We start from the raw sequence: 110,839 nt of genomic DNA on the forward strand, positions 1-110,839 counted from the left end.
CAGCCGATCCATGACATCGACGACCTGCTCACCCTTGATGCCCTGGTCTACGTGGATCGCCAGGCACTCGCGGGTATAGGCATCGACCACGGTCAGCGCGCGGAACCGCTTGCCGTTGAACAGCGCGTCCGAGACGAAGTCCATCGCCCAGATCTCGTTCGGCTGTGACGCCAGCGGGCGTTCCACGCGCCGCGCCGCCATCACATGCCGGCGCGGTCTTTTGGCCCGCAGATTAAGGCCTTCCATGCGATACAGCCGTCGAACGCGCTTCACGTTCACCGGCCAGCCCTCGCGCCTGAGCAGCACGTGGATACGCCGATAGCCATAGCGCACGCGCGCCTCGGCGATCTCCTTGATCCGTTGGCGAAGTGGCGCCTGGTCGGGACGCACCGAACGGTACCGGTGCATGCGTCGATCGAACCGCAAGGCGGCACAGCCACGGCGCTCGCTCACGCCATAGCGGTCCTGCACCCAGTGCACGATCTCCCGACGCCGGCCAGGCGCTAAGCTTTTTTTGCCAGAACCTCCTGGAGCATGGCTTTGTCCAGCGACAGATCGGCGACCAGCCTCTTCAGCTTCTGGTTCTCTTCCTCGAGCTGCCGCATCTTGCGCAGCTCCGACGGACCCAGCCCGCCGTACAACTGCTTCCAGCGATAGAAGGTCGCTTCGGATACACCCATCTTCCGGCATACCTCCGCAACCGGCGTGCCCACCTCGGCCTGGCGCAGCGCGAACGCGATCTGCTCGCCCGTGAACTTCGACTTCTTCATCGACAAAATCTCCAGCTCGCTCAGCTTCGATCTTGCCAGATCCCTCTCATACCAACCGGATACATTTTACGGGACAGGGTCAAGAACATGGCCGCCTCCTCAATCCGCCCAGGCGGCGTCGTCGATATGCAGCTCGGCGGCGGGCCGGGCGCCCCAATCGTCGATCCTGGCGCGGCCCGCCAGCCACAGCTTGCGGTGGGGCGGGGCGGAAAGCAGCGCCTGGCCGAGTTCGCTCTCGGCCTGGCGGAAGGCGACCGATTTGAGGCTGCGCCCGTCGTCGCCCGCCACGATCGCGCGGACGTGCCCGCCGGTGCCCACCACATCGGCCTTGATCACGCGCACCGGACCGGTGGCGACCCGCGGCGCGGGCCAGCCCATGCCATAGGGGCCGCCGGCCTCCATCGCCTCCACCAGCGCCGGGTTCACCCCGCCGGGTGCGACCACGGCGTCGAGCAGCAGCGCGCGTTCGCCCATCGCCGCGGCGATCCGCTCCGCCAGCATCTCTTCCAGGAAGTCGGCGAAAGGCTCGATCGCGTCGGCGTTCAGCGTCACGCCCGCCGCCATGGCATGGCCGCCGCCCGCGATCAGCATGCCGCGATCCTTCGCCGCCAGCACCGCCGCGCCCAGATCGACGCCGGGGATGGAGCGGCCCGATCCCTTGCCGATGCCATGATCGTCCACCGCGATCACGATCGCCGGGCGGCCCAGCTTCTCCTTGATCCGCCCCGCGACGATGCCGATCACGCCGGGGTGCCAGCCGTGGCCGGCCAGCACCGCCACCGCGCGATTGCCCTTGGCGGCGGTCAGCGCCTCGGCCGCCTGCTGTACCTCGGCCTCGATCGCGCGGCGTTCCTCGTTCAGCCGGTCCAGCTCGGCGGCGATGGCGCGCGCCTCGTCCGGGTCCTGGGTGGTGAGCAGCCGCACGCCTAGATCGGAACGCCCGACGCGGCCGCCCGCGTTGATCCGCGGCCCCAGCGCGAAGCCCAGGTCGCTCGCGGTCGGAGCGCGGGTGAGGCGGGAGGCGCCGATCAGCGCGTTCATGCCCGGGTTGCGCCGCTGCGCCATCACCTTCAGCCCCTGGGCGACGAATGCGCGGTTGAGCCCCTTTAGCTGGGCGACGTCCGCCACCGTGCCCAGCGCGACCAGATCGAGCAGGTCGAGCAGCCGGGGTTCCTCCGCGCCCTTGAAATAGCCGCGCCCGCGCAGCTCGCGGATCAGCGCCGCGCCCAGCAGGAAGGCGACGCCGACCGCCGCCAGATGTCCGTGCGCGGCGCCTTCGCCCTCGTCCAGCCGGTTGGGGTTCACCAGCGCGAAGGCGGCGGGCAGCTCGGTCGCGCATTTGTGATGATCGCAGACGATCACCTCCACGCCCGCATCGCGCGCCATAGCCAGCGCCTCGAACGCCTGCGCGCCGCAATCGACGGTGACGATCAGCCGCGCGCCTTCGCCGCCCAGCCGAACCAGCGCCTCGCCGGAGGGGCCGTAGCCCTCCATCAGCCGGTCCGGGATATAGGGCCGCGCCTCCAGCCCCAGCGCGCGCAGCAGCAGGATCAGCAGCGCGGCGGAGGTGGCGCCATCGACATCATAGTCGCCGAAGATCGCGACCTGCTCGCGCGCCTCCACCGCATCGGCCAGCCGGCGCGCGGCGAGGTCCATGTCGCGGAAGATCGAGGGATCGGGCATAAACGCGCGGATGCTGGGCGCGCGATGCCGCTCCAGCTCGTCGCGCGGGCAGCCGCGCGCGAGCAGGAGTTGGGTCACCAGATCGTCGGGCGCGAAGCCGGGATCGCGCGCGTCCGCCATCAGCCCGCGCCAGCGCCAGGCCTGGCCCAGGATCGATCGCTCGACGTCCAGCGCGGCCTTCATCGCCTGCGCGCCGGGTTAGGATGGGGAAGGGTGTGAATCTGCACGCGACAAGTCTGTTGCACGCGCGGCGGGGATTGCAAGGGGCGGGGCGGCGAACGCCGCGCCGCGGCCCCGCTCAGGTCATCCGGACGTTGCCGTAATAGGAGGTGAAGGAGCCCTGCACCCAGGGGTTCTCGCGGAACCATTTGGTGATCACATATTTGGTGCCGCTCACCACCTTCATGCCCTCATGCAGCGTGTCGTAATTGGGGCTGCCGTCCGGGAGCATGTTGTTCCAGATGAGCAGCGTGCCGCGCCGGGGGGCGATGCGGATGCCCGCTCGGGGGAACCAGGTGGCGCCGCCTTCCTCGACATCGTTGAGGTAGATCATCGTCGTCCAGGTGCGCTGGCCGCCCTGCGCCTGCATCGCGGGCCAATAGCTCTCGCCTTCATGGAAATAGTCGCAATGCGCGCGGAACTGCTGGCCGGGGGCATAGCGCTGGCCCTGCATCGTCTCGCCATGTTCGGGCGGCACGCCCAGCAGCGCGGCGAGCCCTTCGTCGATCGGGCGCACCTCGTCGGCGTGGCGATTGAGGTCGCAGCTCTCGCTGGTGCGGAACTCCGGGTCCTGGCTGGCGGAGAGCAGCGTGGAGGGGCGCCGGTTCGAATCGATCAGCCCCATCAGCATGTCGCAGTCTTCGTCGCGCAGGTAATTGTGGAAGAGATAGATCTGCGCGCCCTGCGCCGGGGCGCGCTTGATGAAGGGATTGGCTTCCAGCCGGGCGGCCACGTCGCGGCTCACGCGGGCGCGGGTGGAGCTTTGGCCGGGATTCTTGCGGAACAGCAGGCTCATGGCGGCGAATCTTGCCGTCTGTCCCGGCGAATGCAAGTCCCCGTGTCGCCCGTGGTGCGGTGGACGCGGCGGGGGCCTGTCCCGGGGCGCGACGCAAGGAGGCCCGGCCGTGCGATTGCGCGGCCGGGCCTCCCGATGCCACCTGCGGTGACGAACCTACCAGAAGATGTCGTAGATCACGTCGACGACCATGCCCGAGCGGATGTCCACCAGAACGGCGTCGTTGTAGTAGCGCACCCAGCGGTACGGCCCATAGGCCGGCGGCAGGCGATAGTACCACGGATCGTTGATCCAGTAATCCGGCGCGAACAGCAGCGACGCGAGCGTGAAGCCGATCGAGAACCGGGTGTAGCCATATCCCCAGCCGCTGGGCGCATAGTAGCGCGGCAGGCGATAGTAGTTGCGATACTGGCTGCGATGGCCGCGCCAGTCATAGCGGCGATCGTCGCGCCAGTTGCGCGTCCAGCTCCGCCGGTCGCTCAGCGCGCCGCTCCAGCGCGAGTCGTCGCGCCAGTCGTTGTAGCGCCGGCCGCCGCCGTTGCCGTTCCAGTTGCCGCGGTTGCCGCCGCCGTTGTTCCAGCCGCCGTCGCGACGCCCGTCGCCACGGTTGCCGTTCCAGCCCGGCTGGCCGCCACTGCGGCCGCCATTGCCGTTCCAGCGCTGGCCGCCGCCGTTGCCGCCATTGTTCCCGCCGTTCCAGCCGGGCTGGCCGCCGCTGCGTCCGCCGTTGGGGCCGGCCTGGCTGCTCTGACCGCCGCCACGCCCGCCGTTGCCGCCCCAGCGCTGGCCGCCACTGCTGCCGCCGCCGTTCGAACTGGACTGGCCGGGCTGCCCGCGGCCGCCATTGCCGCCCCAGCGCTGACCGCCGCTGTTGCCGCCGCCGTTGCCGTTCCACATGGGAGCGCTGCCGCCGTTGTTGCCGCGCGCAACCGGCGGATTGCCGCCGTTGCCGCCGCCATTACCGTTCCAGCGCGGCTGGCCGCCGTTGTTGCTGCCGCCGTTCCACTGCGAACGCTGAGGAGGCGCGCTGGGCTGGCTCGACTGGGGCTGGCTCGATTGGGGCCGGCTGCGCTGAGGCGCTTGCGAACGCCATCCGCCGCTATCGTCGGACGAGCCGCGACCCTCGGCGCGATGGCCGCCACGGTTTTCGCCGCCACGCCAGCCGCGGCCATCCTGGGCGAGCGCGGAAGCGGGGACGAGTGCACTTGCGGCAACCAGCGCCGCGATAATGGGCTTGAGCATTCCTCTGGTCTCCCGACCCGGCAATCGCGCCGGATTTCTTATGAAGGTTGCTCTATGGTAACCAAGCTGACTTGTTGCTGAACTGTAGTGAAAGTCAGTTGTAAGCTTTGCCGGCTTCAGGGGGCCTCGCCCCGGGCGATCCGCGCCGCCAGCTCGATCGCGTCGAGCAGGCGCGGATAGATGCCGCACCGGCAGATGTTGGGGATCGCCGCCTTGATGTCGTCCTCGCTGGGGTTGCGGTTGGTGCGCAACAGCACCGACGCGGCCATCACCACGCCGGGGATGCAATAGCCGCACTGGGGCACGTTGCCGGCGATCAGCGCCTCCTGCACCGGATGCGAGCGATCGGACGACAGCCCCTCGATCGTGGTGATGAAGGTGCCCTCCAGCCCCCCGATCGGCTCGCGGCAGGCCAGCCGCGCCGATCCGTCCACATCCACGGTGCAGGCGCCGCAATCGCCGGTGCCGCAGCCATATTTGGTGCCGGTCAGGTTGGATGCGTCGCGCAGCGCCCACAGCAGCGGCGTCTGCGGGTCCAGCTTATACTCGACGGGCTGGTTGTTGACGGTGAAGCGAGTCATGCCGCGCCGACCATAGCTGGCAGGGACGCCGGGATCAAAGCGCCGGGGCACGCGGACGGAAACGCGCCGTTTCCGCAACCGCCATTGTGTCCTGCGCCGGCAGGGCCGACATGACGGGCATGACACTTCCCACCCTGTTCATCCCGCACGGCGGCGGCCCCTGCTTCTTCATGGACCCGGCGGGCGGCCCGCCCGACCCGACATGGCGCCCGATGCAGGCCTATCTGGCCGGGCTGATCGAGAGCCTTCCGGAACGTCCGCGCGCCATCCTGCTGGTGTCCGGCCATTGGGAGGAGCCGCAGGCCACCGTCCATACCGGCAGCGGCCAGCCGCTCTATTTCGACTATTACGGCTTCCCCGAGCATACCTATCGCCTGCGCTGGGACGCGCCGGGCGCCCCCGATGTGGCGCTGCGTGCGGCGGAGCTGCTGTCGGCGGCCGGCTTCCCCGCGGGTGAGGAGCGCGAGCGCGGGTGGGACCATGGCGTCTTCATCCCGATGAAGGTCGCGGTGCCGGGCGCGGAAATCCCGCTGGCCCAGCTCTCGCTGCGCCGCGACCTCGATCCGGAAGCGCATATCGCGATGGGCCGCGCGCTGGCGCCGCTACGCGACGAAGGCGTGCTGATCGTCGGCTCGGGCATGAGCTTCCACAACCTGCGCGAACGCGGTCCGCATGTCACGGATCGGGCGGCGTTGTGGGACGCGGCGTTGACCGACGCGGCCACCGATCCCGATCCTGCCCGCCGCGCGGCGCGCGTGGCGGCATGGGAAGCGCTGCCCTTCGCCCGCTTCGCGCATCCGCGCGAGGAGCATCTGCTGCCGCTGATGGTTGCGCTCGGCGCGGGCGGAGAGGGGCCGGCGCGGCTCGATCATCGCAGCGCGGTGTTCGGCTGGGCGGTGTCGGGCTACCGCTTCGGGTAGCCGGGGCTCACTCGCGCCAGCCCTTGTCGATCCGGTCGGCCAGCCGCACCATCGCGGCGAAATCGGGCGCGCCGAAGCCGCCGGGCAGCGCCACCTTGCTCATGTCGCGCTGATGCACGGCCACCACCTCCGGCGGCACCACGACCGGCTTGACCCCCGTCTTGAGGATATCGAGCTGGATCTCGCAGGCGCGCTGGAGCAGCCAGTGCTTCATGAAGGCCTCCGGCACTGTCTGGCCCATCACCAGGATGCCGTGGTTCTTCAGGAACATCACCCGCTTGTCGCCCAGATTCTCGACCAGGCGCACGCCCTCTTCGGAGCGCACCGTGATGCCTTCGAAATCATGGTAGGCGATATGGCCCATCAGGAAGCAGGAATAGAAGTTGAGCGGCTGGAGCCCGCCCTCGATCGCGCTGACCGCCATCCCGGCCGTGGTATGGGTATGCGCGATGCAATGCGCATCGGGCAGGTCGCGGTGGAACACCGAATGCTGGGTGAAGCCCGCCAGGTTCACCGGATAGGGGCTGTCGCACAGCTTGTTGCCCTCGATATCGATCTTGACGAGGTTGGAGGCGGTCACCTCGCTGAAATGCAGGCCATAGGGGTTGATCAGGAAGGCGTTTTCTTCCCCCGGAACGCGCAGCGTGATGTGGTTGTAGATCAGCTCGGACCATCCGAGCATATCGAAGACGCGGTAGCAGGCGGCAAGCTGCTGGCGTGCGGCCCATTCGGCTTCGCTGACCTTCGACTGCTGCTTGATCGCGGTGGCCATTGACCCTCTCCTAAATTTTCGTGGATGCGGTATGCCACGCACGCGGCACCCATCGCAACCTGAAGCCGCAACCGGAAGGAGAGGCAGTGGCCTACGAACATATTCTCGTCGAAGCACGCGGCGACGTGCTTGCCATCACGCTAAACCGGCCGGAACGGCTGAACGCGGCACCGGCCGCGATGTTCGACGAGATCGCCGCGGTGCTGGCCGCGCTGGAGGGCGCGCGCGCAGTGTTGTTCCAGGGGGCGGGAAGGGCGTTCTGTTCGGGCGCGGACATCGCCGGCGGCGCGCTGGGCGCGGGCGATCCCGCCGCCGCGACCTATGCCGCGCTGACCGAACATTATAATCCGGCGCTGGAGGCGATCGCGGCGCTCGACGTGCCGGTGGTCAGCGCCGTGCGCGGCGCGGCGGCGGGAATCGGGTGCAGCCTGGCGCTGGCCGCCGATTTCTGCGTGGCGAGCGAGACCGCCTATTTCCTCCAGGCCTTCGTCAACATCGGGCTGGTGCCCGATGGCGGCGCGAGTTGGATGCTGCCGCGCCTGATCGGCCGCGCCCGCGCGCTGGAAATGATGATGCTGGGCGAGCGCGTGCCCGCGGCCCGGGCGCTGGAATGGGGCATGATCCATTCGGTGGCGGCGGACGACGCGCTCGACGCGGCCGGATGGGCGCTGGCCGAACGGCTGGCGGCCGGCCCCACCGTCGCGCTGGGCCTGATGCGGCGCAATGTGCAGGCGGCCTTCAGCACCGATCTGGCCACCGCCATGGGCAGGGAGGCGGAGGCCCAGCGCGCCGTGCGCGGCACCAGCGATTCGATGGAGGGTGGCATGGCCTTCCTCCAGAAGCGCAAGCCAGCGTTCCAGGGCAGGTAGCCCAACCGTTACGGGGCTCTACCGATGGCGGACCGGCCCGGTATGCCGGATAGGTTCGCCATGCCCCGCAAAATCGCCCTGATCGATGCCCATCCCGACCCGGATCCGGCCCGTTTCGTCCATGCCCTGGCGGTCGCCTATGCCGAGGGTGCCGAGGCGGGGGGCCATGCGGTGCGCCGCATCGATCTCGCGCGGCTGGACTTTCCGTTGCTCCGCAGCCCGGCCGACTGGAAGACGGGAACGCCTGTCGCCGATATCATTGCCGCGCAGGAGGTTATCGCTTGGGCGGATCATATCGTGATCCTCTATCCATTGTGGCTGGGCGACATGCCCGCGCTGCTCAAGGGTTTCCTCGAACAGGTGGCGCGCCCCGGCTATGCGATCGCGGCCGATGCCGCGATGAAGCCGGTGCTGAAGGGCAAGTCCGCGCGCGTGGTGGTGACAATGGGAATGCCCGGCTTGGTCTATCGCATCTGGTTCCGCGCCCACAGCCTGCTGAGCCTGAAGCGCAACATCCTGGAGTTCGTCGGCATCCGGCCGGTGCGAACCACCGTGTTCGGGCTGGTCGAGGGATCGAGCGCGGAGACGCGCGCGGGCTGGGTCGCCAGGATGCGCGCGATGGGGCGCCGGGGCGAATAGCAGGCGAACCGGCCGGAGCATGCCGCCGCCAGGAAAAAGCCCCCGGGGAGGGTATCCCCGGGGGCTTTTCCTTTCACGCGACGGTGGCGGCGATCAGGCCCATTTGGCCATCGCGGCTTCCAGGTTGACGCGGATCGCCTCGAAGAACTGCTCGGTGGTCATCCACGGCTGGTCCGGGCCGATCAGGATCGCCAGGTCCTTGGTCATCGCGCCCGATTCGACGGTCTCGATGCACACGCGCTCCAGCGTTTCGGCGAAGCGGGTCACGTCGGGCGTGCCGTCGAACTTGCCGCGGAACTTGAGGCCGCCGGTCCAGGCGAAGATCGACGCGATCGGATTGGTCGAGGTCGCCTTGCCCTGCTGGTGCTGGCGATAGTGGCGGGTGACGGTGCCGTGCGCCGCCTCTGCCTCGATCGTCTTGCCGTCCGGCGACATCAGCACCGAGGTCATCAGGCCCAGCGAGCCGAAGCCCTGAGCCACCTGGTCCGACTGGACGTCGCCGTCATAGTTCTTGCAGGCCCAGACGAACTCGCCGCTCCACTTGAGCGCGCTGGCGACCATGTCGTCGATCAGGCGGTGCTCATAGACGATGCCGGCTTCCTTGAACTTCGCGGCATAGCCCTCGGTGTCGAACACCTCCTGGAACAGATCCTTGAAACGGCCGTCATAGGCCTTGAGGATCGTGTTCTTGGTGGAGAGATACACCGGCCACTTGAGGTTGAGGCCATAGTTGAACGACGCACGAGCGAAATCGCGGATCGAGTCGTCCAGGTTGTACATCGCCATCGCGACGCCGCCGCCGGGGAAGTTGAACACCTCGCGATCGATCTTCTCGCCGTTGTCGCCTTCCCACACCAGGCGCAGCTTGCCCGAGGAGGGGACCACGAAATCGGTGGCGCGATACTGGTCGCCAAAGGCGTGGCGGCCCACCACGATCGGCTTGGTCCAGCCCGGGATCAGGCGCGGCACGTTGGAGATCACGATCGGCTCGCGGAACACCACGCCGCCCAGGATGTTGCGGATCGTGCCGTTCGGCGACTTCCACATCTCCTTGAGATTGAACTCCTTAACGCGCGCCTCGTCCGGCGTGATGGTGGCGCACTTCACGCCCACGCCATATTGCTTGATCGCGTTGGCGCTATCGATGGTGATCTGGTCGTTGGTCTCGTCGCGCTTCTCGACCGACAGGTCGTAGTACTTCAGCTCGATGTCGAGATAGGGGAGGATCAGGCGCTCGCGGATCCACTGCCAGATGATCCGCGTCATTTCGTCGCCGTCGATCTCGACGACCGGGGTCAGCACCTTGATCTTCGCCATGCTCACATCCTGTTGTTCGGGAGGTTTGGCGGTGCGTCTAGGAGGAAGGCGCGGGGTGATCAAGCGGTGCGCAGGGCCGGGCGCCCGCAATCAGCAGCCAGAGGGCGGTCCCGATCTCGCCGGCGGCCGCGGGGAGCGGCACGAACTGCATCCAGGCGGCCGATCCCAGCTCCGGCGCCAGCACGAACACCGCCACCCTCACCAGATAGCCCAGGCACCCAAGGATCAGCAGCACGCCCAGCAGGCGCGGGATCGGCGCCGCGCGCACGATCAGATAGCCCAGCGGCAGCAGCCACAGGCCCCAGAATATCTGCACCATCATCATCCCGCTGGAATAGGCGCCGGCGATCGCCGCGACATCGGGCACCGCCGCGCCCGCCTCTATCGCACGCAGCATGTCGAGGCGGCGGCCCAGGTTGAGCAGCGCCATCGACACGCTCACCACCGCGAACAGCAGCATCAGCCGCGCGGCGAGCGGCCCCGCGGGCTCCAGCAGCCGGTGGAGCGCGACGGGCAGCAGCAGGAAGGCCAGATAGCAGACGATCCCCGCCGCGATTCCGGCGCGGAACAGCGCCTCCTGCGCGGCGATGTTGCGGATGCTCGCGGCCATATCGCCATCGACCATGATCTGCGACGGCACATAGGCCAGGCTGAACATCCCCGTCGCGACCACGATCATATAGAGCAGCCCGGCGATCCTGGCGGTTGTGACGATACGCATCTTTCCTCCCGGCCGTAGTGCCTGCGCCACGGCATAGTCCTGGCGTGTTGTTCGGGCAATACACTAGCTTTGCGGCGGTCGCGCGGCTACAGCGCGCCAATGGCATCGCAAGACACGCCGGAGCCCGGCACGCCCATCATCAAATGGCGCTTTCCACCGATCCATCCCGAAGGCCGTAAATATGTGCTGATCGCCGGGGTGATCGCGCTCGTGAGCCTGTTCGTCTGGAGCTATATCACCTGGCCGCTGGTGTTCCTCACGCTGGGCGTGGCGGCATTCTTCCGCGATCCGGAACGCGCCACGCCGCAGGGCGAGGGGCTGCTCGTATCGCCCGCCGATGGGCTGGTGACGATGATCCAGCGCGTGCCCGTGCCGCGCGAGCTGGCCGGGGAGGGCGCGCTGGGCGATGCGCCGATGGTGCGCGTGTCGATCTTCATGAGCGTGTTCGACGTGCATGTGAACCGCACGCCGATCACGGGCGAGGTGCGTCAGCTCGTCTATGTCTCCGGCAAGTTCCTCAACGCCGATCTCGACAAGGCGAGCGAGGAGAATGAGCGGCAATATTTCGTGGTGGAGGACCGCCACGGGCTGCGCGTCGGCTTCACCCAGATCGCCGGGCTGGTGGCGCGGCGGATCGTGGGCTTCGTGAAGCCCGGGGACATGGTGGTGGCCGGCCAGCGCGTCGGGCTGATCCGCTTCGGCAGCCGCGTCGACGTGTTCCTGCCCGAAGGCTATGCGCCCGCGGTCGCGCTGGGCCAGCGGGCCGTGGCGGGGGAGACGGTGATCGCGCGCCTTGGCGGCGAGCCGGTGAAGGGCGTGATCCAGTGAGCCGCGCGCCCCGCGCCCGCGGCCGCATCATGGTTCCCCGCGGGCGCGGCGGCATTCCGCTGCGCGCTATCCCGCCCAATGTCGTCACCGCGCTCGCGCTGTGCGTGGGACTGACCAGCATCCGCTTCGCGATCAACGGCCAGTGGGAGGTCGCGGTGGTGATGATCCTGGCGGCCGCGCTGCTCGACGGGATCGACGGGCGCATCGCCCGCTTCATGCGCGGCGAAAGCCGGTTCGGAGCGGAGCTGGACAGCCTGTCGGACGTGATCGCGTTCGGCGTGGCGCCGGCGGTGATGCTCTATCTCTGGTCGCTGCAGAACCTGCGCGGCTATGGCTGGATGATCGCGCTGGTCCATGCGCTGTGCTGTGCGCTGCGGCTCGCGCGCTTCAACGCCCAGATCGACCTGGATCATCAGCCGCACAAGTCCGCGGGCTTCCTCACCGGGGTTCCCGCCCCGGCGGGCGCCATGCTCGCGCTCGCGCCGCTCTATCTGTGGATCTGGAGCGAGGACCCGCTGTTCCGCCAGCCCTGGCTCGTCGGGCCGTGGACTGCGCTGGTCGCGCTGCTGATGGTGTCGAGCGTGGCGACCTGGTCGGCGGCGTCGATCCGGGTGAAGGAGCGCGTCCGCTTCGAGGTGGTGGTGCTGCTCGTCGTCGTCGCGGCGGCGATCGTGTCGGCGCCCTGGCCGGCGCTCTCGGTCGTGATGCTGCTGTACCTGGCGTCGATCCCGCTCGCGATGCGCCGGTATGCGCGGATCAGGCGGCTTGCCGAAGCTCCGGCCGGTACGCCGGCCGCGCCTGGGGAACCGGGCGCATAGCCGCACGAACGCGCGGGGCGGGGGGCAGTTCGGCGCCGATCACCGGGCCATATTCGAGCAGGAACAAAATCCGCCCCAGCCGCGGCCGAACCGTGGCGACGATCGACCACACCGAAATCGCCAGCACGCCAGCGAAGAAAGCCATTCCCAGAAGCGCGGCCATGTTCCGTTCCCCCTCGTTCCCGAATGGGCACTTTATGTTCCGTTCATGTTCCATTGGTCAAGCGCAAAATGGAACAAAAGAGGATTATGGGTCGGCGGCTGCGAACTGGCCGCTGTGGCAGAGGCCGGAATCAGGCTTCTTCGGCCTCGATCTCCTTCCTGAGCCTCATTCCGCGCAGGCCGGCGAATATGCCGACGACCAATGCCGGGATCAGATAGGCGGTGAATCCGTCCCACCGGTAAGGGCCGCCATTGGCGGCAGCGAACCCATAGATCGCGCTTGAGGTGCAATAAGCCGCGACGACCGACAGCAGCTTTCCCGCAACGGGATCGTTGAAAACTCTCTTGAAGAGGATGAATTCCCATAACATGTGCAGGACGTAGATGGCGATAAGCCCGCCGATCAGTGCCCCGGTGCTATATGCACTAAACATGATCTATTCCCCCCTCGAATTACAGACGGGCTATCATGCAGCAATCGGGGGGGCAGCATATCCCCAGGCTAGATATCCCCAGGCTAGAGAGCTTGCCTTTCTTCCAGCCGGGCGCTATGGGCGCGCCCTCAAACCCGCATGGGAAGCAACATAGACCGGTGCCCTCGTCCGCGGGGGTGCGCGCTTCCCAGAGGCTCAACCGGAAGGAGTTATCCCTATGGCGGCACCCGTCGTCACCATGCAGCAGTTGCTCGAATCGGGCGCGCATTTCGGCCACCAGACGCACCGCTGGAACCCGAAGATGAAGCCCTACATCTTCGGCGATCGCAACGGCGTCCACATTATCGACCTGTCGCAGACCGTGCCGCTCTTCGCGCGCGCTCTCCAGTTCGTGTCGGACACGGTCGCCGCCGGCGGCAAGGTGCTGTTCGTCGGCACCAAGCGCCAGGCCCAGGAAGCGATCGCCGAGGCGGCGCGCAAGTCCGGCCAGCACTTCGTCAACCACCGCTGGCTGGGCGGCATGCTCACCAACTGGAAGACCATCAGCCAGTCGATCAAGCGCCTCAAGAGCCTTGAGGAGCAGCTTTCGGGCGACACGCACGGCCTGACCAAGAAGGAAGTGCTGAACCTGACCCGCGAGCGCGACAAGCTGGAGCTGTCGCTGGGCGGCATCCGCGACATGGGCGGCGTTCCCGACATCATGTTCGTGATCGACGCGAACAAGGAAGAGCTGGCGATCAAGGAAGCCAACACGCTGGGCATCCCGGTCGTCGCGATCCTCGATTCGAACGTGAGCCCGGACGGCATCGCCTTCCCGGTGCCCGCGAACGACGACGCGAGCCGCGCGATCCGCCTCTATTGCGAGGCGATCGCCATCGCCGCCACCCGCGGCGGGCATGACGCCTTCGTCTCCTCGGGCGTGGATTTCGGCGCGATGGCCGAGCCGCCGGTCGAGCCGGCCGTGGCCGAGGTCGCCGTCGAGGCGGTGGAGACCGAGCGCCAGCTCGACGCCTGAGGCGTTTCGACAAGCTCGACTTTTTTCCGTTCGTGCTGAGCTTGTCGAAGCACCGTCTTTCTCTTGTAACGAAGAGGACGGACGGCCCTTCGACAGGCTCAGGGCGAACGGTTCGCTATGTAACCCGTTGGAGCCGCACAGGCTCACGAGAGTAAAGGAAAGCACGATGGCCGAGATCACCGCATCCGCCGTGAAGGAACTGCGCGAGCGCTCCGGCGCCGGCATGATGGACTGCAAGAAGGCGCTGGCCGAGACCAACGGCGACATGGAAGCCGCCAGCGACTGGCTGCGCGCCAAGGGCCTGGCCGCCGCCGCCAAGAAGTCGAGCCGCACCGCGGCCGAGGGCCTCGTCGGCATCGCCGTCGCGGGCACCAAGGGCGCGGCCGTTGAGGTCAACTCCGAGACCGACTTCGTCGCCAAGAACGAGCAGTTCCAGGCGTTCGTCCGCGACGTGACCGCGCTGGCGCTCGAGACCGGCGAGGACATCGAGGCGCTGAAGGCCGCGACGATGCCGTCGGGCGTGTCGGTGGCGGATGCGCTGACCAACAATGTCGCGACGATCGGCGAGAACCAGAACCTGCGCCGCGCGAAGGTGCTCTCGGTCGCCGCCGGCGCCGTGATCCCCTATGTCCACAATGCCGCGGCCCCGGGCCTGGGCAAGATCGGCGTGCTCGTCGCGCTCGAATCGGACGCGGGCGTCGACGTGCTGGAGCCGCTGGGCAAGCAGATCGCGATGCACATCGCCGCCGCCTTCCCGCTGGCGCTGAACGAAGAGGGCCTCGATCCCGAGATCCTGAAGCGCGAGCGCGCGATCGCGGCCGAGAAGGCCTCCGAGAGCGGCAAGCCCGCCGACATCATCGAGAAGATGCTCGACGGTGCGGTGAAGAAGTTCGCCAAGGAGAACGCGCTGCTCAGCCAGCTCTTCGTGATCGACAACAAGACCCCGGTCGGCGACGTGGTGGCCAAGGCGGCCAAGGACGCCGGTACCGCGATCGTGCTCAAGGACTATGTCCGCTTCCAGCTCGGCGAGGGCATCGCCAAGGAAGAGAGCGACTTCGCCGCCGAGGTGGCTGCGGCCGCGGGCGTGAAGAACTGATCCCGTCCGGAGCGGCCCCGGCCGCTCCGCCACGGCAGCAAAAGGGCGCGGTCACCCCCGGGTGGCCGCGCCCTTTTCGTTTCCGGATCGGCGGGAGCCGGGCCGCGGCGGCCCGGCGGTGTTCGTCAGCGCCCGGCGAGCGCGGCTTCGAGCGCGGTGATGCGGGCGTCCTGTTCGGTGGCGACCACGGTCAGGCTCGCGATGGCGGCGTCGATCGCGGGATAGGGGGGAAGGCCCTGTTTGCCCCGGGCGATGGCCACCTCCTCCAGGTCCTGGAGCGTATCGAGCACGGCCGAGCGGCGCAGCCCGAGCCGGGCCAGTGCCTTGTGGGCGTTCAGCCAGGGCTCCGATCCCTCGGGCAGGCCGCGCGCCACGGCGATGCTTGCCTCGGCCGCCTGGGCGGCGCTGGCGAATTCGCTGCGGGCGGCGTCGATACCGGCGAGCGCGGCGGTTGCCTGCGCATCCAGCGCGGGATCGGGGGGCGCCACGGGGGCGGGGCGATCGGGCTCCGCCATCCCCTGCGATTCGATCGGGCGCGGCAGCAGCGAGGGATATTCGCCGTCCGGCGCGGTACACGCCGACAGCGTGGCGGCAACGGGCAGGAGGAGGGCGAGGCTGCGCATCACCACTGCTCTATGCGCCTGCGGTGGCGCGCGCAACGGCGATGCGCGGGCGGCGCGGCGGCCCCGCGGGGATAAGGTGAAAAAGGTGTCGAAACAGGGGTTGCGCTCCGGCGCGACCGCTTCTATGTGCCGCTCTCCCACGCGCCCGTAGCTCAGCTGGATAGAGCATCAGACTACGAATCTGAGGGTCGGACGTTCGAATCGTTCCGGGCGCGCCATTTTCTCCACAGCGTTGATCACGCGCCTGCGGGCGCACCGTCGGCCGCGGGCGTTCCGCTGCGTTGCGAGGTGTGGCCGCCTGTGCGATCCTTCCTTCGTTACGGTAGCGTCAGGGCGCTGCCGGTATCGTGGGAGGATGTGGCGTGAAGCCCAGGCGGATCGGAATGGCGGCGCTCGGCGCCGCGCTCGGCGTGGTGGCTTGGATGGGGGCCGGGGGGACGGCCGAAGCCCAGCCGGCGATGGGATCATCCGATCCGCGTGAGGTTGAGGCTGGCATCCGCTATGTTCTGCCGCGCATCAAGATTGCTGGCCGCCAGAGCTGGGGGGATCGCCTGCTGGTGGAGATGGCGAAGCAGGTCAGATCCGTCGACATGTTGAGTGCAGACACGTTCGCCGCGGTGAACAATCGCTGGAAGCCTGCCGTCAGCCAGCATTTCGAACTGAAGGCGGACAAGCGCGGGGCCTATGCCGCCTCGGGCAAGTTCTTCTGCGAAGGGCAGGGGCACAGCGGCCCCGTGCAGATCACGTTCGGCTATGCGGCAGGGGTGCCGGATAACGCGGTGGTGGCGGCGCGTTTTCCGTTCATTACCTGCCCGAAGGGCGCCAAATATATCCAGAGCCACGCGCTGCTGCGGCTCGCGGACGGCAGCTATTGGGTCGGCCAGGTGAATGTGCGCAAGGGCAGCCTGGCGATCGAATGGGGGCCGGCATATCGGCTCCAGGGGCGCCAGGTGACGGCGCAGGGCGTTTCCAGCCTGTTCGCGATGGACGAATATTGGAAGCCCACCGACGAATATCAGCCGGTACGGACGCCGCTGGTAGTGGTCATGGGGCCGCGTGGACACGCGCTCCGCCACGATTTCCAGTACAGCAGCGCCTGGATCAACAAGCGCGACAATTTCTATCCCAACGGCCCTGAAGGCGCGACGCTCTATGTGCCCGGCCGCGGGCGTTTCCTGGGGATGGCGAGCAAGGGATCGGGCTTCATCTTCGGGGCCATTCCGGCATCCGGCGGCGGCTTCGAGCCCTATGCACGATATGAGACCGAGGCGGGCGATGCCCAGATCGCGGGCCGTTATGCGATCACGCCGGGCTGCACCGGGCGGCCGTCGCCCTATCAGATCGAGGTCGAGACGATGTTCGACCCCAGCATGTCGATGGTCCAACAGGTCGCGGCGCCGCTGCGATGCGTCACCTTCGAATTCGTGGGCGATGTGGCTGTGTCATTATACGAAAAGGTGCCGGGATTGTCTGGCATCAACTATCTGGCGCCGCCGGGCTCGCTCCAGATCGGGGGAGGTTCGAATCTGAGCGCGATCCTGTTGCGCAGCCAGTTCTCGCGCCTCCGGCGGTTATCGGACGCCGACATGAACGCGATCTATCACAAGCGTAGCAACGAAAAGCTGCGCGAGGCGCTGTACCAGAACTATTTTGCCGCCCGGAACCAGTATTTCGCCCCGCAATATGCCGCCCAGGCGGAGGCGCGGCGGCGCAAGGAGGCGCGTAGCCAGTTCTGGAACGGCATCTTCCAGGGTATCTACCAGGGCGTGCAGCAATCCAACGCGGCGTGGGAGGCCAAGCGCGAGCAGGAACGCGCGCTGGCGAACCGCGTCGCGCTGGCCGCGTTCACGCCGGAAAGCGTCGCGATGCGCGAGAAGCTGCGTACCGAGAATCTGAAGCGCGGCGAGGCGCTGAGGGCCGAGCAGGAGCAGAAGTCGCGCGAGCAGGCCGCAGCAAGCAAGGCGGCCTATGAGGCCCAGATGGCGGCGATCGACCGGAACATCGCCGAGCTGGACGGGAAGCTGAAGCGCCAGGACGTGCAGGTCACCGAGATTTCCGGCGGATCGTCTGGCGGAGGTGGCGGCGCGGGTAGCGGCGGAAGCGGAGGCAGTGGAGGAAGCGGGCAAGGCGGAACGGGCGATTCCGGCGGCTATGACCGGCCGCTGAACCTCTATCTCACCGTGCCCTATGTGCCGCCGCCTCCGCCGCCGGCACCGCCCAAGGCGCGACCGCTGCCGCCACCCCCGCCGCCGCCGCCCAAGCCGCCGGGGCCGAACCCCTATGCGGGATGGAAGGCGGTGCCGATGTAGCGCTCAGCGTTCGCCGTCGAGCGCGAGCAGCGCGAAGCTGGCGAGCCAGTGGGTGCCCATATAGTCGTCCGCCAGATGGGGCAGGCTGGCGTCCAGATGGCGCGCGGCGGCTTCCTGCGCGGTCGCATGGACGGAGTGCTCCGTGCCGAGCGCTTCGGCGATGCCCGTCCAGCACCATGCGCGGCTGAGGTTCAGCCCGTCGAGATGGGCGATCTTGCCGTCGCTGCGATCTGAGACATGGGCGGGGGCCAGCAGCGTGGCGGGGACTTCGGGCAGGAAAGCATCGAACCAGGCGGAGAAGTCCGCCGGCGGCAGGATGCGCGCCATCAGCAGCGCCTGGGTGAGCGCGGGCGAGAGGAACTCGTCGCCGCCCGGCTCGCCGAACGCGGTGCAGCCGCGGTCCGCGCCGAACCAATCCAGCGTCCGCCCGGCGATCAGCGCCGCCAGCGCGGGATCGTGCCGCAGCGCCCAGCCGTGCGCGTGGATCAGCGCGAAGGCGGTGTTGAAATGCGTGCCCACGCGGATCGGATAGGTCAGCCGGGGCAGATAGGCCGTGAACCGCGCGGCGAAGGCGCGGGCGAGCGGCTCCAGCGCGGCGGCCCAGGGCGCGTCGTGCCGCGCCAGCTCGCCGTGCAGCGCGAGCAGCCATCCCCAGCCATAGGGCCGTTCGAACCCCGCGCTGGCGGGGCGGGCCAGATAGGCCAGCTCGCCCGCCACCTTCTCCGGCACCAGCAGGCGATCGGCCTTCTCGCGGATCGCGGCGGCCTCGGGCAGATCGGGGAAACGGCGCATCAGCCGCATCACCTGCCACCAGCCATGGACGCAGCTATGCCAGTCGAAGCTGCCGTGGAAGATCGGGTGGAGGTCCGCCGGCGCGCGCACGTCCTGCGGCCCGGTCATCACATGATCGAGCTTGTACGGCCATTGCTGCTCCAGATGGGAGAGCGTCAGCCTGGCGAACTCGCGGGCCTGAGCGAAGATGACTGCGGTCATCGAAAGCAGAAAAGATAGATGAGCCCGATATTTACGGCGAGCAGGGGCAGGGCGGTGGCGACCTGTGCGCGGATCACGCCGTTGCGATCACGCAGCTCCAGCAACGCGGCGGGGACGAGGTTGAAGTTCGCCGCCATCGGCGTCATCAGCGTGCCGCAGAAGCCCGCAAGCATCCCGATCGCCCCGATCACCGCCGCATCGCCGCCATAGCCCTGGATCAGCAACGGCACGCCGATCGCCGATGCCATAACCGGGAAGGCCGCGAAGGCGTTTCCCATCACCATGGTGAACGCCGCCATCCCCAGCGCATAGACGGCGACCGTCAGGAACACGCTGCCCTCCGGGATCGCGGCGCGTGTCGCCTCGCCCACGATATTGCCCACGCCCGCCGCGGCGAAGACCACGCCCAGCGCCGCCAGCATCTGCGGCAGCACCGCCGCCCAGCCGATCGAATCGATCAGCCTGCGCCCCTCCTGCAACGGCGCGGACGCGGGCGGGCGCAGCCATGCGAAGATCAGGATCAGCGCCAGCAGCACGCCCAGGCCCAGCAGGATATAGGTCTCACGCTTGGGCTGGAACAGGTGGTAATGGGCGAGCGGGGTGTAGCTGTAGAGCAGGGTGCCAATCAGCGCGGTGGCCGGGATCACCAGCGCGGGCAGGAACAGCCGGTTGCCCAGCTTCGCGCTCCATGCCTCGCGCTCGGCGTCGCTGGTGGTCGGCGGATCGCCGCGGCCCATGGCGCCGGAGCCCGCCAGTCCCGCCAGCCCCAGCACCAGCAACCCGTTGCCCAGATCCCCCAGCCACGATCCGCCGAGCAGGCTGAGCGCCATCAGCCCCCAGAAGGCGGCGTTGCCCAGCCGCTTCGCGTTGTTCCGGTCCAGCGCGCTCAGCACCGCGTAGGCGGCGAAGGCGAGCCCCGCGAGGACATAGAGCCACTCGATCGTGATCACCGCTTCGCTCCCAGCCGCCGGTCGAGCAGCAGCAGGCGCAGGCCGTGGATCAGGAAGGCGGCGATCGCCGTCGGGATTGCCCAGACGGCGAGCTGGAGCGGGGTCAGCTCGATCCTGTAGGTGGCCAGCGTGGCCTGGATCAGCACGATCGATCCGATCGCGAAGAAGATGTCCTCGCCGAAGAACAGCCCGACATTGTCGGTGGCGGCGGCCATCGCCTTCACCTCCTCCTCGGTGTCTTCGTCCAGCGCGCCGTGCTGCTTCTCGGCGGCCGCGAGCGCCATCGGGGCGACCAGCGGGCGCACCGTCTGTGGATGGCCCGCAGTGGAATGCAGCCCGATCGCGGCGGTGAACTGGCGATAGAGGAGATAGAGGACCAGCAGCCGCCCCGCGGTCGCCCGGCGGAAGCCCAGGATCACCGCCCGCGCGCGCTGTTGCAGCCCGTATCGTTCCAGCATGCCGATCACCGGCAGCACGATCCACACGATCGCGATGATCCGGTTGTCGTTGAACGCCTTGCCGAAGGTCTTGATCACCTCCACCGGCCCCATGCCCGCCAGCAGCCCGGTGACGAACGCGGAGGCGGTGACCACCAGCATCGGGTTAAGCCGCAGCGCAAAGCCCGCGACGACCACCAATATGCCCAGCAGCGGCACATAATGCATCATGCCTTGCCGTACCCCCCGCCGCCGGGCGTTTCGATCACGAAGACGTCGCCGGGGGCCATCTCCGCCGACGCGGTGGCGGGGAGCGTCTCCACGCTGCCGTCCGTGCGTTCGATGCGGTTGACGCCCGCCAGGCCGTCCGCGCCGCCCGCCAGCCCGAACGGCGCGATCCTGCGGCGGTTGGAGAGGATGCCCGCGTGCATCGCCTCGCGGAAGCGGATGCGTCGCACCGCCCCGTCGCCGCCGTGCCAGCGCCCCGCGCCGCCCGATCCGCGCCGGATCGCGAATTCCTCCACCAGCACGGGAAAGCGCGCTTCCAGCACTTCGGGATCGGTCAGGCGGCTGTTGGTCATGTGCGTCTGCACCGCGTCGGCGCCGTCGAAGCCGGGTCCCGCGCCCGAACCGCCGGCGATCGTCTCATAATATTGGTGGCGCGCGTTGCCGAAGGTGAGGTTGTTCATCGTCCCCTGCGATCCCGCCAATGCCCCCAGCGCGCCGAACAGCGTGTCCGTCACCATCTGGCTGGTCTCGACATTGCCAGCGACCACCGCGGCGGGATAGCGCGGATTGAGCATGCAGCCCTCCGGCACGCGGATCGTCACCGGCCGCAGGAATCCGTCGTTGAGCGGCACTGCCTCGTCCACCAGCGTGCGGATGACGTAGAGTATGGCGGCGCGGACGACCGAGAGCGGGGCATTGAAATTGTCCGGCTGCTGCGCGCTGGTGCCGGCGAAATCGAAATCGAGCGTGCCGTTCCCCACGGTGACGGCGACCCGGATCGTGGCGCCGCTGTCCATCTCGCAGGCGAAGCTGCCGCTCTTTAGCCGCGGGATCAGCCGGCGGACGGCGGCCTCGGCGCTGTCCTGCACATGGCCCATATAGGCGCGCACCACCGCCTCGCCCTGTTCGGTGCAGGCGTGGCGCAGCCCCTCGGCCCCGCGCGCGCAGGCGGCGATCTGGGCAGCCAGGTCGGCGATGTTCTGATCGATGTTGCGCGCCGGATGCGGCCCGGCGGCGAAGATCGCGCGAATTTCCGCCTCGCGCAGCCGCCCGTCCTCGACCAGCAGCACATTGTCCAGGATCACGCCTTCGTCTTCGATGCTGCGGCTGGCGGGGGGCATCGATCCCGGGCTGATCCCCCCGACATCGGCATGATGCCCGCGTGCCGCCACCCAGAAGGCGGGCGCGGTGCCGCCGGTGAACACCGGCTGGATCACGGTGATGTCGGGCAGGTGGGTGCCGCCCTGATAGGGGGCGTTGAGCGCATAGACGTCGCCCGGGCGGATGCCGCGGCCGTCTGCGCGGCGGCGCGCGATCACGGTGCGGATGCTCTCACCCATGGAGCCCAGATGAACCGGGATGTGCGGCGCGTTGGCGATCAGCGCGCCCTCCGCATCGAAGAGCGCGCAGGAGAAGTCGAGCCGCTCGCGAATGTTCACCGACGAAGCCGAATGCCGCAGCGCCGCGCCCATCTCCTCGGCGATGGCCATGAACAGCCCCGCGAAGATCTCCAGGCGGACGGGGTCGGGCTTCCCCGCGGAGCTGGAAGACCGCGCGGCAACCGGTTCTGCGGCGCTTCGCGTGAGGATCAGGCTGCCTTCGCCGTTCACCTCCGCCTGCCAGCCGGGCTCGATCACCGTGGTGGACACCGGATCGCTGACCAGCGCCGGCCCCGCGACCTCGGCTCCGGCCGCCAGCGCGGCACGGTCATATACCGGCGTGTCATGCCATGCCCCGGCCAGATAGCAGCGCACCCGCGCCACGGGCGGGGCCGAGCGGGCCGGGAGCGGGGGCAGGGGCACCGCCGCGCCGCCCTCCGCAATCGCCTCCGCCTGGAGCATGTCTGCCAGCAGCGTCCCCCGGAAATCATAGCCGAAGCGCTGGCGATAGGCCGCGCCGAACGCCTCGCGCATCGCTTCCTCGCTGCCCAGGGAGACCGGGATGCTGCTGTCGCTGCCCATGGTGCGCAGGTGTGCGGTCAGCTCGATCCGGATCGCCTCTTCCGCCACGCCCTGCGCCGTCAGCGCCGTCCGCGCCTCGTCCCCCAGTGCTGCCGCCGCCTCGCCCAGCGCGGGATCGTCGAGCGCCAGTTCCACCGTGCGCTCGCGCATCTCACGCCGCGCCGCGATGCCGATGCCATAGGCGGAGAGCACGCCCGCCAGCGGGTGGATCATCACCGTGCCGATCCCCAGCGCATCGGCGACCAGGCAGGCATGCTGCCCCCCGGCGCCGCCGAAGCAGGCCAGCGCGAAGCGGGTGACGTCATGCCCGCGCGCGATGGAGATCGCCTTGATCGCGTTCGCCATGCTGGCCACCGCGATCGCCACCAGCCCCTCGGCCGCCGCTTCGGGCGCCATCCCGGCCTCGGCCGCCAGCGCCTCCAGCCGCGCCAGCGATGCCGCACGATCGAGCGGCGCGTCGCCCGCGGAGCCGAACACGGCGGGGAAGAAATCCGGCTGCACCTTGCCCAGCGCGACGTTGCAATCGGTGACGGTCAGCGGGCCGCCGCGCCGGTAGCATGCCGGGCCGGGGACGGCGCCAGCCGAATCCGGCCCCACGCGCATCCGCCCGTCGGCGAAGCCGCATACCGATCCGCCGCCTGCCGCCACGGTGTGGATGCGCAGCATCGGCGCGCGGATGCGGGCGCCCGCCACGATCGTCTCATTGTCGCGCTCGTACCGCCCGGCATAGAGCGAGACATCGGTGGAGGTGCCGCCCATATCGAAGCCGATCACGCGATCGAACCCCGCCGCGCGCGCCGTTTCCGCCATGCCGACGATCCCGCCCGCGGGTCCGGAGAGGATCGCGTCCTTGCCGCGGAAGCTGCGCCCCGCCGCGAGTCCGCCGTTGGACTGCATGAACAGCGGCGCGGCGCCGCCCAGCGCCTCCGCCAGCCCCTCGACATAGCGGCGCAGCACCGGCGAGAGATAGGCGTCGATCACGGCGGTATCGCCGCGCCCGACCAGCTTGATCAGCGCACCCGTTTCATGGCTGACCGAGACCTGGGTGAAGCCCGTCTCGCTGGCCAGCGCCGCCAGTGCGGCCTCATGCGCCGGGTGGCGGTAGCCGTGCATCAGCGCGATCGCCACTGCGCGCAGCCCGGCGTCGTATGCGGCCTTCAGCCCGGCGCGCGCCGCCGCCAGGTCGATCGGGCGCAGCACCTCGCCCTCGTGCGTGACGCGCTCGTCGATCTCCAGCGTGCGGACGTTGAGTGGCGCGGGCCTGACGATATGGCGGGCGAAGATGTCGGGCCGGTCCTGCGTGGCGATGGCCAGCGCGTCGGCGAATCCGCGGGTGATCGCCAGCAGCACCGGCTCGCCCTTGCGCTCCAGCAGCGCGTTGGTGGCGATGGTGGTGCCGATGCGGATATCGGCAGGGGGCAGGGGCCCGTCGCCCGCGCCGGTCAGGCGGCGGATCGCGGCCACCGCGGCATCGTCATAATGCTCCGGATCTTCGGAAAGCAGCTTGGCGGTCGTCATCCGCCCGGCCGGGTCCACCGCCACCACATCGGTGAAGGTTCCCCCGCGATCCACCCAGAACTGCCAGCGCGCCATCGCTCCCGGTTGCGGGGCCAGCGGCTTCAGGTCAAGCGCGCGGCGGCTCGCCCGGCAGCACCACGGTAACGCGCAGCCCGCCGATCGGGGAGCGGCTCGCCTCGATGCGGCCGTGGTGCGCCTCCACGATCGCGCGCGCGGTCGCCAGGCCCAGGCCGGACGCGCCGCTTTCCTCGCCACGCTCGGTGTTGCGGTAGAAGGGCTCGAACAGCCGCTGCGCCAGCATCACGTCCACGCCGGGGGCGCTGTCGTCGATGATCAGGCGCCAGGCGTCGCGCGAGCTTTCCAGGCCCAGCACGATCTTGCCGCGCTTGGGCGTGTAGCGCAGGCTGTTTTCGATCAGCGCGCTGAAGAGCTGCTCGATCCGCGCGCCGTCCCAGCGGACGATCACGGTATATTCGGGTAGCGTGCTGGTGGTCAGCTCGACGCCGTTCGCATCGGCGCGCTTGCGGTTGCTCCAGATCGCGTTGTGGATCAGCGCACGCGGATCGACCTGCTGGAAGTTGACGGGCAGGCGGCCAAGGTCGGCCAGCGCCACCGCGTTCAGATCCTCGGCCATCTGGCCCAGCCGGCGGTTATCCTCCTCCAGCGCGGACATCAGCTCGGGATCGACCGGCGGGTCCTGCTGCGCCAGCTTTTCCAGATGGCCGCCCAGCGCCTCGGCCGGGCGCTTCAGCTCGTCGGCGATCGACACCAGCCAGGTGCGCCGTGCGGTTTCCAGCCGGTTGAACTGGCTGGCGATGCGGCGGAGGTTCTTCATCGTCGCCACGGTCTCGGCCGGGCCGGATTCGTCGATCTCGAAATCATGCTCGCCGTGAACCACTTCGCGGCTGAGGCGGAAGAGGTCGGTCTGCGGCCGGCTCCAGCGCCGGGCGATCTCATAGGCGGCGACGAGCAGCAGCACGAACAGCCCCGCCATCACCGCGCCCAGGCCCAGATATTGCGAGGCGAGGTAGCGGCGATCCTCGTCGGTCAGCCGCGGTTCGCGGACGACGCGCGCCACCGCCACGGTGCGGCCGTCGACCTGCACCGGCTGTTCGGCGCGCGGCGCGTTGGCGCTGCCGGGGCCGGCGATCGGCGTACCGTCGGGCCGCACGAGCTGGACGCGACCGCCGAGCAGATCGGGATCGCGCCGGTCAAGCTCGGGGATGAGCTGCTCCAGCGGCCGCCCGGCCCGCGCCGCCTCTGCCACGGTGGCGGCGAATCCGGACAGCGCCTCGCGATCGCGCTGGGCGAGTTGGATCTGCTGGCCCATGTGCATGTTCCACACCAGCAGCCCGCCGGGCACCACCGCCGCGAGCAGCGCCTGGCCGGCCAAAGTCAGGAACATCTTACCGAACAGCCGCACGCCTAGTTCCCCCCGCCCCAGGGTTCGAGTCGAGGCCGGTTACCGTTCGTTTCCGCCCGACACAACTCAATCGGCGACATCGAACGTATCCAGTATCTTCGCGCCCGCCATGAACACCGCGATCGGGCACAGCAGGAACAGCATCCAGCCACCCCATCCGGGAAAGCGATCCAGATAATGCACGCCGCGCTCCACCGCCCCCGTGCCCAGGCCATAGATGACCAGATAGGCCTCGAACTTGGTCTTGATCGTGAAGAGGCGGGAGAGCTTGCGGATCATGCCTGACTATAAAGCAAGCGCCGGGCCAACCGCAGAAAACTGCGATTCCCGGCTTAAGCGATATGGTTAGCTGTCAATTAACCCGACAGTTCCCGTCGCCTCCAGCAACGCGCGGTGCGCCGCTTCGATCCGGGCGATCAGGGCGGGGTCGCCGATCTCGTCCTGGCCGATGGCTTCGGGCCAATGCGCCTCGATCACCGCGGCGATGCGATCCAGCATAGCCTCGTCGGCCAGGAACCGCGAATCGACGGTGGCCGGATCGCATACGACGCGCAACCGCAGGCAGGCAGGTCCGCCGCCGTTCGCCATCGATTGGCGGACGTCCACCACCTCCAGCCGCCGGATCGGGCCGTTTCCGGCCACATGCGCCTCCAGCCAGGCCCAGACGGCCGCGTTCTCACGCGCCTCGCCGGGCAGGATCAGCGCCGTCTCGCCCGAAGGCAGCGTCACAAGCTGGGCGTTGAACAGATAGGACCGGATGGCGTCCGCCAGGCTGACCTGCGCGGCGGGCACCTCGACGATCTCGACTTCGGGCATCAGCGCGCGGAGCCGGGCGTAGAAGCGGTCCTTGTCCGCGAAGGCCTGTTCATGCGCCAGCAGCACGCGCCCGTTGGCCACGGCGACCACATCATTGTGGAAGGCGCCCGCCGCGATCGCTTCCTCGCTCTGCTGGACGAACAGCGTGCGATCGGGATCGAGCCCGTGGCGCCGGGCGATCGCCTTGCCGGCCTCGGGATGCTGGCGGGCGGGGAAAGGGCCGCCGCTCACGCCATAGACGAACACCTCCACGCCCGGTGCCCCATGCTCCGGCGCCAGCCGCATATGGTTGGCCGCGCCTTCATCGCCGAACGGGGCGGGGACGGGGCCGTGGACCGCGAAGACGGGGGCGGCGAAGGCCAGGCGAAGCTGCGCCAGCGTGTGGGGCCATTCGTGGCTGCGGTGGGGCATCGTCACCAGATTGGCGACGGTCAGGTGGCATCGGCTGTCGGCGCAGTCGGGCGCGGGCGATACGGTGGCGGCGTTGGCGGCCCACATCGCCGATGCGGACAGCGCCTGCGCCTTCAGGTGCGGCTCGGCATCGGCATAGCTGGTGGCGAGGCTTTCCAGCCAGCGGTGGTCCGGGCGCGGGTGCGGCAGCAATATGCCCTGCGCCAGCCCCAGGCGCAGGTTCGCGCGCATCTTGCCGATGCCCTGCAGCGCGGCCGCGCGCGGCTGGGAAACCGCGCCCTGGTTGCGCGTGGCGGCCAGGTTGCCGTGGCTCAGCCCGGCGTAATTGTGGCTGGGGCCGACGATCCCGTCGAAGTTGATCTCGACCAGCTCAGCGCCCGACATGGATCACCTCGTCCCCCGGCCCGACGCCCAGCGTATCGGCGCACACCGCGTCGATCTCCACCCCGCCGTCATGCTCGCGCACGCGGCCCAGCGCGCAGCGGAAGCCGGCCATATGGCCCGTCGCCACCAGCGCCGGCTCGCCGCCCTGGCCGACCGCGGTCACGGTCATCGTGCGCGCGTCCTTGATCGAACGGACCTTGTCGGTCTCCGCGGTCATCGTCGGGCCGCCGTCGAAGATGTCGATATATTCGCCGCCGTTGAAGCCCTCCGCCTCCAGCATGCGCATCGCCGCGCGGCCGCTGGGGTGGGGCGTGCCGATCACGCCGCGCGCGCCCTCGGGCAGCAGCGCGGTGTAGATCGGGTGCTTGGGCATCAGATCGGCGATGAACTGGTATCCGTGGACGGCGTTGAAGGCGTCCGCATCCTGGAAGCTCATGCCGAAGAAGCGCCCCGCCAGCCCGTCCCAGAAGGGCGATCCGCCCGCCTCGTCGATCACGCCGCGCAGCTCGGCCAGGATGCGGTCGGCGAAGCGGCGGCGGTGGCGCGCGATGAACAGGTAGCGGCTGCGCGCCAGCAGCATGCCCAGCCCGCCCGCGCGCTCGTCCGGATGGAGGAACAGCCCGCCCACCTCCGAACAGCCCTTCAGGTCGTTGCACAGGCTCAGCAGCTCGACATGGATCGTGCGGTCCAGCTCCTCGCTGCGCTTGGTCTCGGTCGCGCGGCGATAGCTGTAGAAGGGGACGCGCTGGCCGACGCTGGTGAAGATCTGGCAGGTGCCGCGCACCTCGCCCGTCTCCACATTCTCCAGCATCAGCACGAACAGCTCTTCGGCATGGCCGCCGTCGCTCCGCGCGAAGGCGGCGTGGCTGCGGTCCAGCTTCGCCTTCAGCGAACGCCGGTCGGGCGGCAGGTTGGTGAAGCCGCCGCCGGTCAGCTTGGCCATCTTGTAGAGATGGTTGAGGTCCTCGTCGCAAGCGGCGCGGATGACGAAACTCATGGATGCCCCCGTTCGGCGATACGCATTAGGGTGAGCGCGGAGAGCGCCGCGCGCTCGCCCAGGCTCTCCGGGATCAGGAATTCATCGGCGGAATGGATGGCGCCGCCGCGCGCGCCCATCGTGTCCACCACCGGCACGCCGCAGGCCGCAATATTGTTGCCGTCGCAGACGCCGCCGGTCGCTTTCCACGCGATGGGCAGGCCCAGGTCGGCGCCCGCCTGCTTCACCAGCGCGAACAGCCGCTCCGCGCCCGGATCGATCGGCTTGGGCGGGCGATTGAATCCTCCGTGTACTTCGATGCCGACGTCGTGCAGCTTCGCGACCTCCGCCACCGCGCCGTCGATCGCCGCCTGGGCGCGGGCGATGGCATCGGCATCGGCGGGGCGGAAGTTGACGCGCAGGATCGCGAGGTCCGGCACCACATTGTTCGGCCCGCCGCCCTCGATCCGCGCCGGGTTCACCGCCAGCCCGGGCGATCGTGCCGCGGCAAGGCGCAGCGCAAGATCCGATGCGGCGACGATCGCGTTGCGCCCTTCCTCCGGGTTGCGGCCGGCATGGGCGCTGCGGCCGCGCACGATCAGCGAGAAATTGCCCGTGCCGCCACGCGCGCCCGCCAGCGTGCCATCGGGCAGGGCAGGCTCATAGGTGAGCGCCGCCGCCTTGCCCCGTGCCATCTCCGCGATCAGCGCGGCGGAGGAGAAGCTGCCGGTCTCCTCGTCCGAATTGATCATCACCTCATAGCCCAGCCGCGCGGCGGCGGGGCTCGCCTCCAGCGCCTCAAGCGCCGCCAGCATCACGGCGATGCCGCCCTTCATGTCCGCCGCGCCGGGGGCGTTGAGGCTGCCGTCCGCCTGCCAGCGTGCCTGCTGGAACGGATGATCGGCGCCGAACACCGTGTCCATATGCCCGGTGAGCAGCACCTGCACCGGCGCCTGGGGCCGCACCGAGAGGCGGAGGTGGCGGCCGTGCCCGGTCGCGGTGACCTTGCCCTCCGGCGTCACCGTCTCGACCCGGGCGGGTTCGACCAGCGAGAGATCCCCCGGCAGCACGGCAAAGGCATCCGCGAGGAGCGCCGCCATCCTGTCCAGCCCGCTCAGGTTGCGCGTGCCGCTGTTCACCGCGACCCATGCCTCGGTCCGTGCAAGCGACGGCGCGGCGCGGGCGCGCTCCACGGCGGCGGCTTCGATCGGGGAAAGCGGGTTCATCACGGGCTGGTATGCGCCGATCGGTGCGGTTTCAACACCCCCCGTTTCGATCGGCTCCCCGATTCAGAAATCGACCACCAGCGCCGCGCGGCTGGTCGTGTCGGTGCTCTGGCGGCCGGCGGGCGGCAGGCTTTCGAACTGCACCGTATAGGATAGCTGCGCCGAAAGCGGGCCGATCAGCCGGGCCAGCAGCGCGGTCTTGCTCGTCACCGTGCTGTTGGTGTCCTGCACATAGGCGGAGGCATCCTGGCTGAAGGTGACGCCCTTGTTGAGCTTCCAGTCGAAATCCAGGCTGCCGCGCGCGGCCATGTTACTTTGGTTGCGGCCCGTGTTGAAATTGGTGTTGCGATATGCCGGCCCCAGCTCGACGTCGAGCGTCAGCCCCTTCTGCCGGATCGCGCTGTAGCCGATGCCGGCGGACACCGAATAACGCTCGCGATAGCCCAGGAAGCGGTCACGCTCGAACTGGGCCGCGCCGTAGAGATAGGCGCGATCGTCGAACTTCCAGTTGGGCTCATAGGCGGCGAGGTAGCGCTCCTGCGTCACACGGCCCTGGCTTTCCTGATACTCCATCCGGCCGCGCAGCTTGTGGCGCCATTCCAGCCCCTCGCGCCGCAGCTCGAACGCGGCGAGCAGGCCGATATTGTCGGTATTGCCGGTCGAGCGATAGGCGCCCAGCTCGATGCGGCCCTTCACCAGCTCCAGGAAATCGGCTTCGCGCAGCCTGCGCTCGCGCTCGCGGCGGCGGCCCTCGCGCCATTCGACAGTCAGCCGGTCGATCAGCGCGGCGGCCTCCGGCGCGGCGGCGCGGGCATATTTGGCGACGGTCGCCACCTCTCCCTCGTTGCCCGAGGCCATGGCGGCATCGAGCATCGCCTTCACCGGCGGCGGCAGCGCGGGATCGGTCGGCTGGGGGTCTGCGGCCGCGACGAGCAGCGGCGCGAGCATGAGGAGCAGGCTACGCATGGCGGGGAGCCTAGCCGCCGGATATGGCCGGGAAAAGGCCCTGGTAGCGTTAACTGCGTCCCAGCGGTTCCGCGAACAGCTCCAGCAGCCGTTCGTAGATCGCGCGCTTGAAGGGCACGATGATCTCCAGCAGCTCCGCGGGTTCGGCCCAGCGCCAGGCGCGGAATTCGGGATGCTCGGTGGCGATATCGATGTCGCCGTCGCCGCCCAGGAAGCGGAACAGGAACCAGCGCTGGCGCTGGCCGCGCCACCGGCCGCCCCACACCCGGCCCATCAGCTCCTCGGGCAGGTCGTAGAACAGCTCTTCGCCGGCCTCCGCGATCAGCTCCACCAGCGCGGCGGGGACGCCCGTTTCCTCCCACAGCTCGCGCACGGCGGCCTCGGCCGGGTCCTCGCCATCGTCGATCCCGCCCTGGGGCATCTGCCACGCCTCCAGCGTGGAATCGAGCCGCTGGCCGACGAACAACAGTCCGTCGCGGTTCATCAGCATCACGCCCGCGCAGGGGCGATAGGAGAGGTCGTCGGCGTCCGGCATGGCGGCTCCTTTACCTGCCTGTCCCGGCTGGACGAAACCACAGATTGCAACTGTACGGCATTTTTCTAACTTGGGCATTGCGCCACGGGGGTTTAGGGGCGCCGGTCAACGAAAGAAAAACACCAGTCCGGACAGCAGGAAAATACCCATGGCAACCGCCACCGACACGCTTTCGCCCGCCGAGGCGCAGGCAAGCCCTTCGCCCGAAGCCGTGGTGGTCCGCTTCGCGGGCGACAGCGGCGACGGCATGCAGCTCACGGGCGGGCAGTTCACCCTGTCCACCGCGCTGGCCGGAAACGACCTGGCGACCTTTCCCGATTTCCCCGCCGAGATCCGCGCGCCCCAGGGCACGTTGTTCGGCGTCTCCGCCTTCCAGATCAACTTCGGATCGAGCGAGATCGACACCGCGGGCGACGCACCCGACGTGCTGATCGCGATGAACCCCGCGGCGCTGAAGACCAATGTCGAGGCGCTGAAGCCCGGTGGGCTGATCATCGCCGACGAGGGCGAGTTCAACCAGCGCAACCTGGACAAGGCGAAGTATGACGCCAACCCGCTGGAGGACGACAGCCTCGGCAAGTGGCAGCTCCTGAAGCTCAACATCAGCCAGCTCACCCTGGATGCCGTGAAGCCCTATGGGCTGGGCAACAAGGAGGCGCTGCGTTGCAAGAACATGTGGACGCTGGGCCTGGCGCTGTGGATGTTCGATCGTGACCGCGCGCCGCTGGTCGACTGGCTGAAGGCCAAGTTCGCCAAGTCGCCCGTGCTGGCCGACGCCAATATCGCCGCGCTGAACGCCGGGCACGCCTATGGCGAGACGGCAGAGCTGGGCGCGATGGGCATCACCCAGCGCCATGTGGTCGCGGCACCCGCCGAGCCGGGGCTGTACCGCACCGTGACGGGCGCCGACGCGATCGCGCTGGGGCTGGTGGCGGGTGCGCAGCTCGCGTCGCTGCCGATGTTCTACGGCGGCTATCCGATCACGCCGGCATCGGCGATCCTGCACGCGCTGGCGCGGCTGAAGGAGTTCGGCGTCACCACCTTCCAGGCGGAGGACGAGATCGCGGCGGTGGCGTCCGCGCTGGGCGCATCCTATGCCGGCAGCCTTGGCGTCACCTGCTCCTCCGGCCCCGGCATCGCATTGAAGACCGAGGCGATCGGCCTGGCGATCATGACCGAGCTGCCGCTCGTCATCGTCAATGCCCAGCGCGGCGGCCCTTCCACCGGCCTGCCCACCAAGACCGAGCAGTCCGATCTCTACCAGGCGGTCTATGGCCGCAACGGCGATGCGCCGGTGCCGGTGATCGCCTCGCGCTCCGCCGCAGACTGTTTCGATTGCGCGATCGAGGCGGTGCGGATCGCCACGCAATATATGACCCCGGTGATGCTGCTGACCGACGGCTATCTCCAGAACGCGGCCGAGCCGTGGAAGGTGCCGGACCTGTCGTCCTATGAGCCCTTCCCGGTGACGTTCCACGATCAGGCCCCGGCCGAGGGCGAGAAGTTCCTGCCCTATGCCCGCGACAACAAGCTGTCGCGCCCCTGGGTTAAGCCCGGCACGCCGGGCCTGCTCCACCGCATCGGCGGGATCGAGAAGGCGCAGGGAACCGGCAACATCGATTATTCGCCGCGCAACCACCAGGCGATGACCGACACGCGGCGCGACAAGGTGCTGGGCATCGCCGTGCCCGATCAGGAGATCGCGCTGGGCGAAGAGGGCAGCGATCTGGTGGTGGTCGGCTGGGGCTCCACCTATGGCCCGATCCACCAGGCGGTGCGCCGCGCGCGGGCGAGGGGGCTGAGCGTCAGCCAGCTCCACATCCGCCACATCTGGCCGCTGCCCGCAAATCTGGGTTCGCTGCTGAAGGGTTACGGGAAGATTCTCGTACCCGAAATGAACACCGGCCAGCTCAAGACCGTGCTGCGCGACCAGTATCTGGTCGATGCCCAACCGCTCAACAAGGTGTCGGGCCAGCCCTTCACCATCGCCGAGATCGAAGCCGCCATCGAAGGGGCGATCGGCTGACGCGCTCGCGTCTGCCGACGGAGGACACGCCATGAACGAGATCACCACCATCCGCCCCAGCACTCCCAAGGACTGGGAGACCGACCAGGAGGTCCGCTGGTGCCCCGGCTGCGGCGACTATGCGATCCTGAAGGCGGTGCAGCGCACCATGCCGGAGATCGGCGCGACGCCGGAGAACACCGTGTTCGTCAGCGGCATCGGCTGCTCGTCGCGCTTCCCCTATTACATGGAAACCTATGGCTTCCACACCATCCACGGCCGCGCGCCGGCGGTGGCGACGGGGGTGAAGCTCGCCAATCCCGATCTGGACGTGTGGATCATCACCGGGGACGGCGACGCGCTGTCGATCGGCGGCAACCACACGATGCACCTGCTGCGGCGGAACCTGAACTGCCAGGTGCTGCTGTTCAACAACGAGATCTATGGCCTGACCAAGGGCCAATATTCGCCGACCAGCCGCGAGGGCACGCGCAGCCCCTCCACGCCGTTCGGATCGGTCGATCACCCGGCCAAGCCCTGCGCCTTCGCGCTGGGCGCGGGTGCGCGCTTCGTGGCGCGCGGGATCGATGTTCACAAGAATCTGCCCAGCGTGCTGAAGGCCGCGCATGCTCATCAAGGCACGGCGTTCGTCGAGATTTTCCAGAATTGCATCGTCTACAACGCCGATGTGTTCGAGCCCTTCACCGCCAAGGCGAACGCGGCCGAGAACCAGCTCTGGGCGGAGGACGGCAAGCCGCTGCTGTTCGCTGGCGGGACCAAGGGCCTGGCGCTCGATCTCGACACGCTGACGCTGAAGGTGGTCGAGGTGACGGGCGGTGACTGGCAGGCGGCGGGCGTGATCGTCCACAACGTCCGCAACCGCTCGCTTGCGCACCTGCTGGTGGAGATGCCGTTCGGGCCGTTCCCGATGGCGCTGGGCGTGCTCTACGACGATCCGGCCCCGACCTTCGAGAGCGCCGTTGTGGCCCAGAACCGCGCGGTGAGCGAGGGCAAGAAGCCCGACCTGCAGAAACTGCTGTCCAAGGGGCAGACCTGGACGGTGGGATAGGCTGCAAGTCTGTCTCGCACAAAGCCACGAAGAGGCGCCATTGGCGGGAGACGTGGAAGATTTGGCCCGGATTGCGGTCGATTGCGGTTTCAAGCTGCATGAAGCGCTTGGGCCGGGGTTGCTGGAATCGGTTTACGAGGTTTGCCTGGCACACAGCCTGGCCGAGCGAGGCCTGTCTGTAGAGCGCCAACGGTCCATTCCCATCCGCTTTGCCGGCTTGACCTTCGAAGAAGGATTTCATGCGGATCTGATCGTGGAGGGACGGCTTCTGATCGAGCTGAAATCCACGGAAGCGCATGCGCCGGTTCATGCGAAGCAGGTGCTTACCTACATCCGGCTTCTTGATCTGCCGCTCGGCCTGCTGATGAATTTCGGCGCACCAACGTTCAAGCAAGGCATCCGGCGGCTGGCCAACAACTATTTCGGGCCAACGGCCTGAAGGAGCGAGCTTCTTGGCGGCTTCGTGGCTTTGTGCGAGATTTGATCCCATGAGGCCGCACCCTCGATGACCCCCAGCATCCTCTGGTTCCGTCGCGACCTGCGCCTCGCCGATCAGCCCGCGCTGATCGCCGCCGCGGCCGAGGGGGCGGTGATCCCCGTCTATGTCCTCGACGACGAGACGCCCAGGCACCGGCGCATGGGCGGTGCGTCGCGATGGTGGCTGCACCACAGCCTTGCGAGCCTTGACTCGAGCTTGCGCGCGCGGGGATCGCGGCTGATCCTGCGACGCGGGCGGAGCGAGGAGGTGCTGGCGGCGCTGGCGGCGGAGACCGGGGCCGCCCGCGTCCACGCGATCCGTCATTACGAGCCATGGTGGCGTAACGCCGAGCGCGCGGTGGGCGAGCGGCTCGATCTGGTGCGCCATGACGGCAACTATCTCGCCCCGCCGGGATCGGTGACGAGCGGATCGGGCGGGCAGTATCGCATCTTCACCCCCTTCTGGCGGGCATTGAGCGCGCGGATGCCGCCGCCTGTGCCGCTGGCCGCGCCCGGCGCGATCCCGGCGCCGCAGGCATGGCCGCAAAGCGAGCGGCTGGAGGATTGGGGCCTGCTCCCCGTGCGGCCCGACTGGGCGGGCGGCTTCCGCGAGGAATGGCAACCGGGCGAGGCGGGCGCCGGGGACCGCCTGGAGGCGTTCGCGCCCGCCGCCGCACGATATGAGGAGCGCCGCAACCTGCCGGCGGTCGAGGGCACCTCGCGCCTGTCCCCGCATCTCCATTTCGGCGAGGTCTCGCCCGCCCGGGCGTGGCACGCGGCGGAGAGGGCGGACGGCTCGGCGGGCACCTTTCTCGCCGAGCTAGGCTGGCGCGACTATGCCGCCAACGTCATCCGCCAGATCCCCGATTACGCCGCGCGCAACGGCAGCGCGAAATATGACGCCATCCCCTGGCGAACCGGCGCGGAGGCGGATGCGGACCTGCGTGCCTGGCAGCAGGGGCGGACCGGCTATCCGATCGTCGACGCCGGCATGCGCCAGCTCTGGGCCAGCGGCTGGATGCACAACCGCGTCCGCATGATCGCCGCCAGCTTCCTGGTGAAGCACCTGCTGATCGATTGGCGCGCGGGCGAGCGCTGGTTCTGGGACACGCTGGTCGACGCCGATTACGCCAGCAACGCGGTGAACTGGCAATGGGTGGCGGGCACGGGCATCGATGCCAACCAATGGGGACGGATCATGGCCCCGCTGCTCCAGTCGGAGAAGTTCGACACGGCGGCCTATATCCGCCGCTGGGTGCCCGAGCTTGCGGCGCTGCCCGAGCCCGCGATCCACGATCCCGAGTCGCATGGCGCACGCCCGCGAAACTATCCCGCGCCGCTGATCGCCCACCGCGCGGGCCGCGAGCGCGCCCTTGCCGCCCTCAGAACAATCGCCTGAACGCCACTTCGCACTTGCCGAAAACGTCAACTGGTGCATGAAGTGCGCGCGATGAACGCGCCGATGGGGAGAGACGGCAGCGCAGTCCTGCACCATGGCCCGGGCCAACGGCCGGGCGCGGGTATGCTCGCGCTCTTCGCCCCGGTGTTCCGCACCATGCTCGACCGGCTCGATCGCGGAATCTGCGCGGGCAGCATCGAGGTGCGGCAGCCCGACGGCCGGCTACGGGTACTCGGCGGACGCGGGGAGGGGCCGAAGGCGGCGCTGGAGCTCAGGAGCTGGCGCGCGCTGCTGCGCCTGGCGATGGGCGGCTCCTCCGGCTGGTATGAGGCCTGGGCGGCCGGCGAATGGGCCAGCGACGATCCGGTTGCGCTGTTCGAGGTCATGGGCCGCAACCGGGCCACCGTGGGCCAGTCGGCACGGCCATCGGGCTTCACGCGCGCGGCGATGCGCTTCCAGCACTGGCTGCGGCGCAACCATCGCGAGGGATCGCGGCGGAACATCGCTTTCCACTATGATCTGGGGAACGACTTCTACACCGCCTGGCTCGATCCCGGGATGAGCTATTCGAGCGCGCTGTTCACCGCGCCGGAGCAATCGCTGGAGGCGGCGCAGGCGGCGAAGCTTCGGGCCATCCTCGATCGCACCGCCACCGCCCCGGACGATACGATCCTGGAGATCGGCTGCGGCTGGGGTTCGTTCCTGGAAGCGGCGGCGCTGGCCGGCCGCAACGTCCACGGCATCACGCTCTCGACCGAGCAGAAGGCCTATGCCGATGCACGCATGGCCCGGCAGGGGCTGGCGGACAAGGTGCGCGTCACCATCACGGACTATCGCGACGTCGCCGAAACCTATGACGCCGTCGCGAGCATCGAGATGGTGGAGGCGGTGGGCCGGGAATATTGGCCGCATTATCTGGGCGCCATCGCCCGCGCGCTGAAGCCGGGCGGGCATGCCGCTATCCAGTACATCAGCTTCGACGACGCCTTTTTCGAGCAATATGCCTCGGCGGTGGATTTCATCCAGACGCACATCTTCCCCGGCGGGCTGCTGATTTCCGAGCGCGAGTTCCGCTCGATCGCCGAGCGCAGCGGGCTCGCCTGGCGTGATCGCGAAACCTTTGGCCCCAGCTATGCCGAGACGCTGCGCCAGTGGCGCGAAAATTTCGATCGGGCCGATGCGGAGGGGCGCCTGCCCGCGCAGTTCGACGCCAAGTTCAAGGGCTTGTGGCGATATTATCTGATGTACTGCGAAGGCGGTTTCCGCGGCGGCGGGATCGATGTGGCGCAGGTAACGCTGGTGAAGGAGAAGTGATGCGCAAGTGGCTGATGGCGCTGGCGGCGTTCGCCCTGGCGGGAACTGCGGCCGCGCAGACCGTTCCGCAGGACGCGGAGGGCATCGCCAGGCTGCGCCGCGCCGGGGCGGAGGTGCTGTTCTGGAGCCAGGACCAGCGCGACCGTAACTTCCCCGCGATGGAGACGATCTTCCCTACCCGCGTGGTGAGGGCGGGCGGCGCCGTCCGCGCGCTGCCCGCGGGAACCCCGCTGCCGGTGAGCGACGCCGATGTCGCCGCCTTCATTGCCGCGCAGAACGTCGCGGGGCTGATCGTGATCCAGGACGGCAAGGTGCGGCTGGAGCGCTATGCCCGCGGCTTCAGCCAGTCGGGGCGCTGGACCAGCTTCTCGGTCGCCAAGTCGTTCACGTCCACGCTGGTCGGCGCGGCGATCCGGGACGGCTATATCAAATCGGTCGACGAGCCGGTGACCAAGTACATCCCGGAGCTGGCGGGCAGCGGCTATGACGGCGTCACCATCGCCCAGTTGCTCACCATGACGTCGGGCGTGCAATGGAACGAGGACTATACCGATCCCAATTCCGATGTGGCCAAGTTCGGCGCCGTGGAGGTGAAGCCGGGCGAGGACGCGACCGTCGCCTATATGCGCAAGCTGCCGCGCGAGACCGCGCCAGGCGCCAAATGGGTGTACAAGACCGGCGAGACCAACCTGGTCGGCGTGCTCGTCACCCGCGCCACCGGAAAGACGCTGGCGGAGTATCTGAGCGAGAAGATCTGGAAGCCCTATGGCATGGAGCAGGACGCGGCCTGGATGGTCGATTTCACCGGCCATGAAATCGGCGGGTGCTGCCTGTCGGTCAGCCTGCGCGATTATGCGCGGATGGGCATGTTCGCGCTGGAGGGCGGAAAGGGCGTAGTGCCCGAAGGCTGGTTCGCCGACGCCACCCGCGCGCATGCCACAGTGCGCGAGGGCGGGTTCGGCTATGGCTATCAATGGTGGACCTATCCGGGCGGCAACTTCGGCGGGCAGGGCATCTTCGGCCAGATGATCTTCGTCGATCCGGCGAAGAAGCTGGTGATCGCGATGGTGAGCGCGTGGCCCAAGGCGACCGATCCCGCGCTGGGGATGCAGCGGCTGCAGTTCGTCGCAACGCTGGACGCGGCCGCGGGGCAATAGGGGCTGCGCGCCCGCGCCTTCCGTGGGCGATCAGGCAAAGGGCGCGCTCAGCGCTCAGCCCTCCGTTCGCGCTGAGCCTGTCGAAGGGCCGGTCCACAATCGGCCAAGGGGCCGGTTATTTCCCCAGCGCGAGATAATGGCCGGTGTCGAAACCTCCGGCGGCCAGTCTCGCAATTGCCTCGGCGGCCACTTCCGGCCCCTTCAGCGTCGCGGGATCCTCGCCCGGATAGGCGCGGGCGCGCATCGCGGTGCGCGTCGCGCCCGGATCGACCAGCGCCACGCGAACGCCGGAGATGTTGCGCATCTCCTCGGCATAGCTGAGCAGCAGGTTCTCGAACGCGGCCTTCGAAGCGCCGTACATGCCCCAATAGGCGCGCGGATTGCGGGCGATGCCGCTGGTGACCCCGATCACGCGCGCGCCCTGGGCCTTGCGCAGCATCGGATCGAACGCGCCGATCAGCGCCGCCTGGGCGCTGACGTTCAGCGTCAGCACACGCGCGAAATCCTTGGCATCGAAGGCGGGCAGCGCGCTCAGCGTGCCCAGTGTCGCGGCGTTGAGCACCAATATGTCGAGCGAGCGCCAGCGTCCCTCGATCGCGGCGGCCAGGCGGGCGATGCCCTCATTCTCTGCCAGGTCGAGCGGCGCGATGGTGGCGGTGCCGCCCGCGGCGTGGATCGATTCCTCCACCTCCTCCAGCCCGCCCGCGGTGCGCGCGGTGAGGATCACATGCGCGCCCGCCGCGGCCAGCGCGTGGGCGGTCGCCGCGCCGATCCCGCGGCTGGCGCCGGTGACGAGTGCGACCTGATCGAAAAGGGGCTTGTCGGTCATGGGGTCCTTCCGGATGGCCCTAGGGCGTTTGCCGTTTGGGCTGGTGCCGATTCCGCCAAGGGCGGCCAGCGTCTAGAGCCAAAGCCTGCGCTTCGACAAGCTGGGCGCGAACGGGAGAGGAGGCGGGCGGGGAGAGGCGCCGGCCTCAGCCCACGCGCTCCTCGAGCAGCGCGAGCTGGGCGGCGGCGGCCTGTTCCTCGTGATCGGTCAGCGACGTCGGGTAATCGCCGGTGAAACAGGCGTCGCAATAGCCGGGCCGGTTGTCGGCGCGGCGCGGCTCGCCCAGCGCCTTGTACAGCCCGTCGATCGAGACGAAGGCTAGGCTGTCCGCCTTGATGAAGCGCGTCATCGCGCCCAGATCCAGGTTCGCCGCCAGCAGCTTCTCCCGCCGGGGCGTGTCGACGCCATAGAAGCAGCTATGCTTGGTGGGCGGGCTGGCGATGCGGAAATGGACTTCCTTGGCGCCCGCCTCGCGCATCATCTCGACGATCTTCAGGCTGGTGGTGCCGCGCACGATCGAATCGTCGATCAGCACGATGCGCTTGCCGGCGATCAGGTCGCGGTTGGCATTGTGCTTCAGCTTCACGCCCAGGCGGCGGACCTCGGCCCCCGGCTGGATGAAGGTGCGGCCCACATAGTGCGAGCGGATGATGCCCAGCTCGAACGGAATGCCCGATTCCTGCGCGAAGCCGATCGCAGCCGGCACGCCCGAATCGGGGACGGGGACGACCAGATCGGCCTCCACCGGCGCCTCGATCGCGAGCTGGGCGCCGATCGCCTTGCGCACCGAATAGACCGAACGGTTGCCCGCGATCGAATCGGGGCGCGAGAAATAGACCCATTCGAAGATGCATGGCCGCGCCGCCGCGTCTCCGCCGAAGGGGCGGTGCGAGGTGACGTTGCCGTCCTTGACGATCACCAGCTCGCCCGGCTCGACCGAGCGGACAAACTCGGCGCCGACCACGTCGAGCGCCACGGTTTCGGAGGCGAAGATCACCGCGCCCTCGCGCTCGCCCATCACCAGCGGGCGGATGCCCAGCGGATCGCGGCAGGCGATCAGCCCGTCGCCGGTAAGGCAGACGAGCGAATAGGCGCCCTCGATCTGTTTCAGCGCATCGATGAACCGGTCGATCAGCGTCGGCTGGCGCGAGGTGGCGACCAGGTGGATGATCACCTCGGTGTCCGAGGTCGACTGGAAGATCGAACCGGTGCTGATCAGGTCACGGCGCAGGCGCGATGCGTTGGAGATGTTGCCGTTATGCGCGATCGCGAAGCCGCCCGCCGCCAGCTCCGCATAGAGCGGCTGGACGTTGCGCATCGCCGAATCGCCGGTGGTGGCATAGCGGACATGGCCGATCGCCGAATCGCCGGCCAGCGGGTCCATGATCTCCTTGCGATCGAAATTGCCCGCGACATGGCCCATCGCGCGATGCGTGTGGAAGGCGCGATCGTCATAGCTGGTGATGCCCGCGGCCTCCTGGCCCCGGTGCTGGAGCGCGTGGAGCCCCAGCGCGGTGAGCGCGGCCGCGCCCTCTCCGCCGGAGACTCCAAAGATGCCGCACTCCTCGTGCAGCTTGTCGTCGTCGAAGGGATTGGTGGTGAACATCGTACCCCGGTGGGTCGGTTTCCGATGCCGCCCCATATAGGATCGAAATCGCTTTGTCGCCCGCCCGGCGGCAAATTTCCTTGTTCGCAGCGCGGGACGGGGGGCGTAAGGGAGGGCGCGTGACGAACGACCGCGAAACGGGCCTGGCGCTCGACCCGAAATATGACGCGAACGGCCTGGTGACCGCGGTCGCCACGCATGGCGAGTCGGTGCTGATGGTCGCGCATATGAACGCCGAGGCGCTGGCGAAGACGCTGGAGACGGGCGAGGCCCACTTCTGGTCCCGCAGCCGCGCGCGGCTGTGGAAGAAGGGCGAAACTTCCGGCCATGTGCTGAAGGTGCGCGAGTTGCGCGTCGATTGCGATCAGGACGCGATCTGGATGATCGTCGATCCCGTCGGCCCCGCATGCCACACCGGCGAGCCGAGTTGCTTCTACCGCCGCGCCGAGGGCGGCGGGCTGGTGCGCGTGGGATGAGCGTGCGCTGGGCGACGGCCGTGCTGCTGCTGCTCGCCGCCTGTTCGGGCGGCAAGCAGGCCGCGCAGAACGCCGCCCAGCCGCAGGATCTGGAAAGCGCGGCGATCGAGCGCGGGATGGTGCGCGATCCGGACGACAGCAGCGTCGCCGGCCTTTACGCGCGGGATACCGACCGGGTGTGCGTGGTGAAGGACGGGCAGGGGTATCGCATGGGCGCCTTCGTCGATTACGGCGACGGCATCACGTGCAGCGGATCGGGCACGATGACGCGGCTTGGCGAGACGCTGCACGTCGAGCTGGGCAAGCCCGAGGACGGGTGCAGCTTCGACGCGCGGTTCGATGGCGACAAGATATACTTCCCCGGCAACGTTCCCGATGGTTGCGCCAAGCTGTGCTCGCGCCGCTCGTCCTATGCCGGGCTGGAGGTGACGCTGCTGAGCGAGTCGGAGGCGGAGGCGGGGGCGATGCGCGATCCTTCGGGCCGGATGCTCTGCGGCAAATAGCTGCGTTCCGGACCTCATCGGCCTTGACGTTAACGTAAAGGGGACATATGCGGCTCGCATGTCTGCTGCCGCTTATACTGCCGCGGGGCTGGCGCCGATCGAGCCGCGCACCGACCGCGACCATTTTTCGATCTCGGAGCTTTGCGCCGAGTTCCAGGTCACGCCGCGCGCGCTGCGTTTCTATGAGGACGAAGGGCTGATCTCGCCCGAGCGCCGGGGGCTTTCGCGGGTCTATTCGCACCGCGATCGCGCACGGCTGGCGTGGATACTGCGCGGCAAGCGCGTGGGATTCAGCCTGGCCGAGATCCGCGAGATGATCGACCTCTACGACGTCGGCGACGGACGCCACCTGCAGCGCCGGGTGACGATCGACCGCTGCAAGTCACGGATCGACCTGCTCGACAGGCAGAAGCAAGACATCGATGCCGCAATCGCGGAACTACAGGAATTCGTCGACCTGCTGGAACGCAGCGTGGCGACCGAGAGGGACTGAACACATGCCGCAATATACCCCGCCGATCCGTGACACCCGCTTCGTCCTCGACCGCGTCCTGAAGGTCGATCGCTATGCGGACCTGCCGGGCTTCGCCAGCGCGTCCCCGGAAATCGTGGGCGCGGTGCTGGAAGAGGGCGGAAAGTTCGTCGCCGAGGTGCTGTTCCCGCTCAACCAGATCGGCGACCGCCAGGGCTGCACCCGTCACGAGGACGGCAGCGTGACCACGCCCGACGGCTTCAAGGAGGCCTATAAGAGCTTCATCGAGGCCGGCTGGACCACGCTCGCCATGCCCGAGGAATTCGGCGGGCAGGGCATGCCCCACTATCTGTCCACCGCGTTCGAGGAATATCTGATCAGCTCCAACATGGGCTTCGCCATGTACCAGGGGCTAACGCTGGGCGCGGTGAGCGCGATCATGGCGAAGGGATCGCACGAGCAGCAGGCCAAATATCTGCCCAAGATGATCTCGGGCGAATGGGGCGGCACGATGAACCTGACGGAGCCGCAGTGCGGCACCGACCTGGGCCTGATCCGCACCCGCGCCGAGCCGCAGGCGGACGGCAGCTACAGCATCACCGGCACCAAGATCTTCATCTCCGCCGGCGAGCACGACCTGACCGACAACATCGTCCACCTGGTGCTGGCCAAGACCCCCGGCGCGCCGGACAGCAGCAAGGGCATCTCGCTGTTCATCGTCCCCAAGTTCCTGGTGAACGAGGATGGTTCGCTGGGCGAACGCAACGGCGTCTCGTGCGGATCGATCGAGCACAAGATGGGCATCCACGGCAACGCCACCTGCGTGATGAACTATGACGGCGCCACAGGCTGGCTGGTCGGCGAGGAGATGAAGGGCCTGGCCGCGATGTTCATCATGATGAACGCCGCGCGGCTGGGCGTGGGCCTGCAGGGCCTGTCGCTGGGCGAGGTCGCGCTGCAGAACGCCGTCCAGTACGCGAGCGACCGCCGCCAGGGCCGCGCGCTCACCGGGCCGAAGGAGCCCGGGGAGAAGGCCGACACGCTGTTCGTCCACCCCGACGTCCGCCGCATGCTGATGGAGGGCAAGGCGCTGACCGAGGGGCTGCGCGCGCTGTGTCTGTGGGGTGCGCTGCTCGTGGACCTGAGCCACAAGGCCGGGAGCGAGGAGGAGCGCCAGACGGCCGACGATCTGGTGAGCCTGCTGACCCCGGTCATCAAGGGCGTGGGCACCGACATCGGCTATCGCGTCGCGACCGACAGCCAGCAGGTCTATGGCGGCCACGGCTACATCGCCGAATGGGGCATGGAGCAATATGTCCGCGATGCCCGCATCTCGATGATCTATGAAGGCACCAACGGCGTTCAGGCGATGGACCTGGTGGGCCGCAAGCTGGCGCTGAACGGCGGCCGCGCGATCCAGGCCTTTTTCGCCATGGTGGCCGGCGAGATCGCGGAGGCCAAGGGCGACGCGAAACTGGCGGGCCTGGCCGAAGCGCTGGAGAAGGCGCTGGGCCACCTGCAGGGCGCGACGATGTGGCTCGCCGCCAACGGCTTCAAGAACCCCAATGACGTGGGCGCGGGCGCCTATCCCTATATGCAGCTCACCGGCACGGTGACGCTGGGCCTGATGTGGCTGCGGCTGGCCAAGGCGGCGCTGGAAGCGCTGGCCGAGGGCGGCGGGGACACGCGCTATTACGAAGCCAAGCTGGTGACCGCGCGCTTCTATGCCGAACGCTTCCTGCCCGAGGCGGGCGGGCTGCGCCGCAAGGTGGAGAGCGGGTCGGAAGCGGTGATGGCGCTGGACCCGGAGATGTTCCGGGCGGCATGACGGCGGCCCGCGCCGGGCGGGGAAGGGGGCTTGAGCAACCGGCCCCGTTCCCCGCATAACCCGGGCATGGCCATCGACATCGTCCCCCTCGAACCGCTCGAGCGCGGACAGCTTCATGTGATGCGCGTGCGCGGGGCTTTCACCGCGCTGGTGCTGATCGGACTTGCGGTCGCCGCCGAGCTGATCCTGGCGGAGCGGTTTCCGCTGCCCGGGCTGGTTGCGGCACCGGTGCTGCTGATCGCGATCTGGGTGGGGCTGATCGCGCCGTCGCGCCGCTGGCGGCATTGGGGCTATGCCTTTACCGGCAGCGAACTGCACGTCGCGCACGGCTGGCTGTTCCAGGTCCACACGATCGTGCCGGTGGTGCGCGTGCAGCACATCGACGTCGCGCAGGGGCCGTTGCAGCGCGCGTTCGGCGTGGCCACGCTGGTGCTGCACACCGCCGGAACCGATGCGAGTACCGTGGGATTGCCGGGCATCAGCCGCGAGACCGCCGAGGATATCCGCGATTCGATCCGCGCGCGCATCGGCAGCGCGCAGTGACCGACGACTCCGCATGCGCCCCCGGCGCGGAGGAACCGGGCGAGGGGCCGAAGCGCACCGCCCCCGCAACGATCCTGATCCGTTTCCTCAAGGAAGCGCCATCCTCGATCATCGGCCTCGTCGCGCTGCTCGCGCTGGCGCAGCGGCAGAGCCTCGGCGCATGGGCGGTGCTGGTGCTGCTGGGCTGGGGCGTGGCGATGGTGCTGTTCGCCTGGCTGCGATGGCGCAGCTTCACCTATGAGATCGCCGAGGGCGAGGTGGTGATCGCGCAGGGGCTGCTGCACCGCAGCCGCCGGTCGATCCCGTTCGAGCGCATCCAGGACGTTTCGATCGAGCGATCGCCGCTGGCGCGGCTGCTGGGGCTGGCGCTGGTGCGGATCGAGACCGGCGGCGGCGACAAGGACGAGGGCAAGCTTGACAGCGTGACGCTGGCCGAGGCGGAGCGGCTGCGTGCGACGCTGCGCGGCGGGCTCGGGCGGCGAAATGCCGCTGCGGAGCGGCCTGCGTCCGGCGCGCATCCGGCGGTGGAAGAGGATGACGACGCCGATCTCGTCTTCGCGACGGGCTTGGGCCGGGTGCTGCTGGCCGGTGCGTTCAATTTCTCGCTGATCTGGGTCGCGGCGATCTTTGGCGTGCTCCAGACCTTCGACGACTTCATCGACTGGCGCGGGCTGTTCGACGCGGTTGGGCGCGAGGTGGAGGCGCATTCGAGCCTGACCGAGCTGATCGGCGCGGCTGCGATCGGCATCGGCATCACGATCGGGCTGGGATTCGTCGCGGGGATGGCGCGAACGGTTTTGCGCGACTTCGGCTTCCGGCTGACGCACGCGCAGGGCCGGTTCCGGCGCACGCGCGGGCTGCTGACGCGCAGCGAGGTGGTGATCGACGACCGGCGCATCCAGCTCGCGCTGCTGCGGCGCGGGCTGATCAGCGGGCACCTGGGCTGGGTGGGGCTCGATTTCCAGACGCTGGGGGGCAGCAACGATACCGGTGGGCGCCAGCAGGCCGCGCCCTTCGCCCGGGTGAAGGAGGCCGCACGGGTGGTGGCGGCAGCGGGGCTGCCGCGCCTTGAGCAGCCGGCGCTGGTGCCGGTATCCTCTGGCCATATCGTCCGCGCGGCGATCCGCCATGGCGGGCCGCTGGCGCTGGCGGCGGGGATTGGCGCGATCTTCCTGCCGCCGCTGATCTGGCTGTTCCTGCTGCTGCCGGTGCCCGTGGGGCTGGCGCTGCTGCGGCGGCGCAATCATCGCTATGGCATGCGCGAGACCAGCCTGCAGGTGATGCGCGGCGTGCTGGTGCGGCGGTGCTGGATCGTCCCCTATGGCGCGGTGCAAGTGGTGTCGGTGCGGCGCGGCCCGCTCCAGCGCCTGCTCGGCACGGCGAGCGTATCGGTGGACACCGCGGGCGCCGGGGTGGCGCACCACCCGAACGTCGAGGATCTGGCCGTGGACGACGCGGTCGCGCTGGCCCGCGGGCTGCTCGAGCGGGCCTGAGCCGGCAGCTTCAGGGCGCCGGCGCGGGGCTTGGGCTCGCCCGCGGGGCAGGCTGGAGCGCGCCATCGCGGCGGCGGATGCCGGAGAGCGGCGTTGGGCCGGCGGGCGGAATCACCAGCGCGCCGGGGGTCAGCGTGGGTGACGGCGCGGGGGCGGGCGCGGCGAGCGGCTGGGCGCGCATGCACTGCACCGGGCTGGGCCGCGGATATTGGCCGCAGTTCCACAGCGCCTTGGCGAAGCCGCGGTTCTGATCGCGCAGATAGCTGAACGACATCGCCGCCACCTGCGCCGAGCTGAGCGGCAGCCGCGCCGGCGTCTTCGACGGATCGGACCAGGCCATGAACTTGCAATAGGGCTTCTCGCCGCAGGTGCGGATCGCGAGGCTGGCGAAGCTGTCCGCGTTCATCCCGCGCGGCAGGGTGACCAGGAACGCATTGTCCTCGCCCGCCACGGCGGCGGGCACCTGGCTCGCCGGGATCGCCTCGGGCGCGACCGCGACTCCGGCAGCGCCAGGCTCGGCGCCGGCCAGCTCGGCGAGCAGCGCACCGGGATCGCCGCCATGTGCGCCCGATAGCGCGGCCATCTTGGCGATGTTGGGCTCCGCGCCCGCATAGGAGAGCGTGTAGGCGCCGGGCGTCCCCCAGAACCCCGTCCAGCGGAAGAACAAATGGGTGTGGACCTCCGTGATCTTCTCCAGGCTGGAGCTCCAATAGGGGAACACCCAATCGGTGTGATAATGGGTGGCGTGGCCGACGGGGGCGTATACCGATCCGTTGAGCGCCATCCGTGCCAGCGCGCGGGCGCGCTCCCAGGCGGCGGCGCTGGGCTTGCGGCGGATCATCGCGCCGTCGCAGGTGAAGGTGAACTGGCAGCCGGTCTTGCGCTCCGATCCCTGGAAGACGACGCCGCACACCGTCTTGGGGAAGGCGGGGTGGCGCATACGGTTCAGGATCACCTGCGCCACCGCGCGCTGGCCGATCGCATCGTCGCCCGCCTCGTAATAGACCGCGGCGGCGAGGCAGTCGATCGCGCGCGCCTGGCTTTCCAGCGATCCATAGAGCTGGAACGGGGCGGCGGGGGGATTGGGTTCGGTGGAATAGGGGATCGATGCGTTGATCTTGCGCGCGTCGTCCTCGCTGACGGCCTGGAGCCGGACGGGATCGACCTTGGGCAGCTCGGTGCGCGGGACGACGCGCGTGGCGATGGCGACCTGGCCCGGCAGCGCCGCCGGGTGCGGCGCGAAGGCCACCAGCAGCGCGGGCACCGCCAGCGCGGCGGCGGCGAGCAACGCGACCGGGATGGCGAGGCCCAGCGGCAGGCGCGGGCCGATGAGTTCGAGGAGATCGCGGCGCAGCGCCGCCAGCATCGGGTTCAGCACGGCATGGCGCCCGCGGCACGGCACCGGGCCGGGGAAGGGGATGCGGTCAAGCGAACGGCTCCTGGCTGTAGGGCAGGGCCATAACGCAGAAATATGGCAGTTGGAACCATGGCCGGCCGGCCCATGTTCGGGCCGGGCGCGGCGCGGTCAGCTCACTCGGGCCAGAAGCCCGTCGCCTCGCACAGATCCCATCCGTCGGCGGCCTTGAGCCGGCACGCCGCGCTGGAGGAGCCGGAGCATTGCTTCACCTCGCGCTGATAGCGCTTGTAGCAGCTTTCCGGCTTCACGGGCGCGGCGGGTTCGGCGGCGGGAGCCGGGGCAGCGGCATGCGCGGGAGCAGGCGCCGGAGGTTTCGCGCGGGTGGCCGCCACCGCGGCCGCCACCGGCCGTGCGTCGACGATGCTGGCGTCGAGCCCGGGGCTCTTGCCCCCAAAGGCAAGAGGCCAACCAAGAAAGATCGCCAGCATCACACTGACGCAAATCATGGCATTGCGCACGCGAGTTCCCCCCGGAAAGCTCGTCTACTAACCCCGACTCACCTGATATACCGTTAATGTTGCATTCATGCGAGTCTATCAGCTCTCGGGCAAGAAGTCCGGAACGGACAGGTAGCGCTCACCTGTATCATAATTGAACCCCAGCACGCGGCTGCCGGGGGGCAGATCGGCGAGCTTCTGGCGGATCGCGGCGAGCGTGGCGCCCGAGCTGATGCCCACCAGCATGCCCTCCTCACGCGCCGCGCGGCGGGCCATTTCCTTCGCATCGCCGGCGTCCACCTGGATCACCCCGTCGATCGCGTCGGTATGCAGGTTCTTGGGTACGAAGCCGGCGCCGATGCCCTGGATCGGGTGCGGCGCGGGCTGGCCGCCGGAGATGACCGGCGAAGCCTGGGGCTCGACCGCGAACACCTTGAGCGACGGCCAGCGCTTCTTGAGCGTCTCCGCCACGCCGGTGATATGGCCGCCAGTGCCCACGCCGGTGACGACCGCGTCGAGGGGGGCGTCGGCGAAGTCGGCCAGGATCTCCTGCGCGGTGGTGCGCACATGGACGTCGATGTTGGCGGGATTCTCGAACTGCTGGGGCATCCAGGCGCCTGGGGTGGCCGCGACGATCTCCATCGCGCGCTCGATCGCGCCCTTCATGCCCTTTTCGCGCGGGGTCAGGTCGAAGCTGGCGCCATAGGCCAGCATCAGCCGCCGCCGTTCGAGCGACATCGATTCGGGCATCACCAGGATGAGCTTGTAACCCTTCACCGCCGCGACCATCGCCAGGCCCACGCCGGTGTTGCCGCTGGTCGGCTCGACGATCGTGCCGCCGGGCTTGAGGTCGCCGGATTGCTCCGCCGCCTCGATCATCGAAAGTGCGATTCGGTCCTTGATCGAGCCGCCGGGGTTCGATCGTTCGGACTTGATCCACACCTCGGCGCCCGGGAACAGCCGCTGGACGCGGATGTGGGGGGTGTTGCCGATCGTCTCCAGGATCGTGTTGGCCTTCATGTCGACGTCTCCTTTGGCGTCTATTCGAGGGTGGCCGGTGGATCGAAGGTGCGGGCCCGCCGCAGCTCCGGGAATAGCTTGGCCCATAGCGCCGTGACAAGGATCGCGCCGATCCCGCCGCCCACGACTGCGGCGACCGGACCGATCAAAGCGGCGAGGAACCCAGATTCGGCCTCGCCCAGCTCGTTCGATCCCGAGATGAACAGCGTCGAGACCGCGCCCACGCGCCCGCGCATCGCATCGGGCGTGTAGATCTGGATCAGCGACTGGCGGACATAGACCGAGACCATGTCCGCCGCGCCCAGCAGAAACAGCGCGGCGAGCGAGATCATTACCGCGGGGGCGAAATCGCTGCCGACCATGCCCGGTCCCGCCAGTGAGACCATCACCGGCCCGGCAAGGCCGAACACGATCGTGGCGAGGCCGAATCCAGCCACTGCCAGCAGCATCTTGGTCCCCACGTCGCGCTTGAGCGGGCGCCATGAGAAGAGCACCGCGATCAGCACCGCACCCACCGCCGGAGCCGCACGCAGATGGCCCAGCCCGTCGGCGCCGACATGCAGCACGTCACGCGCATAGACCGGCAGCATCGCCGTCGCCCCGCCCAGCAGCACCGCGAACAGATCGAGCGAGATTGCGCCCAGCACCAGCCGGTTGCGCCGGACATAATGGAGCCCGTCCACCATCTGTGCCCAGGGGTTGCCCGGTGCGGCCGGAGGGCGCGGAACGGGCGAGATCAGCATCAGCATCAGGAACGAGAGCAGGAACAGCCCCGCCGAAACCGCATAGGCCAGCCAATCGGCCGCGCCATAGAGATAGCCGCCCATCGCGGGGCCGATAACGGTGCCGCCCTGCCAGGCGAGCGAGCTGAGCGCGATCGCGGTGGGCAGCAGCTCGCGCGGCACCAGGTTGGGCGCCAGCGCGCCCAGTGCCGGCCCGGCGAATGCGCGCGCTACGCCGAGCAGCGCGGCGATACCGAACAGCGCCGGGAGCGATATTGTGTCCGTCCAGGTGAGCCACGCCAGCGTCGCGGCGCACCCGGCCTCCAGCGCCAGCGCGGCGCGGCCGATCCAGCGCCGGTCGATCCGGTCCGCCACCCATCCCGCGGCCAGGCTGAGCACCATCAGCGGCAGGAACTGCGCCAGCCCGATCAGGCCGAGCTGGAGCGACGCATCCTGGATGCTCATCGTCCTGCGCGCGATGTCGTACACCTGCCAGCCGATGACGATCACCATCGCCATCTGGCCGAGCATCGCCGAGAGGCGCGCCACCCAGAAGAAACGGAAGTTGGCGACCGCGAAAGGATGCGAGGGCATGGCGGCGCTCTAGGACCGCCACGGGCATCCGCGCAACGCACGATTGGCTATCCGGCACCAAAGCTGAGGCATCGGCACCGGATCGGGCGCCTCAGACGATCTCGTCGGCGATCAGGAACTGGGCATCGTCCACCTTCGACATGAACTGGCCCATGATATCCTGCACCACCGGCCCGGGCATGTCCTGGGAGGTGAAGCCGTCCAGATCGGCGATGTCGAAGATCTCGATATAGTCCATCGCCGGCTTGCCCTCGCCGATCAGGAAGCCGCGGACGCGATGGTTGGCGAAGGCGGCGACCCGGGTCAGGCCGCGCATCGCGGGATAATCGGTCGAGCGGACCCAGGCCTCGAACTCGTCTGCGGTCACGCCGGGCTTCAGATTATAGGTCAGGATCACCTTGGCCATCGCGGGCATCCTCTTGCTGGTTGTTACCAGGGCAGAACATGAAGCCCGCAATGGCACGCGGCAAGGCGGATAAATGGCGCTCCAGACTCTTGCTGCGCTGCAGCACAATGGCTATCTGGGCCTCATGTACCGTAGTGAAGAAACCCCCGTAGCGATGCCGACCGGACCTGCACCCGTTTTGTTCGAGGCGATCGCCACCAAGCGTTGCGTGGAAGCGGCGTATAATGGCGGCCATGTGGTGCTGGCGCCGCACGTGGCGTTCGTGCGCCATGGCGCGATCTATATCGGGGCGATCACCATCACCCGCGACGGGCGTATCCCGCGCGAGGAGAAGATCGGTATCTTCAAGCTGGACGGGCTGGTGGATCTGCAGCTCAGCGACCGCATCTTCGCGCGTAGCCCGGCGTTCGATCCGCGCGACGAGCGCTTCGCCGAAAGCACCCTGATCGCCGCCGAGGCCTGACGGCCGGCGCGGTAGACAGGGGCCAGCCGGGCTCCCGGCCGTTGGCGATCACGCGGTGGCGCGGATCGCCTCGGCCTCTTCCATTTCCAAGTAGATCCGGCTGCGGACCTTCCACGCCTCCGCGGCATAATTCACCGGCTCCACCAGCGGCGTGATCCGATCGGTGCCCGGCTGAACGGGCAGGAGCGGGAACAGGTCGCTCTCCTCAGCCAGAAGCCGGACGCGGATGCGCCGCACGAGCAGCGACACCGCCGCGCGATACTCGTCCCACTGGCTCTCCGCGGGCAGGCCCTGCCAGCGATCGAAGTGGCGGCGATACTGGTCATAGACGCCGCGCAGATCGGCACTGGACCGGGCGGCGCGGGCGGCCACATCGGCCCGGCGATCGGCCATCATCGGCTGAAGCACCAGTGCCTCGACATGGGCGAAGTGAAGCAGCAGATCACGCGCCAGCGCCCAGCGGTGCGGAGCGATCTCGTCCATCGACCCGGGATAGGCCCCGGAAACCAGGCGTTCGACCTCGTCGAGCGCGGTGATGACCCGGGCGCGCTCGCAGCGCAGCTTGGCGATGATCGGTGAACTCTCCATGATCACCGGATAGCCCGGCCCGGCCGCCGCGTAACTTCAGGACTTGTGCGGCGCGGCGCGGAAAGCCTGCGGTAACCATTGCGCGGCGGGCCGGAACCCCGTGCCCGCCGCGCCTCTTCCGCGATCAGCGGCAGCGGATTTCCTGCTGGTTGCGGTCGATCGCCTGGCCCGCGAGCCCGCCGACCAGCGCCCCCAGCAGCGTGCCGACCGAGCGCGAATGCCCGCCGTCGATCGCGTTGCCGAGCAGCCCGCCTGCCACCGCGCCGACGATCAGCCCGGTCGTGCCGTCATCGCGCTTGCAGTAATAACGCCCGTCGCGGCCGCGATAGACGCGCTCGTCCGAACGCAGCACGCGCTCGCGATACTGCGGGCCGGTGCGGTAATAACGGCCGGGATCCCAATCGCCCTCGTTGCGATAGTCCTGGTCCCAGCGCGAATCCTGCCATGCGGGGCGCCGCGCGCGCCATTGCTGATAGCGGTCGAACGCCTGCTGGAACGCCTGAAGCTCGGCGGCGAAGCGCTGCTGCGCGGCCTGGAACCGGGCTTCCTCGTCCTGGCCGGAGGGGCCTGCGGGCGGCGGGCCGGGGCGCCAGCCGCCGGTCTGGGCCGAAGCGGGCGAGGCGAGGGCGATCGCGGCGGGGGCAAGCGCCATGGCGGCAGCGATCGTGATCTTGCGGAGTTTCATTGGTGTTTCCTCCTTCTTCTGTGTCGGCGGGCCCGGCTGCGCCGGGGACTCGCGCACTGGCGGCCCTGCGTCCCGTCCGATTGCGCTGGGATGAACCCGTGCGGCTGCCGCGGCAAGCCGCGCAAAGGAAAGGACCGGCGGAGACGGGCTCTGCGCCCGCCGCCGCCGGTCCTCCTTCATTCCGTTCCGATGGCCGCGGGGGCCAGCCGGTCAGAAAGCGTAGCTGAGGCCCACGCGCACCTGATGCGAGCGGAAGTCCTGGTTCAGCGTCTCGGTGTACGCCGGCGAGGTGAAGGCGCTGCCCGGGCGATAGGCGGTCGTGTAGGTCACGTCGCCCTGATCCGAGTAGAGATACTCGATCCGCGCCGACAGGTTCGAGCCGATGCGCTGCTCGACGCCGCCGCCGACTACGAAGCCGTCGAGATCGGCCTTCACCAGCGCGGCCTTCGAATAGCCGCCGTCCGAAGTGATCTCCGCGCCCAGGTCCACGCGGCTCCACGCCCAGCCGCCGGTGGCATAGATAAGCGTCTTGCCCGCGCCATAGCCGGCGCGCGCACGCAGCGAGATGGTGTAGTCCGGATCGGTGATGTTGATGAAGCTGTAGTTCGGCGTGCCGGCCGACGCGGTGGTCAGCGTGTCGCCGCCGTCCACCTTCGTGAAGTCGGCCTCGACGCCCAGCACCAGCGGGCTGTTACCCTGATAGTTATAGCCGATGTGGACGCCGTAGAGCGCGCTGTCCGCACCCTGATCGTTGGAGAGATCGGCCACGACGCGGTCGCGAAGCGACTGCGATTCGCTTGCCCACGCGCCAGACAGCGTCACTTCGCTGTCGGACGTGCTGTGCCCATAGCCGCCCTGGACGCCGACATAGACGCCGTTCCAGACGGGCTCTTCCTGCGCGAGAGCCGGAGACGCCACACAAGCGAGCGCGGCGGCGGAAACAACCAGTGCCTTCATACGCGAATACCCTCTTAATCGAATTGGGGAACGGCCCAAGGGGTCGGCCTCGCCGGGATGCTCCGCATGATCCCGCTGGCGGGGGAGCTGGGCCGGAAACATGATATTATGTCTTAGAAATGCCTTATAAGTAAATTTAACTAAAACATAAAATGCGGATGCGGCCGCGCAATGGCAGGGACATTTGTTTCTGTCAATGCGGACGCGGGGTAGATACGCGCGAGTGGGGAACTGGTTGCGGCACCGGCATGAAAAAAACTGCGGCGGCATGGTGCGCAGGCGCGACGATCCGTTCGCGACGCCGCCGGGAAGCGCGCGGGACCGGGGATCAGCGGGCGGGCCGCGTCGCGGCTCCGCTTCGGGCTATCGCGAAAGCTGGCTGCCGACCACGGAAACGCCGATCGCGATGGCGAACAGCAGGATCCCCAGCCAGAGGAAGGTGCGGCCCACCCGGCCGGTTTCCAGCACCGATTGCGCGGGATCGGCGGGATCATAGGCCACCTGCACCGCGGCTCCGGCCGGATAGCGGGCGGCATAGGCTTCGGCCTTGTAGCGCGAGCCGAAGCTGGGCGCGGGGCCGAAGTGGATGCGCTTGCCGGTGCGCGCCTGCCCGCCGGCCTGATAGGCATAGGTGACCGCGACATGGTAGCTGTAGCTGACCGCGCCGTCATTGCTGCTGCTGTCGCTGTGTTCGGTGACGTCGCAGCGTTCGATCACGCCGGCCGCGCGCGGCCAGGCGGATGCTTCCGCGGCCTTCCGCACCCCGCGATAGTGAAGGAAGAAGAATCCGCCCGCAAAGGCGAGCACGATGAGCGCGATCGATGTCATGGCCCTATCCCCCCGAAATTGACCGCCGGCGGGCTTAGCGCGGGCGGGGCGGCTTGGCGATAGGGCGGGGCCGCGATCAGCCGGCGGTGACGAAGCTGTCCATTACCCGCTTGCGCCCGGCCTGCTCGAAATCGATCTCCAGCTTGTTGCCCTCGATCTCCACGATCTCGCCATAGCCGAACTTCTGGTGGAACACGCGCTGGCCCAACGACAGGTCGCCGCGCGGCTTGGCGCCGAAGCTGACCGCCGAGGCGCGGCTTTCCAGCACGCGCGCGGGCTCGCGCGTGAAGGTGCGGCTGGTGAAGCCGCCGCCGGGCTTGCTCATGTCCACCCCCGCCGCGCGCTGCCAGCCTGGGCCGCGGCCCGTGCCGCGCGAGACATCGGCGAAGGGATCGGCGCGTTCGGACCAGTTGGCCCGCCACAGGCTCTCGCCGCCGCTCATCGTGCTGTCTTCCTGCACATGCTCGCGCGGAAGCTCGGCGATGAAGCGGCTCGGCAAGCTGCTGGTCCACTGGCCGTAGATGCGGCGGTTGGCGGCGTGGAGGATGATCGCCTGGCGCCGTGCCCGGGTGATCGCGACATAGGCGAGGCGGCGTTCCTCCTCGAGCGACGCCAGCCCGCCCTCGTCCAGCGCGCGTTGCGAGGGGAACAGCCCTTCCTCCCAGCCCGCGAGGAACACCGTGTCGAATTCCAGCCCCTTGGCGGCATGGATCGTCATGATGGTGACCTTCGGCTCCTCCGCCGCACCTTCATTGTCCATCACCAGGCTGACATGCTCCAGGAACGCGCCGAGGCTTTCATATTCCTCCATCGCGCGGACCAGTTCGTTCAGGTTCTCCAGCCTGCCCGCGGCCTCGGCGGTGCGATCGGCCTGCCACATCGCGGTATAGCCGCTCTCGTCGAGGATCTGGCGCGCAAGCTCCGGGTGGGGGAGCGCGTCGCCCGCCGCCCGCCAGCGGGCGAGATCAGCGACCAGGTTCGCAAGCGCGCGCCGCGCCTGGGGCGTCAGCTCATCGGTGTCCAGGATGCGCGCGGCGGCGGTGGTCAGCGGCACCTGATCCGCGCGGGCGAGCTGGTGGACCTTGGCCAGCGCCTTGTCGCCCAGCCCGCGCTTGGGCGTGTTGACGATGCGTTCGAAGGCCAGATCGTCAGCCGGCTGCGCCACCACGCGCAGATAGGCGAGCGCGTCGCGGATCTCCTGCCGCTCATAGAAACGGAAGCCGCCGACGATGCGATAGCCCAGGCCGATGGCGATGAACCGGTCCTCGAACTCGCGCGTCTGGTGCTGCGCGCGGACCAGGATGGCGACATCGTCCAGGCTGGCGCCGCCACGCTGGAGCCCTTCGATCTCCTCGCCGACGCGGCGGGCCTCCTCCGGCCCGTCCCATACGCCCAGCACGCGGACCTTCTCGCCGCTGTCATGCTCGGTCCACAGCGTCTTGCCCAGGCGCCCGGCGTTGTTGGCGATCACGCCCGACGCGGCGGCGAGGATATGGGGCGTGGAGCGATAATTCTGCTCCAGCCGGATCACCTTGGCACCGGGGAAGTCCTTTTCGAACTTCAGGATGTTCTCCACCCGCGCGCCGCGCCAGGAATAGATCGACTGATCGTCGTCGCCGACACAGCAGATGTTCTTGCGCTCCTGCGCCAGCAGGCGGAGCCAGAGATACTGGACGCTGTTGGTATCCTGATATTCGTCCACCATGATGTAGCGGAACCGCTGCTGATAGCTTTCCAGCACGTCGCGGTGCGTCTTCAGGATGCTCAGCACATGGAGCAGCAGATCGCCGAAATCGCAGGCGTTCAGCGCGCGCAGCCGTTCCTGATAGGCGGCGTAGAGCGCCTGGCCCTTGCCGTTGGCATAATGCTCGCTCTCGCCCGCGTCGATGTCGGCGGGGGTCAGGCCCTTGTTCTTCCAATTGTCGATCAGCCCGCCAAGCTGGCGCGCGGGCCAGCGCTTCTCGTCCAGCCCCGCCGCCTGGATAAGCTGCTTGAGCAGGCGGAGCTGATCGTCGGTGTCGAGGATGGTGAAGTTGCTCTGAAGCCCGACCAGCTCGGCATGGCGGCGGAGCATCTTCGCACCGATCGCGTGAAAGGTGCCCAGCCACGGCATCCCCTCCACCGCCGAACCCACGAGCCGGCCGACACGCTCCTTCATCTCGCGCGCGGCCTTGTTGGTGAAGGTGACCGCCAGGATCTCCGACGGATAGGCCCGCCGCGTCCACAGCAGGTGCGCGAGCCGCGCGGTGAGCGCCGCGGTCTTGCCCGTGCCGGCGCCGGCGAGCACGAGTACCGGCCCCTCGGTGGTGAGCACGGCATCGCGCTGGGGCGCGTTCAGCCCGGCGAGATAGGGCGGGTCCTGGGTGGCTGCGGGCAGGGTCACCTGCGAACAGTTAGGGAACGAGGCGATTCGGGGCAAGCGCCGCGGGGAAATCCCTAGGCCGCACTTTAACACCCGTTAGCCAGCCCCGGGCCAGAGCATGCCATGATCAGGAGAGGGCGTGTGCGGGTGACCTGGAAAAGCAAGCTGTTCCGTCCCATGGAGGCGATCGTCACCGCCGCCGCCGCGATCGCACTCGCAATCGTCTTTGCTGGCCTCGACGCCTTCGATCGGCTGGCCGCGTTCATGGCCCGCCACGAGGGGTGGGAGCTCGACGAACTGTTCTTCGTCCTGTTCTTCGGCGGGGTCGGAGCACTGGTGCTCGCGATCCGGCGCGCGCGGGACTTTGGCGGCGAGATCCAACGTCGCGAGGAGGTGGAGGAGCGTGTTTTCGCGCTGGCGCGGCACGATCCGCTTACGGGCGCCGCCAACCGCAGGCTGCTGCAGGCCGAACTGCCGGGGATCATCGAAAGCGCGCGTGCCGCAAACCGGCAAGTCTCGGTGCTGATGATCGACCTGGACCAGTTCAAGCCGGTCAACGACGTCTTGGGGCATGATGCGGGCGACCTGGTTCTGGTCGAGGTCACCGCGCGCCTGCATCGCGTGTGCGGCGCGGACGCGCTGATCGCGCGGCTGGGGGGCGACGAGTTCGTCGTCGTGCTGGGCGATCAGCTCGGCTCCGATCCGGCGGCGCGGATGGCGAGCAGCATCATCCGCGCGCTGAGCCTGCCGATGGAGATCAACGGGCGCCGGACCGATGTGGGCGCGACGATCGGCATCGCCCGATTCCCCGTGGACGGCGGCGACGCCGACGAGCTGCTGCGCGTCGCCGATGTCGCCATGTATGAGGGCAAACGGGCCGGGAAGGGCGTCTATCGCTTCTTCCATGCGGAGATGGACGGCAGGCTGCGCGCCCGCGCCGAGCTGGAGGCCGGCCTGCGTACCGCCATCGAATCCGGGCAGATCATACCGTTCTTCCAGCCGCTCTATTCGCTGGCGAAGGACCGGATCATCGGGTTCGAGGCGCTGGCGCGCTGGCAGCATCCCACGCGCGGGCTGATCCCGCCCGACGAGTTCATTCCGATCGCCGAGGATATCGGGCTGATCGGCAAGCTGTCGCAGCGGATTCTGCGGGACGGTTGCATTGCCGCGCGCGACTGGCATCCGGACACCACCTTGTCCGTCAACATCTCGCCGGTGCAGCTTCGCGATGCCTGGCTGGCGCCGCGCATCCTGGGGATCCTGGCCGAAACCGGCTTCGCGCCGCAACGGCTGATTGTCGAGGTGACCGAGAATGCCGTGATCGACGACGTCTCTGCCGCGGCCGAGGTGTTCGCATCGCTCCAGCGCGCGGGAATCCGCGTGGCGCTGGACGATTTCGGCAAGGGCTATTCCAGCCTGTCCCACCTGCGGCAGCTCCGCTTCGACCATATCAAGATCGACAGCTCGTTCGTGCGCACGATGGATTCGGCAGAGAGCCAGAAGATCGTCAGCGCCGTCGCCGGGCTGGGCCGCGCGCTGGGGATGCCGGTGACGGCCGAGGGCGTCGAATCGGAGGATACCGCACGCAAGCTGCGCGAACTCGGCTGCGATCAGGCGCAGGGATATCTGTTCGGCGTGCCCGGCAGCCGGAGCGAGGCCGCGCACATGCTGGCCGGCAACGACGCGGAACGGCTGGCTGCTGGCCTGCGCCAGGCCGTCTGAGGTGGCGGGTTCGTCAGCGGCCCTTGCAGGCGCCGCCCTCAAGGATGTCCTTTGCGGCCGCGCGATAGGCGGGCAGCAATTCGCCGAAGACGCCAGCCAACGCGGCGGGATCGGAGAGGCCCGGGTATGCGGCACGCAACGTAACGCAGCCGGTCGCATCGTTCAGCACGATGGCGGCGAAGGCCGAGCAGGTCTTGAGCAATGCCTCCGACCCCGGCAGCGACGGGCTCGCAAAGGCGACGTAGATGCTGTCGCACTGTGTCCGCGCGCGCGTGAAATTGGCCACCCGCGCGGGATCGGTGCCGGGCAGATCGGCGTTGCGGATGGTGATGAGGAAGTTGGCGCTGGCAAGGGTCGACCAGACAAACCTGGCATTGCCGGTGACGTGCGTGGGAACATAGTCGCTCGGATTGAACTCGCTGCCCGGCGTGCCGCCGTCCGCGGTGCGGAACGGCGAACGGCTCTGCTGGGGAGAGGGCGGCGCGGAGGGCGCGTCGCTCCCGCAGTGCTTCTCGATGAAGCTGCGGAAATAGCGTTCCGAATTGGAGGATTCGAAATATCCGGGGCCGTCGATGGCGTCCCGCAATTCCACGCAGAATTCGTCGCCACGGGCGTCGTCGCCACGCTCATAGGCGTTCAGCGAATCGGTCATCAGCGCGTCGAGTTTCTTGACGTCGAACCAGCCGGTCGTCCTCTGGGCATGGGCAGGCATCGCCGCGGCCAGCAGCGGCGCCACAAGAACCCCAGTGAATATCCGCATGGCCGCCGTACCCCTGTTGCGCTTGTCCGGCGCGTAGGTGACGGCAAACGCATGATGTGTCCAGCCTGCCGGGCAAGCGGCCGCATCCTTCGCGGACGGGCCGCCTGAGATGGCGGTGGGGCGCATAGGGCGGGCGTTGCCGCCTGTGCTGGCGGCGGTGCTGGCGGCCGCCTCCGTTCCTGCCCGGGCACAGGGCGGGCCGGAGCAGCTCGATCAGCTTGAGCCCGGCGCGGGCGAATGGCAGCTCGAATATGCCGGCGTGTTCGGCGGCGACGGCGAGCAGGAGCTGGAGGCGCTGTTCGCGCTTTCGGACCGGTTCGCGATCGGCGCGACCGCCGAGTTCGAGGGGCCGGGGGGCGGCATTCGGCTCGACGCGATCGGGGCCAAGGCGCTGTATCGCATGATCGATCCGGACGGGCACCCGATCGGGCTGGGTATCGGCGCGGAGGCGGCGGTGAGCGCGGACGGAAGCTTCGCCGCAGGCGAGGTGCGGCTGATCGCGGAGAGCCGGCCCGCGCGCTGGTGGATCCAGGCGGACGCCATCCTGCGCCACGCGCGCGAGGATGGGCTGGGCGGCACCGGGATCGCCTATGCCGGATCGGTGCAGCGCGGGCTGGGCAGCGCGGCGTGGCTGGGGATCGAGGCATCGGGGCAGGTGCTGCGGATCGCGGGCGACCCCGGCCTGGCGCCGCGCGGCCAGCACTATATAGGCCCCAGCCTGACGTTCGAGCGCGAGATGGCGAAAGGAAACGAGGCCGAGATCGGCATCGCCTGGCTGGAGCGCGTGCGCGGGCAGGGGCCGGGCTCCGGCCCGCGGATATTCGTCCAGCTAACCTTTTGAAGAATTTGCCGCCGGCACGGCCTGCCCAACGGGCGTCGACCGCGCTTCGCAAATCGACGAGTCCTTCCGGGGACCGCGTTGTGTAACGATATTGTCATTAGCCTGTCACACATCCCGGCCAATGGCGCGCTCATCATGGCGACGATCGCACTAGACCAGGCCCCGCCGAGCGACACCCCGGCGGCTCCGCGTCTCGATTACAAATCCCACCCGCTCACCAAGTTCCTGTTCGCGCTGATCCTGATCGGCGGGCTGGTCTATGCCGGGTGGAGCGTGATGAACGATACCCAGGGCGTGGGCGAGGAGCTGGCGCTGGGCGTGTTCGCCTTCCTGGCGCTGGCGCTGCTGATCGCGCTGGCGTTCGAGTTCGTGAACGGCTTTCACGACACGGCGAACGCGGTCGCGACGGTGATCTACACCAATTCGATGCCGGCGCATGTCGCGGTCGTCTGGTCCGGCTTCTTCAACTTCCTGGGCGTGATGCTCTCCAGCGGCGCGGTGGCCTATGCCATCATCACGCTGTTGCCGGTGGACCTGATCCTGAACGTGGGATCGTCGGCCGGTTTCGCGATGATCTTCGCGCTGCTGTTCGCCGCGGTGCTGTGGAACCTCGCGACCTGGTATGTCGGGCTGCCCAACAGCTCCAGCCACACGCTGATCGGTTCGGTTCTTGGCGTGGGATTCGCCAACCAGCTCATCTCCGCCGGTTCGCGCGGCGGCACCGCGGGAGTCGACTGGAGCCAGGCGCAGAAGGTGCTGACCGGGCTGTGGATGGCGCCGCTGATCGGATTCGGCGCGGCGCTTCTGCTGCTGCTGGTGATGCGCCTCGTCGTGCGCAGTCCCAAGCTGTACACCGCGCCCGAGGGCAACGCCCCGCCACCGCTGGGCATCCGCGCGCTGCTGATCGGCACCTGCACCGCCGTTTCCTTCACCCATGGTTCGAACGACGGGCAGAAGGGCATGGGGCTGATCATGCTGATCCTGATCGGCTGCGCGCCCACCGCCTATGCGCTGAACCGCACGCTGCCGGCGTCGGCGACCCCGGCCTTCGTCCAGACCGCCAATGTGGCGACCGCCGCGTTCGATTCGCGCGGCGGGCCGGACATGACGGCGCCCGAGGCCCGCGAGCGGCTGACCCGCGCGCTGCAGGAACGCAAGGCGACGGCGCCGGAGGTTTTCGGCGCGCTTGAGAGCCTGTCGCGCGACCTGACCCGCCAGGTTTCGCAATATGGATCGCTGGGCGGCGTGCCCGCCGAGGCGACGCCCAATGTGCGCAACGACATGTATCTGGTGCTCGACACCGCCAAGCTGGTGCTCAAGAAGCCCGAGGGCTTCACGCCCGGCCAGGTGGCGGCGATCAAGAGCTATCAGGAATCGCTGGAGGCCGGCACGCGCTTCATCCCGCCGTGGGTGAAGGTGGTGGTGGCGATCGCGCTGGGGCTGGGCACGATGGTCGGCTGGAAGCGCATCGTGATCACCGTGGGCGAGCGCATCGGCAAGCAGCACATGACCTATGGCATGGGCGCCACCGCCGAGCTGGTGGCGGCGGGAACTATCCTGGCGGCCGACCGCTTCGGCCTGCCGGTTTCGACCACGCACATCCTGTCCTCCGGCGTGGCGGGCGCATCGGTGGCGAGCGGCCACGGCCTTCAGGCGCGCACCATCGCCCAGCTCGCCGCGGCATGGCTGCTGACGCTGCCGGTGGCGATGGCGCTTTCGGGCGGCCTCTATTGGGTGATGCTGCAGGTCGTCCACGCGGTGGGCGCACACTGAGGACCGGCGAGCGGGCCTAACGCGGCCTCGTTCGCCCTGAGCCCGCCGAGCGAGTAGCTCCAAAGGCCTGCCAGCACCTGCGAGCGCCCTTCTGCCTACAGGCACGGGCGATCGGGCCGGGCGCGAGCGGATCGCGCCGCGGGCTTCAATCCAGCCCGGTGGCCTTCGCGCCATATTCCAGGCTGAAGACGAAGCCCTTCGCGTCCGCGCGAAGGTCCGCCTTGATGCGGTTCACGGGGTTGCCGAACATCAGCAGCGCGCCCGCCAGAATCGCGAACAGCACGGCATAGGCAACGCGGCGGCGGCCTTCCGATTCGTGCATCGCGGCCTCCCTCTTTGCCGTGTTTGCCGATGACGGAACGATTAGGGCACGGAAGCTGTCGCGCGGATGAACGGGCTTGCCTTTCCGCTACGGCAAGCCGCATGGATGCGGCGAGGGGAGGCGTATCCATGGCGCAAGCATCGCACCGGCGGATCCTGTTCGCGAGCCTGGTCGGCACCGCGGTGGAATTCTACGATTTCTATATCTACGCGACCGCGGCGGCGCTGGTTTTTCCGGCGCTGTTCTTCCCCGCGAACAATCCCGAGGTTCAGGTGGTGCTCTCCTACGCCACCTTCAGCGTGGCGTTTTTCGCGCGGCCGCTGGGCGGGCTGGTGTTCGGCCATTTCGGAGACCGGATGGGCCGGAAATCGACGCTGGTCGCATCGCTGATGCTGATGGGGCTTTCGACGCTGCTGATCGCCTTCCTGCCCACCTATGCGATGGTGGGGATCGTGGCGCCGCTGCTGCTGTGCCTGTTGCGTTTCGGCCAGGGGCTGGGCCTGGGCGGCGAATGGGGCGGGGCGAGCCTGTTGGCGGTGGAGAATGCGCCGCCGGGCTGGTTCTATCGCTATGGCGCCTTCCCGCCGATGGGGGCGCCGGTGGGCTTCATCGCCGCCAACGGATTCTTCCTGCTGCTCGGCATGTTCCTGGACGACGCGCAGTTCCGCGAATGGGGCTGGCGCATCCCCTTCCTGGCGAGCGCACTGCTGGTCGTCATCGGGCTGTGGGTGCGCCTCAAGATCACCGAGACGCCCGATTTCCGCGAGGCGATGGAAAAGGCGCCGCCGCCGCGCGTTCCAGTCGGCGAGCTGCTGAGCAAGCATTTCCTGCCCACCTTCGCGGGCACGATCGGCGCCGTGGCCTGTTTCGCCCTGTTCTATATCTCCACCGTGTTCGTGATCGGATACGGCACCAAGGCGCTGGGCTATGACCGCGAACTGTTCCTGGCGGTGGAGCTGGGCGCGATCCTGTTCATGGCGCTCGGCATTCTGGCCGCCAGCCATTACGCCGACAAGGCGGGCGGAGGGGCGATCCTGTTCTTCGGCTTCGTCGCCACCATCCCGGTCGGGCTGCTGATGACGATGCTGCTGGTGCCCGGATCGCTGATCAGCGTGTTCCTGTGGCTGGCGGTGGGGCTGTTCGTGATGGGCTTCGTCTATGGCCCGCTCGGCGGATGGCTGCCCAGCCTGTTCCCGGCGCGGGTGCGCTATACGGGCGTGTCGGTGACGTTCAACCTGGCCGGGATCATCGGCGGCGGCATGACCCCGCTGATCGCGGAGGCGCTGGTGAAGCAGGGCGGGCTGGGGCTCGTCGGCTATTACCTGGCCGGGGCGGGCGTGCTGAGCATGCTGGGGCTGGCGCTGGTGCGGGGGCGGCAGCCCGCCTGAGGGCGGCTCAACCCGCCCGCAGCAGCGTGATCCGTGCCTTGCCGTGGACGCGCTCCGCGTCGGCGGTGAAGCCTGCGACCTCGACCTTCTCGTCCTTCGCGGTCTCGATGCTGATCCAGGTCGCGGGGCCGGCCCAGCCGAGGCGGGCGAGCTTGTCGAGCGCGACCATTCCGGCGCCGGTGCCATAGGGCGGGTCCATCAGGATCAGGTCGAGCGGCGCAGGCGCGGGGCCGAGCGCCATCACCGAACCGGGGCGGACCTCCGCCCCCTTCGCGCCCAGCTTCGCGACATTCGCCCGGAGCGCGTCGAGCGCGGCGCGGTCCTGCTCGACGAACAGGCAGGTGGCGGCGCCGCGCGACAGCGCCTCCAGCCCCAGCGCGCCCGATCCGGCGAAGAAATCCGCGACCGCCAGCCCCTCGAAGCTGCCCACGCGGCTGGCCAGCATCGAGAACAGCGCTTCGCGCGTGCGATCGGCGGTGGGGCGGGTGGTGTCGCCCTTCGGCGCCGCGAGCGGACGGCCGCGCCACTGACCGGCGATGACCCTCATTTACGCGGCCCCCTGGGCGCTCCACGGGAGGGCGGGCGCGGGCCGGAGGTGCCGGACGGCTTGCGCGGGCGAGCGCCGGGCCGGGCTCCGCCTTCCGGTTTCGCCGGGCGAGCGCCGCCCTCCTGGCGCGGCGGGGCCTTGACCGCGAGCTTGCCGGGCCGGCGCGGCTTGGGCGGCGCGGCCTTCGCCTCGTCGGCGGGCTGGGTGTCGCGGAAGGCCTTGGCGCGGGCGGCGCGCTTGGTGTTCACCGGCCGGGGCTTGGCGCCGGGGCGCGGCGGGCGGGCGGGGCGCTTGCCGGCGGGCGGGGCCGCGGCGGGCTCCTCTTCGGGCTCCGGCTTGCGCCAGGGGGCGACCGCCACCAGCGGCTCGTTGGCGCGCGGCGCCTTGCGGAAGCCGACCAGCTCGTGCTGACGCACCTCGCCGATCTCTCCGGCAGGCAGGTCGGCGAGGACGAAGGGGCCGTAGCGGATACGGATCAGGCGGCTGACCTGGAGCCCCAGATGCTCCAGCACGCGACGCACCTCGCGGTTCTTGCCTTCCTTCAGCGTCAGCTCGATCCAGGCGTTGGCGCCGGTGCGGCGCTCCAGGTTGGCGTCGATCGGGCCATAGCGCACGCCGTCGATCTCCACGCCCTCCATCAGCTCCTCAAGCTGCGCCTGGCTGATCGGGCCATAGGTGCGGGCGCGATAGGTGCGCTCCACGCCCGTGGCGGGCAGCTCGAGCTGTCGCTTCAGCTCGCCATCGGTGGTGAGGAGCAACAGCCCCTCCGTATTCAGATCGAGGCGGCCGACGGGAACGACGCGCGGCAGGCCGGGCGGCAACCGGTCGTAGATCGTCGTGCGGCCCTTGGGATCGCGTTCCGTGACCAGCAGCCCGGTGGGCTTGTGGAACAGGAACAGCCGCGCGGGCGGCGGCGCGCCGACGGGCTTGCCGTCCACGGTCACGCCCTTGAGCGATTCGAGGAGGGTTGCGGGCGTCTCCACCGGCTTGCCGTCGATCGCCACCCGCCCTTCGGCGATCATGCGCTCGATCTCACGGCGCGACGCGATTCCGGCACGGGCCAGCAGCTTTGCGATGCGCTGGCCGGGGCGTTGCAGGGTCTTGTTCATCTGCGCGCTATAGCGACTGTGCTCCACACTCCAAAAAAATTGCGGCCGGCGGATAGCAAAGGCCGATTCGAACGTTTGGAGTAACGGGCCGGGGATTGCCGGACGGCCCGTAGAGAGCTTGCGGGGTGGAGGCGATGATCTTCGTGCGGAGGAAACGGCGGATCGAACGGGTCCTGATCGTCGAGGACGAGCCGCTTTCCGCATTCGATACCGAGCATCTGCTGCGCGATTCGGGCTATTCGATCGCGGGCACCGTCGATTCGGTGGCGGGCGCGCTCGCGCTGCTTTCCACCGATCCGGGGATCGACCTGGTCCTAGCCGATATCGGGCTGGCCGACGGCAGCGGGATCGAGGTGGCGCATGCCGCCCGGCTGCGCGGCATCCAGGTGCTGTTCGTCACCGCCCATTGCCCGGAGGAGGCACGCCCGCTGGCCGCCGGATGCCTGACAAAGCCCTATCCCCAGCGCGCGCTGATCGCCGCCGTCGCCGCGATCGACGCGGTGATGGACGGCGATCCCCCGCGCCGCCTGCCGAGCGGGCTCAGGCTGTTCCACGAAGCCGCCTGAGGTCCGGAGGCCGGGGCACCGCGCCGGAGCCGCCTCAGGCCCGCAGCGCATCCTCCACCGCGTCGTGGAAATGGCGGATGCCCTGTTCAAGCGTGCCGAGCGTGACGCGGTCCACCGCGCCCGATGCCAGCCCCTGCTGGCCCAGCTCCGCCGCGCGGAAATCCTCGCTGGCGAACACGCCTTCGTCGAGCAGCTTCCAGCTCCGCTCCCAATGGTCGCGCGCCTTGCCGGTGGCGGGCGGATCGGGGATCAGCATGAAATCCTCGATCAGCACGCGGCCCTCCGACTGGGGCATCAGCACCATCAGGTTGATATAGTCCGGGCTGACGATCAGCACCGTGCCCGGGAACATCTGATAGGTATAGGTGATCGCCCCGCGCAGCTCCGCCCAGTCGCGTGAGGATAGCGCCGCCAGCGCAGCCTCGCGCCCCACCGCCGACCGCTGATGCGGGCCGATCGCGTCGGCGCTGGTCACGCCGTCCTTGAAGAACGGCCCGATGGTGGCGGCATGGAGCCGGGCGACGTGATAGCTTTCCAGGAAAGCGTCCATGATCAGCTTCCAGTTCGCCGCAACGTCATGGGTGCGGCGGCGGAACAGGTGCTGGCCGGCCAGATCGAACGCCTCGAAATCCTGGGCCAGCGCGCGGGCCTGGGCGAAGTCGGCGCCCTCGTCGAACGCGAACCAGATCAGCCCGCCGGCTTCGCACGCCGGCAGGCGGACCAGGCCGAAATCCTGCTTGTCGAGCCCCGGGAAGGTCTCCGGCCGGGGAATCCCCGCGAGCCGCCCGTCGGGCGCATAGCTCCAGGCATGATAGGGGCAGACGAGCCGCGGCGCCTTCACCGCCGCGCAACCCTCCACCAGCCGCGTGCCGCGATGGCGGCAGACGTTGAGGAAGACGTGCGCCTGCCCGTCCTTGTCGCGCGTCACCAGCAATGGCTTGCCGAAGCCGTCGTGCGGCACGGCCATGTTGGGCTCTGGCAGCAGCGCCGATGGGGCGATGACCAGCGGCACGCGGGCGAATATCCGCTGCTGCTCCAGCGCGTGACGATCCGGGCTGGTATAGGCGGCCGCATCGACATGGGTGACCGTGCCGCCTCCGGCCGATCCGCCCCGCGCCAGCGCGGCGGCGAGCGCCAGTTGTCCTTCGGTGGGCGTGCGCGCGTTCATGCTGTCCTCTCCGGCATCTACGCTGGTCTTCGCCGTTGTTTCCGCTAGTTTCAGCGCGAAATCGCTGGGGGAGCAAGCGGAATGCAGGCGGCGGGGAATCGGGCGGGCTTTTACTGGGCGGCACAAGCGGCGCTGACGATCGCGCTCGCCGCCACCACGCTGCCCTGGCTCGGCGCCGCGATGCCCGGGGGAACGCCGGTCAGCGGCAACGCCGTGGCGCTGGTGCTGGGGCTTCAGGTCACGGCGGCGGGAGCCATCGGACCTTCGGTGACGCTGGCGTTCGGCCTGGTGATCGCGCTGCTCACGCTGGGCGCCAGTTTCCTGTGGCGCGCGCGGGGCGGCAGCAGCCTGATGGTGGGCGGTAGCCTGGTCGCGCTGGCGCTGTTGGCGATCGGCATGGCCTATGCCGTGCTCGCGCCGCCCAAGCCGCTGATCGGCGTTGCGGCCGCGCCGGGGATTGGCTTCTGGGTCTCGATGATCGCGCTGGCGGCCGCGTTCGTGCTGGCGCACCGGGCCGCCCCGGCGGACTGGCGGGCCGAGCTGCCGGAGGGGGTGCGCCCCTATTTCCAGCGCGCGCCGCTCGCCGCGCTGGCGCTGGGCGTCTCTTCGGGTTTCCCCTTTGCGATGATCGGCGCGACGCTCACCTCGCGGCTGGCGCAGGAGGGGATCACCAAATCGGCGGTCACCGCCTTCGCGCTGACCTTCCTGGCCTATAACCTCAAATGGGCCTGGGCGCCGATCGTCGACAAGCTGCGCATCCCGCTGCTCGGCGGGCTGGGTGCGCGGCGATCCTGGCTGATCGTCACCGGCGCGGCGGTTGCGGCGGCGGTGGTGCTGCTCGGCAGCCTGGATCCCAAGGCCTCGCTGTCGGCGGTGGTGGTCGCGGCGATCCTGGTGGGGCTGGCGGGTGCCACCTTCGATATCGTGATCGACGCCTATCGCATCGAGCTGCTCGACCCCAGCCAGCTCGGCGTCGGCTCCGGCATGTCGCAATATGGCTGGCGGATCGGTTCGGCATCGGCAGGCGCGCTGGCGCTGGTGGTGGCGGAGCAGTTCGGCTGGCACGCGGCCTATGCCGCCTGCGCCATCTTCGCGCTGCCCGCGGTGCTGACCGGGCTGATCGTGGGCGAGCCCGAACACAAGGTGCATCGCGAATGGCCGGAGCGGATGCGCCAGCGGCCCTATCTGATCTTCATCCTGGCCTTCACCCCGCTGTACCTGGCGGGAAGCTGGATCGACGGCCGGCTGGGCGTGGAGGTTCTCGGCAACATGGTGCTGGTGGGATATCTGTTCCCGATATTCGATCTTTCCGCCCGGCGCGCGCGCGATGCGGGGCTTTCCAGCCATGTCACCTGGGCGATGCTGTTGCCCGTGACGGGCGTGGTGGTGGCGCTGTGGCGCGGATGGGGATCGATCGAGGCGATGATCCTGCTGGGCGCGGGCGCGGCGGCGATGCTGGTGCTGGCGACGCTCCCGTCAAAGGGCAGTGCCGCGGCCGACAAGGGCAAGGTCGGCCCGCTCGTGGAGTTCTTCCAGCGCGAGGGCGCCTGGGTGATCTTCCTGTTCATCCTGGTCCACAAGCTGGGCGACACGCTGGCCAACCTGACGCTGCGGCTGTTGTTCAACGACCTGGGCTACACCAACAGCGAGATCGCCTTCTATGACGTGATCGTCGGCTTCGCGGCGCTGATCGCGGGCATCTTCGTCGGCGGGTTGATGTATGCCCAGCTCGGGCTCAAACGATCGGTGCTGATCAGCCTGGTCCTGATGGCGGTCTCCAACTTCTCCTTCGCCGCGCTCGCGGCGGCGGGGCAGAGCAACCTGGGCATGGCCGCCGCGATGGGATTCGAGAATTTTGCCAGCGGCATCGGCGGCGTCTGCGTGGTCGCGTTCCTCTCCGCACTGGCCGATCTGCGGTTCACCGCGACCCAGTTCGCGCTGTTCTCGGCCGGCGCCAGCATCCTGGGACGCTTCCTCAGCGGGACGCTGGCGGGCGGGCTGATCGAGCGGATCGGCTATGTGCCCTTCTATCTGCTCACCACCGCGATCGCGGTGCCGGGCGTGCTGCTGTTCTGGTGGATGATGCGCACCGGGCTGGTCGATCGCTCGATCGGCGGGGCGGGCGAGCCGGCACCGCCCGTCGAGCCGCGCGACTGGAAGACGCCCAAGGCGCCGAAGACCCCGCAATGATGCTCTACATCGGCATCATCGCGCTGCAGGTGGCGTGCGTGGTGCATCTGGTGAAGACGGGCCGGGCGCCGCTGTGGCTGACGGCGATCATCTTCCTGCCGCTGGTGGGCACGATCGCCTATTTCATCGTCGAGATCCTGCCCGGCATGGGGCTGAACCGCCACGCCCGCGTCGCGCGCGAGAAGGTGGAGGCGGCGCTCGATCCGGAACGCGAGCTGCGCGCGGCGCGCGATGCGCTGGACCTGGCCGATACCGCGGCCAACCACCAGCGCGTGGGCGACGCGCTGGCCGCGCTGGGCCGGGACGCCGAGGCGATCCCGCTCTATCAGGCCGCGATCCGCAAGACGGCGGGCGACATCGATCCGGTGATGCAGGTGAAGCTGGCGCGCTCGCTCCACCTGACGGGCGCGAGCGTCGAGGCGCTGGCGCTGCTCCAAGCGATCCCACCTGCCGCCGGGCAGAGCGAGCGCGATCGCCGCGACCTGCTGCGCGCCCAGGCGCTGGAGCATCTGGGACGCAAGGAGGAGGCGCTGGAGCTCTATCGCGACATATCGGCCCGGATGCCGGGCGAGGAGGCGCGCTGCCGCTATGCCGCGCTGCTGCTCGATCAGGGATGGGAAGGAAAGGCGCGCAAGGTGCTGGAAGAGGTGGAGAACCGCGCGAAGCGGCTGGACCGTGCGCAGCGGGCGGCCGATGCCGACATGTACCGCTGGGCGTCCGACACGCTCACCCGGCTGCGCGGGCAGGGGGCCTAACCGGTGCGGCGCGGGATCGTCGCCGGCTTGCTTGCCGTCGCGCTGGCGGCAGGCTGGTATTTCGGATCGCCCTGGTGGACGCTGTGGCGGATGAAGACCGCCGCCGAGGCGCATGACGCGCGGGCGCTGTCGGCGCATATCGACTTTCCGGCGGTACGGGAGAGCCTGAAGGTGCAGCTTCGCGATCGCGCGGGGCGGCTGCGCGTCGGCGGCGACCCTTCGCTGGGCAAGGTGGTGGGGCCGCTGGCGGGAGCGCTGGCAGGGGGACTCGCGGAAGCGGCGGTCCGGCCCGAAGCGCTGGGGGCGATGTTCCTGGCGGCGCCCGTCGCCCAGCCCTTGTTCGGCCGGATCCGGGCGAAGGAGATGCGGGCGAGCTATGAAGGGCTCGACCGGTTCCGCCTTGTCGCAACCGACGGATCGGGCGCTGCGATCGAGTTCCGCCGCGAATGGCTGTGGTGGAAACTGGCCGCGATCACGCTTCCGTCTAAGCCCCGGTAAGGTCGAGCGGCAGCCCCTGATCGGCGAAGGCGCGCGCTACCGCACCGGCCGTGAACGCGAGCGACGCGCAATCGCGAACCCCGCACAGATCCCGCAGCAGCAGATGCGCCGCCTCCGGATTGCTCCCGGCGCGGGCGAGGACGGCCAACAGCGTCTCTTCCGCCCGTGTCATGCGCGGGCAGCACCAGGGCGCGATCGGGATCGGCCGTTGCGAGACGGTGGCCATTTCCGTCATCAGCGCGCGCAACAGCACCAGCGGGCGGCGGAAATTCTTGCCGAACGCGACGACGAAGGCGTGCGCGGCGCAGGCATCATGGATGCCGTGCATCCCCATCTGCCGCATCGCGAAGAGCATCAGGCGCGCGCCCGGGTCCTCCGGCTGCATGGCGGGGAGGGCGGCGGCGAGCGTTGCGGTGGACTGCATGCGGGGACTCCGGAAGCTGTTGGAGCCGAGTGTCGCGTGAGTGCTATTGATAGTCAATCGCAATAATATCGCATTTACAGCACGTGCGTTACGGCGGTGCGGACGCGCGACGGCGGCCCCCAGGCGGCGAAGTTCGCCGGAGCTGGCATGGGCGGCAGTGGGTGAGGCGAGTCCCGGGAGGCCGGATCAGTCCGGCAGCTCGTCGTTGGCTTCGAGGACGCGGCCGGCGAGATAGAGCGAGCCGAGAATCAACACGATCGGGGGCTCGCCGTGGCGGGTGCTGGCCGCGATCTCGCGGAGCGCCTCCGCCACGCCCGCCGATGGGGAGGCATGCGGAATGGCCAGCGCCTGCGCGACTTCCGCCAGCACCGTGGGGGCATGGTGTTCATGCCCGGGAACCGGCACCGCATGGAGGCTGGCGGCGAGCGGGGCGAGGGGGGTGAGCAGGCCCTGCGCATCCTTGTTCGAGAGCATGCCGAGCACCAGATGCACGCGCCGCCCGCCGGCGGCACGGGCCAGCGCGGTCGCCACCGCCTCCGCCGCCGCCTCGTTATGTCCGCCGTCCAGCCACAGCTCGGCGCCGTCGGGCAGCAGCGCGTGGAGCGGGCCGGGGCGCATCCGCTGCATCCGCGCGGGCCAGCGGGCGTTCCATGCGCCGGCCAGCGCGGCTTCGGGGATGGGAAGGCTGCGGTTGTGGCGCATCAGCGCGATCGCCAGCGCCAGATTGCCCGCCTGGTGCGGCCCGGGCAGCGCCGGGAGGGGCGTGCCCAGCGATCCGCGGGCGTCGCGATAGATCAGCATGCCGCCCTCGATCCGGTAGTCCCAGGCATCGTCGAGCGTGGCCAGCACGGCGCCGCGCTCCGCCGCCACCTCGGCCACGCGCGCGGCGATGGACGGGGGATAGCGCATCGTCACCAGCGGCACGCCCGGCTTGGCGATGCCCGCCTTCTCGCCCGCGATCTCCTCGGCGGTGTTGCCCAGGAAGAACTGATGATCGATGCCGAGCTGGATGATGCCCGTCACCGCGGGATCGGCGATCACATTGGTGGCGTCCAGCCGCCCGCCCAGTCCGACCTCCACGATCGCGCAATCGGCCGGCGTGCGCGCGAACGCAAGGAAGGCTGCGGCTGTCGTCACCTCAAAGAAGCTCGCGCCGATATCGCCGCCGGCATCCAGCACCTCGGCCAGCAGTTCCGCCAGCAGCGCATCGGCGATCAGCGAGCCGGCCAGCCGGATACGCTCGTTGAAGCGGACCAGATGCGGGCTGGTGTAGACATGCGCCTTCAGCCCCGCCGCCTCCACGCCTGCACGCAGATAGGCGCAGACCGATCCCTTGCCGTTCGTCCCCGCGACGTGGAACACCGGCGGCAGCCGCAGATGCGGATTGCCAACGCGATCGAGCAGGCGCGTGATCCGCTCCAGCCCCAGGATATCGGCACCGGGGGAGAGCAGGTTCAGCCGGTCGAGCTGCTGCTGGACGGCGGGGTTAGCGGAGATGGCGAAATCGGGCATCGCAGGTCCAATTTCCCCTCCCGCTTGCGAGGAGGGGTAAGGGGAGGGGCATTTCGGGACGAGCCGGTTTGAGGCCGGCCCTCCCCCGGCCCCTCCCGCGAGCGGGAGGGGAGGATTATGCCGCCTGCTTCCCTTCGCAGAGCAGGCCGATGAGCTGGCCGAGCGAGTCGCGCAGTTCCTTGCGGCTCACCACCATGTCCACCAGGCCGTGATCGCGATAATATTCGCTGGTCTGGAAATCGTCGGGCAGCTTCTCGCGGATCGTGTTCTCGATCACGCGGCGGCCGGTGAAGGCCAGCGTCGCGCGCGGCTCGGCGATCTGGACGTCGCCCAGCATCGCATAGGCGGCCATCACGCCGCCCGAGGTGGGATCGGTCAGCACGACGATATAGGGCAGGCCTGCGTCGTGGAGCATCTCGATCGCCACGGTGGTGCGCGGCATCTGCATCAGGCTCAGGATGCCCTCCTGCATGCGCGCGCCGCCCGATGCGGTGAAGACGATGTAGGGCGCGCGCGCCGCGATCGCGGCCTCCACGCCCGCGATGAACGCCTCGCCCACCGCCTGGCCCATCGATCCGCCCATGAAGGCGAAGTCCTGCACGCCGATCACCGCGGCGCGGCCGTGGATGCGGCCCTTTGCGTTGATGAAGGCGTCTTGCTCGCCCGTCTGGGTGCGGGCGGCCTTGAGCCGGTCCGTGTAGCGCTTGGAGTCGCGGAACCGGAGCGGATCGTCGGTCACGCGCGGGCTCGCGAGCACGGTATAGCTGCCCGCATCGAACAGATGTTCGAACCGCGCGGCCGGCCCGATGCGTTCGTGATAGTCGCAATGCGGGCAGACGCTGAGGTTTTCCTCCAGCTCCTTGGTGAACACCATCGTCCCGCAGCCGCGGCACTTGTGCCACAGATTGTCGGGCGTCTCGCGCTTGGTGACATAGTTGAGCGCGTTGCGGACGCGGGTGAGCCAGCTCATGCCCAGGTTTCCTTATGCATGGACGCCCTTTCGTGCAGCCGCCAGCGCGGCCGAGAGCGACTGGATATAGGTGCGGACCTGCGCCGGCGCATCGGCGCCGTGCCTGGCCACCAGATCGACGATCGCGGAGCCCACCACCACGCCATCGGCGACCCGGCCGACCGCCGCCGCCTGATCGGGCGAGCGGATGCCGAAGCCGACCGCGACGGGCAGATCCGTGGCGGCCTTCAGCCGGGCCACCGCATCCTCGATCGATGCCTGCGCCGCCTGTTGCAGCCCGGTGATGCCTGCGACCGAGACATAGTAGAGGAAGCCGCTGGCGCCATCGAGCACCGCGGGCAGGCGTGCCGCGTCGGTGGTGGGGGTGGCGAGGCGGATCAGGTGAACGCCGCGCTCGCGCAGCGCCGGGCCGAGCTGATCGTCCTCCTCGGGCGGAAGATCGACGCAGATCACGCCCGAAACGCCCGTGCTGGCGGCTTGGTTCGCGAACCATTCGGCGCCGCGGCGGAGCATCGGATTGGCATAGCCCATCAGCACCAGCGGCACATGCGGGTAGCGCTCGCAGAACCAGCGGGCGATTTGAAAGATCGCGGCGGTGGTGGTGCCGTTGGCCAGGCTGCGCAGGTTCGCCGCCTGGATCGCGGGGCCGTCCGCCATCGGATCGGTGAAGGGCATGCCCAGCTCGACCACGTCCGCGCCGCCCTCGACCAGCGCCGAGAGAACGTCGAGCGTGGCCGCGATCGACGGATCGCCCGCGGTGACGAAGGTGACGAGCGCCGCGCGCCCTTCCGAGCGCGCACGGGCGAAGGCGAGGGCGATGCGGTCAGTCATCGCTGCGTGCCCGGTAACCGTCGGTGCGCTCACCATATCCGCCCTGCATGCTGCGCTGGTACATATCCCAGCCGATGATGATCACGAAAAGAGCAGCCAGCAGAATCAGCTTTGCGGGGACTTTCGGAGCCCCGTGGGCAATCCAATAGTCAGAGGCGCTGGCAAAGCTTCCGGTAGACCAGAGCTCCCCAATGAAATCCTCGGGTTGCATACCAAGGATAACCGGCAAGGCGATGATCCATAGCAGATATTTCCGGAAGGAGCCTTGGACGTCCTGGAAAAAACCGTTCATATCGCCACCCCCAGCGCGTCGGCCACGGTGAAGATGTCCTTGTCGCCGCGGCCGGAGACGTTGACGACGATGATGCGATCCTCGTCCATTTCCAGCGCCTTGGTCTCCAATGCCGCCAGCGCGTGCGCGCTTTCGAGCGCGGGGATGATCCCTTCGAGCTTGCAGCAGAGCTGGAAGGCGTCGAGCGCCTCGGCGTCGGTGACGGGCAGATACTGGACGCGGCCGATGTCGTGCAGCCAGCTATGCTCCGGCCCGATGCCGGGATAGTCGAGGCCCGCGGAGATCGAGTGCGCCTCGGTGATCTGGCCGTCCTCGTCCTGGAGCAGATAGGTGCGGTTGCCGTGGAGGATGCCGGGCAGGCCGCCGTTCAGGCTGGCGGCATGCTGGCCGGTTTCGACGCCATGGCCCGCGGCCTCCACGCCGGTCATCGCCACCTCGGGATCGTCGAGGAAGGGATGGAACAACCCGATCGCGTTCGATCCGCCGCCCACCGCGGCGATCAGCAGATCGGGCAGCCGCCCCTCGCGCTCCAGTATCTGCTCGCGCGCCTCGTTGCCGATCACGCTCTGGAAATCGCGCACCAGCTCCGGATAGGGGTGCGGCCCCGCCACCGTGCCGATGATGTAGAAGGTGTTGTGGACGGTGGCGACCCAGTCGCGAAGCGCCTCGTTCATCGCGTCCTTCAGCGTCTGCGCGCCGCTGGTCACGGGATGCACCTCTGCGCCGAGCAGCTTCATGCGGAAGACGTTGGGCTTCTGCCGCTCCACGTCCTTGGCGCCCATGAAGATGGTGCAGGGCAGGCCGAAGCGCGCCGCAACGGTTGCGGTGGCCACGCCATGCTGGCCCGCGCCCGTCTCCGCGATGATCCGCGTCTTGCCCATGCGGCGGGCGAGCAGGATCTGGCCGATGCAGTTGTTGATCTTGTGCGCGCCGGTGTGATTCAGCTCCTCGCGCTTGAAATAGATCTTAGGGCCTTTGCCGGCGGGCGCCTTGGCACGGTAATGCTCGGTCAGCCGCTCGGCATAGTAGAGCGGGCTCGGGCGGCCGACGAAATCGCGCATCAGCTCGTCGAACTCGGCCTTGAAGGCGGGGTCCTGCTTCGCCGCGCGATATTCGCGTTCCAGGTCCAGGATCAGCGGCATCAGCGTTTCGGAGACGAAGCGGCCTCCGAACTGGCCGAAATGCCCGCGATCGTCGGGCTGGGCGCGCAGGGAATTGGGCAGGGTGGTGGTGTCGTTCATGCTACCGTCTCGTCATGGATGGGCCGTCGCGCCGGGAAAGCCGGCAAGCGATCAACGCCATCGAATCCCGGTGCGGGCGGCAGGGGCGGTGCGCGTCAACATTGCGAAACCGCTTTGCAGAAGGCCGCGATCTTGTCCACATCCTTGACGCCGGGCGCGGTCTCCACCCCGGACGATACGTCCACCAGCCGCACTCCGGTGATCCGGACAGCCTCGGCCACGTTGCCCGCGTCTAGCCCGCCGGAGAGCGCCCAGGGCAGCGGATGCGCGAAACCCTCCAGCAGCCGCCAGTCGAAGCGCAGCCCCATGCCGCCGGGCAGCGCCGCGCCCTCCGGCGTCTTGGCGTCATAGAGGATGCGGTCGGCCGCCTCGATATGCCCGGCGGCTGCCAGGTCGGCGCGCTTCTGCACCGGTATCGCGGCCCAGACCGGCAGGCCGAAGCGCGCGCGCAGATCGGCGCGGCGCGCGGCGCAGGTCTTGTGGAGCTGGAGCACGTCGAGCCGCCCTGCCGCCACGGCCGCTTCGACCAGCGCATTATCCGGATCGACGAACACGCCCACCCGGCCGACATGACCGGGCACCCGCGCCGCCAGCCCTGCCGCACGATCGAAGCCCAGGTTGCGCGGGGAGGGTGCGAAGAAGACGAAGCCGACATGGCTCGCGCCTCCGCGCACCGCCGCGTCCAGCGTCTCGGGCGTCGAAAGGCCGCAAATCTTGGCGGTGACGGACATGGCGACCCTAGTTGTCCAAATGCGGTGGCGTTACAAGCCGACGGGGCCGCAAGAAATTCTGCGTGCGCATCAACTCGAAGGGGGCAACATGCGAGTGGGCATCAGGGCGGCGATCGCATTCGCGGGTCTTTCATCGTTCGGCGCGCTGGCCGCACCCGCGTCCGCGCAAACACCCAAGGGAGACATCGCGACCTGGATCACCACCGCGGATTATCCGGCCGAGGCGATATCCGCGAAGATGCAGGGAGCGCTGCGCGTCACCTTCACCATCACCCCGCAGGGCGGCATCGCGGACTGCCGGGCGCTTTATTCCAGCGCGCCCCCGGCGCTGGTGCGGTGGAGCTGCATTCTGCTGTCCGAGCGCGCGGAATATGATCCGGCGCGCACCGCCGCAGGCGCGGCAATCGCCAGCACGGGAGAGCTGACGATCGAATGGAACCTTGCCCCGGCACCGAATGTGGTGGTGCGCATACCCTTCGGCGGCGCGCAACCGCTCACCGACCTCATGGGATGGCTCACCCCGGGGGATTATGGGCTGGTGACCGGGGAACGCGGCGACGCGACGGTCGAGATGCTGATCGAGATCGGGACCGACGGCAGGATCAGCGCCTGCAAGGGGCTGGAGGCAGGCGTGGAGACCGAGACGGGCCGGCAGAGCTGCGCGCTGCTGGCGACGCGCGCGTCGTTCCGCCAACCGGTCGATGCCAGCGGCGCTCCGATCGCCACGCGGGGCAGGATGGTGATGATCTGGCGCCACCCATAGCGGGCGGGCGTCAGCCGAGCGGCTTTACCAGCACCGTCATCGCAAAGGGCTCCAGCGCCGGATCGGGGAAGGGACGAACCTCGCCCGTGGGCTCGAAGCCGTGGCGGATATACCAGGCGATCAGCTCGGTGCGGCGGTCGATCACCGTCATCTCGATGCGCGTGGCGCCGAAGCCGGTGCGCGCGCAATCCTCCGCGGCGGCGATCAGGCGCCTGCCCAGGCCCGCGCCCTGCAACCCCGGCTCGACGCACAACAGGCCCAGATAGGCGAGCCCGCCGCCACGATCCTGGACGTTGACGCAGCCGAGCGGCGTTTCTCCCTCCCATGCGGCGAGCAGGCGCGAGGCGGGATCGGCGACCAGCGCCGCCAACGTGGCGATATCGGTGCGTTCGCCGGAGACGAGATCTGCCTCATGCGTCCATCCCATTCGTGCGCTGTCTCCGCGATAGGCGCGTTCGATGACGGGATGGAGGAGGGGCAGGTCCTCCGTCGTGGCAGCGCGGATGGCTGACGAGAGTATCAGAGCGTCGCCTCGATCTCGCGCGCCGCCAGATCGGGGTCCTGGGCCTGGGTGATCGGGCGGCCGACGACCAGGATCGAGGCGCCGTGATCGAGCGCCTGGCGGGGCGTGACGACGCGCTTCTGGTCGCCATGGTGCCCGTCGGCGGGGCGCACGCCGGGGACGACGAAGAAGCCGTCCTTCCAGATCGCATGCGCGGCCTTCACCTCCTCGCCCGAACATACGATGCCGTCCACGCCCGCGCTCTTGGCCAGTTCGGTCAGGCGCATCACCTGTTCGTGCGGATCGGGCCTCAGGCCGATCGATGCCATGTCGTCGCCGTCCAGGCTGGTCAGCATCGTCACAGCCACCACCTTGGTGCCGGTGGGTGCTGCGGCCTTGGCATCCTCCAGCATCGCGCGGCCGCCGGCGGCATGGACGGTCAGGATCGCGGGCTCCAGCGGGCGCAGCGCCTGCACCGCCTTGGCGACGGTGTTGGGGATGTCGTGGAACTTCAGGTCCAGGAAGATCGGCAGCCCGATGTCGGCCATCTCGTGAACGCCGTGGCGGCCGTTGGCCATGAAGAACTCCAGCCCCAGCTTGATCCCCCCGACATGCGCGCGGACGCGGGTGGCGATCGCCTTGGCGCGCTCAAGATCGGGGGTGTCGAGGGCAACGAAGATCGGGGAACGCATCTGGGATACCTCAAGGGGCGGGAGACAGGCCGGCCGGGGCGGGAAGCGCCTCCGGTGCCGGAACGGGAACAGGCGTGGGGGCAGGAGCGGCGGCGTGGATCGCGCGCAGATCCTCCAGCGCGCGCTGGAGCCCGGCGATCCGCTGCCGCAGCCGCCAGCGCATCGCGTGATAGGCCAGCAGCATCGGCAGGAACCCCGCCAGGAACAGCAGGATCAGCAGCATCGGCAGGCTGAAGTCCGCGATCAGCCCGCCCCACAGCAGCACGCTCACCCGCTGCTCCCCATTGTAGAGGACGAACGCGGTCACGACGCCGCCGAGCAGCAGCCAGAACAGCACCTTCAGGAACCGCATGTGCCCAATCCCGCCTTTCGCGGCGCGTTCTAGGACGGCGGGCGGCGATTGGCCAGCCTGCTCCGCCCGGCCGGGGGCAGTACGACGGGCTCAGCCGACCTCGCGGCGCAGTTCCTCGAACAGCCCGGGCACCGCCTTCAGCCGCGGCTCCTCCTCGTCCAGGATCGCGTGGAATGCCGCGCGCTTCACCGCCTCCGCCCGCTCCGCAGGGAGCGCGCCGGACGGCAGGGTGGAAAGGATGATGTCGATCAGCCGCTCCGCCCCGTGCAGGCGCCCCCACAGATAGTCGTTCTCGCGATAGGCGCGGCTGAAGAAGGCGCCGAAGCTGTTGAACTGGATGCCCTTCAGGCTGGCCTCCGCGCCGCCCTTGCGGATCGCGCCGCAATCGTCGGGCGAGATGCGGTCGACGCGGATCGGATCGAACTCGTCCATCCCCTCGCCCTGGAGCAACGGCAGCGTGGCGATATCGAAGAAGGGGAAGCCCAGATGCGCGAGCAGCAACGGGCGGCGCAATGTGCGCGACAATGCCGCGAACCCCTCGGACAGCCGCGTGTCGGTTTCCGCGTCGAGCGCCTTGAGCGACATGCGCGCGGCGATCGCATCCAGGATCGGCCCGGCATCGCGTTTCAGCGCGCGCGCCTGCTCGCGGAGATCCGAGAAGCTGTCGGTGCGCTTCAGCTCCAGATAGCGGCCGAGCGAATCATAGATGGCGTCGCGCATCGGCAGCAGCTCCGCGGTGGAGCTGGGATCGTCGATCTCCGCCAGCCGCCGCGCGAGCAGGCGCAGCCGCCGGATGCGGAAGCCCAGATCGTGCGCACGCAGGAACTCCAGCGTCTCCGGCGTCGCGCCATTGGCGATCGTGGCGCCGAAGCGGTCCGCCCCGCGTTCGCGCACGGTCCAGGTCAGCGCCTCGCGGATCTCGCGCAGCCGCTCGGGCGAATGGCGGTCGTCGAGGCCGTGGAGAAGCTGAGCGGTGCGCGCGATCGTGCCGTCCACCTTCAGCAGGCCATAGGCGGTGTGGCCGTATCCCGCCTTCGCCGCGGCGGCGATCTGGGCGCGGCGGCGCCACGATGCGAGCCGCTTCGGGTTCGGATAATCGAGGAACAACGTGTAGCCGAACAGAGATTCGACCTGGGTTTCCACTTCCGTCCGGATCTCGCCGATGATGCCCAGCATCCGCTCGATCCGCTCGGAACGTTCGGCGATTTCCTCCAGATTGTCGCGGATCGGCTGCTCGCGCGGCAATTCGGAAAGCGCGCCGATGATCGTCTGGAAAAAGCCGGGGCGCTCGGCGGGCGCGCCGTAGAAATCGAAGCGGCCGTTGGGCCAGGGATCGATGAACACGAAGCGCCGGTCCACCTGCCGCCGCGCCGGACGCTCGCGCAGCGCGTCGGTCGCGGGGCGGAAGGGCGCGTTGGCGAGCACCGATCCATCGATCAGCACCGCCTTTTCCGCGCGGCCGTCCTCCCATTGGCGCGGCAGGACATGCGCGAGGAAGGCGTCGCGCCCGTCCCAGGCGATGCCGCGCCCGGCCACCACCGTGTCCATCTCCTCGACGGTGAGCGGCGGGAAGGCGCCAGGGAAGCTGGAGGTCGCGCGCGCGGCAAAGGCCAGCTCGCACGGATGGGCGAAGCGCGCGCCGGGATCGCCATGATCGCCGAAGGAAAATACCAGCCGGTGCTCGTTCTCGATCACCTTGGGAGGCGAATTGAGCCGAAGCTCCTCCGGATGGCCGCGGAAATCGGTGACGGTGACGAACAGGTCGAGCGGCTGGCCGTCTGGCAGCAGCCGCTTGCCCGCGGGCGCGGCCGCCATCGCGTCGAGCGCGTCGAGCAGCGTGCCCAGGAGCTGGCTGCCTCCGAACGGCGGCTCGAACCAGCGCGAGCGCACGAACCGCTCCAGCTTGCCGCGCACCTCGTCGCGCGCGACTGCCTCCACGGTATGCTCGATCGTCTTGCTGCGGTTGGCGACGAACCAGGCGATCGGCGCCGCCCAGAATTTCTGGAGCCGGTGCGACGGCGCCTGGCTGGGCGCCAGCAGCGCCTCCACATCGGCAGCCTCCATCCACAGGTCGGTCAGCGGATCGAGCGACTGGCCGGTAGAGATCGCCTGCGCCAGGAACACCGCGTTGATCCCGCCCGCGCTGGCGCCCGCCAGAATGTCCACCAGCACGCGCAGCCGCAGCCCGGTGGCCTCCGCGATCTCGTCGAGCAGCGCGCGATACAAGCCCTCGCTGCCGCCGCCGGGCGGATCACGATCCAGCGCGCCGCGGCTGGCGCGGGCCAGCCGCCAAATCTCCTTGGTGATGCCGTGCATGTACACGGCCAGGCTGATCCCGCCGTAGCAGACGAGCGCGAGGCGCAGCTCCTTGTCGCGCTCGGCCATGGTCAGCCGCGCTCCAGCACCGCCCAGACGGGCAGGTGATCCGATGCGGTGCGAGCGGCGGCGCTGTCATGCACCCCGCAATCGGCGACGCGCAGGCCGGGGGAGACCATGATCCGGTCGAGCCGGGCCACGGGGCGGCGGGCATGGAAGCTGCGGCCGGTGGGCGCGATCTCCATCTGCGCGGCGAAATCGCGCAGGCAACCCGAATTGGGCCGCCATTCGTTCAGATCGCCCATCATCACCACCGGCCTATCCTCGGCCCCTGCGGCCGCATGGGCAAGGATCGCGTGCGCCTGCCGCCGCCGCCACAGGCCGGAGAGGTCCAGATGCATGCCCACCACACGGATCGCATGGCCATTGACGCGGATATCGGCCATCACCGCGCCGCGCGGTTCGATCGCGGGCAGGTGGATCGGTTCGCAATCCAGTATCTCGGCGTCCTTGCGCACCAGCAGCGCGTTGCCGTGCCAGCCCATGCTGGCGGCGCGCATCGCGACGGGCACCGGCTTCCACGGGCTGTGTTCGGCGAGGAGGTGGGGCGTCAGCACCGCGGTGCGCGTGCCGAAGCGGCGATCCGCCTCCTGCAGTGCGATCACATCGGCGTCGATCTCCGACAGCACGTGGAGCGTGCGTTCGGGATTGCGCCGCCGATCCGTGCCGATGGCCTTGCGCATGTTGTAGCTTGCGACCTTGAGCATGGAGCGCAAACGCCTCAGTCCAGCGCCGGAGCCAGCCGCGCGGGCGCGACCAGCCGCCAGCTTCGCGCCACCCGGTCTGCGACATGCTCCCAGTCGGTGCCGCCGGTATCGAGGCGCAGGCCCACCCAGCCGGCATGGCCGATATAGGGCGGAACATAGTAGAGGCCGGACTCCGCCTCCACGAGCATCGCCTGCTCGTCCAGGCCGCTGGTCTTCACCTGAACCGCGGTGCGCCCGTCGCCGTGATGGTTGTGGCTGAAATAGGCGAAGACCTTGCCCTTCTCGATGAAGAAGGCGGGTGCGCCATGCGAAAGTTTCTCAGCGGCGCGGGGCAGCGCCAGGCAGATTTCGCGCAGCCGCGCCAGATCGGCTTCAGGATCGGGGCTCATCGCGCCAGGAATTCTGCCAGAACGCGCGGGTAAAGGCGATGCTCCTCCTTCAGCACGCGATCGGCAAGGCTCTCCGGCGTATCGCCGGGCAGGACGGGAGCCTCCGCCTGGCCCAGCACCTCCCCCGCGTCCAGTTCCGCCGTGACGAGATGGACCGAGCATCCGGCCACGGCATCCCCGGCGGCAATGGCGCGCGCATGCGTATCCAGCCCCTTGTACTTGGGCAGCAGCGAGGGGTGGATGTTGAGGATGCGGCCCTCCCAGCGCCCCACGAATTCCGGTGAGAGGAGGCGCATATAGCCCGCGAGCGCGATGGCTTCGGCGCCGGATTGGCGGATCGCATCCTCGATCGCGGCCTCATATTCGGCTTTCGGAATGCCGCGCGGCGAATGGGCGAAGACCGGAACGCCCTGCTCGCGCGCCCAGGCGAGGCCGGCGGCTTCGGGCTTGTCGCTGGCGACCAGCACCACCTCGAAGCCGCTGTTGGCCGCGCGGGAGGCGGCGACCAGCGACATCATGTTCGATCCCCGGCCGGAGATAAGGATGGCGACCCGTGCCCGCTTCATCACATGGGCCGTTCGGGTTGAGCGTGTCGAAGCCCCTTGGCGCGAAGCTGTGGCCGCCCTTCGACGGGCTCAGGGCGAACGGGCCTAAAGACCATGCGTCGCGCTCCACGGGGCGCGGGCGCTCCAGGTCTCGGCGCCGCCCGATACGGTGCAGCCGCGCGGCCCTTCCGCCACATCGCCGATCGAAAACACTGTTTCCCCAGCGGCTTGCAGCGCCTGCGTGACCGCGGTCACCTTTTCCGGGGCCACGATCACGGCCATGCCGATGCCGCAGTTGAAGGTCCGCGCCATCTCTTCCGGCTCGATATTGCCCTGCGCCTGAAGGAACGCCATCAGCCGCGGCTGATCCCAGGCGTCCGCATCGATCCGGGCACGACAGTTCGCGGGGAGCACGCGCGGAATATTCTCCAGCAGGCCACCGCCCGTGATATGCGCCAGCCCGCGGATTTCGCCCGCCTGCACCAGCGGCAACAGGCTCTTCACATAGATGCGCGTCGGCGCCATCAGCGCGTCGATCAGCAGCACCTCCTGGTCGAACAGCGCGGGGCGATCGAGCTTCCACCCCTTGTCGGCCGCCAGGCGGCGGACCAGCGAGAAGCCGTTCGAATGCACGCCCGCCGAGGCAAGGCCGAGGATGACGTCGCCGGGCCTCACCTGCGTCCCGTCGAGCAGCCGGTCGCGCTCCACCGCGCCGACGCAGAAGCCCGCAAGGTCATAGTCGCCGTCGGCGTACATGCCCGGCATCTCCGCCGTCTCGCCGCCGATCAGCGCGCAGCCTGCCTGGCGGCATCCCTCGGCGATGCCCGCGATCACGCGCTCGGCGACGGCGTTGTCCAGCTTGCCGCTGGCGTAATAGTCGAGGAAGAACAGCGGCTCCGCGCCCTGGACGATCAGATCGTTGGCGCACATCGCGACAAGATCGATGCCGACGCCGTCGTGGCGGCCGCTGTCGATCGCGAGCTTCAGCTTGGTGCCCACGCCGTCGTTCGCGGCGATCAGCAGCGGATCGCTGTACCCGCAGGCTTTCAGGTCGAACACGCCGCCGAATCCGCCCAGATCGGCGTCGGCGCCGGCGCGGCGGGTGGAGCGGGCGAGCGGGGCGATGGCGCGAACCAGCGCGTTGCCGGCCGCGATCGAGACGCCCGCGCGGGCATAGGTGTAGCTTTCGGGATCGCTCATGTGCGCCGCCTAGCGACAACCCGCTTGGATTTCCACGCCCGCTTCGCCAAAAGGGCGCGGTCCATGGCCAAGCGTCGCATTTCCACCCTTTATGGCATCGCATCCGCGGTCGCGCTTGTCGGCGTGAGCGGGATGGTGATGGCGCAGAATGAGCAGCAGGCGGCGAAGCCCGCCGCGGCCCAGCCCAAGGCGCGCGCCGTCGCGCAGGGGCCGTCCGCGGGCGATTTCCGCGGCAGCTTCGAGGTAACCGGGGTCGAGGTGGACGTAAGCGGCGCCAATGCCGATGCCGCGCGCCAGGGCGGCTGGCGCCTCGCCCAGCGCAAGGGCTGGCAGATGCTGGCGGCCAAGGTAGGGGGCAAGGCGACCAACCTGTCCGACTCGGCACTCGATTCGCTGGTCACCGGCATCGTGATCGAAAATGAGCAGATTGGCCCGACGCGCTATGTCGCGCGGCTTGGCGTGCTGTTCGATCGCGCGCGCGCCGGGGCGATCCTGGGCGTGTCGCTGGCGGTGACGCGCTCGCCGCCGATGCTGCTGTTGCCCGTGCAATGGTCCGGCGGCACCGGGGTTGCGCTGGAACGCGATACAGCGTGGAAGCGCGCCTGGGCCAATTTCCGCACGTCGGAATCGACGATCAACTATGTCCGCGCGCGCGGCACCGGCCCCGATTCGCTGCTGCTCAACGCGGCGCAGACCGGGCGGCGCGGACGCGGATGGTGGCGCGCGGTGCTGGGCCAATATTCCGCGGCGGACGTGCTGATCGCCGAGGTGCAGCTCCACCGGCTCTATCCCGGCGGGCCGATCGTGGCGGTCTTCACCGGCAGCCATGGGCCAGACCGGCAGCGAATCGGCGAGTTCGCGCTGCGGGTGGAGAAGCCCGACGCGCTCGACGCGCTGCTCGAAGCCGGGGCGAAGCGGCTCGACAAGATGTTCCAGGACGCGCTGGCCGCCGGGCGGCTCAAGAGCGATCCGCTGCTCGCCTATCGCGCGCCCGTAGCCGCGCCGGAGGAAAAGCCGGAGGACGAGGGCGAGACAGAGGCCACGCCCGCGCCGGAGGCGGCGCCCCCTGCCGCCACCGCGACCTATAGCGTGCAGTTCGACACGCCCACCGCGGGATCGCTGACCGCGGGCGAGGCATCGGTGCGCGGCGTGCCCGGCGTGCGATCGGCGTCCACCACCAGCATGGCGCTGGGCGGCATATCGGTGATGCGGGTCAGCTATGACGGCAGCATCGACAGCCTCCGTTCGGCGCTGGAGGCCCGCGGCTGGAGCGTGCAGCAGGGGCCGGGCGTGCTCCGGATCCGCCGCCCGGGCCAGTCCTCCGAAAACTAGGCTCCCCGGCATGGAACAGCTCGTGCTGCCGCTCGCCGCCCCGGAGACGAGCGAGACCGAGTTCATCGTCACCGATTCGAACGCGCGCGCCGTGCAGCAGCTCGAACGCTGGGCGGCGTGGCCGGTGATGGCCGGGCTGCTGGTCGGCCCGCGCAAGTCCGGTCGCAGCCTGCTGGGGCGGATCTTCGCGGCCAAGAGCGGGGGCACGCTGATCGACGATGCGGAGCGCGTGCCCGAGGCGGCGATCTTCCACGCCTGGAACCGGGCGCAGGCCGAGCATCGCCCGCTGCTGATCGTAGCGGACGCACCGCCGCCGGAATGGCAGGTGTCGCTGCCCGACCTGCGATCACGGCTGGCGGCGACCCCGCTGATGCGGATCGATCCGCCGGACGACACGCTGATTCCGCTGCTGCTCGCGCGGATGCTGGACCGCCGCCACCTCCAGCCGCGCGAGGATCTGGTCGGCTGGCTCGCCCGAAATGTCGAGCGCAGCCATGTCGCGCTGGTCCGCGCCGCCGACGCGCTGGAGACGGAAGCGTTCCGAAGGCGCAGCCCGCGCTTGTCTGTCCCCGTCGCCCGCGCCACATTGGCCGGGGCCGGATTGCTGGCCGGAATCGAAAGCGAACCCGAATGACGCGCCCCGCCACGAGGCTGAACGACGACGATCCCTTCGCCGCCGCCCCGGAAGGGCGCTATTTCAACCGCGAGCTGAGCTGGCTGGCGTTCAACCGGCGCGTGATGGAGGAGGCGTGCAACCCCGCCCATCCGCTGCTGGAGCGGCTACGCTTCCTGTCGATCTCCGGATCGAACCTCGACGAATTCTTCATGGTCCGCGTCGCCGGGCTGATGGGCCAGCAGCTCCTGAACGTCGAGGTGCGCTCGGCCGACGGGCTCACCCCGCGCCAGCAGCTTGCGGCGATCGTCGAGGATGCCGCCGCGCTGGTCGACAGCCAGCAGGCGGTGTGGAACGACATCCGTGCCGAGCTGGCGCCCATCGGCCTGGAGGTGCTCGACGCCGACGCGCTGACCGGCGAGGCGGGCGAATGGCTGGAGACCCATTTCCGCGACAAGATCTTCCCGATCCTGACGCCCCAGGCGCTGGATCCTGCGCATCCGTTCCCGTTCATCCCCAACAAGGGGTCGAGCGTGATCTTCGATCTCGTCCGCATCTCCGATCGCGAGCCGGTGCGCGAGCTGGTGCTGCTGCCGGCCAGCACGCCCCGCTTCGTGCGCCTGCCGGGCGAACCGGCGCGCTATGTGACGGTGGAGACGCTGCTCAAGCGCTTCTCGCCGCTCATGTTCCCCGGATATGAGATCAACGGCGCCGCCGCCTTCCGCGTGCTGCGCGACAGCGACATCGAGATCGAGGAAGAGGCGGAGGACCTGGTCCTGCTGTTCCGCAGCGCGATCAAGCGCCGCCGCCGAGGCCGCGTGATCCGCCTGGAGATGGAGGACGGGATCGCTCCCGAACTCGAATCGGTGCTGAAGGAGGAACTGGGCGGCAGCGAGGCGGTGCTGACCGAGACCGGCGGTTTCCTAGGCATCGGCGATCTGGCGATGCTGGTGGACGAGGACCGGCCGGACCTGAAGTTCCCGCCGTTCAGCGCGCGCTTTCCGGAACGCATCCGCGAATATGGCGGCGATTGCTTCGCGGCGATCCGCGCCAAGGACATCGTGGTCCACCACCCCTATGAGACGTTCGATGTCGTGCTGTCCTTCCTGCGTCAGGCGGCGTCGGACCCCGATGTGGTGGCGATCAAGCAGACGCTCTATCGCGCGGGCAAGCAATCGGCGGTGATCGCCGCACTGATCGCCGCGGCGGAGGCGGGCAAATCGGTCACCGCCGTGGTGGAGCTGAAGGCGCGTTTCGACGAGGAGCAAAACCTGCTGTGGGCCGATGCGCTGGAGCGCGCGGGCGTGCAGGTGGTCTATGGCTTCATCGACTGGAAGACGCACGCCAAGATATCCATGGTCGTGCGGCGCGAGGGCGACGGGGTGCGTACCTATTGCCACCTGGGCACCGGCAATTATCACCCGGTCACCGCGCGTATCTACACCGATCTCAGCTTCTTCACCGCCGATCCGCGCGTGGGCCGCGATGCGGCGCAGATCTTCAACTATGTCACCGGCTATGTCGAGCCGCAGGGGCTGGAGCTGCTGTCGATCTCGCCGCACCACCTGCGCCAGCGGCTGATGGGCCTGATCGACGACGAAATCGCCAATGCCCGGGCGGGCAAGCCGGCGGTGATCTGGGCCAAGATGAACTCGCTGGTGGACCCAGCCACGATCGACAAGCTCTATGAGGCCAGCAACGCGGGCGTGGAGATCGAGCTGATCATCCGCGGAATCTGTTGCCTGCGCCCCGGCGTGCCCGGCCTGTCGGACCGGATCCGCGTTAAGTCGATCGTAGGCCGCTTCCTGGAGCACAGCCGCATCTGGGCGTTCGGCAACGGCCACACGCTGCCCAATGACGGGGCGAAGGTGTTCATCTCGTCGGCGGACTGGATGCCGCGCAACTTCGATCGCCGCGTGGAATTCATGCTGCCGATCCTGAACAAGACGGTCCATGATCAGGTGCTGGACCAGGTGATGGTCGCCAACCTGATCGATAACGAGCAGAGCTGGGAGCTTCAGCCCGACGGCCGCTACCAGCGCGTCGATCCGGGCGAGACGCCGTTCAACCTGCACCGCTATTTCATGACCAACCCCTCGCTCTCCGGCCGCGGCGCGGCGCTGGGCACCACCAAATCGGTGCCCAAGCTGACGCTGAAGCGGAAGAAGGGCAGGAAATAGCGATGGCCGGGGCCACGCTCCTCTTCCGCAAGCCGCGCGCGGAGTCGCCGCCCGGGGCGCAGCGGGTGGGGATCATCGATATCGGCTCCAACTCGATCCGCCTCGTCGTCTATCAGGGCGCCGCGCGGATGCCGGCGATCCTGTTCAACGAGAAGGTGATGGCCGGGCTGGGCCGCGGGCTGGCGGAAACCGGGCTGATCGCGCCGGAGGGGCTGGCCACCGCCCGCATCGCGCTCGCCCGCTATGCGCTCCTTGCGCGCGAGATGCAGCTTACCGAGCTGCGCACCGTCGCTACCGCCGCGGTGCGCGAGGCGTCGAACGGCGGCGAGCTGATCGCCGCGGCGCGCGAGCTGGGGCTGGAGGTGGAGCTGCTCTCCGGCCAGGAAGAGGCGAGCGCGGCGGGCATGGGCGTTCTCTCGGGCATTCCCGATGCGGACGGCATCGTCGGCGATCTCGGCGGCGGCAGCCTTGAGCTGGTGCGCGTGGTGGCGGGAACGATCACCGATCGCGTGTCCTTCCCGCTCGGCGTCCTGCGGCTCGCGGCGCTGCGCGGCGGGCGCGGGACGCTCGACCGGCGCGTCGGACGGATGATCGCGGAGGCCGGGTGGAAGGGGCGGGGGAAGGGGCTGCCCTTCTATCTCGTCGGCGGATCGTGGCGCGCGCTGGCGCGGCTGGACATGCACCTGTCCGATTATCCGCTGCCCGTTGTGCATCAATATCACCTGCCCGTGGACCGCGTGGCGCGGCTGGGGCGCACGCTCAGCCACATCTCGAAGAGCAAGCTGCGCGGCATCCCGAACATGACCGGCGCGCGCATGTCCACGCTGGGCGACGCCACCGCGCTGCTCGCCAGCGTGCTGCGCCACCTGGGATCGGGCGAGTCGATCGTCTCCGCCTTCGGGCTGCGCGAGGGGCTGTTGTTCGCGCGGCTCAACGCCGATCAGCGGCGCGAGGACCCGCTGATCGCCGCCACGCGCGACGAGGGGCAGCGGCTGGGCCGATTTCCGGAGCATGGCGACCTGCTCGAACGCTGGATCGCCCCGCTGTTCGCGGGCGAGGCGCCGGACGCCGCGCGGCTGCGCCATGCCGCCTGCCTGCTGGCCGATGTCGGCTGGCGGGCGAACCCCGAGTTCCGCGCCGAACGCGGCATGGAGATCGCGCTTCACGGCAATTGGGTGGCGATCGACGCTCCGGGACGCGCGGTGCTGGCGCAGGCGCTCTACACCGCGCTGGGCGGGGGACTCGAATCGCCCGATCCGCTGCCGCGGTTGGCCTCCGCCGAGGCGCTGGAGCGCGCGCGCCACTGGGGGCTGGCGATCCGGCTGGGCCAGCGGATGAGCGGCGGCGTGGCCGCGCCGCTGCGGCGCACGCGGCTGGCGATCGACGCGGAATCGCTATGGCTGGTGCTGGAGGCGGGCGACGCCGCGCTCTATGGCGAGGCGGTTGAGAAGCGGCACAAGGCGCTCGCCGCCGCGATGGGCCGCCAGCCGGTGATTGCGAGCTGAGGCAGGGCGACGCTGCGCTGCCGGATCAGCCGCAGCGGATATCGGTCAGCACGTTGGCATCGTCGACATAGGCGTTCACGCGATCCTCGCGATAATCCATCGTCACGGCCATGCCCGGCGCGATCCGCCGCATCGAGACGGAGCCGGTGCGCGCGACGATCTCCTTCGCAACCGCCTCCGTCAGCGGCTTGCCGATCAGATCGCGCACGCCATCGGCGTTGCACGTGCCGGAAGCCGGGGCGGGCGCCGGCTGCGGCGCGGGCGGCTGGCTCTGCGGGATGCAGGCGGCGGTGGCGAACAGGGCGGCTGCGGGCAGCAGGATGCGAATCATGCAGGGTCCTCGGTACGGGTCATCTTCAGCTTTCCGCCCCGTACCGTGAACCCAAGCTGACCCTCCACCAGGGCCAGCGCGTCGCGCCCGAACTGCTCGTACCGCCAGCCTTCCAGCATCGGCAGCTTCTCGCGCTGGCCGGCCGCCAGCGCCTCCAGCTCGTCCGATCGTGCCAGCAGGCGCGCCGCGACGTTGATCTCCTTGGCGCGGATCTTGAGAAGCAGCTTGAGCAGATCCGCCACCAGCGCACCGTCCTTGCCCAGCGGCGGCTTGCGATCGTCGCGCGCGGGGAGCTCGGACGAGCGCATCGGCACCGCGTCGGCCAGCGCAGCCATCAGCCGCGCGCCGATGTCGTTGCCCGCCCAGGCGGCCGAAAGCCCGCGCACGCGGCCCAGGTCCGCCTGTTTCTTCGGCGGGTTGGAGGCGAGATCGGCCAGCGTCTCGTCCTTGACGATGCGGCCGCGGGGCAGGTCCTTGCCCTGCGCCTCAAGCTCGCGCCAGCGGGCCAGCGCCTTCAGCCGGCCGAGCACCTCGGCCTTGCGGCTGGAGATGCGCACGCGCTGCCACGCCTCGTCGGGATCGTTGTGATAGTTCTCCGGATCGGCGATCCGCTCCATCTCCTCGTCGAGCCAGGCGCCGCGACCGGTCTTGCGCAGCTTTTCCAGCATCTTGGGGAAGATCTTGGAGAGGTGCGTAACGTCTGCGATCGCATAGTCGATCTGGCGCTTGTCGAGCGGCCGGCGGCTCCAGTCGGTGAAGCGCGCGCCCTTGTCGATGGTGATGCCCAGATAGGTGTCGACCAGGTTCGAATAGCCGATCTGCTCGCCTTGCCCCAGCGCCATCGCCGCGATCTGGGTGTCGAACAGCGGGTGCGGGGTCTTGCCGGTCAGGTTATAGACGATCTCGATATCCTGGCCGCCGGCGTGGAAGACCTTCAACACCTCCTCATTCTCGGTCAGCAGGTCGAGGAGGGGGGTCAGGTCGATCCCCGGCGCCATCGGATCGATCGCCGCGGCCTCTTCGTCGTCGGCGATCTGGATCAGGCAGAGCTCCGGCCAGTAGCTGTTCTCGCGCATGAACTCGGTATCGACCACGACATAGGGCTTCGCAGCGAGCCGGGTGCAGAGATTGGCGAGCGTGGCAGAGTCTTCGATTAAGCCATGAATGTGCATCGCGGCGCCATATACGTGTCTTCGGGTTGACAAAAGAGTGCGTGAGGGGAAAGCGCAGCCCCCAATCCCTTCAATCGCAGATTCAGCAGAAAAGAAGACCGATGCACGCCTATCGCACGCACACCTGCGCCCAGCTTCGCGCCGAGGATGTCGGCCAGGAGGTCCGCCTTTCGGGCTGGGTCCACCGCAAGCGCGACCATGGCGACCTGGTCTTCATCGACCTGCGCGACCATTACGGCATCACCCAGATCGTGACCGAGGTGGACGGCCCCGCCTTTGCGGTGATCGAGTCGCTGCGCAGCGAATCCGTCGTCACGATGACCGGCAAGGTCGTGGCCCGCGCGGCCGAGGCGGTGAACCCGAACCTGCCCACCGGCGCGATCGAGGTGCGCGTGACCCATGCTGTGGTCCAGTCCGCGGCGCAGGAGCTGCCGCTGCCGGTGTTCGGCGATGCCGAGTATCCGGAGGACATCCGCCTCAAATACCGCTTCCTCGATCTGCGCCGCGAGCGGCTGCACAAGAACATCGTGCTGCGTTCCAACGTGATCGCCAGCCTGCGCCAGCGGATGATCGGCCAGGGCTTCACCGAGTTCCAGACCCCGATCCTGACCGCGAGCAGCCCGGAGGGCGCGCGCGACTATCTGGTGCCCAGCCGCGTGCATCCGGGCAAGTTCTACGCGCTTCCCCAGGCGCCGCAGATGTTCAAGCAGCTCCTGATGGTCGCGGGCTTCGATCGCTATTTCCAGATCGCGCCCTGCTTCCGTGACGAGGACGCGCGCGCAGACCGCAGCCCCGGCGAGTTCTACCAGCTCGATTTCGAGATGAGCTTCGTCACCCAGGACGATGTGTTCGCCGCGATCGAGCCCGTGCTGCACGGAGTGTTCGAGGAGTTCGCGGAGGGCCGCACGGTGAGCCCGCTGCCGTTCCGCCGCATCCCGTACCGCGAATCGATGCTGAAATACGGCAACGACAAGCCGGACCTGCGCAACCCGATCCTGATCACCGACGTCTCGCACCATTTCGCCGGATCGGGCTTCGGCCGCTTCGCCTCGATCGTCGAGGCGGGCGACGTGGTGCGTGCGATCCCCGCGCCCAAGACTGCCGAGCACAGCCGCAAGTTCTTCGACGACATGAACGTCTGGGCGCAGGGCGAGGGCTTCCCCGGCCTGGGCTATGCCACGCGCAAGGGCGGCGAATGGGGCGGCCCGATCGCCAAGAACCATGGGCCGGAGAAGATGGACAAGCTGGCCGACGAGCTGGGCCTCGGCCCCGACGACGGCCTGTTCTTCGCCGCGGGCAAGGAGGCCCAGGCGGTGAAGCTCGCCGGCCTGGCGCGTACCCGCGTGGGCGAGCAGCTTGGCCTGATCGACAAGAACCGCTTCGAATTCTGCTGGATCGTCGATTTCCCGATGTTCGAGGCGGACGAGGACACCGGCAAGATCGATTTCAGCCACAACCCCTTCAGCATGCCCCAGGGCGAGCTGGAGGCGCTGGAAACCAGGGATCCGCTCGATATCCTGGCGTACCAGTACGACATCGTGTGCAACGGCGTGGAGCTGAGCTCGGGCGCGATCCGGAACCACAAGCCGGAGATCATGTACAAGGCGTTCGAGATCGCCGGCTATTCGCAGGAACAGGTCGACACGAACTTCGCCGGCATGATCAACGCCTTCAAGTTCGGCGCCCCGCCGCACGGCGGATCGGCGCCGGGCGTGGACCGCATCGTGATGCTGCTGGCCGACGAGCCGAACATCCGCGAGGTGATCGTCTTCCCGATGACCCAGAAGGCGGAGGACCTGATGATGCAGGCCCCGTCGAAGGTGAGCGACAAGCAGCTCAAGGAGCTGCACATCCGGCTGGCGCCGGGCGTGACGCTGGATTGATGCCTCTCCCCGCGCCGCCTGGCTTCGGCTAGGCTGCGCGGATGACGATCGATCTTTCGGATTACGAATCCGGCGAGCCCTTCACGGGCGACTATGAAGCGGCGCTGGAAAAGCTCCAGAAGCGCCTGTCGCACATCCACGTCGCGCATATCGTCCACCGGCGGCGCGCGGTCGTGCTGTTCGAGGGGTGGGACGCGGCGGGGAAGGGCGGCGTGATCAAGCGGCTGACCGCCGAGTGGGACCCGCGCTATTTCGAGGTCTGGCCGATCTCCGCGCCCACCACGGAGGAGTTGGCGCACCACTTCCTGTGGCGTTTCTGGCGCCGCCTGCCGCCCCAGCACAATATCTCCGTGTTCGACCGGAGCTGGTACGGCCGCGTGCTCGTCGAGCGGGTGGAGGGCTTTGCCAAGCCCGAGGAATGGCGCCGCGGATATGACGAGATCAATGCGTTCGAGGCGCAGCACGCCTCTTACGGCACCACGCTGGTGAAGGTCTTCATGCACGTGACCCAGGAGACGCAGGACGCGCGGCTGCGCGACCGGCTGGAACATCCGTGGAAACGCTGGAAGACCGGCCTGGACGACTATCGCAACCGCAACAGGCGCGCCGAATATCTGGATGCGATGCATGAGATGTTCGAGCGTACCAACACGCCCGCAGCACCCTGGATCGTGATCGACGGCAACGACAAGAAGGCCGCCCGCGTCGCCGCGCTGGAGGCGATCGCGGACCGGCTGGAATCGCATGTGCCGATGCAGCCGCCGGAGCTCGATCCCGAAGTGGTGGCCGCGGCACGCAAGGCGGGGGTGATCGATTAGCGGCGCTTCCGTTCGGTTACGCCGCCCGGAACTCCCCGTCCTTGCCCATCACATGAAGCAGGCCGTCGGCGATCGCGAAATAGGCGCCCTGAAGGGTAAGGGTGCCCGCCGCCTCGCGTTCCGGGATGCAGGGGAAGGTGCGCAGGTTGGCGATCGAGACGCGCACCGTCTCCAGCTCCATCGCGCGGATCGCCGCTTCGCCGGTGCCATGCTCGGCCACGATCCGCTCACGCGCATCGTCGAGCATGTCGACCCAATGGGCGATGAACCCGCCCGCACCCGGCGCCTTGCCGGCGAAGCGCTGCGTCAGCGCGGCGTGGACGCCGCCGCATGCGCCATGGCCCATCACCACGATCTCGCTCACCTCAAGCTGGGTGACCGCGAATTCCAGCGCGGCGGAGACGCCATGGCGGCTGCCGTCCAGCTCAAAGGGCGGGACGAGGTTGGCGACGTTGCGCACCACGAAGATCTCGCCCGGCGAGGTATCGAAGATCTGTGCGGGATCGACCCGGCTGTCCGAACAGGCGATCACCATCACCTTCGGGCTCTGTCCTTCGGATAGTTCCGTCCAGCGGGCGCGCTGGCGTTGCCAGCCGTCGCCACGGAAGCGTGCATATCCTGCAAGCAGGTCGGCGAAATCGGTCATGCCCGTCTCTCTAGCGCGTGTTGTGTCGGCTACAAGCCATCGCTAGATGCACGCCATGAACGAACTCTCCCCGGCACCGCGCCCGGAGCGCGTGCGCAAGCCCGACTGGATCCGGGTGAAGGCCCCCACCTCACAGGGCTTCGCGGATACCAAGGCGCTGATGCGCCGCCTGAACCTGGCCACGGTCTGCGAAGAGGCGGCGTGCCCCAACATCGGCGAATGCTGGACCAAGAAGCATGCGACGGTGATGATCCTGGGCGACGTCTGCACGCGGGCCTGCGCCTTCTGCAACGTCAAGACGGGGATGCCGCGCAAGGTGGACCCGCTGGAGCCCCAGCATGTCGCCGATGCCGCGGCGGAGATGGGGCTGGAGCATATCGTGGTCACCTCGGTCGATCGCGACGACCTGCCCGATGGCGGCGCGGGCCAGTTCGTGAAGGTGATCGAGGCGCTGCGGCGGACCACGCCCGCGACCACCATCGAAATCCTCACGCCCGATTTCAGGAACAAGCACGAAGCCGCTGTGGAAGCGATCGTTTCCGCCCGGCCGGACGTGTACAACCATAATCTGGAGACGGTGCCGCGGCTCTATCCCACGATCCGCCCCGGCGCGCGCTACTATGCCTCGCTGCGGCTGCTGGAAACGGTGAAGAAGCTCGATCCGACGATCTTCACCAAGTCCGGCGTGATGCTTGGGCTGGGCGAGCAGCGGCTGGAGGTCCATCAGGTGATGGACGACATGCGCTCCGCCGACGTCGATTTCCTGACGATGGGCCAGTATCTCCAGCCCACGCCCAAGCACGCCAAGGTGGAGGAGTTCGTCACCCCCGCGGCGTTCCAGGCCTATGGCGCGATCGCGCGGGCCAAGGGCTTCCTGCTGGTTGCCTCCACGCCGCTCACCCGCTCCAGCTATCACGCGGGCGACGACTTCGCGAAGATGAAGGCCGCGCGCGAGGCGAAGCTGGCGAAGGCGAAGACCGCCTGACGCGATGCCGCGGCACCAGGAAACGCGGCGGCTGCCGTACAGCCCCGATCAGATGTTCGACATGGTGGCCGATGTCGGCCGCTATGGCGAGTTCCTGCCCTGGGTATCGGCGGTCCGCGTGCGATCGAACAGCGAAACCGAGATGGTCGCGGACCTGGCGGTGGGCTTCAAGGGGCTGAGCGAGACCTTCAGCTCGCGCGTGCGCAAGCAGCGGCCCCACCATCTCCACGTCGACTATCTGGAAGGGCCGCTGAAGCACCTCCACAACGATTGGCGCTTCCGCTCGGACGGGGAGGGCGGGTGCATCGTCGACTTCACGGTCGATTTCGCGTTCAAGAGCCGGATGTTCGAGATGCTGGCAGGCCAGATGTTCGACCGGGCGTTGCGCAAGATGATCGGCGCGTTCGAGGAGCGCGCCGCGAAGCTCTACGCCGGCTCCTCGGGCGGCATCAGCAGCTCCAGCGCGCACAACGCCGCCTGAAGCCTTACGCCAGCGCGACCATTGTCGGTGAACTCGTGCTTGTCGGCCACGACATGCTCCGGGTCCTGGCCGCGTTCGGCGCGCGCGAACACTACGGTGCCCACGGGCTTCTTCTCGCTGCCCCCAGCGGGGCCGGCGATGCCGGTGATCGCGACCGCGACATCGGCGTCGGTCGCATCCAGCGCGCCCTGCGCCATCGCCCAGGCACATGCGACCGATACCGAGCCGAAGGTTTCCAGCACGTCCGTGCTGACCTTCAGCAGCTTGGTCTTCGCCTCGTTGGAATAGGTGACCAGGCTCGCCTCGAGCACGTCGGACGATCCGGGAATCTCGGTGAGCGCGGCAGCCACCAGCCCGCCGGTGCAGCTTTCCGCCACGGCGATGCGGCGCCCGCGGGCGCGATTGGCGTCCAGCACGCCGCGCGCGGCATCGATCAGTTCGGGGGGAAGCAGTGAGTCGATGGTCACTTGGCGTTCCTAGGGCAGGGACGGAGCTTCTCCGATTCGCGGTCCTTGCGACCGAGCTCGAAGATGGTCACCGCGGCCGTGGCCAGGTTCTCCGGCGGCAGCGGGGCCAAGGCGGTGATCAGATCGTTCGCGGGGGCGCAGTCCGCCGGATCGAACTTCTCCAGCAACGCGGGCCCGATCATCGCCTGGATCAGCGGGCCGGCGATCGCGCGCTCTGCGTCGCCCAATTCCTTGCCCTCCATCGCGGCGAAGGCGTCGAGCACCTGCGGCCAGGCCTTGTCGGCGGCGCTGCGATATTTGCCCATCACGTCCTTCGGCATATTCGCGAGAAGCGCGTCGGCCGGAAGCCGATCGGCGCAGCGCTCACGCAGCTCATCGAGCACCGACGGCAGCATCCCGGTGATCAGTGCGCGCGCGGCCGGAAGCGGCAGGCACCGCGCCTCCTGCGCCGTGGCCTCCACCGGCAGGGCAAAGCAGGCGGCGAGTGCCGACCAGCGAGCGGCCGTCCGCAAACGGTTGAACCCTCTCATTCCTGTCTCTCCGCTAGTCTGACGGTGGCGATCGCCTGGGCCGCCATGCCCTCGCCACGTCCGGTGAACCCCAGCCGTTCGGTGGTAGTCGCCTTGATGCTAATGCGCGACGCGGGTAGCCGCAACAGCCCAGCGATGCTGGCGCGGATCGCCTCGCGATGCGGCCCGATCTTCGGGGCCTCGCAGATCAGCGTGAGATCGATGAAGTCGATGACGCCGCCGGCCGCGGTCACCAGCCCGGCGGCATGCTCCAGGAAGCGCGCCGATGCGGCGCCGCGCCACTGCGGGTCGCTGGGCGGGAAGTGCATCCCGATATCGCCCGCGCCGATCGTGCCCAGCAGCGCATCGGTGATCGCATGGAGCGCGACATCGGCGTCGCTGTGGCCGCTGAGGCCATGGCTGTGCGGGATGCGGATGCCGCCGAGCCACAGTTCCTCGCCCTCGGCGAAGCGGTGGACGTCGAACCCCTGCGCGGTGCGCACCGTCATGTCCGCGCGCAGCCTGGCCTCGGCAGCGGCGAAATCGGCGGGGTGGGTCACCTTCTCCAGCATCGGGTCTCCGGGCACGATGATGACGTCATGGCCCCGCGCACGCACCATCTGGGCGTCGTCGGTGGCCTCGGCGTCCTGGGGCCATTCGCGATGCGCGTCCAGCACGGCCGGATAGCGGAACGCCTGCGGGGTCTGCACACGCCACAGCCCGTCGCGGGGCACCGTCTCCCCCAGCATCTCGCCGCCATGCGCCAGCGTATCGGCGACGGGGAGGGCGGGGATCGCGCCGTCATGGCTCTCCAGCGCCGCCAGAAGCGCGTCGATCACGGCTGCGGGAAGGAAGGGACGGGCGGCGTCATGGATCAGCACGCGATCCGCGCCCGCCAGCGCCTCCAGCCCGTTGCGCACCGATTCGCGCCGCGTCGCGCCGCCCAGGACGAAGGGCACATCGCCCAGCGCGGCCGCCAGCGCCGGTTCCTGCCCCTCGCCGATCACGATCAGCACGCGGTCGATGCCCGGATGCGCGGAGAGCACGGCGTGGCTGTGCGCCAGCATCGCCCGGCCGCCCAGCGGCGCGAACTGCTTGGGCACGCCGCCGCCCGCGCGTGTACCCTGCCCGGCGGCGACGATGATGGCGGCGGTCGTCATGGCGGCGCGCCGTAGCGGGGGACGGGGCGCTTGCCAATCACCGCTTGCCCCGCTACGCGCCGCTGCCTATTTTTCAGGCAATTTATGACGATGCTCGCCCCCATCCAGATCGGTCCCGTGCGGATCGAGCAGCCGGTTATCCTCGCGCCGATGACGGGCGTGAGCGACCTGCCGTTCCGGCGGGTGGTGCGGCGCTACGGCTCGGGCCTCAACGTCACTGAGATGATCGCCAGCCAGGCCGCGATCCGCGAAACGCGCCAGTCGCTCCAGAAGGCGGCGTGGGATCCGATCGAGGAGCCGGTCTCGATGCAGCTCGTGGGTTGCTCGCCCTATGACATGGGCGAGGCCGCGAAGCTGAGCGAGGATCGCGGCGCGGCGATCGTCGACATCAACATGGGCTGCCCGGTGCGCAAGGTGACCAACGGCGACGCCGGATCGGCGCTGATGCGCGATCTGAAGCATGCCGCCGCGATCGTCGAGGCGTGCGTGAAGGCGGTGAAGGTGCCGGTCACGCTCAAGATGCGGATGGGCTGGGACCATGACAGCCTGAACGCGCCCGAGCTTGCGCGCATCGCCGAGGATCTTGGCGTCAGGCTGATCACTGTCCACGGGCGCACGCGCAACCAGATGTACAAGGGCTCGGCGGACTGGGCCTTCGTCCGCCGGGTGAAGGACGCGGTGACCGTGCCGGTGATCGTCAACGGCGACATCTGCACGGTGGAGGACGCGCGGACCGCGCTGGAACAGTCGGGCGCGGATGGGGTGATGATCGGCCGCGGCTCCTATGGCCGCCCCTGGATCCTGCGCCAGGTGATGGACGCCCTATGTGGCGGCGAAGCGCGCCCAGATCCCACGATCGAAGAACAATATCGCGTGATCGTAGAGCATTATATCGCGTCGCTCGAACATTACGGCAAGGAAACCGGCGTCAACATGATGCGCAAGCACATCGGCTGGTACACCAAGGGGCTGCACGGCTCGGCTGAGTTCCGCAACAAGGTGAACCAGGTGGCGGACGCCACCCGGGTGCTCGACATGCTCGACGAATTTTACGCGCCATGGCTTTCCCGCGCGGCGGCCTGAGGCGCGCGCGGCCAGAGCCGCCAGCCGGGCCGGGCTTTGCGGAGCTGTTCGCCACGCTGCCGGTCGCGGTGCTGGTGATCGATACGGAGGGCAGGATCGCGCATGCCAACGCCGCGTGCGAGCTACTGCTCAACCACAGCGAAAGCTCGATGGTGGGCCAGCCGCTGGGCGCGGTGCTGCACGCGCCGCGCGATTATGGCGAGCGGCGCGACGGCCATGGCTTCGCCGCGTTCGATATCGAGGTGGCGGCGGTACGCGGCCCGCGCATCCGGGTGGATTATCTGGAGACCCAGGTGCCTGATTATCCGGGCTGGCGGATCGTGACGCTGCACCATGCCCCCCAGGCGCGGCGGCTGAGCCAGGGCGAGCGATCGGCGGGCGCACGCGCCGCGGTCGGCGCGGCGGCGATGCTGGCGCATGAGATCAAGAACCCCCTGTCCGGCATCCGCGGCGCCGCGCAGCTCCTGCGCTCGGGCGGCGAGACGGATGGGGAGCTGACCGGGCTGATCACCGCCGAGGTCGATCGCATCGCCGCGCTGATCGATCGCATGCAGGACTTCACCGATACGCGCCCGCTGAAGCTCGCGCCGATCAACGTCTATCCGCTGCTGGACCATGCCCGGCGCGTTGCGCTGGCCGGATTCGCGCGAGGGATGGTGATCGAGGAGCGGTTCGATCCCTCGCTGCCGCCGGTCATGCTCGATCCCGATGCGTTCCAGCAGGTGATGATGAACCTGCTGAAGAACGCGGCCGAGGCGCTGAAGGGCCTGGCCCAGCCGCGCATCACGCTCACCACCGCCTATCGCCACGGCATGTCGGTCAGCACCGGCCCGGGGCGGCCCCGCCAGCCGCTGCCGATCGAGATCTGCGTGATGGACAACGGCCCCGGCGCGCCATCCGACATCGCCGAGCATCTGTTCGAGCCGTTCGTATCCGGCAAGCCGGAGGGGAAGGGCCTGGGCCTGCCGCTGGTGGAGAAGCTGGTCCGCGGCATGGGCGGAATCGTGCAATATGCGCGCGAGCGCAATCCGGAGGTCACCGTGTTCCGCATCCTGCTTCCCCGCGCCGCCGCATGAGCGCGCAGGGCAACATCCTGGTCGTCGATGATGACAGCGCGATCCGCACCGTGGTGGCGGCCGCGTTGCGCCGCGACGGGCATCGCGTGACCACCGCCGCGAGCGTCGCCGAGCTGGAGCGCGAGATGCGGCTGGGCGAGCATGACGTGCTGGTGACCGATGTGGTGCTGCCCGACGGCAACGGGCTGGACCTGATCCCGGCGCTGATCGAGGCGCACCCGGGGCTGCCCGTGATCGTCTTTTCCGCGCAGAACACGCTGGCGACCGCGGTGCGCGCGACTGAGGTGGGGGCGTTCGACTATCTGCCCAAGCCGTTCGACCTGGACGTGCTGGGCCAGGCGGTGCGCGGCGCGGTGGCCAAGCGGCGGCGGCAGCCGGCGGACCTGCCCGATGTGGAGGAAGGCGCCGGCCCCTCGCTGATTGGGCGCTCTCCGGCGATGCAGGAGGTGTATCGCGTCATCGCCCGCGTCGTTTCCAACGATCTCACCGTGCTGATCACCGGGGAGAGCGGCACGGGCAAGGAACTGGTGGCCCAGGCGATCCACGATCTGGGGCCGCGGCGGCGCAAGCCCTTTGTCGCGCTCAACATGGCGGCGATCCCGCGCGAGCTGATCGAGGCCGAGCTGTTCGGGCACGAACGCGGCGCCTTCACCGGCGCCGCCGCGCGCGTGGCCGGCAAGTTCGAGCAGGCAGCGGGCGGCACGCTGTTCCTGGACGAGATCGGCGACATGCCGATGGACGCGCAGACACGCCTGCTGCGTGTGCTGCAATCGGGCGAATTCACCACCGTGGGGGGCGCGCGCACGATCAAGGCGGACGTGCGCATCGTTGCCGCGACCAACAAGGATCTGGCCGCGCTGGTCCAGACCGGCCATTTCCGCGAGGACCTTTTCTACCGGCTCAACGTGGTGCCCGTGGCGGTGCCCGCGTTGCGCGAACGGCGCCAGGACGTGCCGCTGCTCGCACGCCACTTCCTAGATCGCGCCGCCGAAGACGGCCTGCCGCGCAAGCAGATCGACAAGGACGCGGTCGCGGTGCTCGAAAGCTACGACTGGCCCGGCAACGTCCGCCAGCTTGAGAATCTGATGCGGCGCATCGCGGCGCTGAGCCGCGACGAGGTGATCGACGGCGCCGCCATCCGCCGCGCGCTGGGGGAGGCGGGGGCGCCTGCTCCCGCCATGGCTCCCGATCCCGGGATCGAGGCGGCGGTGCGTGCGCGGCTGGAGCGGATCGCGATCGAGGAGCCGCGCGTGCTGGACGACGGCACGCTCTATGACCGGATCATCGGCGAGGTGGAACGCCCGCTGATCGAGGCGATGCTGGCGCGGCACGCGGGCAACCAGCTCCGCGCCGCGCGGGCGCTGGGGATCAACCGCAACACGCTGCGCAAACGGCTCGACACGTTGGGCATCGAAGTGGCGGGCGGCCGTCAGGATGGTGCCGAATAGCGACAGGTTGAGCAAGATTCTGTGTTTTCTGCGCAACGGTAGCGTTGTATCTAAGCAACGATGTCGTCTGTTGCCGAGCCAGTGACCACCACGCCGCCGCCCCGGAAGCGGTGGTTCTCGGTCACTCCGGCGGTCGAGTTCGGCGTGCTGGGCGTGGCGATGGCGGTGGCCATTGCGACCTATTTCATCCTCACCCGCGATCCTTCGTCGCAGCGGCTGCTGACGCCGCTGCTGGTGGCGCTGCTGCTGGTTGCCAACATGGTGCCGGCGATCGCGCTGCTGGTGCTGCTGGGCAGGCGAGTCGCCCGGCGCAGGGCCGCGCGATCGGAGGCGGGCGGGGGCGAGATGCACGTCCGCCTGGTGGCGATCTTCTCGGTATTGGCCAGCGTGCCCACGCTGTTCCTGGCGGTCTTCGCCTCGCTGCTGTTCCAATATGGCGTCGAGTTCTGGACGTCCGATCAGGCGCGCTCGATGCTCGACAACGCCTCGCGCCTGGCGGGCGAAAGCTACACGCGCGAGCTGAACAAGGTCGGCCGCGAGACCACGGTCATGCGCGAGGATCTGTTGTTCTACCTGCAGACCATGCCGGTCGACAGCGACCAGTTCATCTACGGCTTCGGGACCCAGGTGTACCGCCGCGGCCTGTCTGAGGGGATGATCCTGGAGGTTTCGCCCGACCACGAGATCCGTTCGCTGGCGCTGGTGAACCCGCATGACCGTCCGCTGGAGACGCTGGTGACGCCCGAGATGGTGCGCCAGATCGATCAGGGGAAGGATTCGGTGGTGGTCCGCGGGCAGGACCGGATCGGCGTGCTCACCTATTTCAACAAGAACGCGAAGCTCTATCTCTACGCCGCGCTGACGCTCGATCCGCTGCTGGCGTCGCAGCTTCAGCGATCGGAGCAGATCCAGAGCGATTATCGCACGCTGATGCACCGGTCGCGGTCGCTGCAGCTTCAGTTCAACGCGGCGCTGCTGGCGCTTTCGCTGCTGATCGTGGGCATTGCGGTGGTGATCGCGCTTGCCGTTGCGGACCGGCTGGTGCGGCCGGTGAACGAACTGGTGCGCGCCGCACGGCTGGTGGCCGGCGGCGACCTTACCGCGCGCGTCACCGAGCCGCGCACCAACGATGAGATCGGCACGCTGGGCGTTGCCTTCAACCGGATGACCGAACGGCTGCAGGAACAGACGGGCGAACTGGTCACCGCCAACGCACAGCTCGAAAGCCGCCGGGCGCTGATCGAGGCGGTGATGTCCGGCGTCAGCGCGGGCGTGATCTCGATCGACGCCAACCGGCGCGTGCGGCTGACCAACGAATCGGCCCGCGCGCTGCTGCGCCATGGCGAGCAGGACCTGGTGGGCCGCACGCTGGCGGATATCGCGCCGGAACTGGACGCCATGCTGGACGGTGCCGAGCGCGAGGCCGTGGTGCAGGTGACGACGGGCAGCGAGGCGCGGACGCTGGCGGTGAAGATCACCCGCGACGAGGGCGGGCAGGTGTTGACCTTCGACGACATCACCCAGCAGCTCCTCGACCAGCGGCGCGCGGCCTGGTCCGATGTCGCCCGGCGGATCGCGCACGAGATCAAGAACCCGCTGACCCCGATCCAGCTCGCCGCCGAACGGCTCCAGCGGCGCTACGGCAAGCTGGCCGAGGCGGAGGACGGCGTGTTCGCCCGGCTGACCGAAACGATCGTGCGCCAGGTGGGCGACCTGCGCCGGATGGTGGACGAATTCTCGTCCTTCGCGCGCATGCCCAAGCCGGTGTTCCGGGAGGAATCGCTGCTCGATATCGCGCGCCAGGCGATGTTCCTGCATGAGGTGGCGCATCCCGCGATCGCCTTCCACCTCAACGTGCCCGACGGGCCGGTGCCGCTGGTGTGCGACCGGCGCCAGATGGGGCAGGCGCTGACCAACGTCGTCAAGAACGCCGTTGAGGCGGTCGAGGCGCGCGGGGAGGGGGAGGCGTTGCCCCGCGGCGAGATCACACTGGCGATCGTGCAGGGCGAGGACGGGCGGATCACGCTGACCGTGGCGGACAACGGCATCGGATTGCCCGTGGAGCGCGACCGCATCGCCGAACCCTATATGACCACGCGCGCGCGCGGCACCGGCCTCGGCCTCGCGATCGTCAAGAAGATCGTCGAAGAGCATTTTGGAACGATAGGATTTTCTGACCGCGATGGTGGGGGCACCGTGGTCACGATCAACCTCGATCCGGCGCAGGTGGCCAGCATGGCCATCGACACGCCGGGAGAAGAAAGCCCCGAGCCGCGGCCCGCCGCGCTCACCCGAAGCGGAAGCAAGCAATGACACTCGATATCCTGGTGGTCGACGACGAACGCGATATCCGCGAGCTGGTGGCGGGCGTGCTGGAGGATGAGGGCTATGAGACGCGCGGCGCCGCGGACAGCGATGCCGCGCTGGAAGCGATCGCCGAGCGCCGGCCCAGCCTGGTGCTGCTCGACGTCTGGCTGCAGGGATCGAAGCTCGACGGGCTGGAGCTGCTCGACGAGATAAAGCGGCGTGACGCGACGATCCCGGTGCTGGTGATCTCCGGCCACGGCAACCTCGATACGGCGGTGGCGGCCATCCGCCGCGGCGCGGCCGACTTTATCGAAAAGCCCTTCGAGGCCGAACGGCTGCTGCTGATGGTCGATCGCGCGACCGAGACCGAGCGGCTGCGGCGCGAGGTGGCGAGCCTGCGCGCCTATGCCGGCCGCGAAACCGATCTGACCGGGACTTCCGCGGCGATCAACGGCGTGCGTGCCACGCTGAAGCGGGTCGCGCCGATGGGCAGCCGCGTGCTGATCACCGGCGGCGCCGGCGTGGGCAAGGAGGTGGCAGCCCGCCTGCTCCACGGCTGGAGCCCGCGCGCGGCGGCGCCCTTCGTCATCGTCAGCGCTGCGCGGATGACGCCCGAGCGGGTCGACGAGGAACTGTTCGGCGTGGAGGAGGGCGGGGACCTCGTCCGCCCGGGCCTGCTCGAACAGGCGCATGGCGGCACGCTGTTCCTGGACGAGATCGCCGACATGCCGATCGCCACCCAGGCCCGCATCCTGCGCGTGCTGACCGATCAGAGCTTCAATCGCGTCGGCGGCACGCGCATCGTGAAGGTCGACGTCCGCGTCGTCTCCGCCACCGCGCGCGACCTGATGTCGGAGATTGCGGCGGGCCGCTTCCGCGAGGACCTTTATTACCGGCTCAACGTGGTGCCGGTGTCGATCCCGCCGCTGACCGACCGGCGCGAGGACATTCCCGTGCTGGTCGACTATTTCGTCGCCCACTACGCCTCCGAACGCCGCGTGCCCACGCCCGAGGTGGCGGCCGACGCGATGGTGGCGCTGCAAAGCTACGAATGGCCGGGCAACGTGCGCCAGCTCCGCAACGTCGTCGAGCGCACCGTGATCCTGGCGCCGGGCGACCGCATCGGCCGCATCGACCTGGACCTGCTGCCGCCCGAAGTGCTGGGCAAGCCGGGCGATCCGGGCAACGGCGTGGGCGCCAGCGCGATCATGGGCGCACCGCTGAAGGAGGCGCGCGAGACGTTCGAGCGCGAATATCTGCGCGTCCAGATCCGCCGCTTCTCGGGCAACATCTCGCGCACGGCGCACTTCATCGGCATGGAACGATCGGCGCTGCACCGGAAGCTGAAGCTGCTGGGCATCACCGAGAGCCGCGAGGATTAGCGCGCCGCACGGGCACGCGGGAACAGTGTCCCGCGCCGCGATCATGACGCCGCCCGCGAAACTGGACGCGGCGCGCGCGAGCCCCTAGATTGGTATGCGCGCGCCATGGTGGCGCGGCACTCCGACGCCGGGAAACGGCGCGTTGCGGGACAGATCCCGCCAAGAACAAGGTTCGTGCCATGGCCGACAAAGCGACTTCGCTCCAGGATCTCTTCCTCAACTCGCTGCGCCGTTCGAAGGTGCCCGTCACGATGTTCCTCGTGAAGGGCGTGAAGCTCCAGGGCATCGTCACCTGGTTCGACAATTTCTCGGTGCTGCTCCGCCGCGACGGCCAGTCGCAGCTCATCTACAAGCACGCGATTTCCACGATCATGCCGTCCGGCCCGGTCGATCTCGCCCCGGTTTTGGACGCGATGGGAGAGCATCAGCACAAGAACCCGGTTTTGCAGGAAATTTTCCTGAACGCCGTGCGCAAGGCGCAGGAAAATGTGACGATGTTCCTGGTCAACGGCGTGATGCTCCAGGGCCAGATCGTCGCGTTCGACCTGTTCTGCATGCTGCTCCAGCGGGAGGGCCTGGCCCAGCTCGTCTACAAGCATGCGGTGTCCACCATCCAGCCCGCCCGGCCGCTCAACCTCGCCGAGGAAGCCAACGGCACCGACGATTGAGCCATGAGTACCGGTTTCGAGCGTGACCCCGACGAATTCGCACGCGGGGCGCGCGCGGTGGTCGTTTATCCCGACATGGGCGGCTCCTCGCGCGATGCCGATGCGCGCCTGGAGGAGACGGCGGGACTGGCGGTCGCGATCGGGGTCGAGGTGGTCGAGAAGGTCGCGTTCCGGCTGCGCCAGCCGAAGCCGGGTACGCTGATCGGATCGGGCCAGGTCGAGGCGCTGGCGGAGACGGTGCGCGACAGCGAGCTTCAGCTAGCGGTGTTCGACGCGGCGCTGACGCCCGTGCAGCAGCGCAACCTGGAAGACGCGCTGAAGTGCAAGGTGATCGACCGCACCGGCCTGATCCTGGAAATCTTCGGCGAGCGGGCGCGGACGGCCGAGGGACGGCTTCAGGTGGAGCTGGCGCACCTCGACTATCAGGCCGGCCGGCTGGTGCGGAGCTGGACCCATCTTGAGCGGCAGCGCGGCGGCTTCGGCTTTCTGGGCGGCCCGGGCGAAACGCAGATCGAGGCGGACCGCCGCCTGATCCGCGACCGCATGGCCCGGCTGCGCCGCGAACTGGACCAGGTGAGCCGCACGCGCGGGCTGCACCGCGAACGGCGCCAGCGCGCGCCATGGCCGGTGATCGCGCTGGTCGGCTATACCAATGCCGGAAAGTCTTCGCTTTTCAATCGCCTGACCGGATCTGACGTCATGGCGGAAAACCTGTTGTTCGCCACGCTGGACCCGACGCTGCGCCAGGTGTCGCTGCCGGGGATCGACAAGGCGATCCTGTCAGACACCGTCGGCTTCGTATCGGAGCTGCCGACCCAGCTCGTCGCAGCGTTCAAGGCGACGCTGGAGGAGGTGGTGTCGGCCGATCTGCTGATCCACGTCCGCGACATCGCCCATCCCGACAGCGAGGCGCAGCGTGCGGATGTGGAGAAGGTACTCTCCGAAATCGGCGTGGCCGAGGAAACGCCACGCTTCGAGGCATGGAACAAGATCGACCTGCTGGAAGGCGAGCGGCGCGACGAGGTGCTGGCGCTGGCGGCGGCGCGCGAGGATGTGATGCCGGTGTCCGCGGTGACGGGGGAGGGGGTGGAACCCCTGATCGACGCCGTCGCCGCGAAGCTGACGCAGGGGCACCGCCGCTACACCATAGCGCTGGACCCTGCGGACGGCGCCGGCGCCGCCTGGCTGCACCAGCATGGCGAGGTGCTGGAACAGAGCATTGACGGCGATCGCGTGATCTATGAGGTCCGCATGGCCCCGCGCGACCATGAGCGGTTCGTTACGCGCGGATACTGACCCCACTTGACTGCACCGGGCGCTACGCCATGTTTCCGCGGCGTATCCAGGTGGGGAGTCTGTTATGTTCGTATCGATCGTTGCGTTGGCGCTGAGCAGCTTCCAGTCACTGCCCGATGGCTACACCAGCAAGATCACCGTGCGCGCCAGCGGCGGGATGTGCGTCACGGAATTCTGGACGACCGGCAACAGCGTGGGATATTCGGTCAATCTGCCGGCCACCGGCGTGTACGACGCGCTCGAGGGGATGATCAGCGGCAATCTGGATGCCAGCTCGGGCGCAAACGAGACGCCGCTTCTGGAAATGGCCCAGCGCAATGCCGGCCGCATCGAGAGCGCCTGCCTGCGCTCCGCCAACGGCGGCGGCGGCAGGTTCCCCGCGGCATCCTGAACGTCCTGGAACGGGGAAGGGGGCTGGCAGCTAGCGCTTTGCCTGCTGCCACAGCGCCTCCTTCGCCTCCAGGTCCAGCCCGGCAAAGGCATCGCCGGCGGCATCCTCCATCGCGCGGAAGCGCCGCTCGAATTTCGCGTTGGCGGCGCGCAGGGCGTTTTCGGGGTCCACGCCCAGCTTGCGCGCCCAGTTGACGACCGCGAACAGCAGATCGCCGATTTCCTCTTCACGCGCGGCATCGTCCGGGGCGGATTCCACCTCGGCGATCTCTTCGTCGATCTTGGCGCGGGCGCCGCTGGGGTCCGGCCAGTCGAAGCCCGTGCGCGCGGCACGCTTCTGGAGCTTTTCGGCGCGGGTGAGGGCGGGCAGGCCGATCGCCACCCCGTCGATGGCGCTTTCGTGCCCCTTCTCCCCCCGTTCCGCGGCCTTGATTTGTTCCCACAGGTGATGGCCGCCGCTTTCCGCGCCGAGGAAGATGTGCGGGTGGCGGCGCTCCATCTTGTCGGAAATGGCGGTGACGACGTCGCGGAGCGCGAACAGGCCGGCTTCCTGGGCCATGCGCGAATGGAAGATTACCTGGAGCAGCAGATCGCCGAGTTCGTCCTTAAGGTCCGCCATGTCGCGGCGCGCGATGGCGTCAGCGACCTCATAGGCTTCCTCGATCGTGTACGGCGCGATCGTATCGAACGTCTGCACCGTATCCCATTCGCAGCCGCATTCGGGATCGCGCAGCCGCGCCATAATCGCCACCAGCCGCTCGATGCCGCTCTCGCTGGCCTGGCTCATGCGAGGGGGGCCTTCCGCATCGGCATCTCCGTTGGAACGATAATATACATTATGTAAAATTTGTACCGGGATCGGCGCGAGGAGCCGCCGGGCTCCCCCCAAAACCGAACAATGCGCCGATCTCCGCGCGATAGCTGACCAGCAAGGCGATCACCGCGATCACCGCCAGCCAGCCCAGGATCGCGCGCACGGCAAAGCTAAGCGAGATGCGGTGTACCGTCAGCGCGCTGATCACCAGCACCATCGCAGCGACCAGCGTGATCGCGCTGCGGAGTTGGAAATCGCTCACGCCACAGCCTCCAGCCCGTCATATCCCGGCGCGACGCCCTCAGGCAGCGCGGCGGCGAGCGTAGCATAGTCCATCGACTGATCCATATGGACCAGCAGCGCGCGATCCGGCCGCAGTTCCGCGATCCAGCCCAGCGTCGCCTCCAGATGCGGATGCGTGGGATGCGGCGCGCGGCGCAGCGCATCGACCACCCACAGGTCCAGCCCTGCGAACAAATCGCGCATCCCGTTCGTCATGTCATGAAAGTCTGTAGAATATCCTACTGATTTTCCTTCATTTTCAAAGCGAATGCCCGCCGATGTGATGCCCCCGTGCGGCTGATCGGTCACGCGCACGGTGATGTCGCCGATGGTCACCGCGTCGGGCAGCAGCTCACCCGCAACGGTCGGCCGGTAACCGGCGCGGCCATAGAAGGCATAGGCGAAGCGCTGCTGGAGCTGTTCCAGCGCGAAGCCGCGCGCCAGTCCGCGCAACGGCACGCCGTCGTTCAGGTGCATCAACTGGCGCAGATCGTCGATACCGTGGCAGTGATCGGCATGATCATGCGTCCAGATCACCGCGTCCAGCCGGTCGACGCCGGCCGCCAGCAACTGTTCGCGCATGTCCGGGCTGGTATCCACCAGGATGCGCGTGCTTTCGGTGCTGACCAGGATCGACGCGCGCGTGCGCCGGTTGCGTGGATCGGCCGGATCGCAATCGCCCCAATCGCCGCCGATGCGCGGCACCCCCGACGAGGTGCCGGAGCCCAGGATGCGGACCTTCAGCATGCCGGGCCGCCGGGTTTCACGCGGCCGTCTTGGCGAACAGCGTGTGGAAGTTCCGCCGCGTCGCCTCCGCCAGCTCCTCTGCCGCCATGCCGCGCAACCCCGCCAGGAAGCGGCAGGTATCCGCCACGAACGCGGGCTCGCCGGTCTTGCCGCGATGGGGCACCGGGGCCAGGAACGGCGCGTCCGTCTCGATCAGCAGCCGCTCGATCGGCAGCCGCGCGGCGGTTTCCTGAAGCTCGCGGGCATTCTTGAACGTCACGATGCCCGAGATCGAGATATAGAAGCCCAGCTCCAGCGCGATATCGGCGAAGGCGCCGCTGGCGGTGAAGCAATGGATCACGCCAGGGAAGGCCCCCTTCCCCATCTCGTCGCGCAGGATTTCGGCGGTATCCTCCTCCGCGTCGCGGGTGTGGACGATGATCGGAAGCTGTGTCTCGCGCGCAGCCGCCAGATGCGCGCGGAAGCTGGCGCGCTGCCGGTCGCGGTCCGAATGGTCGTAATAATAGTCCAGCCCGCTCTCGCCGATGCCCACCACGCGCGGATGCGCGGCGCGTTCGACCAGCTTGGCGGTGTCGATGTGCGGATGCTCGTCCGCCTCGTGCGGGTGGATGCCCACGCTGGCCCAGACATCGGGCTCCCGCGCGGCCAGCGCGATCACCTCGTCCCATTCGCGCTCGCGCGTGGAGATGTTGAGCATCGCCGCGACGCCGCTCTCCCGCGCACGCGCCAGCACCTCGGCCTGATGCTCCACCAGCCCCTTGTAGTTCAGGTGGCAATGGCTGTCGGCGAGCTTCATGCGCCCTCCTGCAGCTCCAGCTTGGGGAATATGGGCGAAGGTGCCGGGAAGCGATAGCCGGGCGGCGGGATCGCCGGCCCCACCTGCTCCAGCAGCTTCGCGGCCGATTCGGGCACCACGGGCGCGATCGTCTCCGCCAGCATGCGGATGGCCTTCACCAGCGTGCGCAACACCGCGTGCATCCGCTCCGGATCGGTCTTGCGCAGCGCCCAGGGCGCCTGGGCGTCGATATACTGGTTGCAGGCGAACACGCCCGCCATCCACGCCTCGATCCCCTGGCCGAGCGCCAGATCCTGGAACGCGACGCGAAAGCCCGCGCGCGCCAGCTCCACCTCGGCCAGCAGCGCGGCATCGGCGGGATCGGCCCTCCCCTCCTCCGGGTACAGCCCGTCCAGGTTCTTGGCGATGAAGGCCAGCGTGCGCTGCGCCAGATTGCCGAAGCTGTTGGCCAGATCGGCATTGGCGCGGGTCACGATCGCCTCGTCGCTGAACGTGCCGTCCTGGCCGAAGCTGACGTCACGCAGCAGGAAATAGCGCAGCGCATCGACGCCATAGAGCCGCGCCAGCTCCATCGGATCGACGACATTGCCGACCGATTTCGACATCTTCTCCCCGCGATTGAGCAGGAAGCCATGTCCGAACACCTGCTTCGGCAGCGCGATCTTCGCCGACATCAGGAAGGCGGGCCAATAGACGGTGTGGAAGCGGACGATATCCTTGCCGATCAGGTGCAGGTCCGCGGGCCAGTATCGCGCCAGCTTCTCCGCTTCGCCGGGATAGCCCGCACCGGTCAGATAGTTGGTCAGCGCATCGACCCAGACGTACATCACATGCCCGGGCGAGCCCGGCACCGGCACGCCCCAATCGAAGCTGGTGCGGCTGACCGAGAGATCGACCAGCCCTCCCTCGACGAAGCGCAGGATCTCGTTCCGCCGCGCTTCCGGCCGGATGAAGTCCGGATTGGCGGCATAGAGATCGAGCAACGGCTGCTGATATTTGGAGAGGCGGAAGAAC

The 110,839-nt window shown here is 68.8% G+C and carries 109 protein-coding genes, 1 tRNA gene and 2 pseudogenes (1 of these 112 cut by a window edge); 47 read left to right on the top strand and 65 right to left on the bottom strand.

The features are described 5' to 3' along the window. From OM513_RS17655 to OM513_RS17675, 5 genes and pseudogenes are all read right to left on the bottom strand, one after another. Positions 1-770 (bottom strand): annotated as a pseudogene (locus OM513_RS17655) (IS3 family transposase); the annotation flags it as partial. A 99-nt stretch (positions 771-869) separates the two neighbouring features. Beyond that, positions 870-2,636 carry a single-stranded-DNA-specific exonuclease RecJ gene (recJ, locus tag OM513_RS17660; RefSeq protein WP_264946043.1) on the bottom strand — a complete coding sequence of 589 codons (1,767 nt, stop codon included), beginning with the start codon at positions 2,634-2,636 and terminating at the stop codon, positions 870-872. 115 nt (positions 2,637-2,751) lie between these two features. Beyond that, positions 2,752-3,468 carry a prolyl hydroxylase family protein gene (locus tag OM513_RS17665; RefSeq protein WP_264946044.1) on the bottom strand — a complete coding sequence of 239 codons (717 nt, stop codon included), beginning with the start codon at positions 3,466-3,468 and terminating at the stop codon, positions 2,752-2,754. Positions 3,469-3,624: 156 nt separating this feature from the next. Then, complete coding sequence (locus OM513_RS17670; protein WP_264946046.1) at positions 3,625-4,710, bottom strand: RcnB family protein; 1,086 nt, start codon at positions 4,708-4,710, stop codon at positions 3,625-3,627. Positions 4,711-4,826: 116 nt separating this feature from the next. Next, the gene (locus OM513_RS17675) at positions 4,827-5,291 is read right to left on the bottom strand and encodes a (2Fe-2S)-binding protein (protein ID WP_264946048.1); all 465 of its coding nucleotides are present in this window, start codon (positions 5,289-5,291) and stop codon (positions 4,827-4,829) included. Between the two features lie 119 nt (positions 5,292-5,410). On the opposite strand from OM513_RS17675, the gene OM513_RS17680 reads away from it, so the two are divergent. Next, complete coding sequence (locus OM513_RS17680; RefSeq protein ID WP_264946049.1) at positions 5,411-6,211, top strand: DODA-type extradiol aromatic ring-opening family dioxygenase; 801 nt, start codon at positions 5,411-5,413, stop codon at positions 6,209-6,211. A 7-nt stretch (positions 6,212-6,218) separates the two neighbouring features. On the opposite strand, the gene OM513_RS17685 is transcribed toward OM513_RS17680, so the two are convergent. Beyond that, on the bottom strand, positions 6,219-6,983 hold the full coding sequence (locus OM513_RS17685) for a class II aldolase/adducin family protein (protein WP_264946050.1): 765 nt from the start codon (positions 6,981-6,983) through the stop codon (positions 6,219-6,221). 86 nt (positions 6,984-7,069) lie between these two features. On the opposite strand from OM513_RS17685, the gene OM513_RS17690 reads away from it, so the two are divergent. Beyond that, a complete protein-coding gene (locus tag OM513_RS17690; RefSeq protein ID WP_264946051.1) occupies positions 7,070-7,852 on the top strand; it encodes an enoyl-CoA hydratase-related protein in 783 nt (260 codons plus the stop codon). Positions 7,853-7,912: 60 nt separating this feature from the next. Further along, entirely contained in the window at positions 7,913-8,491 is a 579-nt protein-coding gene (locus tag OM513_RS17695) for an NAD(P)H-dependent oxidoreductase (protein ID WP_264946053.1), read from the top strand. A gap of 93 nt (positions 8,492-8,584) precedes the next feature. On the opposite strand, the gene OM513_RS17700 is transcribed toward OM513_RS17695, so the two are convergent. Together OM513_RS17700 and OM513_RS17705 are read right to left on the bottom strand one after the other, a co-directional pair. Next, positions 8,585-9,808 carry an NADP-dependent isocitrate dehydrogenase gene (locus tag OM513_RS17700; RefSeq protein ID WP_264946054.1) on the bottom strand — a complete coding sequence of 408 codons (1,224 nt, stop codon included), beginning with the start codon at positions 9,806-9,808 and terminating at the stop codon, positions 8,585-8,587. Positions 9,809-9,845: 37 nt separating this feature from the next. Next, positions 9,846-10,529, bottom strand: coding sequence for a DUF4386 domain-containing protein (locus tag OM513_RS17705; protein ID WP_264946055.1), 684 nt, complete (start codon positions 10,527-10,529; stop codon positions 9,846-9,848). A gap of 99 nt (positions 10,530-10,628) precedes the next feature. Between OM513_RS17705 and OM513_RS17710 the strand changes: the two genes are divergently transcribed. Both OM513_RS17710 and pssA read left to right on the top strand, forming a co-directional pair. Beyond that, the gene (locus tag OM513_RS17710; protein ID WP_264946056.1) at positions 10,629-11,357 is read left to right on the top strand and encodes a phosphatidylserine decarboxylase; all 729 of its coding nucleotides are present in this window, start codon (positions 10,629-10,631) and stop codon (positions 11,355-11,357) included. A 29-nt stretch (positions 11,358-11,386) separates the two neighbouring features. Next, complete coding sequence (gene pssA, locus OM513_RS17715) at positions 11,387-12,175, top strand: CDP-diacylglycerol--serine O-phosphatidyltransferase (RefSeq protein ID WP_264946232.1); 789 nt, start codon at positions 11,387-11,389, stop codon at positions 12,173-12,175. Here the strand turns inward: pssA and OM513_RS17720 are convergent. After that, a complete protein-coding gene (locus OM513_RS17720; RefSeq protein ID WP_264946057.1) occupies positions 12,114-12,338 on the bottom strand; it encodes a hypothetical protein in 225 nt (74 codons plus the stop codon). The two genes, pssA and OM513_RS17720, sit on opposite strands and share 62 nt — an antisense overlap. 130 nt (positions 12,339-12,468) lie before the next feature. Next, complete coding sequence (locus OM513_RS17725; protein WP_264946058.1) at positions 12,469-12,771, bottom strand: hypothetical protein; 303 nt, start codon at positions 12,769-12,771, stop codon at positions 12,469-12,471. A 217-nt stretch (positions 12,772-12,988) separates the two neighbouring features. Here OM513_RS17725 and rpsB point away from each other — a divergent pair, with 217 nt between their 5' ends. Both rpsB and tsf read left to right on the top strand, forming a co-directional pair. Then, a complete protein-coding gene (gene rpsB / locus OM513_RS17730; RefSeq protein ID WP_264946060.1) occupies positions 12,989-13,786 on the top strand; it encodes a 30S ribosomal protein S2 in 798 nt (265 codons plus the stop codon). A gap of 166 nt (positions 13,787-13,952) precedes the next feature. Continuing rightward, entirely contained in the window at positions 13,953-14,882 is a 930-nt protein-coding gene (gene tsf, locus OM513_RS17735) for a translation elongation factor Ts (RefSeq protein ID WP_264946062.1), read from the top strand. Positions 14,883-15,007: 125 nt separating this feature from the next. Here the strand turns inward: tsf and OM513_RS17740 are convergent, their stop codons facing one another. Next, entirely contained in the window at positions 15,008-15,505 is a 498-nt protein-coding gene (locus tag OM513_RS17740) for a hypothetical protein (protein ID WP_264946063.1), read from the bottom strand. Between the two features lie 141 nt (positions 15,506-15,646). Here OM513_RS17740 and OM513_RS17745 point away from each other — a divergent pair. Together OM513_RS17745 and OM513_RS17750 are read left to right on the top strand one after the other, a co-directional pair. Further along, positions 15,647-15,723: transfer RNA gene (locus OM513_RS17745), tRNA-Arg, on the top strand. Between the two features lie 144 nt (positions 15,724-15,867). Beyond that, on the top strand, positions 15,868-17,814 hold the full coding sequence (locus OM513_RS17750) for a hypothetical protein (RefSeq protein WP_264946064.1): 1,947 nt from the start codon (positions 15,868-15,870) through the stop codon (positions 17,812-17,814). Between the two features lie 3 nt (positions 17,815-17,817). Here OM513_RS17750 and OM513_RS17755 read toward each other — a convergent pair whose 3' ends face one another. The 11 genes from OM513_RS17755 to OM513_RS17805 form a co-directional block, all read right to left on the bottom strand. After that, the gene (locus OM513_RS17755) at positions 17,818-18,807 is read right to left on the bottom strand and encodes a DUF2891 domain-containing protein (protein WP_264946065.1); all 990 of its coding nucleotides are present in this window, start codon (positions 18,805-18,807) and stop codon (positions 17,818-17,820) included. Then, on the bottom strand, positions 18,804-19,757 hold the full coding sequence (locus tag OM513_RS17760) for a DUF979 domain-containing protein (RefSeq protein WP_264946067.1): 954 nt from the start codon (positions 19,755-19,757) through the stop codon (positions 18,804-18,806). The genes OM513_RS17755 and OM513_RS17760 overlap by 4 nt, the downstream gene beginning before the upstream one ends. Next, on the bottom strand, positions 19,754-20,422 hold the full coding sequence (locus OM513_RS17765) for a DUF969 domain-containing protein (protein ID WP_264946068.1): 669 nt from the start codon (positions 20,420-20,422) through the stop codon (positions 19,754-19,756). Before OM513_RS17765 ends, OM513_RS17760 begins: the two co-directional genes overlap by 4 nt. Beyond that, a complete protein-coding gene (locus OM513_RS17770) occupies positions 20,422-23,976 on the bottom strand; it encodes a hydantoinase B/oxoprolinase family protein (protein ID WP_264946070.1) in 3,555 nt (1,184 codons plus the stop codon). Before OM513_RS17770 ends, OM513_RS17765 begins: the two co-directional genes overlap by 1 nt. Positions 23,977-24,007: 31 nt before the next feature. After that, positions 24,008-25,324, bottom strand: coding sequence for an ATP-binding protein (locus tag OM513_RS17775; RefSeq protein WP_264946071.1), 1,317 nt, complete (start codon positions 25,322-25,324; stop codon positions 24,008-24,010). A gap of 66 nt (positions 25,325-25,390) precedes the next feature. Continuing rightward, the gene (locus OM513_RS17780) at positions 25,391-25,603 is read right to left on the bottom strand and encodes a hypothetical protein (protein ID WP_264946073.1); all 213 of its coding nucleotides are present in this window, start codon (positions 25,601-25,603) and stop codon (positions 25,391-25,393) included. 66 nt (positions 25,604-25,669) lie between these two features. Continuing rightward, positions 25,670-26,935, bottom strand: a complete 1,266-nt coding sequence (locus OM513_RS17785; RefSeq protein ID WP_264946075.1) for an N-succinylarginine dihydrolase — start codon at positions 26,933-26,935, stop codon at positions 25,670-25,672. Then, a complete protein-coding gene (locus OM513_RS17790) occupies positions 26,922-27,932 on the bottom strand; it encodes an arginine N-succinyltransferase (RefSeq protein ID WP_264946077.1) in 1,011 nt (336 codons plus the stop codon). The genes OM513_RS17785 and OM513_RS17790 overlap by 14 nt, the downstream gene beginning before the upstream one ends. Continuing rightward, the gene (locus tag OM513_RS17795; RefSeq protein ID WP_264946079.1) at positions 27,929-29,137 is read right to left on the bottom strand and encodes a hydrolase; all 1,209 of its coding nucleotides are present in this window, start codon (positions 29,135-29,137) and stop codon (positions 27,929-27,931) included. The genes OM513_RS17790 and OM513_RS17795 overlap by 4 nt, the downstream gene beginning before the upstream one ends. A gap of 63 nt (positions 29,138-29,200) precedes the next feature. Continuing rightward, positions 29,201-30,103 carry a DUF481 domain-containing protein gene (locus tag OM513_RS17800; RefSeq protein WP_264946080.1) on the bottom strand — a complete coding sequence of 301 codons (903 nt, stop codon included), beginning with the start codon at positions 30,101-30,103 and terminating at the stop codon, positions 29,201-29,203. Between the two features lie 49 nt (positions 30,104-30,152). Further along, positions 30,153-30,638 carry an RNA pyrophosphohydrolase gene (locus tag OM513_RS17805; protein WP_264946082.1) on the bottom strand — a complete coding sequence of 162 codons (486 nt, stop codon included), beginning with the start codon at positions 30,636-30,638 and terminating at the stop codon, positions 30,153-30,155. A gap of 148 nt (positions 30,639-30,786) precedes the next feature. On the opposite strand from OM513_RS17805, the gene OM513_RS17810 reads away from it, so the two are divergent. From OM513_RS17810 to OM513_RS17835, 6 genes are all read left to right on the top strand, one after another. After that, positions 30,787-32,664, top strand: a complete 1,878-nt coding sequence (locus OM513_RS17810) for a 2-oxoacid:acceptor oxidoreductase subunit alpha (protein ID WP_264946084.1) — start codon at positions 30,787-30,789, stop codon at positions 32,662-32,664. 31 nt (positions 32,665-32,695) lie between these two features. Continuing rightward, positions 32,696-33,712: a 2-oxoacid:ferredoxin oxidoreductase subunit beta gene (locus tag OM513_RS17815; protein WP_264946085.1), complete on the top strand. Its 1,017-nt coding sequence runs from the start codon at positions 32,696-32,698 to the stop codon at positions 33,710-33,712. Positions 33,713-33,764: 52 nt separating this feature from the next. Next, the gene (locus OM513_RS17820) at positions 33,765-34,151 is read left to right on the top strand and encodes a GxxExxY protein (protein ID WP_264946086.1); all 387 of its coding nucleotides are present in this window, start codon (positions 33,765-33,767) and stop codon (positions 34,149-34,151) included. 66 nt (positions 34,152-34,217) lie between these two features. Next, complete coding sequence (locus OM513_RS17825) at positions 34,218-35,588, top strand: cryptochrome/photolyase family protein (protein ID WP_264946087.1); 1,371 nt, start codon at positions 34,218-34,220, stop codon at positions 35,586-35,588. A 51-nt stretch (positions 35,589-35,639) separates the two neighbouring features. Next, positions 35,640-36,902 carry a class I SAM-dependent methyltransferase gene (locus tag OM513_RS17830; protein ID WP_380916429.1) on the top strand — a complete coding sequence of 421 codons (1,263 nt, stop codon included), beginning with the start codon at positions 35,640-35,642 and terminating at the stop codon, positions 36,900-36,902. Next, positions 36,902-38,059 (top strand): serine hydrolase domain-containing protein, encoded by a 1,158-nt coding sequence (locus OM513_RS17835; RefSeq protein ID WP_264946088.1) that lies wholly within the window; start codon positions 36,902-36,904, stop codon positions 38,057-38,059. Before OM513_RS17830 ends, OM513_RS17835 begins: the two co-directional genes overlap by 1 nt. A gap of 115 nt (positions 38,060-38,174) precedes the next feature. On the opposite strand, the gene OM513_RS17840 is transcribed toward OM513_RS17835, so the two are convergent. Both OM513_RS17840 and purF read right to left on the bottom strand, forming a co-directional pair. Next, a complete protein-coding gene (locus OM513_RS17840; RefSeq protein WP_264946090.1) occupies positions 38,175-38,888 on the bottom strand; it encodes an SDR family NAD(P)-dependent oxidoreductase in 714 nt (237 codons plus the stop codon). 145 nt (positions 38,889-39,033) lie between these two features. Then, the gene (gene purF / locus OM513_RS17845; RefSeq protein WP_264946092.1) at positions 39,034-40,494 is read right to left on the bottom strand and encodes an amidophosphoribosyltransferase; all 1,461 of its coding nucleotides are present in this window, start codon (positions 40,492-40,494) and stop codon (positions 39,034-39,036) included. 119 nt (positions 40,495-40,613) lie between these two features. Here purF and hisI point away from each other — a divergent pair, with 119 nt between their 5' ends. From hisI to OM513_RS17875, 6 genes are all read left to right on the top strand, one after another. Further along, positions 40,614-40,970, top strand: coding sequence for a phosphoribosyl-AMP cyclohydrolase (gene hisI / locus OM513_RS17850; protein WP_264946093.1), 357 nt, complete (start codon positions 40,614-40,616; stop codon positions 40,968-40,970). Beyond that, positions 40,967-41,473: a hypothetical protein gene (locus tag OM513_RS17855; protein ID WP_264946095.1), complete on the top strand. Its 507-nt coding sequence runs from the start codon at positions 40,967-40,969 to the stop codon at positions 41,471-41,473. Before hisI ends, OM513_RS17855 begins: the two co-directional genes overlap by 4 nt. 58 nt (positions 41,474-41,531) lie before the next feature. Beyond that, entirely contained in the window at positions 41,532-41,966 is a 435-nt protein-coding gene (locus OM513_RS17860; protein ID WP_264946096.1) for a MerR family transcriptional regulator, read from the top strand. Positions 41,967-41,970: 4 nt separating this feature from the next. Next, on the top strand, positions 41,971-43,773 hold the full coding sequence (locus OM513_RS17865) for an acyl-CoA dehydrogenase C-terminal domain-containing protein (protein ID WP_264946097.1): 1,803 nt from the start codon (positions 41,971-41,973) through the stop codon (positions 43,771-43,773). A gap of 66 nt (positions 43,774-43,839) precedes the next feature. Next, a complete protein-coding gene (locus tag OM513_RS17870) occupies positions 43,840-44,316 on the top strand; it encodes a PH domain-containing protein (RefSeq protein WP_264946098.1) in 477 nt (158 codons plus the stop codon). Beyond that, a complete protein-coding gene (locus OM513_RS17875; protein ID WP_264946099.1) occupies positions 44,313-45,809 on the top strand; it encodes a PH domain-containing protein in 1,497 nt (498 codons plus the stop codon). Before OM513_RS17870 ends, OM513_RS17875 begins: the two co-directional genes overlap by 4 nt. Positions 45,810-45,819: 10 nt before the next feature. Here the strand turns inward: OM513_RS17875 and OM513_RS17880 are convergent, their stop codons facing one another. The 5 genes from OM513_RS17880 to OM513_RS17900 all read right to left on the bottom strand — a co-directional run bounded on the left by OM513_RS17880 (position 45,820) and on the right by OM513_RS17900 (position 50,405). Beyond that, positions 45,820-47,187 (bottom strand): cell wall hydrolase, encoded by a 1,368-nt coding sequence (locus OM513_RS17880; protein WP_264946101.1) that lies wholly within the window; start codon positions 47,185-47,187, stop codon positions 45,820-45,822. Between the two features lie 152 nt (positions 47,188-47,339). After that, on the bottom strand, positions 47,340-47,672 hold the full coding sequence (locus tag OM513_RS17885; protein WP_264946103.1) for a hypothetical protein: 333 nt from the start codon (positions 47,670-47,672) through the stop codon (positions 47,340-47,342). A gap of 90 nt (positions 47,673-47,762) precedes the next feature. Beyond that, the gene (gene cysK, locus OM513_RS17890; protein ID WP_264946105.1) at positions 47,763-48,683 is read right to left on the bottom strand and encodes a cysteine synthase A; all 921 of its coding nucleotides are present in this window, start codon (positions 48,681-48,683) and stop codon (positions 47,763-47,765) included. Between the two features lie 20 nt (positions 48,684-48,703). Beyond that, entirely contained in the window at positions 48,704-49,999 is a 1,296-nt protein-coding gene (locus OM513_RS17895) for an MFS transporter (protein ID WP_264946106.1), read from the bottom strand. Between the two features lie 91 nt (positions 50,000-50,090). Further along, positions 50,091-50,405, bottom strand: a complete 315-nt coding sequence (locus tag OM513_RS17900) for a hypothetical protein (protein ID WP_264946107.1) — start codon at positions 50,403-50,405, stop codon at positions 50,091-50,093. Positions 50,406-50,478: 73 nt separating this feature from the next. Here OM513_RS17900 and OM513_RS17905 point away from each other — a divergent pair, with 73 nt between their 5' ends. Beyond that, positions 50,479-50,868 (top strand): WYL domain-containing protein, encoded by a 390-nt coding sequence (locus tag OM513_RS17905; RefSeq protein ID WP_264946108.1) that lies wholly within the window; start codon positions 50,479-50,481, stop codon positions 50,866-50,868. A gap of 48 nt (positions 50,869-50,916) precedes the next feature. Here the strand turns inward: OM513_RS17905 and OM513_RS17910 are convergent, their stop codons facing one another. The 5 genes from OM513_RS17910 to OM513_RS17930 form a co-directional block, all read right to left on the bottom strand. Then, positions 50,917-51,456, bottom strand: coding sequence for a hemerythrin domain-containing protein (locus OM513_RS17910; RefSeq protein WP_264946109.1), 540 nt, complete (start codon positions 51,454-51,456; stop codon positions 50,917-50,919). Between the two features lie 124 nt (positions 51,457-51,580). After that, positions 51,581-52,141, bottom strand: a complete 561-nt coding sequence (locus OM513_RS17915; RefSeq protein WP_264946112.1) for a glycine zipper 2TM domain-containing protein — start codon at positions 52,139-52,141, stop codon at positions 51,581-51,583. A 210-nt stretch (positions 52,142-52,351) separates the two neighbouring features. Further along, positions 52,352-53,098, bottom strand: a complete 747-nt coding sequence (locus OM513_RS17920; protein ID WP_264946114.1) for an outer membrane protein — start codon at positions 53,096-53,098, stop codon at positions 52,352-52,354. A 363-nt stretch (positions 53,099-53,461) separates the two neighbouring features. Then, entirely contained in the window at positions 53,462-53,926 is a 465-nt protein-coding gene (locus tag OM513_RS17925) for a DUF3592 domain-containing protein (RefSeq protein ID WP_264946116.1), read from the bottom strand. A gap of 76 nt (positions 53,927-54,002) precedes the next feature. Further along, complete coding sequence (locus OM513_RS17930; RefSeq protein ID WP_264946118.1) at positions 54,003-56,309, bottom strand: ATP-dependent helicase; 2,307 nt, start codon at positions 56,307-56,309, stop codon at positions 54,003-54,005. Between the two features lie 126 nt (positions 56,310-56,435). On the opposite strand from OM513_RS17930, the gene OM513_RS17935 reads away from it, so the two are divergent. Further along, positions 56,436-58,010: a putative bifunctional diguanylate cyclase/phosphodiesterase gene (locus OM513_RS17935; protein WP_264946119.1), complete on the top strand. Its 1,575-nt coding sequence runs from the start codon at positions 56,436-56,438 to the stop codon at positions 58,008-58,010. A 13-nt stretch (positions 58,011-58,023) separates the two neighbouring features. Here OM513_RS17935 and OM513_RS17940 read toward each other — a convergent pair whose 3' ends face one another. Then, positions 58,024-58,896 carry a hypothetical protein gene (locus tag OM513_RS17940; RefSeq protein ID WP_264946121.1) on the bottom strand — a complete coding sequence of 291 codons (873 nt, stop codon included), beginning with the start codon at positions 58,894-58,896 and terminating at the stop codon, positions 58,024-58,026. Between OM513_RS17940 and OM513_RS17945 the strand changes: the two genes are divergently transcribed. Together OM513_RS17945 and OM513_RS17950 are read left to right on the top strand one after the other, a co-directional pair. Then, a complete protein-coding gene (locus OM513_RS17945) occupies positions 58,880-59,611 on the top strand; it encodes a hypothetical protein (RefSeq protein ID WP_264946122.1) in 732 nt (243 codons plus the stop codon). The genes OM513_RS17940 and OM513_RS17945 overlap by 17 nt on opposite strands. Positions 59,612-59,746: 135 nt before the next feature. Then, positions 59,747-61,384 (top strand): inorganic phosphate transporter, encoded by a 1,638-nt coding sequence (locus OM513_RS17950; RefSeq protein ID WP_264946123.1) that lies wholly within the window; start codon positions 59,747-59,749, stop codon positions 61,382-61,384. Between the two features lie 145 nt (positions 61,385-61,529). Here OM513_RS17950 and OM513_RS17955 read toward each other — a convergent pair whose 3' ends face one another. After that, positions 61,530-61,706, bottom strand: a complete 177-nt coding sequence (locus OM513_RS17955; protein WP_264946124.1) for a hypothetical protein — start codon at positions 61,704-61,706, stop codon at positions 61,530-61,532. A gap of 128 nt (positions 61,707-61,834) precedes the next feature. Here OM513_RS17955 and OM513_RS17960 point away from each other — a divergent pair, with 128 nt between their 5' ends. Continuing rightward, a complete protein-coding gene (locus OM513_RS17960) occupies positions 61,835-63,094 on the top strand; it encodes an MFS transporter (protein WP_264946126.1) in 1,260 nt (419 codons plus the stop codon). A 7-nt stretch (positions 63,095-63,101) separates the two neighbouring features. On the opposite strand, the gene rsmD is transcribed toward OM513_RS17960, so the two are convergent. Both rsmD and OM513_RS17970 read right to left on the bottom strand, forming a co-directional pair. Next, positions 63,102-63,641, bottom strand: a complete 540-nt coding sequence (gene rsmD, locus OM513_RS17965) for a 16S rRNA (guanine(966)-N(2))-methyltransferase RsmD (RefSeq protein ID WP_264946128.1) — start codon at positions 63,639-63,641, stop codon at positions 63,102-63,104. Between the two features lie 383 nt (positions 63,642-64,024). Continuing rightward, positions 64,025-64,954 (bottom strand): annotated as a pseudogene (locus tag OM513_RS17970) (pseudouridine synthase); the annotation flags it as partial. Here OM513_RS17970 and OM513_RS17975 point away from each other — a divergent pair. Continuing rightward, on the top strand, positions 64,885-65,316 hold the full coding sequence (locus OM513_RS17975; RefSeq protein ID WP_264946129.1) for a response regulator: 432 nt from the start codon (positions 64,885-64,887) through the stop codon (positions 65,314-65,316). The pseudogene OM513_RS17970 and the gene OM513_RS17975 overlap by 70 nt on opposite strands. A gap of 34 nt (positions 65,317-65,350) precedes the next feature. On the opposite strand, the gene OM513_RS17980 is transcribed toward OM513_RS17975, so the two are convergent. Beyond that, positions 65,351-66,484, bottom strand: coding sequence for an aromatic ring-hydroxylating oxygenase subunit alpha (locus OM513_RS17980; protein ID WP_264946131.1), 1,134 nt, complete (start codon positions 66,482-66,484; stop codon positions 65,351-65,353). Between the two features lie 474 nt (positions 66,485-66,958). Between OM513_RS17980 and OM513_RS17985 the strand changes: the two genes are divergently transcribed. From OM513_RS17985 to OM513_RS17995, 3 genes are read left to right on the top strand one after another with little or no spacing between them, the layout of a single operon-like run. Further along, positions 66,959-68,674, top strand: coding sequence for an AmpG family muropeptide MFS transporter (locus OM513_RS17985; RefSeq protein ID WP_264946234.1), 1,716 nt, complete (start codon positions 66,959-66,961; stop codon positions 68,672-68,674). Next, positions 68,671-69,429, top strand: a complete 759-nt coding sequence (locus OM513_RS17990; RefSeq protein ID WP_264946135.1) for a tetratricopeptide repeat protein — start codon at positions 68,671-68,673, stop codon at positions 69,427-69,429. The genes OM513_RS17985 and OM513_RS17990 overlap by 4 nt, the downstream gene beginning before the upstream one ends. 3 nt (positions 69,430-69,432) lie before the next feature. Beyond that, a complete protein-coding gene (locus OM513_RS17995; RefSeq protein WP_264946136.1) occupies positions 69,433-69,927 on the top strand; it encodes a DUF2939 domain-containing protein in 495 nt (164 codons plus the stop codon). Here OM513_RS17995 and OM513_RS18000 read toward each other — a convergent pair. The 7 genes from OM513_RS18000 to OM513_RS18030 form a co-directional block, all read right to left on the bottom strand. Beyond that, a complete protein-coding gene (locus tag OM513_RS18000; RefSeq protein ID WP_264946137.1) occupies positions 69,914-70,351 on the bottom strand; it encodes a DUF6628 family protein in 438 nt (145 codons plus the stop codon). The two genes, OM513_RS17995 and OM513_RS18000, sit on opposite strands and share 14 nt — an antisense overlap. 186 nt (positions 70,352-70,537) lie before the next feature. After that, positions 70,538-71,863 carry a bifunctional folylpolyglutamate synthase/dihydrofolate synthase gene (locus OM513_RS18005; RefSeq protein WP_264946138.1) on the bottom strand — a complete coding sequence of 442 codons (1,326 nt, stop codon included), beginning with the start codon at positions 71,861-71,863 and terminating at the stop codon, positions 70,538-70,540. A gap of 115 nt (positions 71,864-71,978) precedes the next feature. Continuing rightward, positions 71,979-72,833, bottom strand: a complete 855-nt coding sequence (gene accD / locus OM513_RS18010) for an acetyl-CoA carboxylase, carboxyltransferase subunit beta (RefSeq protein WP_264946139.1) — start codon at positions 72,831-72,833, stop codon at positions 71,979-71,981. 12 nt (positions 72,834-72,845) lie between these two features. Then, positions 72,846-73,664, bottom strand: a complete 819-nt coding sequence (gene trpA / locus OM513_RS18015; protein WP_264946140.1) for a tryptophan synthase subunit alpha — start codon at positions 73,662-73,664, stop codon at positions 72,846-72,848. Next, positions 73,657-73,956: a hypothetical protein gene (locus OM513_RS18020; RefSeq protein ID WP_264946141.1), complete on the bottom strand. Its 300-nt coding sequence runs from the start codon at positions 73,954-73,956 to the stop codon at positions 73,657-73,659. Before OM513_RS18020 ends, trpA begins: the two co-directional genes overlap by 8 nt. Further along, complete coding sequence (trpB, locus tag OM513_RS18025) at positions 73,953-75,197, bottom strand: tryptophan synthase subunit beta (protein WP_264946142.1); 1,245 nt, start codon at positions 75,195-75,197, stop codon at positions 73,953-73,955. Before trpB ends, OM513_RS18020 begins: the two co-directional genes overlap by 4 nt. A 95-nt stretch (positions 75,198-75,292) precedes the next feature. Next, positions 75,293-75,928: a phosphoribosylanthranilate isomerase gene (locus OM513_RS18030; protein WP_264946143.1), complete on the bottom strand. Its 636-nt coding sequence runs from the start codon at positions 75,926-75,928 to the stop codon at positions 75,293-75,295. A gap of 88 nt (positions 75,929-76,016) precedes the next feature. Here OM513_RS18030 and OM513_RS18035 point away from each other — a divergent pair, with 88 nt between their 5' ends. Then, positions 76,017-76,691 (top strand): energy transducer TonB, encoded by a 675-nt coding sequence (locus OM513_RS18035; protein WP_264946144.1) that lies wholly within the window; start codon positions 76,017-76,019, stop codon positions 76,689-76,691. A gap of 10 nt (positions 76,692-76,701) precedes the next feature. Here OM513_RS18035 and OM513_RS18040 read toward each other — a convergent pair whose 3' ends face one another. The 8 genes from OM513_RS18040 to purM all read right to left on the bottom strand — a co-directional run bounded on the left by OM513_RS18040 (position 76,702) and on the right by purM (position 83,454). Continuing rightward, positions 76,702-77,118, bottom strand: a complete 417-nt coding sequence (locus tag OM513_RS18040; RefSeq protein ID WP_264946146.1) for a GNAT family N-acetyltransferase — start codon at positions 77,116-77,118, stop codon at positions 76,702-76,704. Between the two features lie 92 nt (positions 77,119-77,210). Continuing rightward, positions 77,211-77,885, bottom strand: coding sequence for an orotidine-5'-phosphate decarboxylase (gene pyrF / locus OM513_RS18045; protein WP_264946147.1), 675 nt, complete (start codon positions 77,883-77,885; stop codon positions 77,211-77,213). Between the two features lie 10 nt (positions 77,886-77,895). Continuing rightward, a complete protein-coding gene (locus OM513_RS18050; protein WP_264946149.1) occupies positions 77,896-78,237 on the bottom strand; it encodes a lipopolysaccharide assembly protein LapA domain-containing protein in 342 nt (113 codons plus the stop codon). A gap of 90 nt (positions 78,238-78,327) precedes the next feature. Then, entirely contained in the window at positions 78,328-80,622 is a 2,295-nt protein-coding gene (locus tag OM513_RS18055; RefSeq protein ID WP_264946151.1) for a patatin-like protein, read from the bottom strand. 2 nt (positions 80,623-80,624) lie between these two features. Continuing rightward, entirely contained in the window at positions 80,625-81,320 is a 696-nt protein-coding gene (locus OM513_RS18060; protein WP_264946153.1) for an endonuclease/exonuclease/phosphatase family protein, read from the bottom strand. A gap of 14 nt (positions 81,321-81,334) precedes the next feature. Next, positions 81,335-81,709: an MmcQ/YjbR family DNA-binding protein gene (locus OM513_RS18065; RefSeq protein ID WP_264946155.1), complete on the bottom strand. Its 375-nt coding sequence runs from the start codon at positions 81,707-81,709 to the stop codon at positions 81,335-81,337. After that, positions 81,706-82,275, bottom strand: coding sequence for a phosphoribosylglycinamide formyltransferase (gene purN / locus OM513_RS18070; RefSeq protein WP_264946157.1), 570 nt, complete (start codon positions 82,273-82,275; stop codon positions 81,706-81,708). Before purN ends, OM513_RS18065 begins: the two co-directional genes overlap by 4 nt. 84 nt (positions 82,276-82,359) lie before the next feature. Further along, the gene (gene purM / locus OM513_RS18075) at positions 82,360-83,454 is read right to left on the bottom strand and encodes a phosphoribosylformylglycinamidine cyclo-ligase (protein WP_264946158.1); all 1,095 of its coding nucleotides are present in this window, start codon (positions 83,452-83,454) and stop codon (positions 82,360-82,362) included. Between the two features lie 63 nt (positions 83,455-83,517). On the opposite strand from purM, the gene OM513_RS18080 reads away from it, so the two are divergent. The 4 genes from OM513_RS18080 to OM513_RS18095 are packed head-to-tail and all read left to right on the top strand — an operon-like array spanning position 83,518 to position 89,084. Then, positions 83,518-84,786, top strand: coding sequence for a heavy-metal-associated domain-containing protein (locus OM513_RS18080; protein ID WP_264946160.1), 1,269 nt, complete (start codon positions 83,518-83,520; stop codon positions 84,784-84,786). A 10-nt stretch (positions 84,787-84,796) separates the two neighbouring features. Continuing rightward, the gene (locus OM513_RS18085; RefSeq protein WP_264946161.1) at positions 84,797-85,420 is read left to right on the top strand and encodes a P-loop NTPase family protein; all 624 of its coding nucleotides are present in this window, start codon (positions 84,797-84,799) and stop codon (positions 85,418-85,420) included. Then, a complete protein-coding gene (locus OM513_RS18090) occupies positions 85,417-87,579 on the top strand; it encodes an RNA degradosome polyphosphate kinase (RefSeq protein WP_264946162.1) in 2,163 nt (720 codons plus the stop codon). Before OM513_RS18085 ends, OM513_RS18090 begins: the two co-directional genes overlap by 4 nt. 2 nt (positions 87,580-87,581) lie before the next feature. Further along, positions 87,582-89,084, top strand: coding sequence for a Ppx/GppA family phosphatase (locus OM513_RS18095; RefSeq protein ID WP_264946163.1), 1,503 nt, complete (start codon positions 87,582-87,584; stop codon positions 89,082-89,084). Between the two features lie 25 nt (positions 89,085-89,109). Here OM513_RS18095 and OM513_RS18100 read toward each other — a convergent pair whose 3' ends face one another. Further along, positions 89,110-89,415, bottom strand: a complete 306-nt coding sequence (locus OM513_RS18100; protein WP_264946165.1) for an I78 family peptidase inhibitor — start codon at positions 89,413-89,415, stop codon at positions 89,110-89,112. Then, complete coding sequence (gene rnd / locus OM513_RS18105) at positions 89,412-90,587, bottom strand: ribonuclease D (RefSeq protein WP_264946166.1); 1,176 nt, start codon at positions 90,585-90,587, stop codon at positions 89,412-89,414. Before rnd ends, OM513_RS18100 begins: the two co-directional genes overlap by 4 nt. A gap of 101 nt (positions 90,588-90,688) precedes the next feature. Here rnd and aspS point away from each other — a divergent pair, with 101 nt between their 5' ends. Next, positions 90,689-92,470 (top strand): aspartate--tRNA ligase, encoded by a 1,782-nt coding sequence (gene aspS / locus OM513_RS18110; RefSeq protein ID WP_264946167.1) that lies wholly within the window; start codon positions 90,689-90,691, stop codon positions 92,468-92,470. A 41-nt stretch (positions 92,471-92,511) separates the two neighbouring features. Beyond that, entirely contained in the window at positions 92,512-93,288 is a 777-nt protein-coding gene (locus OM513_RS18115) for a polyphosphate kinase 2 family protein (RefSeq protein WP_264946168.1), read from the top strand. Between the two features lie 16 nt (positions 93,289-93,304). On the opposite strand, the gene OM513_RS18120 is transcribed toward OM513_RS18115, so the two are convergent. Next, complete coding sequence (locus tag OM513_RS18120) at positions 93,305-93,934, bottom strand: carbonic anhydrase (RefSeq protein ID WP_264946169.1); 630 nt, start codon at positions 93,932-93,934, stop codon at positions 93,305-93,307. Between the two features lie 55 nt (positions 93,935-93,989). On the opposite strand from OM513_RS18120, the gene lipA reads away from it, so the two are divergent. Together lipA and OM513_RS18130 are read left to right on the top strand one after the other, a co-directional pair. Next, positions 93,990-94,919: a lipoyl synthase gene (gene lipA, locus OM513_RS18125; protein WP_380916410.1), complete on the top strand. Its 930-nt coding sequence runs from the start codon at positions 93,990-93,992 to the stop codon at positions 94,917-94,919. A 4-nt stretch (positions 94,920-94,923) separates the two neighbouring features. Continuing rightward, positions 94,924-95,400, top strand: coding sequence for a type II toxin-antitoxin system RatA family toxin (locus OM513_RS18130; protein ID WP_264946171.1), 477 nt, complete (start codon positions 94,924-94,926; stop codon positions 95,398-95,400). On the opposite strand, the gene OM513_RS18135 is transcribed toward OM513_RS18130, so the two are convergent. The 3 genes from OM513_RS18135 to OM513_RS18145 are packed head-to-tail and all read right to left on the bottom strand — an operon-like array spanning position 95,346 to position 97,536. Beyond that, on the bottom strand, positions 95,346-95,861 hold the full coding sequence (locus OM513_RS18135) for a CinA family protein (RefSeq protein ID WP_264946235.1): 516 nt from the start codon (positions 95,859-95,861) through the stop codon (positions 95,346-95,348). The genes OM513_RS18130 and OM513_RS18135 overlap by 55 nt on opposite strands. A 2-nt stretch (positions 95,862-95,863) precedes the next feature. Further along, the gene (locus OM513_RS18140; RefSeq protein WP_264946172.1) at positions 95,864-96,397 is read right to left on the bottom strand and encodes a hypothetical protein; all 534 of its coding nucleotides are present in this window, start codon (positions 96,395-96,397) and stop codon (positions 95,864-95,866) included. Further along, a complete protein-coding gene (locus OM513_RS18145) occupies positions 96,394-97,536 on the bottom strand; it encodes a bifunctional 2-C-methyl-D-erythritol 4-phosphate cytidylyltransferase/2-C-methyl-D-erythritol 2,4-cyclodiphosphate synthase (RefSeq protein ID WP_264946173.1) in 1,143 nt (380 codons plus the stop codon). Before OM513_RS18145 ends, OM513_RS18140 begins: the two co-directional genes overlap by 4 nt. A gap of 84 nt (positions 97,537-97,620) precedes the next feature. On the opposite strand from OM513_RS18145, the gene dusB reads away from it, so the two are divergent. The 8 genes from dusB (at position 97,621) to OM513_RS18185 (ending at position 107,187) form a co-directional block, all read left to right on the top strand. After that, positions 97,621-98,619 (top strand): tRNA dihydrouridine synthase DusB, encoded by a 999-nt coding sequence (dusB, locus tag OM513_RS18150; RefSeq protein ID WP_264946174.1) that lies wholly within the window; start codon positions 97,621-97,623, stop codon positions 98,617-98,619. Next, a complete protein-coding gene (locus OM513_RS18155; RefSeq protein ID WP_264946175.1) occupies positions 98,595-99,695 on the top strand; it encodes a two-component system sensor histidine kinase NtrB in 1,101 nt (366 codons plus the stop codon). Before dusB ends, OM513_RS18155 begins: the two co-directional genes overlap by 25 nt. Further along, complete coding sequence (gene ntrC / locus OM513_RS18160; RefSeq protein ID WP_264946176.1) at positions 99,692-101,143, top strand: nitrogen regulation protein NR(I); 1,452 nt, start codon at positions 99,692-99,694, stop codon at positions 101,141-101,143. Before OM513_RS18155 ends, ntrC begins: the two co-directional genes overlap by 4 nt. Before the next feature lie 60 nt (positions 101,144-101,203). After that, the gene (locus OM513_RS18165) at positions 101,204-103,456 is read left to right on the top strand and encodes a sensor histidine kinase NtrY-like (RefSeq protein ID WP_264946177.1); all 2,253 of its coding nucleotides are present in this window, start codon (positions 101,204-101,206) and stop codon (positions 103,454-103,456) included. After that, positions 103,453-104,832: a nitrogen assimilation response regulator NtrX gene (gene ntrX / locus OM513_RS18170; RefSeq protein WP_264946178.1), complete on the top strand. Its 1,380-nt coding sequence runs from the start codon at positions 103,453-103,455 to the stop codon at positions 104,830-104,832. Before OM513_RS18165 ends, ntrX begins: the two co-directional genes overlap by 4 nt. An 89-nt stretch (positions 104,833-104,921) precedes the next feature. Continuing rightward, positions 104,922-105,500, top strand: a complete 579-nt coding sequence (gene hfq / locus OM513_RS18175; RefSeq protein WP_264946179.1) for an RNA chaperone Hfq — start codon at positions 104,922-104,924, stop codon at positions 105,498-105,500. A 3-nt stretch (positions 105,501-105,503) separates the two neighbouring features. Beyond that, positions 105,504-106,796: a GTPase HflX gene (gene hflX / locus OM513_RS18180; RefSeq protein WP_264946180.1), complete on the top strand. Its 1,293-nt coding sequence runs from the start codon at positions 105,504-105,506 to the stop codon at positions 106,794-106,796. Between the two features lie 64 nt (positions 106,797-106,860). Continuing rightward, positions 106,861-107,187: a hypothetical protein gene (locus tag OM513_RS18185; RefSeq protein ID WP_264946181.1), complete on the top strand. Its 327-nt coding sequence runs from the start codon at positions 106,861-106,863 to the stop codon at positions 107,185-107,187. A gap of 30 nt (positions 107,188-107,217) precedes the next feature. Here the strand turns inward: OM513_RS18185 and mazG are convergent, their stop codons facing one another. The 5 genes in view from mazG to metG are tightly spaced (at most 49 nt apart) and all read right to left on the bottom strand, a layout consistent with a single transcriptional unit that may run on beyond the window. After that, positions 107,218-107,973, bottom strand: coding sequence for a nucleoside triphosphate pyrophosphohydrolase (gene mazG, locus OM513_RS18190; RefSeq protein WP_264946182.1), 756 nt, complete (start codon positions 107,971-107,973; stop codon positions 107,218-107,220). 49 nt (positions 107,974-108,022) lie between these two features. Continuing rightward, a complete protein-coding gene (locus OM513_RS18195; RefSeq protein WP_264946184.1) occupies positions 108,023-108,262 on the bottom strand; it encodes a hypothetical protein in 240 nt (79 codons plus the stop codon). After that, complete coding sequence (locus tag OM513_RS18200) at positions 108,259-109,029, bottom strand: MBL fold metallo-hydrolase (protein WP_264946186.1); 771 nt, start codon at positions 109,027-109,029, stop codon at positions 108,259-108,261. Before OM513_RS18200 ends, OM513_RS18195 begins: the two co-directional genes overlap by 4 nt. A 16-nt stretch (positions 109,030-109,045) precedes the next feature. Further along, positions 109,046-109,825, bottom strand: a complete 780-nt coding sequence (locus tag OM513_RS18205; protein WP_264946187.1) for a TatD family hydrolase — start codon at positions 109,823-109,825, stop codon at positions 109,046-109,048. After that, positions 109,822-110,839, bottom strand: the 3' portion of a protein-coding gene (gene metG / locus OM513_RS18210) for a methionine--tRNA ligase (protein WP_264946189.1). It continues 488 nt past the right edge of the window; only the last 1,018 of its 1,506 coding nucleotides appear in the window; its start codon lies beyond the right edge, outside the window; its stop codon occupies positions 109,822-109,824. The genes OM513_RS18205 and metG overlap by 4 nt, the downstream gene beginning before the upstream one ends.

Origin of the sequence: Sphingomonas canadensis, assembly GCF_026013525.1 — a bacterium.
GTDB classification, from domain to species: domain Bacteria; phylum Pseudomonadota; class Alphaproteobacteria; order Sphingomonadales; family Sphingomonadaceae; genus Sphingomonas; species Sphingomonas canadensis.

Excerpts from the sequence above, each read along its gene's own strand:
- OM513_RS18205 (WP_264946187.1), bottom strand. The coding sequence starts at position 109,825 with ATGAAGCTCGCCGACAGCCATTGCCACCTGAACTACAAGGGGCTGGTG.
- OM513_RS17925 (WP_264946116.1), bottom strand. The coding sequence starts at position 53,926 with ATGACATCGATCGCGCTCATCGTGCTCGCCTTTGCGGGCGGATTCTTC.
- OM513_RS17785 (WP_264946075.1), bottom strand. The coding sequence starts at position 26,935 with ATGTCGGGCGCTGAGCTGGTCGAGATCAACTTCGACGGGATCGTCGGC.
- OM513_RS17905 (WP_264946108.1), top strand. The coding sequence starts at position 50,479 with ATGGCGCTCCAGACTCTTGCTGCGCTGCAGCACAATGGCTATCTGGGC.
- OM513_RS17860 (WP_264946096.1), top strand. The coding sequence starts at position 41,532 with ATGTCTGCTGCCGCTTATACTGCCGCGGGGCTGGCGCCGATCGAGCCG.
- OM513_RS17950 (WP_264946123.1), top strand. The coding sequence starts at position 59,747 with ATGGCGACGATCGCACTAGACCAGGCCCCGCCGAGCGACACCCCGGCG.
- purF (WP_264946092.1), bottom strand. The coding sequence starts at position 40,494 with ATGTTCACCACCAATCCCTTCGACGACGACAAGCTGCACGAGGAGTGC.
- OM513_RS17915 (WP_264946112.1), bottom strand. The coding sequence starts at position 52,141 with ATGAAACTCCGCAAGATCACGATCGCTGCCGCCATGGCGCTTGCCCCC.
- pyrF (WP_264946147.1), bottom strand. The coding sequence starts at position 77,885 with ATGCGTTCCCCGATCTTCGTTGCCCTCGACACCCCCGATCTTGAGCGC.
- OM513_RS17920 (WP_264946114.1), bottom strand. The coding sequence starts at position 53,098 with ATGAAGGCACTGGTTGTTTCCGCCGCCGCGCTCGCTTGTGTGGCGTCT.
- OM513_RS17805 (WP_264946082.1), bottom strand. The coding sequence starts at position 30,638 with ATGCCGGACGCCGACGACCTCTCCTATCGCCCCTGCGCGGGCGTGATG.
- rsmD (WP_264946128.1), bottom strand. The coding sequence starts at position 63,641 with ATGAGGGTCATCGCCGGTCAGTGGCGCGGCCGTCCGCTCGCGGCGCCG.
- OM513_RS17955 (WP_264946124.1), bottom strand. The coding sequence starts at position 61,706 with ATGCACGAATCGGAAGGCCGCCGCCGCGTTGCCTATGCCGTGCTGTTC.
- OM513_RS18000 (WP_264946137.1), bottom strand. The coding sequence starts at position 70,351 with ATGCAGTCCACCGCAACGCTCGCCGCCGCCCTCCCCGCCATGCAGCCG.
- OM513_RS17740 (WP_264946063.1), bottom strand. The coding sequence starts at position 15,505 with ATGCGCAGCCTCGCCCTCCTCCTGCCCGTTGCCGCCACGCTGTCGGCG.
- OM513_RS17865 (WP_264946097.1), top strand. The coding sequence starts at position 41,971 with ATGCCGCAATATACCCCGCCGATCCGTGACACCCGCTTCGTCCTCGAC.
- accD (WP_264946139.1), bottom strand. The coding sequence starts at position 72,833 with ATGAGCTGGCTCACCCGCGTCCGCAACGCGCTCAACTATGTCACCAAG.
- OM513_RS18185 (WP_264946181.1), top strand. The coding sequence starts at position 106,861 with ATGTTCGTATCGATCGTTGCGTTGGCGCTGAGCAGCTTCCAGTCACTG.
- rnd (WP_264946166.1), bottom strand. The coding sequence starts at position 90,587 with ATGCACATTCATGGCTTAATCGAAGACTCTGCCACGCTCGCCAATCTC.
- OM513_RS18115 (WP_264946168.1), top strand. The coding sequence starts at position 92,512 with ATGACGATCGATCTTTCGGATTACGAATCCGGCGAGCCCTTCACGGGC.
- OM513_RS17940 (WP_264946121.1), bottom strand. The coding sequence starts at position 58,896 with ATGCGCCCCACCGCCATCTCAGGCGGCCCGTCCGCGAAGGATGCGGCC.
- OM513_RS17985 (WP_264946234.1), top strand. The coding sequence starts at position 66,959 with ATGATCGCGCTGGCGGCCGCGTTCGTGCTGGCGCACCGGGCCGCCCCG.
- OM513_RS17830 (WP_380916429.1), top strand. The coding sequence starts at position 35,640 with ATGAACGCGCCGATGGGGAGAGACGGCAGCGCAGTCCTGCACCATGGC.
- OM513_RS17665 (WP_264946044.1), bottom strand. The coding sequence starts at position 3,468 with ATGAGCCTGCTGTTCCGCAAGAATCCCGGCCAAAGCTCCACCCGCGCC.
- OM513_RS18095 (WP_264946163.1), top strand. The coding sequence starts at position 87,582 with ATGGCCGGGGCCACGCTCCTCTTCCGCAAGCCGCGCGCGGAGTCGCCG.
- OM513_RS18005 (WP_264946138.1), bottom strand. The coding sequence starts at position 71,863 with ATGCCCGATTTCGCCATCTCCGCTAACCCCGCCGTCCAGCAGCAGCTC.
- OM513_RS17945 (WP_264946122.1), top strand. The coding sequence starts at position 58,880 with ATGGCGGTGGGGCGCATAGGGCGGGCGTTGCCGCCTGTGCTGGCGGCG.
- OM513_RS17800 (WP_264946080.1), bottom strand. The coding sequence starts at position 30,103 with ATGCGTAGCCTGCTCCTCATGCTCGCGCCGCTGCTCGTCGCGGCCGCA.
- OM513_RS18080 (WP_264946160.1), top strand. The coding sequence starts at position 83,518 with ATGGCCAAGCGTCGCATTTCCACCCTTTATGGCATCGCATCCGCGGTC.
- recJ (WP_264946043.1), bottom strand. The coding sequence starts at position 2,636 with ATGAAGGCCGCGCTGGACGTCGAGCGATCGATCCTGGGCCAGGCCTGG.
- OM513_RS18030 (WP_264946143.1), bottom strand. The coding sequence starts at position 75,928 with ATGTCCGTCACCGCCAAGATTTGCGGCCTTTCGACGCCCGAGACGCTG.
- lipA (WP_380916410.1), top strand. The coding sequence starts at position 93,990 with ATGAACGAACTCTCCCCGGCACCGCGCCCGGAGCGCGTGCGCAAGCCC.
- OM513_RS17680 (WP_264946049.1), top strand. The coding sequence starts at position 5,411 with ATGACACTTCCCACCCTGTTCATCCCGCACGGCGGCGGCCCCTGCTTC.
- OM513_RS18065 (WP_264946155.1), bottom strand. The coding sequence starts at position 81,709 with ATGAGCCCCGATCCTGAAGCCGATCTGGCGCGGCTGCGCGAAATCTGC.
- OM513_RS18145 (WP_264946173.1), bottom strand. The coding sequence starts at position 97,536 with ATGACGACCGCCGCCATCATCGTCGCCGCCGGGCAGGGTACACGCGCG.
- OM513_RS17910 (WP_264946109.1), bottom strand. The coding sequence starts at position 51,456 with ATGGAGAGTTCACCGATCATCGCCAAGCTGCGCTGCGAGCGCGCCCGG.
- OM513_RS17835 (WP_264946088.1), top strand. The coding sequence starts at position 36,902 with ATGCGCAAGTGGCTGATGGCGCTGGCGGCGTTCGCCCTGGCGGGAACT.
- tsf (WP_264946062.1), top strand. The coding sequence starts at position 13,953 with ATGGCCGAGATCACCGCATCCGCCGTGAAGGAACTGCGCGAGCGCTCC.
- aspS (WP_264946167.1), top strand. The coding sequence starts at position 90,689 with ATGCACGCCTATCGCACGCACACCTGCGCCCAGCTTCGCGCCGAGGAT.
- OM513_RS18200 (WP_264946186.1), bottom strand. The coding sequence starts at position 109,029 with ATGCTGAAGGTCCGCATCCTGGGCTCCGGCACCTCGTCGGGGGTGCCG.
- mazG (WP_264946182.1), bottom strand. The coding sequence starts at position 107,973 with ATGAGCCAGGCCAGCGAGAGCGGCATCGAGCGGCTGGTGGCGATTATG.
- hflX (WP_264946180.1), top strand. The coding sequence starts at position 105,504 with ATGAGTACCGGTTTCGAGCGTGACCCCGACGAATTCGCACGCGGGGCG.
- OM513_RS18035 (WP_264946144.1), top strand. The coding sequence starts at position 76,017 with ATGCGAGTGGGCATCAGGGCGGCGATCGCATTCGCGGGTCTTTCATCG.
- OM513_RS17790 (WP_264946077.1), bottom strand. The coding sequence starts at position 27,932 with ATGAGTTTCGTCATCCGCGCCGCTTGCGACGAGGACCTCAACCATCTC.
- OM513_RS17725 (WP_264946058.1), bottom strand. The coding sequence starts at position 12,771 with ATGTTTAGTGCATATAGCACCGGGGCACTGATCGGCGGGCTTATCGCC.
- OM513_RS18020 (WP_264946141.1), bottom strand. The coding sequence starts at position 73,956 with ATGAACGGTTTTTTCCAGGACGTCCAAGGCTCCTTCCGGAAATATCTG.
- OM513_RS17780 (WP_264946073.1), bottom strand. The coding sequence starts at position 25,603 with ATGATCCGCAAGCTCTCCCGCCTCTTCACGATCAAGACCAAGTTCGAG.
- OM513_RS17765 (WP_264946068.1), bottom strand. The coding sequence starts at position 20,422 with ATGCATTATGTGCCGCTGCTGGGCATATTGGTGGTCGTCGCGGGCTTT.
- OM513_RS18140 (WP_264946172.1), bottom strand. The coding sequence starts at position 96,397 with ATGAGAGGGTTCAACCGTTTGCGGACGGCCGCTCGCTGGTCGGCACTC.
- OM513_RS17990 (WP_264946135.1), top strand. The coding sequence starts at position 68,671 with ATGATGCTCTACATCGGCATCATCGCGCTGCAGGTGGCGTGCGTGGTG.
- OM513_RS17705 (WP_264946055.1), bottom strand. The coding sequence starts at position 10,529 with ATGCGTATCGTCACAACCGCCAGGATCGCCGGGCTGCTCTATATGATC.
- OM513_RS17815 (WP_264946085.1), top strand. The coding sequence starts at position 32,696 with ATGAACGAGATCACCACCATCCGCCCCAGCACTCCCAAGGACTGGGAG.
- trpA (WP_264946140.1), bottom strand. The coding sequence starts at position 73,664 with ATGACTGACCGCATCGCCCTCGCCTTCGCCCGTGCGCGCTCGGAAGGG.
- OM513_RS17870 (WP_264946098.1), top strand. The coding sequence starts at position 43,840 with ATGGCCATCGACATCGTCCCCCTCGAACCGCTCGAGCGCGGACAGCTT.
- ntrC (WP_264946176.1), top strand. The coding sequence starts at position 99,692 with ATGAGCGCGCAGGGCAACATCCTGGTCGTCGATGATGACAGCGCGATC.
- OM513_RS17755 (WP_264946065.1), bottom strand. The coding sequence starts at position 18,807 with ATGACCGCAGTCATCTTCGCTCAGGCCCGCGAGTTCGCCAGGCTGACG.
- dusB (WP_264946174.1), top strand. The coding sequence starts at position 97,621 with ATGACGATGCTCGCCCCCATCCAGATCGGTCCCGTGCGGATCGAGCAG.
- OM513_RS18155 (WP_264946175.1), top strand. The coding sequence starts at position 98,595 with ATGGCTTTCCCGCGCGGCGGCCTGAGGCGCGCGCGGCCAGAGCCGCCA.
- OM513_RS18120 (WP_264946169.1), bottom strand. The coding sequence starts at position 93,934 with ATGACCGATTTCGCCGACCTGCTTGCAGGATATGCACGCTTCCGTGGC.
- OM513_RS17960 (WP_264946126.1), top strand. The coding sequence starts at position 61,835 with ATGGCGCAAGCATCGCACCGGCGGATCCTGTTCGCGAGCCTGGTCGGC.
- OM513_RS18085 (WP_264946161.1), top strand. The coding sequence starts at position 84,797 with ATGGAACAGCTCGTGCTGCCGCTCGCCGCCCCGGAGACGAGCGAGACC.
- OM513_RS17900 (WP_264946107.1), bottom strand. The coding sequence starts at position 50,405 with ATGGCCAAGGTGATCCTGACCTATAATCTGAAGCCCGGCGTGACCGCA.
- trpB (WP_264946142.1), bottom strand. The coding sequence starts at position 75,197 with ATGAACGACACCACCACCCTGCCCAATTCCCTGCGCGCCCAGCCCGAC.
- OM513_RS17695 (WP_264946053.1), top strand. The coding sequence starts at position 7,913 with ATGCCCCGCAAAATCGCCCTGATCGATGCCCATCCCGACCCGGATCCG.
- OM513_RS18060 (WP_264946153.1), bottom strand. The coding sequence starts at position 81,320 with ATGCTCAAGGTCGCAAGCTACAACATGCGCAAGGCCATCGGCACGGAT.
- cysK (WP_264946105.1), bottom strand. The coding sequence starts at position 48,683 with ATGAAGGCCAACACGATCCTGGAGACGATCGGCAACACCCCCCACATC.
- OM513_RS18040 (WP_264946146.1), bottom strand. The coding sequence starts at position 77,118 with ATGGGATGGACGCATGAGGCAGATCTCGTCTCCGGCGAACGCACCGAT.
- OM513_RS17795 (WP_264946079.1), bottom strand. The coding sequence starts at position 29,137 with ATGAACCCGCTTTCCCCGATCGAAGCCGCCGCCGTGGAGCGCGCCCGC.
- OM513_RS18100 (WP_264946165.1), bottom strand. The coding sequence starts at position 89,415 with ATGATTCGCATCCTGCTGCCCGCAGCCGCCCTGTTCGCCACCGCCGCC.
- OM513_RS17855 (WP_264946095.1), top strand. The coding sequence starts at position 40,967 with ATGAGCGTGCGCTGGGCGACGGCCGTGCTGCTGCTGCTCGCCGCCTGT.
- OM513_RS17670 (WP_264946046.1), bottom strand. The coding sequence starts at position 4,710 with ATGCTCAAGCCCATTATCGCGGCGCTGGTTGCCGCAAGTGCACTCGTC.
- OM513_RS17720 (WP_264946057.1), bottom strand. The coding sequence starts at position 12,338 with ATGGCCGCGCTTCTGGGAATGGCTTTCTTCGCTGGCGTGCTGGCGATT.
- OM513_RS18165 (WP_264946177.1), top strand. The coding sequence starts at position 101,204 with ATGTCGTCTGTTGCCGAGCCAGTGACCACCACGCCGCCGCCCCGGAAG.
- purN (WP_264946157.1), bottom strand. The coding sequence starts at position 82,275 with ATGAAGCGGGCACGGGTCGCCATCCTTATCTCCGGCCGGGGATCGAAC.
- OM513_RS17710 (WP_264946056.1), top strand. The coding sequence starts at position 10,629 with ATGGCATCGCAAGACACGCCGGAGCCCGGCACGCCCATCATCAAATGG.
- ntrX (WP_264946178.1), top strand. The coding sequence starts at position 103,453 with ATGACACTCGATATCCTGGTGGTCGACGACGAACGCGATATCCGCGAG.
- OM513_RS18090 (WP_264946162.1), top strand. The coding sequence starts at position 85,417 with ATGACGCGCCCCGCCACGAGGCTGAACGACGACGATCCCTTCGCCGCC.
- OM513_RS17840 (WP_264946090.1), bottom strand. The coding sequence starts at position 38,888 with ATGACCGACAAGCCCCTTTTCGATCAGGTCGCACTCGTCACCGGCGCC.
- OM513_RS17825 (WP_264946087.1), top strand. The coding sequence starts at position 34,218 with ATGACCCCCAGCATCCTCTGGTTCCGTCGCGACCTGCGCCTCGCCGAT.
- OM513_RS17895 (WP_264946106.1), bottom strand. The coding sequence starts at position 49,999 with ATGCCCTCGCATCCTTTCGCGGTCGCCAACTTCCGTTTCTTCTGGGTG.
- OM513_RS18055 (WP_264946151.1), bottom strand. The coding sequence starts at position 80,622 with ATGGCCGAGCGCGACAAGGAGCTGCGCCTCGCGCTCGTCTGCTACGGC.
- rpsB (WP_264946060.1), top strand. The coding sequence starts at position 12,989 with ATGGCGGCACCCGTCGTCACCATGCAGCAGTTGCTCGAATCGGGCGCG.
- pssA (WP_264946232.1), top strand. The coding sequence starts at position 11,387 with ATGGTTCCCCGCGGGCGCGGCGGCATTCCGCTGCGCGCTATCCCGCCC.
- OM513_RS17675 (WP_264946048.1), bottom strand. The coding sequence starts at position 5,291 with ATGACTCGCTTCACCGTCAACAACCAGCCCGTCGAGTATAAGCTGGAC.
- OM513_RS17685 (WP_264946050.1), bottom strand. The coding sequence starts at position 6,983 with ATGGCCACCGCGATCAAGCAGCAGTCGAAGGTCAGCGAAGCCGAATGG.
- OM513_RS17810 (WP_264946084.1), top strand. The coding sequence starts at position 30,787 with ATGGCAACCGCCACCGACACGCTTTCGCCCGCCGAGGCGCAGGCAAGC.
- OM513_RS17980 (WP_264946131.1), bottom strand. The coding sequence starts at position 66,484 with ATGAACGCGCGCACGCCCACCGAAGGACAACTGGCGCTCGCCGCCGCG.
- purM (WP_264946158.1), bottom strand. The coding sequence starts at position 83,454 with ATGAGCGATCCCGAAAGCTACACCTATGCCCGCGCGGGCGTCTCGATC.
- OM513_RS17885 (WP_264946103.1), bottom strand. The coding sequence starts at position 47,672 with ATGATTTGCGTCAGTGTGATGCTGGCGATCTTTCTTGGTTGGCCTCTT.
- OM513_RS17700 (WP_264946054.1), bottom strand. The coding sequence starts at position 9,808 with ATGGCGAAGATCAAGGTGCTGACCCCGGTCGTCGAGATCGACGGCGAC.
- OM513_RS18130 (WP_264946171.1), top strand. The coding sequence starts at position 94,924 with ATGCCGCGGCACCAGGAAACGCGGCGGCTGCCGTACAGCCCCGATCAG.
- OM513_RS17975 (WP_264946129.1), top strand. The coding sequence starts at position 64,885 with ATGATCTTCGTGCGGAGGAAACGGCGGATCGAACGGGTCCTGATCGTC.
- OM513_RS18050 (WP_264946149.1), bottom strand. The coding sequence starts at position 78,237 with ATGCGGTTCCTGAAGGTGCTGTTCTGGCTGCTGCTCGGCGGCGTCGTG.
- OM513_RS17770 (WP_264946070.1), bottom strand. The coding sequence starts at position 23,976 with ATGGCGCGCTGGCAGTTCTGGGTGGATCGCGGGGGAACCTTCACCGAT.